The sequence below is a fragment of the Subtercola boreus genome (assembly GCF_003399645.1).
In the GTDB taxonomy this organism is placed as follows: Bacteria; Actinomycetota; Actinomycetes; order Actinomycetales; family Microbacteriaceae; genus Subtercola; species Subtercola boreus_A.
In genome coordinates this window covers 166,354-281,696 of record NZ_NBXD01000002.1, presented here as the reverse complement: position 1 = coordinate 281,696, position 115,343 = coordinate 166,354, and the positions used below count along the sequence as shown (strand labels likewise).

The following is a 115,343-nucleotide window of genomic DNA, read 5'->3' as shown; positions in this document are numbered from 1 at the left end:
CCGAGCTGCCCGGCCCCTTCCCCGCGCCCGCCATCGGCGATGTGCGGGAACTCGGTACTGAGGAGCCGGTGCTGCGACTCAACGCTCGCGAATCGGCCATCGGCAGCCTCATCGTGTCGGGCACCTCCGCCGTCGCATGGGAGACCACCGACCTCATCGCCGGCGCCGCGTACGCCGACGGCGGCACCGAGGGCACCTCCGTCTCGACCACGGGCAACCGCGCTCTGGTCGGTTACGACGGCCCCGATGCGATCGTCTCCCTGCGCCACCTGCACCGGCTGCGGCGTGCCCTCTTCATCGGTGCGGCCTCCGGCGTGATCGGCGTGCAGCTCTTCGACGGGTCGAGCTTCACTGTCTCGACACCGAACGGTTCCCCGCTGTTTGTCCTCTCGTTGCTTCGGGTCGGCAACCTGATCGAATTCCGCGCCGAACCGGTCACCCGGGAGGCGACGCCAGCACAGCTCCACCGGGAATTCGGGTTCTCGATGACACCACACCTCACCGCCCGCGAACCCCGGAGGAGATAGCCGATGCGACATTTCAGCGCCGTCAGCCCGACCGAGGCCTCCGACCTCTTCTTTCGCCTGCCACAGCCGCTGAGCATCGACTCGCCCCCGACCCTGCTCGCCGCCGCCCTTGGCGCGACGCTCTACTGCCCCGGCGACCGGCCCACCATCGCGGCCGACGTCATCAAGCAGGCCGCCCGCGGCTGCGTCAGCATGGTGCTCTGCCTCGAAGACTCGATCGCCGACAGCTCGGTCGAGTTCGCCGAGACGAATGTCGCGAGCGCCATCACCGCCCTGCTCGACGAGCCCGCCGAGGGCCTGCCGCTGCTGTTCATCCGGGTACGGAGCCCCGAACAGATGCTTCGGATGGCCGACCTCTGCGGCCCCGCGCTGGAGTTGTTGAGCGGCTTCGTCATCCCGAAATTCGAGAACGACACCGGCTACGCCGAGCGGTTCTTCCAGGCCCTGCACCGCATCCACCGGGAGTACGAACAGGGAGGCGAAGGCGGCACACGACGGCTGCGCGTCATGCCGATTCTCGAGTCACCGACCATGGTCCATTCGGAGACGCGCACGGCCGCGCTCTCGGCCATCGTCGACGTCACCCGCGCGCATCGTGAGGATGTGCTGGCCGTGCGCATCGGAGCCACCGATCTCTCGAGCGTGTTCGGCCTGCGTCGCTCGCGCGACCTCACCGTCTACGACGTCAAGGTCGTCTCGGCGGTGATCGCCGACATTGTGAACGTGCTCGGCCGCCCGTGCGATGACTTCGTCATCACCGGACCGGTCTGGGAGCACTACGACACCTCCGAGCGCATCCTGCGTCCCCAGCTGCGACTCACCCCGTTCGTCGAGGCCAACGAGAACGAGCTGCGCAAGCGACTGATGCTGGCGGGACTCGATGGGCTCATCCGTGAGATCTCGCTCGACTCGGCCAACGGGCTGCTGGGCAAGACCGTCATCCATCCCACCCACGTTCCCGTCGTACACGCCCTCTCCGTCGTGAGCCACGAGGAGTACCTGGATGCCCAGGCCATCGTCGGCAATGTCGGTGGCGGGGCCAGCGCCTCGCCGTACCGCAACAAGATGAACGAGATGAAACCGCACCAGGCGTGGGCTGAGAAGACGCTGCTGCGCGCCGAAGCCTTCGGGGTGGCCGCCGAGAGCACCACCTTCGTCGACTTGCTCGAGACGAGCATGCGGTGACGGCTGCCTCCGTCTACACGGGGGACTACGTTCGCACGAGCCTCGGCATCGAGGTGCACTCGGATGCCTCGCGGAGCCTCGTGCCCGTCGAAGCCCTGGTGGGGGTGGCGCTCCGCCGCAATCCGAAGCGGGCGCACCTGCTCGTGTCGAACGTGCTGGCGAAGCACGTTCCGACCGTGCCGGGACTGGCGATCGTGGCCGGCGAGCTGCTCGGGCTGCTCGTCGCGGCAGAGCTCGACGGCGGCCCGGTGCCGGTGGAGCTCTGCCGGCGGCTGGGGCGCATCCTGGCTGTCGCGGCAGGACAGGCGTCGGTGGCAGAGCCGGGGTCGGCACCGGTCGGCCGCGTACCAGCGCCGCCCGGCGAGCGGGATGCCGCGACCCGCGCCGCCCTGCACGCCCTGCGACGCGACGTGGCCGGGTCGGTCGGCCCCGAGCATCCGGAGGTCGTCACGCTCGGCTACGCCGAGACCGCCACCGGGCTCGGGCACCTTGTCGCCGGCACGATCGGCTCGTACTACCTGCACTCGACCCGGCATGCCCCAGACCGAACGGTCGCGTTCGCCGGATTCGAGGAGGAGCACTCGCACGCCACCGCACACCAGCTGTTTCCGACCGACAGTGACTGGCTGAAGCCGGGGGGCACCGTCGTGCTCGTCGATGACGAACTCAGCACCGGAACCACGGTCGTCAACACGATCACGGCACTGCAGGCGGCGGTTCCGCAGCGACGGTGGGTGGTCGCGAGCCTCATCGACTTGCGTTCCGCCGCCGATCGGACTCGTTTCGACGACCTCGCGGCGGCCCTCGGCTGCACGATCTCGGTCGTCGCCCTCGGGGCGGGCTCGACCACACTCCCCCGCGACGCCGCCGCGCGCGCGGCCATCCTGCTGAACGGCCTCGGCGCCGCCGCCGCCGCGCCTGCCGAACTCGACGGGCCCGATCCGGGCAATGACGCCACCGTCACCGTCACCACGGCCGCACCGAATCTCGCACCCACCCCCCACCTCGGCGCCGTCACCCTGCTCGACGTTGCCACCGCGCCCGTCCGCAGTGCCCGGTTCGGCGTGTTCGAAGGCATCGAGGCCGCCGTTGCAGAGCAGATCGCCGCGGCGGTCCGGCCCCACCTGTACTCAGCCGACCTGCGCTCCACGCAGGAGGTGATCGTGCTCGGCTCGGAGGAGTTCATCGCCCTCCCCCTCGCCGTCGCCGACCGCCTCGATGCGGGCCGAGGCCGCGACATCCCCCTCACCGTGCGCTTCTCCACCACGACGCGCTCCCCGATCGCCGCGATCGACCGACCCGACTACGCCATCGCGAGTGCACTCGGCTTCCAGAGCCACGACGTGACGCCCGACGGCGTCAGCGCCCGGTTCGCCTACAACCTCACCCGCGGCGGCCGCCGCCCCGACACCATCGTCGTGCTCCCCGAGCCCGGCACACCGCGAAACCGGATGCTCGCCCCCGGCGGGATCGTCGAGGCGCTCCAGCGCGTCACCGACCACGTCATCGTCGCACTCCTGCCCGCTGCGGCACCCGCCCCCCACCGATTGGAGCCGAACCTCGTGACGAGCGCCGCCATACCGCCGACAACAGAGCTCCGGGCATCCACAGCAGACCCCGCCGCCCCCCTCCCCGACCCGCTGGTCGGCCCCGCCTTCGGCTCGTACGCCGCCGACGACGTGCGCTGGCTGCTGAAGGACCTCGGTGACGTGGTGCTCGAGGCCCCCGCCGCCCTGCGTGAGAGCGCCATCCAGAGCGGACGAGCCAACTATGCCGAATCGCTCCCCGTCGAATATCTGCCCTCGGCCGAGTACCGTGCGCTGTACGACGAGGCCCTCTCCCGCTCGGGCCGCCGCGTCGCGGTCGCCGTCGGTATCGTCACCGAGCTCATCCTCGCCGCGCGGGGCGGGCATCCGGTGCTCGTCTCCCTCGCCCGCGCCGGCACCCCCATCGGCATCCTCGCGAGGCGTTGGGCGGGCCGGATGCGCGGGGTCGACGCCCCGCACTACACGATGAGCATCGTGCGGGGCGTCGGGCTCGACCAGACCGCTCTGCGGTACCTCGCCACCCACCACGACCCGGCCGACGTCGTCTTCATCGACGGCTGGACGGGCAAGGGCGCCATCGCCCGCGAACTCACCGCGGCGCTCGCCCTCTTCGCCGAGACCACGGGCACCGTGTTCGGCGACGATCTCGCGGTGCTGGCCGATCCGGGTCACTGCGTGTCGGTCTACGGCACCCGCGACGACTACCTCATTCCGTCGGCGTGCCTGAACTCCACCGTCTCCGGGCTCGTCTCCCGCACGGTCTTCAACCGCGACCTGATCGGCCCGAACGACTTTCACGGCGCGAAGTTCTACCGCGAGCTGTCGCCGCGCGACGTGTCGGCGGAGTTCCTCGACACGATCTGCTCGTACTTCGACGAGGTGCAGGATGAGGTCGCGGCCGGCGTCGAAGCTCGGCAGCACCAAGACAGGTCGGCATCCTGGATCGGCTGGCAGGCCGTCGAACGCATCAGCAGCGCGTACGGCATCGACAACGTCAACCTGGTCAAGCCGGGCGTCGGCGAGACCACCCGCGTGCTGCTTCGGCGGGTGCCGTGGAAGGTGCTGGTGCGGCCCGGATCCGAGGCCGAGATCGCCCACGTGCTGCTGCTCGCCGAGCAGCGCGGGGTGGAGGTCGAGCTCGTGCCGGGGCTGCCCTACAGCTGCGTCGGGCTCATCAATCCGCTCGCGGCCGACCCCGATGACGCGGGAGCATCTGGTGCGGCCCCCACCGCTCCGGGCGCTGCACCGGGAGTCACCCCGTGACCGACCTTGTCGCCTGCGACCTCGACCGCACCCTGATCTACTCCGCGAAAGCGTTCTGGCTCGAGACACCCGATCCGCTCGCCCCTCGCATCGTCGTCGCCGAACTCTACAACGGTGTGCCGATCTCGTTCCTGACCCGGGCATCCGAAGACCTCCTGCTGGCCCTTCGCGCACTCGCCGAATTCGTGCCCGTCACCACGCGCACGGTCGCGCAATACCAGCGCGTGCAGCTGCCGGGTGCCGTGCCGTCGTTCGCGGTCACCAGCAACGGCGGCGTGATTCTGGTCGATGGGGTTCCGGATGCTGCGTGGGGCGCCGCAGTGCGGCACCGGCTGAGCGAGGAGGCGGCCCCGATCGGGGAGGTGACAGCGCTGCTCGCCGACCACTCGGCCGCGGCGTGGATCACAAAGCTGAACAACGCGGAGAACCTCTTCGTCTACGCCATCGTCGACAGAGAGCTGATGCCTGCGGCGTGGCTCGCAGCGCTCGAGGCCCGCTGCCTCGGGCTCGGCTGGACGGTCTCGGTGCAGGGGCGGAAGCTCTACTGCGTGCCGAACCCCGTGACGAAGAGCGCCGCCGTGGCCGAGGTCCGCCGCCGCCTCGGCGCCGCCCGGGTACTCGCCGCCGGCGACTCCCTGCTCGATGCGCCGATGCTCGAGCAGGCCGACCTCGCCTTCCGCCCCGCCCACGGCGAACTGCACGACGCGGGCTTCACAGCCCCGAACCTCACCGTGACCGCTGCCACGGGCATCCTCGCGGGCGAAGAACTGCTGCGCCTCCTCACGGCGGCCACGGCCGCCTGACCCCCCGCCCGCTGCTCGATCGGGCCGGCGGGCGGGTTCGGGGCGGCGCGCAACGCGTCAGCGCGTCGGCGGCACCGACGCGACGAGCGCGCCGATCGACTGCTCCTCTTCGGGCGACAGCGGCGCGCCCGCAAGGGCCGCCACGTTCTGCTCCAGCTGGCGCACCGAGCTCGCGCCGACGATCGCCGACGTGACCCTGGGGCGCCGAAGCACCCACGTCAGCGCCAGCTGCGCAAGGGTCTGACCCCGGGCATCCGCTATCTCGTTGAGGCTGCGTGCCATAGCGAGGTAGTCATGCACCTTCTCCGGGGTAAGGAAGTGCCCGACCGCTGCCCGCGAGGTCTCGGGGATGTTGCCGTCGAGGTAGCGGCTCGTCAGCAGCCCCTGCTCGAGCGGCGAGAAGACGATCGCGCCCGTACCGGACTCCTCGAGCTGGTCGAGCAGCCCCGACTCCTCAGGGCGACGGTCGAGCAGGGAGTACCGCGGCTGGTGAATGAACAGCGGCACCCCGAGCTCGGCCAGCGCGGCCCGCGCGGCGACGGTCTGCTCGGGTGAGTAGTTCGAGACACCGACGTACAGCGCCTTGCCCTGCTGCACGGCGGTGGCGAGCGCCCCCATTGTCTCCTCGATCGGCGTCTCGGGGTCGGGTCGGTGCGAGTAGAAGATGTCCACGTAATCGAGTCCGAGGCGGCCGAGGCTCGCGTCGAGCGACGAGAGCATGTACTTGCGCGATCCCCACTCGCCGTACGGGCCCGGCCACATGTCATAGCCGGCCTTCGACGAGATGACGAGCTCGTCCCGGTAGGGCGCCAGGTCTTCGGCGAACAGGCGCCCGAAGTTCGTCTCCGCCGAGCCGTACGGAGGGCCGTAGTTGTTCGCGAGGTCGAAGTGCGTGATCCCCAGGTCGAACGCACGGCGGACGATGTCGCGCTGCACGTCGATCGGCGATGTGTCACCGAAGTTGTGCCACAGCCCGAGAGAGAGCGCCGGCAGCTTGAGGCCGCTCTTCCCTACCCGCCGGTACTGCATCGCGTCGTAGCGCGTCTCATCTGCCAAGTACGTCATCGTGCTCATCTCTCGTTCGGTGAAGTGTCGGCCCCACCTGCCAGACAGTCCGGGGGCTCCCGGGTCAACGCTACAGTCACCGCCGCCGTCTACAGCGGACGCCGGTCGCGCGGCAGCAGCGACACCACGATGTCGTAGGAGTTACCCACCAGATCCTCGACCAGCACGGGGTCGATGTCGTCGCCCGCCCCAAGCGAGATCCAGTGCTGTTTGTTCATGTGATAGCCGGGCGTGATGCTCGCGTGCGTCTCGACGAGAGACGAGGCATGCGGCGGGGCGCACTTCAGCGTCACGACCACCTCCCCCTCGCCGGTGTCGACCAGCGCGAAGACCTTGCCCACGACCTTGAACACCTCGACATCCTCGCCGAACGGCTGGCTCTGGGCAGCAGCGGGCAGCGCATTCGCGACCCGGAGCGCGAGCGCCACAAGCGCATCCCTCTTCATGGGGCAATCATGCACCGAAAACCGGCGTGCTAGAAAGGGAGAATGCCGCCCACACCACACCACGAGGTCGACATCGCCATCATCGGCGGCGGTATCGCCGGCCAATCGCTCGCCGCTTCGCTCGGTCGGAGCCAGCGGGTGCTTCTGCTCGAGAGCGAGAACACTCTGGGCTACCACACGAGCAGCCGTTCCGCCTCTCAGATGCAGCCCTCCTACGGCCCCGCCGAGATCCGCGCCCTGACGGCCGCGAGTCTCACGCTCATGCCCGACATCGAGCAGACGCTCGGAACGAGCATCCTGAGCCCCCGCCCGCTCATCTGGTGCGGGCTCCGGGGCAGCGACCAGCAGGCCGACGAGGTCGTCGCTTCGGTTCCGGATGCCCGGCTGGGCTCTGTCGCCGAAGCCGTCGAGCGGCTGCCCGCGCTGCGCGCCGACGCGCTGGCCTCGGCCGCCTTCGACGACAACGCGAAGGAGGTGGATGTCGCGGCCCTGCTCTCGTACTACCAGAGGGTGTTGCGCTCCAATGGGGTGTCCGTGCTCGGCGGGGCGCGCCTGACGGCGGCCTCCCCCGAGGCCGAGAAGACCGCCGACGGCTGGCGGCTCGAGGCGGGCGAGCACACCATCAGCGCACGCGTCGTGGTCAACGCGGCGGGTGCCTGGGCCGACACCGTCGCCGGGCTCTTCGGCAAGGAGCCGCGGGGGCTCCAGCCCTACCGCCGCACCATCACCGTCGCACCGTCGACGGCACGGCAGGTCGATCCGGGCTGGCCGATGGCCTGCGATGTGGGCAACTCGTTCTACTTCCGGTCGATCGGCAGCGACATCCTGGCCTCGCCGCTCGAAGACACGAAGAGCGACGCCGAGGATGCCCAGCCGCTGCCCGAGATCATCGAACTCGTGAAACAGCGCATCAACACCGTCACCGATCTCGAGCTCGGTTCCTCGCGCCGCTCCTGGACGGGCCTTCGCACGATGACCCCCGATGGCCTGCCCGTCGTGGGTCGTGACACCGATGACCCGAGCTTCTACTGGCTGGCCGGGCAGGGCGGCTACGGCATCCAGACATCGGCGGCACTGGGGCGGATGGTCGCCGCCGACCTGCTCGGTACGGCCGCCGGTCTCGGGCCTGACACCGACATCGCCTTCGCGCGCCTCGTGGCGCGCACCGGCCCGCGACTGTAGGCGCACCCGTGAAACCAGGAAAACCCTCGCCGAGGCGAGGGTTTTCGGGTGGTGCGCCCAGAGGGATTCGAACCCCCGGCCTTCTGATCCGTAGTCAGACGCTCTATCCAGCTGAGCTATGGGCGCAAATCACACAAGAGAGAACGTTACCACAGGCGGGGCTTCGGGCGCACCGCCCGGCTACTGGGCTGCGTACCCGCCGTCGACCAGGTGGTAGCTGCCGGAGATGAACGAAGCGGCATCGCTCGCGAGGAATGCCACCAGCGCGGCGACCTCTTCGGGCTGGCCGAGGCGGCCGAGGGCGTGCTTCGCGGCGAGGAACTCCTGGGCCTCGTCCGTGAGATTCGCGTCGACCAGCGGGGTGTGGATGAACCCGGGGCCCACGGCGTTCGTTCTGACCTTCGCGGCGCCGTACTCGAGGGCAGCGTTCTTCGTCAGGCCCACCAGACCGTGCTTCGCCGTCACGTAGGCCGACGACTGGGCGATACCGACGCTGCCGAGCACGGAGGCCATGTTGATGATCGAGCCACCACCGTTGGCCGCCATCGCCGGCAGCTGGTACTTCAGGCCGTAGAAGACGGCGTTGAGATTGATCTCGATGACTTTGCGCCAGCTCTCGACGGTGTAGTCGCCGATGTCGGCGGCCATTCCACCGATACCGGCGTTGTTGACCGCGATCTTCAGGGGTGCCAGAGCGTTGGCGGCAGCGACGGCCGCTTCAGAGAAGGCCGGGTCGGAGACATCGCCGGTCAACGCCTCGGCCGTGCCGCCCGCGGCGCGGATCTCCGCCACGACGGCGTTAGCACCGTCTTCGTTGAGGTCGGTGACGAGAACGGATGCGCCGCTCACCGCGAGCTGCAGCGCGATCGCGCGCCCGATTCCCGAACCGGCTCCGGTAACGATCGCCGAACGGTCTGCGACATCGTAGGTTGCCATGATCTCTGCACTTCTCTCTTGGTGTGGTGGATTGACTACCCTCATTCAATCACTTTTATCCGACACTAGTTGGATAGAGTGGACGAATGGATGCCCGACAGCGCCGAAGCCGCGAGAGACTCCGAGGCGCCGTGCTCGCGCTGGCGGCCGAGCAGCCGGCCAGCAGCATCCTGCCCGCGCAGCTGGCGGCTCTGGCGGGAGTGAACCGCTCGACCCTCTATGTGCACGCTCCGTCACCGACCGCGCTGCTCGAAGACGTGCTGCGCGAGGAGCTCGACGAGTTGCGCGACCGCTACCTCGCGGGCGCGGGGGTCAGAGAGGCCGCGGGGGCGATCGGTGGGGTGACGCGAGCGGTGGTGGAGCACATCGACCACCACCGCGCGGTCTATCTGCTGGGGCTGGATGAGAACAGCGGGCCTGCGAGTCTTCATCCGATGCTCGCCGGGCACTTCGAGGCATCCATTCGGCTGCTGCTGGCGCAGCACACCGTCGTGTTCGGCGGGGTCGAGCGGTCGGGCGGGGAGGCAACTGCGCTAGAGACGGAGATGGCGATCCGGCTCATCGCCGACGGGTCGGTCGGAGCGATCGTGGCGTGGCTGCGTTCGCCGGAACCGCGGGAGGTCGAGGCGTTCCTTGCGATCTACGGCCGGTTGCTGCCCGAATGGTTCCCCTTCGCGGCGTAGAGGCGGCGGGCAGGGCGCAAGTCAGCGCCGGGAGGGCGGCACTATGCGGCGGCCGCCACGGCGGGGTCGGTGAACGGCAGGCCGAGCGCCGACGCGACCAGCGCGTTCGTCACCTGGCCGGCGTGCACGTTGAGGCCGCGCGCGAGCGCCGCGTCGTCGGTGATGGCGCGCTGCCAGCCCTTGTCTGCCAGGGTCAGCACATAGGGCAGCGTCGCGTTCGTCAACGCCGTGGTCGACGTCTCGGGAACGGCCCCCGGCATGTTCGCCACGCAGTAGAAGACGCTGTTGTGCACCGCGAAGATGGGGTCGTCGTGCGTGGTCGGGTGCGAGCCCTCGAAGCAGCCGCCCTGGTCGATGGCGATGTCGACCAGCACCGATCCGGGCTTCATGGCGGCGATCATGTCGTCGGTGACGAGCTTGGGGGCCGCCGCCCCCGGAATCAGCACCGAACCCACAACGAGATCGGCATCCTGAACCTGCCGAGCGATCTCGTACGCCGACGACGCGCGGGTCTGGATGCGCCCGCCGAACTGCACTTCGAGCTGGCGCAGGCGGGGCAGCGACAGGTCGATGACCGTGACGTCGGCGCCCATTCCGAGCGCGTTGGCCGCGGCGTGCTCGCCCGCGACACCGCCGCCGATGACGACGACCTTGGCCTTGCAGGTTCCGGGTACGCCGCCGAGCAGCACTCCGCGACCGCCCGCCGCACTCATGAGGTGGTAGCCGCCGACCTGCACCGACAGCCGGCCTGCGACCTCGCTCATCGGCGAGAGCAGGGGAAGACTGCGGTTCTCGAGCTGCACGGTCTCGTAGGCGATGGCGGTGGTACCCGAGGCGAGCAGCGCGTCGGTGCACTCCCGCGAGGCAGCGAGGTGCAGGTAGGTGAAGAGCACCTGGCCCGCGCGCATCCGGCCGTACTCCGACGCGATCGGCTCCTTCACCTTGAGGAGCAGGTCGGCCTCGCCCCATACCTCGTCGGCCGTCGCGAGAATCTCTGCACCGGCGTCGAGGTAGTTCTCGTCAGTGATGCGCGACCCGGTGCCGGCGCCGCTCTGCACCAGCACCCGGTGCCCGCGGCGCGCGAGCTCGTGCACTCCGGCCGGCGTGATCGCCACGCGCGCCTCATTGTTCTTGACCTCGCTCGGAATGCCTACCCGCATGCTCGTCTTCTCTCGCGCGACTCGTTGGTTGTCTGTGCGTTCAATTCTGTGAATAGCTCGTTTCACAGAGGTAAACTCCGAATAATTCGTTTCAAATCAGCGATTGCCGTCGGTTTTCTTCGGTGCGGGAGGCAGAAGTCCATGGTTCCGATGAACAATCCACGGGTATCCGGCCCTCTCGACGACGTCGACGCACGCCTGGTCGAGCTGTTGCGAACAGGGGCCCGGATGCCCAACAGTCGTCTGGCCGAGCTGACCGGTATTGCGCAGTCGACATGCATCGCGCGGGTGAGGTCGCTCGAAGAGCGCGGCGTCATCACGGGGTACACCGCCCGCATCTCGCCCGCGGCGATCGGACTCAGCCTGCAGGCCCTGATCAGTGTGAACATCAAATCGGGCGCGCGGCGCACCCTGACGACGTTCAGCGACGAGCTCCGCACGCTTACCGAGGTGGTGGAGCTGTTCTTCCTGGGCGGGGCTGAGGACTTCGTCATCCACGTGGCGACGCGCGACAGCGACCACCTGCGGGAGTTCGTGGTGTCGAACCTGTCGGCCCATCCGGCGGTCGCCTCGACCCGTACGAGCATCGTGTTCGAACACTTTGTGAACTGACGACGTTCTTCTGTCCTGCACAGGGACGGGAATTGTGAACACTGTCCACAGATGTGTATCGAAGCCTTGTCGGGCCCGCGGCGGCGCGGGTACCGTGGGGGCCACAGACGCCGGTGGCCGCCGGCGCGGCCCGCGATCAGAAAGGCAGACTCCCATGTCCATCGTCGAGAAATACCCGCAGGGCGCTCCGTGCTGGATCGATCTCATCACCACCGACGTCGACGGCGCCCGCGCGTTCTACGGCGAGCTGTTCGGCTGGAACTACGACGCCTACCCCATGCCGGGCGACGCCACCTATTACATGAGCACCATCGGCGGCAAGAACGTCGCCGGGCTCATGCAGCAACCGACCCCCGACGCCGGGCCGACCTCCTGGCAGACCTACATCGCGGTAGACGATGCCGAGGCCGCGGCCGCCCGTGTCACCGAAGCCGGCGGAACCCTGCTCTTTCCTGTCGACGAGATACCCGGGTCGGGTCGCATGACAATCGCCCTCGACACCGAGGGAGCGAGATTCGGCGTGTGGCAGACGACGGGCCACATCGGTTCGGCCGTCGTGAACGAACACGGCGCTCCACTCTGGCACGAACTGCAGAGCGGCGATCCGGCGGCCGCGGCTGCGTTCTACTCGGCCGTGCTCGGGGTCGAGGCGAAGACGTCGGAGGTCGGTGACATCTCCTACACCGAGCTCTACGCCGACGGTACATCGTCTGCCGGGGTGATGCCGAAGCAGTCGGGCGACGAACCGAACGTCTGGCTCGTGTACTTCGGTGCGAATGACCCCGACGAGACGGCGCGACTCGCTGAGTCGATCGGGGCGACGGTACTGGCACCCGCGTTCGACATCGACGGGGTGGGCCGCATGGCGATACTGGCCGACCCGCAGGGTGGGGTGTTCGCGGTGATGCGAGGCGAGAGCTGAGGGCGCGCTGCCCGGGGGGCGGGGTCTCGGGGCAGCGCTGCCGGGGGGCGCTTGCTCTCGGGGTAGCGCTGCGCGGGGTCCTGGGGCGGCGCGAGGGTAGGTGCGGCCCGGCGGTAACGTGGGAGGCATGGCTCACCTCCTGCATCTCGATTCCTCCGCCGATCTCGAGCGGTCACGCTCCCGCGCCATCGGGCGCACGTTCGAGGAGGCCTGGCTGAACGCCGACCCGTCGAACACCATCACCCACCGTGATCTGCACGTGCATCCGGTGCCGCACCTGGCCGACGCATCGCTGCACTGGCCCGCCCGATTGAGGCCGGCCGGGTCCAACCCGCCCGCCGAGGCCGAAGCCCTGCAGACCGAGCTCCTCGAGGAACTGATCGCCGCCGATGTGCTCGTCGTCGGTGCTCCGCTCTACAACTACTCCCTTCCGTCGACGCTGAAGGCATGGATCGACCACATCCACGTGCCCGCGGTCACCGCTCCGTTCGACGTCGACACGCAGCCGATGAAAGGAAAACCGGCCGTCATTCTCTCGAGCCGCGGTGCGGTCTACGACGCCGGAACCCCGACCGCCGACTGGGATCACGAGGTACCGGCCCTCAGCCTCATCCTCGGCGCGGCTCTCGGCATGGAGATCACCGTCATCCAGACGAGCCTCACCCTCGCCGACACGGTCGAAGCACTCGCACCCCAGCTCGATCGCAGCAACGCCGAACTCGCCGCGGCCCACGCCGCCGCCCGCGACACCGCCACCCGCCTGGGCGCCCCCACCGCCTGACGCGCGCCGCTTACGGACCCGCCCCTCCTCGGCGGGCCTGCCGGCCCACCTCGGCGGAATGTCCGCAAGCCCCCGCGCGAGATTAGGGTCGGCGGCCCGGGGAGCGCGAGCATGGAGGGGCGACGGCACGAGCCGCGCGGGCAGAGGTGCAGCATGAGGATCGTCGTCGTCGGAGCAACGGGCAACCTGGGAACGGCTACGCTCCGGCGCCTCGCCGACGCCCCTGGGGTCACCGAGATCGTGGGGGTCGCCCGGCGCACGCCCACCCAGACGGAGCCTCCCTACAGCGGCGTGCAGTGGAAGAGCATCGACATCGGCGGGCCGAGCGCCGTCGCCGAGTTGACCCACGCCTTCACCGGTGCCGATGCAGTCGTTCACCTGGGGTGGGCGCTGCAGCCCAGCCACGACGAACCTGCCATGTGGCGAACGAACGTCACCGGCACGGCGAACGTCTTACGGGCCGCCGCCGCGGCGACAGTCGGGCACGTGCTCGCCGCGTCGTCGGTCGGCGCCTACAGCACCGGCCCGAAGCACAAGCGCGTCGACGAGAGCTGGCCCACCGGTGGGCTGCCCACCTCGCACTACGCACGGCACAAGGCCGTGAACGAACGGGCGTTCGACAGGTTCGAGCGGGAGAATCCAGACGTTCTGCTCACCCGTTTTCGCCCCGGACTCGTCTTCCAAGAAGGCGCGGGTCACGAGATCAAGGGGCTGTTCCTCGGCCGGCTGCTGCCGACCGGATGGCTGAAGTTCGTGCGGCCACCGGTCATCCCGCTTCCGGCGCAGATGATCTTCCAGGCCATTCACGCGTCAGATGTCGGCGACGCGTTCTGGCGTGCGATCGATCGCCGGGCGCCGGGTGCCTTCAATATCGCGGCGGAGCCGGTGCTCGATCCACAGCTGATCGCCCAGGTGCTCGGCGCGCGGCGGGCCGTGCCGGTTCGCCTTCTGGCCGCCAAGTTCGTGGTGTGGCTGACCTGGCGACTGCACCTGCAGCCGACACCCTCCGGCTGGGTCGACATCGCCGCGAACGTTCCGATCATGTCGACCGCCCGCGCCCGCGAGGTACTCGGCTGGACCCCGACGGTGTCGTCGACCGACGCTCTCGCCTCGATCGTGGCGGGGTTGGCACACAACTCCCGCACCCCCGGATCGGGCCCGCTCGGCGGCTGAGCCGAGCCGGGGTCGGGCGCTCTCTGGGCTCTCTGCCGCGCAACGCGCCCGCGATCAGCGCCCGCGGCGCTCCACCCGTGCGGCGCGGCGCTGGGCGGCCGCGACCTGCAGGTTCGACACCATGACGAGCACCTCGGGCAGGTTGCCGAGCAGGAACGCGGCGTACAGCGGCACCGACACGATCAGCAGCCCCCACGCCGCCACGAACACCGCGAGGGTGGTGCGACCACCGACCCGTACCTCGATGGGCGGGTCGAAGACGTCGCGGGCCCCCTCGTTCTCGGGTTGGATCGCACGCGTCATACCGTGAAGTATCGCATCCGAACCTCTCCGGACTCTGCCGGCTCTTCAGAACCGCACAGCGACCGGGAAATGATCGGAATCTCCGTGGATAGCGAGGTCTGGAGGCAATCATGGTCGAATGGATGGCCGGGTTCGATCTGAACGAAAGACGAACGGCCCGTGAACAGCACACAAACGCAACCGACCGGAACGACACCCCATGACTGACGCCCCCCCGCAGCCCGACCACAACGGAAAGGGTCCGCGCGGCGAACTCGCCGACGACCGCTACTTGGGCACCCGCGACCTCACGCACTGGTACACCCCGGCCGGACGCCTGCTTGCACGCCAGACCGACCGTGTCACCACCCGGCTCGGGCCGAACGCCGCTCTCGTGATCACACTCGTGGTCGGGGTTCTCATCGCCATTCTGCTCAGCGTCGCGGGCGCGCAGGTCTACGACGCGGTGACGGAATCCGACGGCGTCTCGGGCCTGGACCAACCGCTGCTGAATTACGCGATCACGCTGCGTTCACCGCTCGTCGATTCGGTCGCAACCGGCTACACCGACATCGCGGGGCCCATCGGCATGCCCATCGTCGCAGTCGTCGCGCTGCTGATCCTGGCGATCCATCGCCGTTCCCTGACCCCGGTCATCCTGATCGTGGCAGCCGGCGGTGGGTCGGTGCTGATGACGATCGCCGGAAAAGACCTGATCGGCCGGGTCCGACCGCCGCTCGCCGACGCCGTGCCGCCCTACGAGTACTCCCCGTCGTTCCCGAGCGGCCACACCCTGAACGCACTCGTGGTGGCGGGCATCATCGCGTACCTGCTCATTCTGCGCCGGCACTCCACCCATGCACGCGTGCTGTTGATCGTCGCCGCGGGGTTCTTCGCGCTGACGGTCGGGCTCAGCCGGGTGTTTCTCGGGCACCACTGGTTCACCGACGTGCTGGCGGGGTGGGTGCTCGGGGCCGCCTGGCTCGCACTGGTGATCACCGCGCACCGGCTGTATCTCACGACACGGCGGCTGCGCGCCCACCACGCCGCTGCGGGCACCGACCCCACCGCACCCGGCACCGACTCCAGCGAGTCCCCGGCGGAGGCCGATCCCACCCGCTGACCGACAGCCGGCACCGACTCGACCACACCCTGTGGGCCCGCCCATCTTGCGCAAAAGCACCCACACGTCGAGTCTTGGGTGCTTTTGCGCAAAGTCAGCTCAGGCGGAGCCGGCTAGTGGTGATGCGGACCGAAGAGCGCCTTGATGAGCGCCAGCAGCAACTCGTACAGCAGCTGCGCGGCCCACTTCGGCGGCACCGGCGTACCCGGATCGGTGGGTGCGGGCGCCAGCTTCAACCCGACCAGAATCGGATCGTGATCGCTCGAGCGGAACGCGTTCGGCTGGAAGAAGTCGGTCGCGTTGTAGTTGAAGCGGCTGTACTCCAGCGCGATCGACTCGACCGAGTTGATGTTCCACACGTCGACATCGTTGACCGCTGCCTTCGCCCCGGTCGAGGCGAAGATGTGGTCGAGCGAGCCGACCGCCCCGTCGAACGCGTAGGTCGACTTACCCGTCGTGCTGCCCAGGTCGGTGTAGCCCGCCGCCGTGATGACGTCGATCGGGTCTTCCTTCAGGTAGGCGTTGAAGTCACCGCTCAGCAGCACACGGTCGATCTTCGTGGCCGCCTTCTGCGCATCGGCGAAGGCGACGAGCGCCTTCGCCTGGTTCACGCGCGAGAGAGTGGATGCTCCCTGCCCGTCACCCTGGTCGGCGTCGGCTCCGGAGCCGGAACCCTTCGACTTGAAGTGGTTCACGATCGCGAGGAACGAGGAGGAGGCGGCCGCGTCAGAACCTGCCTTGAGCGCGGCGAGCTGGAACGCCTGGGCGAGCGGCTGGCGCGCATTCGCGAAGGCCGGATCATCCAGGATCACTGACTCCCCCACCGTACGAACCAGCGCGGGCCTGTAGATGAAGGCCGTGCGAATGACGTCTTCGGATGCCGGAAGCACGGCGGGCGAGGGCACGAAGGCCCACGTTCCGGCACCGGCGGCCGAGTTCAGTGCCGCAACGAGGGCGGCGAGCGCGGTGTCGCGGTTCTTGCCGAAGCGGGCCGAGTTCTCGATCTCCTCGAGCGACACCACATCGGCGCTCAGCCCGTTGATCGCCGAGACGATCTTCGCCTGCTGGCGCGCCAGGTCGTCGGCGTTCGCCGCGCCGCGGGCGTCGCATCCGCTGTTCACGGTGTTCGGGTTTCCGTCGCGATCGGTGTAGTACGTGCATCCGGTGATCGAATCGCCCGTCGTTGTGAAGTAGTTCAGCACGTTGAACGAGGCGAGCGTGATGTCACCGCCCACGTCATCGGGGCTCGCGGTGCGGGTGTTCGCGAAGGTCGCGGGCTGCACGGCTGCAGCATTCGCGGCCGTCAGCTGCGACGTCGGCTGGAGGTTCCAGGTGCCGAAGCGGTAGTCGAGCACGACAGGCTTCGTGAACGTGGTCGCGGCGCCGATGCGCACGGGGTTCGCAACGGACAGGTACGGCAGTGGGGTCGCCTTGTTCGCGGCTGTGTTGAAGTTCAGGCTCGATCCGTCGTCGAGGGTGACGGATCGCGCGAGGTTCGAGGCGACCAGCGCGGTGTAGTCGGCGCTGCCCGGCTCGACCACGGCGGTCGGCGTCTGCAGGGGAGTCGCGCCCTCCGCGAGCACGATCGATCCGTAGAAATTCGTGTCGTAGTTGTCGGTGACGGTGTAGTCGCCCTGCGGCGCGAGCAGCATGCCCTCGAGCGTCTCGCGCTTCGCGGCGTCGGTGGGCAGCACGAGTGCGGCGGGGGCGGGTGCAACGGAGCCCGGCGCGTCGGTGCCGCTGAGCGTCCGGAGCCCACCGGCGGCGACGCTCAACTCGGTGAGTCCGGCGAACTCCGAGACAGAACCGGTCACCTCGACGTAGCTGCCGACGGTGGCCTGGGCGACGGTCGCCGAGGAGAAGACGAAGAGTGCGTCGGATGCGGTGTGCGAGGCGAGGTCGATGCCGCCGCCGGTGCCCGCGGTCTGGATGTAGTAGCCGTTCAGCCCACCGGTCGGGTAGCTCGCTGTGACGTAGCCGCGGGTCGTGACGGTCTGGCCGACGAGGGGGCTGGTGTCGGTCGTGCCCTGGATTGCCGCGATGGTGACCGGGGCCGTGGGGGCCGGCGGGGTCGGTGTGGGAGTCGGCGTCGGCGTCGGGCCTGTTGTCGCGCCGCCGTCAGACGCGGCATTCTGCGGGGTGGGGGCGCCGGCCGTGAAGTCGGCTGCGTTGCTCTCGGAGTCTGCCGCGTTCGTGCGGCCGAGCGAGGTGGAGACGGATGCTGCACTCGCCGGTGCCGTCTCGAACGTGTTCGACGTGCCGTAGCCGAGCAGGTCGACGATGCCGCTGGTGCCCGTCACAGACCCGGTGGGCGGGGCGGTGAGCGCGGTGGTCTGGGATGCGAGAAAGAGCGTGCCCCCACCCCCGGCGAACGATGCCCCGAAGGTGGCGTCGGGCGTGGGGAGAGCCGCACCGTTCGCGGCGTTCGAGCTGCCCTGAACGAGGTAGTGCCCGTGTGCGGCGATCGAGCCGGTCAGGGCCGCGACCCCGGTCGGATTGACCGTACCGGTCGCCGATCGGTACTGCAGCGACATCGAGGAGAGGTCGATGGGAGCATCCGTCGGGTTGTAGAGCTCGATGAACTTGTTCAGGTAGGTCGCGCCGGCGCTCCCTCCGTTGAGGTAGGCCTCGTTGATCACCACTCCCGTGCCTGCGGTGTTCGCCGACGCGGCGATCGCCGTCAGTAGTGTGGCGACGAGCACGAGCCCTGTCGCCAGGGCGAGCGAGACCTTCGCCCTCTTCAGAGTGAGTGGATGCATCGGCGGATCTCCTCGATCTCGGATTCGTGCGCGCTGCTGACGCGGCGCTTCGACCAGCCTGCAAAATCCAGGTGTCCTGTGCATGACCGACGGAGTCGTTCTCGACCCGAGATGTTCACCGAGTCGTTCACGGCGGTCGAACATCCGCGTCATTCCGGCGATTTGCCACCCCCCGTTCGCGGGTCACGATTTCATAACGGTGTGAGTGCTCACAGGATCACCGCTACGGTTGACCTCACGTTTCGATCAAGGTGAGCGTCTACCCAGTGATGAACACGAAACAGCCCTTCGAGAAGATCGTCGCCGCGCACGGCACCACCGTGCTGAGGGTTTGCCGTGCGGTACTCGGGGTGCACGACGCCGACGACGCATGGTCGGAGACATTCCTCTCTGCACTGAAGGCCTACCCTGAGCTGCCGCCCGACGCGAACGTCGAAGCGTGGCTGGTGACCATCGCCCACCGCAAGGCGATCGACGTCACCCGGCAGCGGGGCCGGCAACCCGTTGCGGTCGGGGAGCTGCCGGAACGGGTATCGGTCGGCAGCAGCGCTCTCACCGGTGGAGCCGGCGACGACAGCACCGACCCGCACGACCGGGTCGCGCTCTGGCAGGCCGTCGGCGCCCTCCCCGACAAGCAGAGACAGGCCGTCGCCTACCACTACCTCGGCGGGCTGCCGTTCGCCGAAGTCGCCGAGCTGCTGGGCGGGTCGGTCGAGGCCGCACGCCGTGCCTCCTCCGACGGGGTGAAGGCCCTGCGACGGGTCTACTCGCATGAACAGTCCGGCGGTCATCCGTCATCCCGAACGAAAGGCCAGAAACCGTGAACGACCCCGCTGCAGAGAATCTCGATCTTCTGGCGCCCAGCACCGACGAGCTCGCGGAACTCGAGGCATCGATCACCGAGCTGCATCTCCTCCTCGAGCGACGGGCCCAGGACGCACATATGCTCGATCTGGCATACACCACGGTCGACTCCCCCGTCGGCTCACTGCTCCTCGCCGCCAGCGACAGGGGGCTGGTTCGTGTCGCCTACGCCGTCGAAGACCACGATGCCGTGCTGGAGACGCTTTCGCAGAGGATCAGCGCGCGCATCCTCCGGGCGCCTCGGCGACTCGACACCGTAGCCGCAGAACTCGAGCAGTACTTCGCCGGTACCCGCCGGGCGTTCGACGTGCCCCTCGATCCCTCGCTTTCGAGTGGATTCCGCCGGCTCGTGCAACAGCACCTGCCCGACATCGCCTACGGGAGCACCGAGACCTACAAAGAGGTCGCTGCACTGGTCGGCAACCCGCAGGCGGTGCGCGCGGTGGGATCGGCGTGCGCCACCAATCCGCTGCCCGTGGTCGTGCCGTGCCACCGGGTGTTGCGCTCCGATGGCAGTCTCGGCGGTTACATCGGCGGTCTCGCGGCGAAGGCGGCACTGCTCGAACTCGAGTCGGCGGGCGCCGGCGTCAGCCCAGCAGCTCGCCCGGGTGTGTGAGTCGCCACCACGGGTCGGGCCCTGGAAGCTCGCCCGCCAGGGCGAGCGGAACCGTGACGTCCGACGCGCCCGCGGTGAGGCGCAGCTCGCCCGCAGGTGTTCCCGCCTCCGTGCCGGCGAGGGCCGCCGGGTCGGCCCTCACGCTCACGGGGGCGTTCGAGAACAGAACCGTGGAGACATCCTGAGTCACGACGATCGTTTGCGCCGCCCCCCAGGCCGTCGTATAGCTGCCGACCACCTGGCCGGCAGACGCGAGCACGACGTCGTTAAACCCGGCCTTCGTACTGTCGAGCAGCGCGCTCACCGACTGCCGCGCGGACTCGGAGGTCGCCGCTCCCAGCACCACGCCGACGATGCTCTGCGGCGTCGATGACCCGGGCACGGTGAACTCGGCGGAAAACAGCAGGCATGACCCCGCCTCGTCGGTGGTTCCCGTCTTGAGGCCATCGATGCCGTCGGTTCCGAGCAGCGTATTGGTGTTGTCGAGCTGGTCGAGATCCGCGATGTTCTCGGTCTTCGTCGAGACCACTGCGGCGAGCACGGGGTGGTCGAGGGCAAGGGAGGCCAGCGTGAGCAGATCGGTGGTCGTGCTCACACTTCGGGGATCGAGTCCGCTCGAATCGACGACGCTCGTGCCGGTGAGGCCGTGTGCCTGGATATATGCCTGCGCGGCGATCAGGTAGTTCGGGATCGATCCAAAGGCCCAGGTGACAAGGGTCTCGCTGTAGTTGTTGGCTGATTCGAGCAGCATGATGTCGATGACCTGCCGTTCGGTCAGCACCTGCCCCACGTTGACGAGGACGTACGACCCACCGACGGCCCGCGTCGAGTCGAGGAAGCCGAGGTCCGTGGCGCTCATGGTGATGCTCGGGCCGTTGTCATCGAGGGTCAGCGGCTTGGCGTCGAGCACGACCAGAGCCGTGAGAATCTTCGTGACACTGGCGATGGGGACCGACCCCGTCTCTCCGCTTGTGGCCAACAGCTCGGTCGACCCCTGCAGCGCGATCGCACTCGAGCCCTGGGCGGGGGTTGCGACCACCGCAGCGGGCTGCGCCTCGATCGCGGGCAGGTCGAGCGTCTCGGCTGCGGCCGGCAGGGGCGCCGTCAGCACCACGGGAACGTAGATTCCCGCGACCACGACGAGCAACAGGATGATCAGGGCGACGCTCCGGCGAACAACGAGCTGTCGGCGGGTCGGGGGCACAGCGTCATGTTACGCGGCACAGCTGGCGAGCATCCGTCAGCGGCGCCGCCTTTCGCCGCGGCACCATCCTGCGGCATGCTGGAAGACACCACCGCAGCTGTCGAAGGAGACACCTCATGCGCAAACTCACCGCCGGGCTTTTCATGTCTGTCGATGGAGTCGTCGAGTCACCCAACCTCTGGCAGTTCGACAGCTTCGACGAGCAACTCGGTGCACAGATGGGAGCCATGATGGGCTCCGTGCAGACGGCGGTGCTCGGCAGAATCGGGTACGAGCAGTGGTCGGACTACTGGCCCAGCGCCCCCGCCGACGACCCGTTCGGTGCGTTCATCAATCCGATCGAGAAGTTCGTGGCCTCGAGAACGCTCAGCGGCCCGCTCACCTGGCAGAACGCGACCCTCATCGACGGCGACCTGAGCACCTTCCTCACCGAACTGAAGCAGACCGAGGGGGGCGACATCTCGGTGTTCTCGAGTATTTCGCTCGTGCGCCAGCTGCTCTTCGGCGGGTTGCTCGACGAACTGACTCTGATGATCCATCCGGTGGTCGCGGGTTCGGGCCAGCACCTCTTCGAGAAGACGGATGCGACAACGCGGCTCGAACTCCTGCGGTCGAACATCACGAGCAAGGGGAACGCCGTGCTGACCTATGCGCTCCGCCCCACCGAGTAGAGAGAATGTCCATGAAATCGTCCGCGTTCGTCTCGGAGGCTGACGGCCTGCGCATTGCGACCTCCCACTGGAGTACCGACGCCGAGCCGCCGCGCGGCGTCGTGCAGCTGGCCCATGGCGTCGCAGAGCACGCCGCGCGCTACGACCGGCTCGCCCTCGACCTGAACGCAGCGGGCTACGAGGTGTACGCAAACGATCACCGGGGTCACGGAGGCTCGATCGACGACGCGACACCGCTCGGGGCCTTTGGCGTCGGCGCCTGGCCGGGGCTGGTCGCCGACATGGTGCAGTTCGGCCGAGCGATCCGCGCGTCGCACCCCGGGCTCCCGCTCTACCTGGTGGCCCACTCGATGGGGTCGTTCGCGGCGCAGGAGGTGCTGCTCGATGATTCCGAGCTGTACGACGGTGTCGTGCTCTCCGGTTCGACCGCGCTCGACGTGCTGGCCGGAGCCCTCGCCGAGTCGGCGGGCGACGGCCCGGTGGAGCTCACGGCATTCAATGCGGCGTTCCAGAACCGCACCGGTTACGAATGGCTCAGCCGCGATGAGGCGGAGGTGGATGCCTACGTCGCCGATCCGCTCAGCGGGTTCGACCTCGCTGACGACACCGTTCCGCAGCTCTTCAGCGCTGCCGAACGGCTGGCCGACCCCGACGCGCTGGCGGGCATCCGTTCAGACCTGCCCATTCTCGTGGTCTCGGGAGAAGACGACCCGCTCTCGGGCCACGGCCAGCTCGTCGGGATTCTCGCCGGCCGCTACACCGAGGCGGGCGTGAGAGATGTGACGCTGACGGTCTACCCCGGCGCCCGCCACGAGATCTTCAACGAGACGAACCGCGGCGAGATCACCGACGACGTGGTCGCCTGGATGCTGGCGCGGGGCTGACTGGAGTCGCAGCGCAGCCCGGGCGTAATACCCTTGAGGGGGCCGCACGCGACAGGGCGGCAGCCGCGCAGAGGGAGAGCCCAGTGTCAGAATCCGTTCCCATCGATTCCACAGCGACCGAGGCCTGGAAACAGCTCGCCGGCATCGCCGAGGGTTTCACGCCGGACCTCCGCGCCTGGTTCGCCGACGACGCCACACGCGCCGAGCGCTACACATTCCAGGCCGCCGACCTCACCGTCGACCTGTCGAAGTCGTTCCTCACCGAAGAAGTGCTCGGTCACCTGCTGCAGCTGGCCCAGGATGCCGGCGTCGCCGGTCGCTACCAGGCCATGATCGCTGGCGAACACATCAACGTCACCGAGGGCCGCGCGGTTCTGCACACCGCCCTCCGCCGTCCGAAGGGGGCCGACGGGCTGGTTCCGCCCGAGGGCTTCGAGGTGGACGGGGAGAACATCGATGCCGGGGTGCACGAGGTGCTCGACCGTGTCTACGCCTTCGCCGACGACGTGCGGTCGGGTCAGTGGACCGGGGTCACGGGCAAGCGCATCGAGACCGTGGTCAACATCGGCATCGGTGGCTCCGACCTCGGGCCGGTGATGGTATACGAGGCACTGAAGCCGTACGTTCAGGCGGGCCTCCAGTGCCGTTTCGTGTCGAACATCGATCCGAGCGACATCTACGAGAAGACCGCCGACCTCGACCCCGAGACCACGCTCTTCATCGTCGCATCGAAGACCTTCGGCACCCTCGAGACGCTGACCAATGCGCGCCTGGCGCGCCAGTGGCTCTGGGAGCGGCTCGGGGCATCCGGAGCCATCGGCGACAGCGAGGACGACCGCACGAACGCCGTTGCGAAACACTTCGTCGCCGTGTCGACCGCACTCGACAAGGTCGCGGCGTTCGGCATCGACCCGAAGAACGCGTTCGGGTTCTGGGACTGGGTGGGAGGCCGTTACTCGGTCGACTCGGCGATCGGCACCTCCGTGGTCATCGCCGTCGGGCCCGCGCGCTGGAAGGAGTTCCTCGCCGGCTTCCACGCCATCGACGAGCACATGCGAACGACCCCGCTCGAGCAGAATGTGCCCGTGCTGATGGGGCTGCTGAACGTCTGGTACTCGAACTTCCTGAAGGCGCAGAGCCATGCGGTGCTTCCGTACGCGCAGTACCTGCACCGGTTTCCTGCCTACCTTCAGCAGCTCACGATGGAGTCGAACGGTAAGACCGTGAAGTGGGACGGGTCGCCCGTGACCGGCGACACGGGCGAGGTCTTCTGGGGAGAGCCCGGAACGAACGGCCAGCACGCGTTCTACCAGCTGATCCACCAGGGCACCCGGCTCATTCCCGCGGACTTCATCGCAATCGCGAACCCGGCGCACCCGCTGAAGGATGAGACCGGTGACGGCGGTGCCGTGGCACCGGGCCAGGATGTGCACGACCTGTTCATGGCGAACTTCTTCGCACAGACCAAGGCGCTGGCCTTCGGCAAGACGGCCGACGAAGTACGTGCCGAGGGTACGGCGGAGTCGGTCGTTCCCGCGCGGGTGTTCAGCGGCAACCGGCCCACCACGTCGATCCTGGCCCCCGCGCTCACGCCGAGCGTCGTCGGGCAGCTCATCGCGCTCTACGAGCACATCGTGTTCACCGAGGGCACGATCTGGGGCATCGACTCGTTCGACCAATGGGGTGTGGAGCTCGGCAAGCAGCTCGCCCTGCAGGTCACGCCGGCCGTCGGTGGTGACGAGAAGGCGCTTGCCGAGCAGGACTCCTCGACCGCCTCGCTGATCGCGAAGTACCTCGAGCTGCGGAACGCCAGCAGCTGAGGCTCGCGGTCGGCGCTGGCTGCGGATAGCGCGCGACCAACGAGGAAACCCCCTCGACGGCCTGGACCGGAGGGGGTTTTTCGTGGCCGAAGCCAGAAGTGCGGAGCCGGTGGGATTTGAACCCACGGTGGGCTTGACGCCCACTCCACCTTAGCAGGGTGGTGCACTAGGCCGAACTATGCGACAGCTCCATACGTGTTGCCTCGGCAATCATAGCCGAAAGTGACACTGGCGCCCGACGCGCCCGCAGTTCTACTGTCTAACCGTGTCCATCGACGGAGACTACTTCGAACCCGCGCTCAGCCGCGCTCAAGAGCATGCACTCGCCTGGCTCGAATCGGTGCCCGACCGGCCCATCGGGCCACGGAGGAATGTCGCTGACCTGTCGGCCGACTTCGCCGGGCCCCTGCAGGCGGGCCCTCTCGACCCCTCCGAAGTGATCGACGAGCTGGCGCGGCTGGTCGAACCGGGCCTCATGGCCATGCCCTCCGGCCGGTTCTACGGCTGGGTGATCGGCGGCACCCTGCCCGCGGCGCTCGCCGCAGACTGCCTGGTCAGCGCCTGGGACCAGAACTCGGCCATGCGCTACGCGACCCCCGCGACCGCCGCCATCGAAGAGACCGCAGCCCGATGGCTGATCGACCTCTTCGGCTTTCCGGCCGACTGTGGCGTCGGCTCCACCACCGGCGCCACCATGGCGAACTTCGTCGGCCTCGCCTGCGGCCGTGAGAAGGTTCTCGCCGATGTCGGCTACGACCTTAACGCCCACGGACTCACCGGCGCTCCCCGCATCACCGTGATCGTCGGTGCCGAGCGGCACGCCTCCGTCGACCTGGCGCTTCGCTACCTCGCCCTCGGAACCCCGGTGGTCGTGGAGGCAGACGAACAGGGGCGAATGGATGCCCGTTCCCTCGATACCGCACTGCAGAGCGTCGGGGGCCCCGTCATCGTCTGCCTGCAGGCGGGGAACCTCCATTCGGGAGCCTTCGATCCCTTCGAGGAGGCCATCTCCCTCGCCCACGAGCACGGTGCCTGGGTTCATATCGACGGTGCCTTCGGGCTCTGGGCCGGCATCAGCGAGCGCCTCGGCGGTCTCGCGAAGGGCATGACGCTCGCCGATTCCTAGGCGACGGATGCGCATAAGACGCTCAACGTTCCCTATGACTGCGGCGTGGCGATCGTGGCGCACCCCGAGGTTCTCCGCTCGGCGTTCGGCACCCATACGAGCTATCTGATTCAGGATGCCGCCGGGTCGACCGATCCGTTCGAGCGGGTTCCCGAGATGTCCAGGCGGGCCCGGGCGACCACAGTCTGGGCCGCGCTCCGCTCCCTGGGAACCGAAGGCACGATCGCCATGGTCGACCGCCTCGCGACGACGGCCCGCGCACTCGCGGAAGGGCTCGTCGAGCTGCCCGGCGTCGAGGTGCTCAACGACGTGGTCTTCACGCAGGTGTGCCTCCGCCGCCGTAGCGCGCGCCGCCGCCGAGGCCGCGGGGCCGAACGCGGAAGCGTCACCCTCCTGACGAAGCCCAGACAGGGACATCAGCAGGAGGGTGAGACGCAGCTACGGAGCGGGAAGAACGTTCACCGCGTATGTCGCCTGGCGACTCGCACCGTTGTTGTCTGCGGTGAAACCGATCGCAACCGGGCCGGGGTGACCCGCGTCGGGCGTGTAGGTCGCCGTGCCGGAAACCGGGTCGAAGCCGCTGAGGGTGCCGAACTCGGGGACCGCCGTGATCGCGTAGGACAACCCGGAGATCTGCCGCCATCCGGCAACCGGCGTGACGGAGCACGACAGCTGGATGCGCACCGGGGTGTTGGCGTCGGTTGTCACACCGCCCGTCTCGCACCCGGGGGTCAGATCGGTGATGTGAACGTTCAGCGTCAGGTCTGTCGACGACAGGCCGAAGGTGTCGCTGGCCTTGACGGTGACGTGGTCGGTGTACTCACCACGGATGACGTCTATCGACTGGAAGTGGAGGTTGCCGCTCGAGTCGAACCACGCACCGCCCTGCGCCGGCTGCGCCAGCACCGTCGGGGTCAGGTGGTCACTGCTCTCGGCCTGGTGCTCGACATCGACATCGCTGAACAGCTGTGCGGCCGGAACCACCGTGTCCACCCCGCGGACGGCCTCGATCGTCGGAACGTTCTGGGCAACCGGCGCGTAGTGGTTGCGGATCACGATGGGGAAGGGCCATGAGTACTGACCGTCGGCCGTGATGGCCCAGGCGTCGGCGTACACGTAGTAGCCCTCGGCGGAGGCCGGAGCCTCGTAGATGATGCTGCCGTCGCCACCGCGGGTGGTGGGAATACCGAGGCTCGCGTCGGAGTAGATCGTGCCGATCTCGATGCGAACCGGTTCATTGTCGTGGTTCGACTCGCACTGGACGTCGGCGAGCGTGACGACCGTCTGTATTCCGGGCCCGCCGTCGGCGTAGGCGCCCGAGCACATCGGGATATCGCGCCGTACAGTACCCGGAGCCAGGTCGGCCACGAACGGCTTGCCCGGACTCGGGGCATTTTTGGGCAGTACGCGCGGAGTGGTGAATGTACACGTCAAGTGCTCCGTGCCGTAGGCCTCGCATTTGGAGAAGAGTCCACCCGAGAAGGCAAAGATCTGGTTTGCCACTTGTTCCATGGAACTGGCGATGATGGGATCGATGGTGAAGTTCTCGCCAGTCTGTGTTCGGGTGCCGTCGGCGGCGACCGCGACCTCTGGGGTCAGGTTGGCGTACTTCTGGAAGTCCTTGGTCGTCTCCACGTGGAGGACCTCCGTCTCGGTCGAGCTGTAGCTCTTCTTGATCTCGAGAATCATCGTCTGCCGCGCCCGGTTCTTTCCCGCATCGGGATTGTTCACGACCAGGGTGGCGGTCTTCTTCTTCTTGTCTCCGCCCTTGCTGCTGTCACCGCCCTTGCCGGAACCACCGCCCGAGCCCCCTCCCCCCGGCACCGAGAAGCTCCCGCCGGCGCCGCTCCCCGGCAGGGTCACCGAACCGGGGAAGTCGAGCTCGTCACCCGAATGCTCGTAGATCCTCAGTCTGTCAGCAGGGTTGTCGTCGAGAGCCAGAGCGGGCATCGCCGGAGTGAGTATTGCTAGCGCGGCAAGACTTGCCGCCGCCATCAGGAATCGGGATTTCATTCATCGAACCATTCGTCATGATCGGGCACACAACCGTGCCTCACGAAGAGAGAGTCGTCGCTCGCGATTCGATTACGCGGTTTGTGGAAAGTGGTGGAAGTAGAGGCGGCCTAGAGTGGCGTCATGGTGATCTTTCACATTGCGCGGGCCGGCGACTGGGAGGCGGCGCGCGCAGCGGGCGCCTATGAGGTGTCGACGCGAACGGCGACGCTCGCCGAGGAGGGCTTCATCCACGCCTCGACAAAGGAGCAGGTCGGCGGGGTCGCGGCGCGCTTCTATCGCGATGAGACGGCGCCACTGGTGGTGCTGGTGATGGATGACCGGCAGATCGAAGCCGCCGGAACCGCCGTGCGGCACGAGCCCGCCGACGATGGCCAGAGCTATCCGCACATCTTCGGCAGCATCGATCCGGCGTGGGTGCAGGATGCACGGCCAGCGCATTTCGACGCGACCGGCGCGTTCGTGTACTGACGACCGGGGCGATCGGACGACCTACTGCATGCCGCCCATCGACACGGGCGCGAAGATCGCCCAGAGCAGGGCGAGGAAGGTCAGCACGAAGATCACCGGTGTGACGTACTTCACCACACTCGCGAAACCGGCCTGCGCGACGATGCGCCGGCTGACGGCGCTGGGCGCATCCAGAGCCTCGAGATCACGAGCGATGGCCTGGGCTTCGGATGCCGCGGAGAACTGTACGAGAGCCCCGAGAATGCCCGTCGACAGCAGAATGAGTGCTGCCGCGAGGCGGATGGGGGTGGGCTGGTGCCCGAGTCCCGCCATCACGAGACCGACACTCGCCGTCAGCAGCACGATCGGCCCGAGCTGGGACAGGATGATCTGCAGCCGCGCCGACGCCCACATCGCGTGAAGCTCGTGTTCGGTCATCCCGTTCGCCTGCTCTCTGGGCGGCCGACTCACGGCTCTCCCGGTTCGAAACTACCTCACTGGCGTAGTCTGGGCCGCGTGAACAGCGAACTGATGCGCCATTTCGTGGAGGCTGCCGAGCAGCTGAACTTCGCGCACGCCGCCCGTTCGCAGGGCGTCTCCCGCGCGACCCTGGTGGCGTCGGTGAAGGAGCTCGAGGCGGAGCTCGGCCACCCGGTGTTCGACTACTCCGCGGCCACGACCACGCTGACGCCCGCGGGCATCGCCCTGCTCGAGACCACCAGGATCCAGTGGGCGAAGTCTGCGGCAGCCGCCGCGGCGAACGTCGCACCGCCCGGCGGTAAGGCGAAGGCGTCGAAGGGCAAGGGGCGCGCACCCGCCGTGAAGGGCGCCTCACGAAACGGCAAGCGCCGCCAGTCGCGCTGAACGCGCCGCGCCGCCGAGCGCTGAGCGCACCCGCCGCGACTACTCCCCCTGCACCAGGTCGGCTGCGCGCACCGGCGCGGGGAACGCCGCCGGGATCTCGGTCGTCGTCTGCATACCCACCTGCCGCAGCTCCAGCTGGCTCACGACGAGCGCCGCGAGGTCCTGCAGGTTCTCGACCTCGGCCCGGCTCGCCGTTCCCGCGAGGTTGTGCATGACGCAGAGCGTTCCGATGACCGTTCCGTCGACGCGTTTCAGTGGCACTCCGACGTAGAACCGCAGCCCGAGAGGGCCCGTCACGAGAACATGGTCCCGTGTGCGCGGGTCGGTTCGGGCATCTTCGACAATCACCGGTTCGGAGGCCGGCACGGCGTTCATCGTGAGATCGAGCTTGCGGGCCACCCGTTCGACCTCGGAGCTGTAGTGGGCACTGAACCACACCCGGTCGTGGTCGACGATGCTCACGAGCGAGATCGGTGCCGAGAAGAGTCGCGCGGCCATGCCGGTGACCCGTTCGAGCGCCTCGTCGGGGAGCGTGTCGAGCACGTTCGGGCCCGCAAAGCCGCCGCTGCCAGGGCCCGATCCCCGGTGACCCACCGCACCGCCTTGGGCCTGGCCCTCCGGGAACAGCGGCTCCATCTCGTCGAGACTGTGTCGCCCGCTCTCGGCGATCACCACCATTTTCAGCAGGGCCACCAGCTCGTGCCGGGTCGGCCGCTCGTCGGGGTTGCTCGCGGTCATCGCGGCGAGAAGCTGCTGCCAGTGTTCGGGCAGGTCGTCAGGAATGCGCGGGCTCCGCGACAGCCGCGCGAGAGCCGACTCCACGACCCCGCCCGCGAACTCGAGGTGCAGGGTGAAACATTCGAGCAGCACGAGTCCGAGTGAATAGACATCGGATGCCGGGCCGATGGGCCGGCCCGAGGCCTGCTCCGGGCTCAGGTACCCGGCGGTTCCCGTCGTCGAACCGTCGGTGGTCATGCGTTCCCGGTCGTCGGCGAGCGCGACACCGAAGTCGGTCAGCTTGGCGCGGGCGCGGGGCGAACCGTCTCCGTAGTCGACCAGCAGCACGTTCGAGGGCTTGATGTCGCGGTGTACGACGTTTCGTGCGTGGATGTAGTCGAGCGCTTCCGCGAGGTCGTACCCCACCTCGGCGATGTGCCTGGCTGAGAGCGGGTGGGAGCGGATGCGCTGGTGCAGGTCGCTCCCGTTCACGAGCGCCATCACGAGGTAGCGGTGCGAGCGGCCGTAGTCGTCGGTGTCGAGCCCGGCGTCGTGCAGCTGCACCAGGGCGTGGTGGTCGAGCCCGGCCAGAACGGCGAGTTCGCTCTCCTGCCGACCCGACAGCAGCGACAGCTCGCCCTGCCCGGGGACCGTCTCGAGGGCACCGTTGTGGAACAGCTTCACGGCCACGTCCCGCCCCAGCACGGTGTCGCGAGCGCGGAAGACCGTGGCCATGCCACCCTGTCCGATGGCCTCCTCGAGCAGGTAACGGCCGCCGAGCACCTTCTCGGCCGGCCGTGCTTCGCCCTCGGTCTCGTGCTGCGCGCCGGTCACTGCTGCCCACTTCTGATCGCTCGGCCCGAGGGGCCGACGGTCGACAGGCGAGATCGACGCCTACCCGATGATCGTAACCCAGCCACCCACGCACCGGTGACGCGCCTTCGGGGTGCTTGACAGCATCCGCCGGCCCCGTGCGTCTACAGCGAGCGCACCAGCTCTGCGAGCAGCGGGAAGGTGTCGAAACCGTCGTCGGTTCCGAAGTGACCGCCGCCCGCGACCACCGTCACATCGGCGCGCAGAGAGGCGGCCAGATCGTGGCTGAGAGCGGGTGCGACGACGGGATCGTTGTCGGACGCGATCATGCGGCGAACACGGGTGTTCCGGATGATCGGGGCATAGTCGATCGGCCGGGCGGTGAAGCCGTCGAGGGCCGGGAGGCTCGACAGGCCGGTGTCGAAGCCCGCCACGAGGATGAGCGCGCCGAGCCGCCAGTCGCTCCCCCTGTCGGAGCCGGGCCCAGCGGCCGAACCGCCCCGGGTACCCGCCAGCGCCTCGAGCGCGGTGATGCAACCGAGGCTGTGGCCGACGACCACCAGGCCCTCATCGGGTTCGCCGATCGCCTCGCGGGCCGCCTGCACCCACGCCTCGGGCTGCGGCTCGCTCGAATCCGGCAGGGCGGGTGTCGTGACTGTGATGCCGTGCGGGGAGAGCTCGTCGGCGAGCCACCGGAACCAGTGCCGGCCGGGGTTCGCGGTGTAGCCGTGCAGCACGACGACCCGCGTCACGGGCAGCTGTGTCTCGTTCATCGCGTCGACTCTACGCCAGCACCCTCACCCGCAGCACGACCGCCTGCTCCGGCGCCAGCGGTGGCGCGGCGAATCCGACCTCGGCGAGCGCCCGCCCGCTGAGCGTGAGCGACCCGCGCACCAGCCACGGCGGAAGAGCGGCGGCGAAGTACCGCGGCTCCGCCCCCACATCGAGCACGGAGACCGTGTACTCGCGATCGGGGTCGAGCCCCGGCAGCTGCACCGCGTCGGGGATCGCATCCTGCTGCGCGCTCATCGCGACCACCGCGAACACGGCTTCGGACTGCTCGTCGTCGACCACGCCGTGCACCCAGAGCGCCGTGTCGCGGCGGTCGGCGCGCACGACCGTGCCCGCGTGGAGGATGGGCCGCACCTCTCTGTAGGCGTCGAGCCAGCGCGCGACCTGATCGAGTTCGGTCTCGCTCGCGAGAGACAGGTTCCACTCGATGCCGGCCCAGCCGAACAGCGCGGTCGCGAACCTGAACGCGGGCGAGTGAGTGCGACCCGTGGTGTGCGCGGTCGGCGCCCCGAGGTGCACCCCGAGCAGCTCAGGCGGTAGCAGCAGGGAGGAGTAGCGGTAGATCGACTGACGTTCGAGCGGGTCGTTCGTGTCGCTCGCCCAGACCCGTGTCGTGCGTTCGAGGATGCCGAGGTCGGCGCGCGCTCCACCCGAGGCGCACGACTCGATCTCGATCTGCGGGTGCCGGGCCAGGAGCTGGTCCATCAGCCGGTAGGCGGCGAGAGTCTGTTCGTGCGACCGGGTCACGAGAAGGTCGCGATTGTGGTCCCATTTCAGGTACCGGATGTCGTACTCCGAAAGCAGCGCATCGAGCATCGCGAAGACGGCGGCGAACGCCTCGGGGTCGGCCAGGTCGACGACGAGCTGGTCCCGCGCCAGGAGGGAGCGGGTGCCGGGCGCCTCGGCGAGTATCCATTCGGGGTGTTCTCGCGCCATCCGCGAGTCGGGGTTCACCATCTCGGGCTCGACCCACAGCCCGAAGTCGAGGCCGAGGCCCGTCACGTAGTCGATCAACGGGCCGAGGCCGTTCGGCCAGCGCTCGGTGTCGACCGTCCAGTCGCCGAGGGCGCGTTTCGCGTCGGTACGCCCCGACATCCAACCGTCGTCGAGCACGAAACGCTCGGCGCCCACGCGCGCTCCGGCGTCGGCGAGCCGACGGAGGGCGGCTTCGTCGTGGTCGAAGTAGACGGCCTCCCAGGTGTTCAGGATGATCGGGTGCGGCCGGCTCGAGAAGCCCCGTTCACGGCGCAGGTAGCGATGGAAGCGGGCGGATGCCGCATCCATCCCTTCGGGCGAGTACGAGGCCGACACCCAGGGCGTCTGGTAGCTGCTGTTCTGCTGCAACACCACCTCGCCGCGCGCGAGCAGCTCGCCCGCTCCCACGACAGAGAGGCCCGAGACCTGGCGCTCGACCCAGCTGCGCTGGCTGCCGCTGAAACCGAGGTGCACGGCCCAGACCTCACCCGAGCGAAAACCGAACGAGCCGGTCCCCGCGAGGGTGAGGTACGAGGCATCGTGGCCGGGGCGGCCGTGCCGCGATTCGCGGAGGGTGGCACCGTGCTGGATGGCGGTGCGCTGCGGGCGGCGTTCGCCGGCCCAGTGCCCCGAGAAGTCCAGCACCTCGGCCGCCCGCGACGGCAGCGGCAGCACGACACTGAGCTCGTCGAGTTCGTAGGGATCTGCAGAGCGGTTGGTGAGGGTGCTCCGGCTGCGCAGAAGGCCCTCGACGGTCATCCGGAACTCGACGACGACCTCGACGGAGGCGACCTCGCCCACGCCCACGCCCACGCCCACGGATGCTGCACCCGACACGAGCGTGAACCGCACGGCTCCGGATTCGTCGGCCTCGATGCCCACCAGCTCGAAGGGTGCCAGCCTGCGGTCGCCCGACAGCGCCGGCCGGCCCTGCCAGGCCGTGTCGAGCAGCGGCAGGATGAGAGGGCGCACCGGCGAGTCCACGGCAGCGTTCGGCGCGGCCGGCACCTGTGCATCGGCGAGGTCGCTGAGCTGCGCCGGTGTCAGGTCTCCGAGGTCGGCGCCCCAGTGGACGAAGGCGGGCACAGCCGTGCCGCGGGCATCCAGTACAAGACTGGTGCCCGCGGCACGGAGGTGGATGACAGCTTCGATGGTGCTTACTTTACGGGGATCGACTGCGCCTGCAGGGCGGCGACCGTCTTGGTCTGGCCGTCTTTCAGTGCGTCGAGGAGGGTGCCGCTGCCGCCGATCGCTGCAGCGAAGCCGTCGGAGACGTCGCTGTAGGTCTGCGTCATCGTGGGGCCCCAGGTGAAGGGGCTGACGACCTTGCTCTGCTCGGAGAACAGCTCGTAGATCTTCTGGTCTCCGTAGAAGGGCACACCCTCAGACAGTGCGGGCAGCGTGGCGCCCGTGCTGCTCGCCGGGAACAGGTTCGCCTCGGTGTTCAGGGCGGTCAGCGCCTCGGTGCTGGTGTTCAGCCAGAGCAGGAACTTGGAGGCCTCTGCCGGGTGCTTCGTTCCCTTGAAGACGACGCTCGACGATCCGCCCCAGGCGCCTGATGTGGGCGCTGCCGCGTCCCACTGCGGCATCGGTGCGACGGCCCAGTCACCGGTTGTGCTCGGGGCGCCGCTCGAGATGGTGTTGGCTCCCCAGACGGCCGAGACCCAGGTCCAGTCGGCGCCGGTGTCGTAGGCGTTGTTCCACTGGTCGGTGAAACCGGGGATGGTCGAGACGAGCTGCTTGTCGAGCAGGTCCTGCCAGTAGTTCGCGACCTTGGTCGAGACATCCGACGTCAGGTTCACGTCCCAGGTGCCGTCGGAGGTGTCGAACCACTGGCCGCCCGCCTGCGAGACGAGACCCGCGAACCAGTTGACGTCGCCTTTGGGGAAGTTCGTGATCTGGCCGCCGAGCGCCTTGATCTTCACGGCGTCGGCCGCGTATTCGTCCCACGTGGTCGGAATCGGGATGTTGTTCTTCTCGAACAGGTCTTTGCGGTAGTACAGGGCCATGGGGCCGGAGTCCTGCGGGATGGCGTAGACGGAGTTGTCTTCGCCGAACGTCACCTGGTTCCACAGCCCGTCGGCGAAGTCGGCCTTGGCTGCTTGAACGCCGTCGCACGACGCGATGTTCGCCAGGCCGTCCTGAACCCGGAACGCGGGCAGCGTGTCGTATTCGACCTGGCCGAGGTCGGGCGCGTTGCCGGCCTTCAGCTGGGTGAAGAAGTTCTGGTAGGTGCCGCTGTTGCCGTTCGGGACGGTGGAGACGGTGACCTGGATGTCGGGGTTGGCCTTGTTCCAGATGTCGACGACCTTGTCCATTCCGGGAACCCAGGTGGTGAAGCTCAGGTCGACCTTTCCGGTCGAGGCGGCGCAGTCGGACGCGGTCGAGCCGGAGCTGTCGCTCGACCCGCCTGCCGAGCAGCCCGCCAGGGCCACGAGCGCGGCTGTAGCCACCGCGGCGATGCGGAGATTCTTCAGTGCCATGTGATTTCCATTCAGTGAGTGATGTGTGGGATGTGAGGAGAGGGAGGGAGGGGTTACTTCAGCCCGCCGGCGCCGAGGCCGTTGCGCCAGAACCGCTGCAGGCTCAGGAAGGCGACGAGAAGCGGAACGATCGACACGAGCGCGCCCACGATGACGAGGGTTCGGATGTCGGGAATCTGGCTCACCTGCGAATTCCAGGTGTAGAGGCCGAGCGTCACCGGGAAGAGTGTCTGGTCGCGCAGCATGACGAGCGGCAGAAAGAAGTTGTTCCAGATGGAGACGAACTGGAACAGGAAGATCGTCACGAGCGCCGGCGACATGAGCCGCACAGCCACGGTGAAGAAGGTGCGGATCTCACCCGACCCGTCGATGCGCGCGGCCTCGATGATCTCGTCGGGAACACTGGATGCCGCGTAGATGCGACTCAGATAGACCCCGAACGGGCTCACCAGACTGGGCAGGAAGACGGCCCAGAACGTGTTCGTCAACTGCATCTGGCTGAAGATGAGGAACAGCGGCAGGGCGAGCGCGGTGGCGGGCACCAGCACGCCGCCGAGCACGGTGTTGAAGATGAGCTCGCGCCCGCGGAACTGGTACTTCGACAGCGCATACCCGCACATCGCCGCGAGAATCGTGCCGATCCCACCGGCGACCGTTGCATAGACGATGCTGTTGAGCATCCATCTCGGAAAGACGCCCTCGTTGTAGGTGAACAGTTTCACGATGTTGTCGCCGGCGTCGGCGAGCGATGTGGGGATGAACCAGAGCGAGAAGGTCGAGTTGAAGTTGCCCAGGGTCTTCGTCGACGAGACCAGCAACCACCAGATCGGCAGGAGGAAGTAAAGGGTGAAGGCGCCCATGATCACCATGGCGGCGCTGCGGGAGAGGCGGCTCTCGCGCGGGGCACCTCCCGACCTGCCGGGGCGGGGGGTCTTCGTGAGGGTGGGGGTCGAGGTGGTCACAGAGCTACCCTTCGCTGGGTCAGTCGCAGAACGGCGAACGACAGGATGAACGTGGCGATCGCCAGCACGACCGAGAAGGCAGCTGCGAGGTTGAGGTTCGGCACGGCCGCCGTCGTGTAGACGAGGAGGTTCGGTGTGAAGGTGCTCGTGATCGACGAGGTGAACTGCTTGAACACCTGCGGTTCGGTGATGAGCTGCAGGGTGCCGATCACGGAGAAGACGGCGGTGAGCACGATGGCCGGCATCACCAGCGGAATCTTGATCGACCACGCAATGCGCATCTGCGACGCCCCATCGAGGCGGGCGGCCTCGTACAGCTCGGCCGGGATGGCCAGCAGCGCCGAGTAGATGATGAGCATGTTGTAGCCCACATAGACCCAGGTCACCACATTCGCGACGGCCCAGAGCACGGTGCCGCCGTCGAGCAGGTTGACCTGCGACGTGACGAATTGGAAGGGCGAGAGCGACGGGGAGTAGAGGTACCCCCACATGATCGCGGCGATCACACCGGGCACCGCATAGGGCGCGAAGAAGGCGAGCCTGAAGAACTTCTTGCCCTTCACCAGCGGGGAATCTAGCAGGAGCGCGAACAGCAGTGCGAGGCCCAGCATGATGGGAACCTGGACCACGCCGAAGGCGAGCACGCGGGCGATGGAGGCCCAGAACTCGGTGTTCTGAAAGACGAGCACGTATTGCGTGAGCCCGCCGAACTCGAGATGCGGAATTCCGAACGTTCCCTCGCGTTTGATGACCTGGAGTGATTCGACGACCGCGTAGATCACCGGGAAGAGGTAGAACGCGGCGAACAACAACCCGAAGGGCAGGATCAGGATGGCGACGGCACGCTTGTTGCGGAGCTTGCCCCGGGTGGGGCGCGGCGTCTTCGCCGGCCGTGCGCCGGCAGCCGCCGCCGCAGCGGGCAGGGTCGACGTGCTCATGATGCCTCCTTGGTCTGGCGGATGATCTGTACTCCCCCGGGGGCGACGGTGCCGCCCGGAGCGATGTCAGCCTCTGAGACGAGGTCGTGACCGGAGAAAGGGTGCGGGGTCTCGGCATCCGTGTGATTGATGACGAACACATAGTCGTGTTCGGTTCCGCTGCGCCGAACGATCTCGATGCCGTCGGCAACCGGAGCGAGGGAGGATGCTCCGGCTTCGGATGCTGCGCGGGCGAGCTCCTCGGCGAGTGACGCAGGGTCGAGCATAGTGGCGAGGTAGCGCGCGACACCTGTGCCGTATTCGTTGCGGGTGACCGCCGGCATCCCGGTCAGCGGACCGTCGACATACCGGGCAGTGGCTTCGGCGCCCCTCAGGTGCAGCAGCTCGCTCCACAATCCGGCGGTGGCGCCGCCGCTGAGACGGATCGTCTCCGCCCTGTCGAGCGGGTAGAACTCCTCGGTGGAGATTCCCGCGACATCGCGGAAGGCGCCCGGGTAGGAGCCGGGCCGCACCGAGTCGTGTTCGTCGACGATACCGCTGAAGAAGCTGATCACCGCGTGGCCACCACCCGCGACGAAGTCGGTGATCACCTGGGCGTCGGCATCCGAGACGAGGTACAGGCACGGTACGACGACGAGACGGTATCCGCTGAGGTCGGCGCCCGGCGCGACGATGTCGACCGTTGCCCCGATGGCGAGCAGGCCCTCATAGGCCAGGTGCACCTGCTCGAGGTAGCGCAGCTCCGATGAGGGGTGAGCATCCTGGTCGGTGGCCCACCAGGCCTCCCAGCTGAAGACGAGCGCGATGTCGGAGCGCACGACCGAGCCCGCGAGCTCGCCGAGCCGGTGCATCAGCGAGCCGAGTTCGACCACTTCGCGCCAGACCCGGGAGTCGGTGCCGCTGTGCGGAAGGAGGGCGGAGTGGAACTTCTCGGTTCCGCGAAGCGAGGCGCGCCACTGGAAGAAGCAGACTCCGTCGGCCCCCCGGGCCACGTGCGTGAGGGAGTTGCGCATCATCTCCCCCGGTGCTTTCGCATGGTTCTGCGGCTGCCAGTTCACTGCGCTGGTGGAGTGCTCCATGAGCAACCAGGGGCGCCCGCCGGCGAGACCCCGCGTCGCATCCGCCGAGAACGAGAGTTCGCGGTGCGGAACGCCCAGGCGGTGATCGAGGTAGTGGTCGTTCGCGACCACATCCATCTCGGGCGCCCAGCTCCAGTAGTCCTGCGTCTTGATGTGGGCGGTGACCATGAAATTGGTGGTGACCGGGATGGCGCTCACGGCGCGGATGACCTCAGCCTCTGCCCGGTAGTAGTCGAGCAGCTCGTCAGAGCTGAAGCGAAAGAAGTCGAGCTGCTGGCTCGGGTTGATGAACGACAGCGTGTCCCGCGGCGGGAGGATCTCGGCCCACTCGGCGTAGTGCTGGCTCCAGAACGCGGTGCCCCACGCCTCGTTGAGTGCCTCGATGCTCACGTACCGCCGCTCGAGCCAGCCCCGGAAGGCCGCGGCCGAGACGTCGCAGTAGCAGAGCGCGTTGTGGCAGCCGAGTTCGTTCGACACGTGCCAGAGCTTCACGGCGGCATTCTGGCCGTAGCGGAGTGCAGTGGCCTCGGCCAGAGCGAGGGCGTGCTCGCGGAACATGGGCGAACTGGGGCACCAGGCCTGGCGGCCACCGGGCCAGCGCGTCGTGCCGTCACCGACCTGGGGGAGGATCTCGGGATGCAGCGTGGTGAGCCACGGCGGGGGCGACGAGGTTCCGGTGCCGAGGTTGACCCCGATGCCGTTCGCCGCGAGCAGAGCGATGATCTCGTCGAGGTCGTCGAAGTGGAAGTCGCCCCGGCGCGGTTCGATGTGCGACCAGCCGAAGACGTTGATGGCCACCAGGTTGACACCGGCTTCGCGCATGAGGCGAACGTCGTCGTGCCAGACCTGCTTGTCCCACTGCTCCGGGTTGTAGTCGCAGCCGAAGACGAGTCCGTCAGTGCCGAGTCCCAGGGGGCTGGTCAGCGGGGTTCCCGCAGGGATCACGTGTGTTTCCTCGACTTCGTTGGCGGTTCTGCTCGTGCACGGCCGCCGGTGGGCTGCCGCTCTGTGAAGGTTCACAGTGCGACGTGGACCGGTGTCGGTGCAAGCCTTCTGTGAACGTTCCCAACCATAAACAGAAGAGCGCCGGATTGTCAAACCTCGAGCCGTGCAGACGGTACAGTGACTCCCATGGCACGTGACAGGTCGCTCCCCCGGCGGGCGACGATCCATGACGTCGCTGCCGTCTCCGGCATCTCCCGCGGCACCGTCTCACGGGTGCTGAACGGGGAGCCCTACGTCTCCGACCACGCGCGACAGGCGGTCGAAGCAGCGATCCGCGAGGTCGGTTATGTGCGCAACACGGCCGCTCGCAACCTGGTCACGCAGCGGTCCCGTGCGGTGGCGCTCATCGTGCACGAGCCCCATTCGCTGGTGCTCGAAGACCCCAACATCGGCAACATCCTCATCGGCACGAACGCCGAACTGTCGAATGCCGACTATCAGATGGTCACGCTCATCCTCGACTCCGCCAGAGACAGCGAGAGGGTGGCCGAATACCTCCGCGGCGGATTCGTCGACGGTGCCATCATCCTCTCGGCCCGGGTGGGCGACCCGATCGCGCTCGCCGTCGCCGAACTGGGCATCCCGGCCGCCTTCGTCGGTCACCCGCCGAACGCGCCCGACATTCCCTATATCGGTATCGACAACACGAGCGCCGCGCGCCAGATCACGACCCGGCTGCTGAAGACCGGCCGGAAGAGGATCGGGATGATCGCCGCCGCCCTAGACCGCGACTCGGGGCAGGACCGGCTCACCGGATTCACCGCGGCCCTGGGCGAGAGGTTCGACCCGACCCTCGTGGTGGACTTTCCGCTCTACGCCTACGACACCGGGGCCGAAGGCATGCGTCAGCTCCTCGCGCGTGAGCCGGCCATCGACGGGGTGTTCGCCGCTTCGGACGCGGTCGCGGCAGGAGCGATGGACGTGTTACGGAACGCCGGCCGCCGCGTGCCCGACGACGTCGGCATCGTGGGCTTCGACGACAGCTCGTGGGCCATCCGCTGCCACCCGGCCCTCTCGACCGTGCGCCAGCCCGCCGACGAACTCGGCCGGCAGGCCGCCCTCCAGGTGCTCGACCAGCTGCGCGGCGGACCCAGACCCACGGGCGGCACCCTGCTGCAGACCGAGGTCGTCTGGCGGGATTCGGCCTGACACGACGAGGGCCGCGCCGGCCCGGTGGGGCACGGCGCGGCCCTTTCCGCGCAGGGTACGACGGCCTAGAAGGGCGCTCCGGAGAACAGCATCACGTTCGAGAACGGGGTGTACTCGCCCGTGCGAACGATTGCCCGCGCGTCGCGGCTGCTCGCCTTGAAGTCGGCGTGGGGCACCAGTTCGACCTCGACGCCCGCGGCTTCGAGCCGCGACCTGACCTCACCCAGCACACCCGGGCTCGCCGCCTCCATTTCGGCCGAGACGACGGCCCGCTCGACGACGAATTCAGCCAGAACGGTGTCGAGCACGTCGAGGAAGGCGGGCGAGCCGGGCCGGTAGGCGAGGTCGATGCGCTCGACCCCCATCGGAATCGGCAGGCCGGCGTCGGCGATCACGATCGCGTCGGTGTGGCCGCACTCCGAGATGACGCGGGACAGCGCCGGGTGGATGATGCCGTCGGTGCTCCTCATCGGGCGAGCGCCCGTCCGTCTGCGTCGAGGTAGTCCCGCCACGAACGCTTCGGGGTCCAGCCGAGCATCCGCTGGGCCTTCGCGCTCGAGATGCCGGAGGCATCGGGGCGGTCGAGCTCGCGCAGTTCGATCTTGTCACCGTAGTAGGTGTGCAGGATCTCGGCGAAGTCGTGGCCGCCGACATTGTCGGGCGAGGCGATGTAGAAGACCTCGTGGCCGGGGAGGTCGGACTCGGTCGCCAGCACGATCGCGTCGGCCAGGTCGTAGGCGTCGATGTAGCTCCAGAGGTTGGGGCTCAGCACCGAGGCATCCCGGATCTGCGGGCCGAGGTTCTGCTCGTAGTTGCCCTCGTTCTGCACCCAGCTCGGCCGGATCGAGATCACCCTGATGTCGCTCCGCTCGACCGCGGCGGTCATCAGCTGCTCGCCGAACGTCTTCGACAGCGCATACGGGTCCTGCGGGTGCACGGAATGCAGCTCGTCGACCGGCGCATAGTCGGGCAGGAACGGCCGCTCGGGAAAGAAGAACCCGGGAACCGTCTCGCTCGAAATGTTGACGAAGCGCTTCACGCCGAAGCGCACCGCCGCCTCGAGAACGTTGAACGTCGCCATCAGGTTCGTCTTGAACACGACGTGCGGCGGGTTGCCGGTCGGCTCGGGAATGGCCGCGACGTGCACCACGGCATCCGCGCCCCGGATGACCGCGTAGGCCTCGCCGGCATCAGTGAGGTCGGCCATACGGTAGTCGGCGGCGCCCGGTTCTTTACGCTCGAACCCGGGGCGGGTCAGATCTGTCTCGAGCACGTCGTGCCCGGCCTCGAGCAGCGCCTGAACTGTCGCGCGACCGACCTTGCCGTGGGCTCCAGTGACAACAACCTTCATGATTCTTCCTTCGTTTGTGAGTGACGTTCTGTGTGCCCGTCGGGCACGGTTCCGGGTGAAAAAGTCAGCGTCTGCCGCGGCGCCACATGTTGAGAGCGACGGCGGCGACGATGATGACGCCGCTGAAGACCTGCTGCCAGTACGCCGAGATGCCGAGCAGAATGAGGGCGTTCTGAATGAGCAGCAGCAGCGAGGTTCCGAGCGCCGTGCCGAGGATGCCACCGACACCGCCGAAGAGGCTCGCGCCGCCGATCACAGCGGCACCGATCGCCAGCAACTCGTATCCGTTGCCCGCAGCCGGTTGGCCGACACTCAGCCGCGCTGTCTCGAGGATACCGGAGACCGATGCGAGGGAAGCCGAGATCATGAAGACCGCGATCTTCACCCGTCGCACCCGGATGCCGGAGAGCTTCGCCGCCTCCTCGTTCGAGCCGACGAAGTAGATGTGCCGGCCGAAGGTGGTGCGCGTCAGTACGAAGTGGGCCGCAAAGGCGATGACGACCGCGATCCACACCGGAATCGGGATGCCGAGGAACGATCCCTGCCCGAGGTAGAGAAAAGCCGCCGGAAAACCGCTGATGGTCGAACCGCCCGTGGTACCGAGGGCGAGACCGCGGGCGACCGCGAGCATCCCGAGTGTGACGACGAAGGAGGGTATGCCCACGAAGGCGTTGATCGTGCCGTTGACCAACCCGACGAGGGTGCCTCCGATCAGGGCCAGAATCACGGCCAGCGCGGGCGGGAGACCCGACGTGACCATGAGCTGGCCGGTGAGCACGCTCACCAGCGCGACCGTCGAACCGACGGAGAGGTCGATACCCCCGATCAGGATGACGAAAGTCATGCCGACGCTGATGATGAGAGCGAGGGCGATCTGCCGGCCCACGACCGTCAGGTTGCCGACCGTCATGAAGTACGGCGAGGCGAACGAGAGAAAGATCACCAGCACGATGACCACGCCCGCCAGGCTCGACTCGCGGGCGGTCAGAACCTTCCACGCCTGGCCGCGGATGCGCTGCCCCACGCCCTGACGGGCGGGCGGAGTGCCGTTCGGCACCGTACCCCCAGCCGTTCCGCCGGTTCCGACGACGGCCTCTTTGATCGTCATGACTGTTCTCCCTCTAGTCCGGTGGCCATGGCCATGATCCGCGTCTCACTTGCACTGGCGACGGCGAGTTCGCCGACCCCGTAGCCTTCACGCATCACCAGGATGCGATCGGCGATTCCCAGCACCTCGGTCAGCTCCGACGAGATCACCACGACGGCGACCCCCTCGTCTGCGATGGTGCGGATCAGTCTGTAGATCTCGGCTTTCGCCCCGACATCCACGCCCCGCGTCGGTTCGTCGAGGATGAGCGTGCGCGGCTTTCGCGCCAACCACCGCGCGAGCACCACCTTCTGCTGGTTGCCGCCGCTCAGGGTTCCGGCTGCGACCTCGACCGCCGACTGCCGCAGCGAGAGGTCGCCCGCGAGCCGTTTGGCCAGGTCGCGGTCGCGCCGTCTCGAGACGAACGACAGCCGGCTGATCGAGGGCAGCGAAGCTGAGGAGATGTTCTCCCGCACCGACAGTCCGAGAAACAGACCCTGCTGCTTGCGGTCCTCCGGCACGAAGCCGATACCGGCCGCCATGGCCTCGCTCGGGTTGCGAAGCGCCAGCGCCTTCTGGTCGACGAGGATCTCGCCTCCGCTTCGTTTTGTCGCCCCGAAGATCGTGAGGGCCGCATCGCTTCGGCCGGCGCCGATGAGTCCGGCGAGCACGAGGATCTCGCCGGGCTGCACCGAGAAGCTCACGTCGTGCAACAGCGCACCCGAACTGAGCCCTCGAACCTCCAGAGCTGCGGGGACGCTGTAGTCGACCGGCTTCGAACGCACTCCGTAGAGATCGTCGAGCTCGCGACCGACCATCATCTGAATGACCTCGCCGGGTGCCGTCTCGGCCGCTTCGCACACACCGACCACCGCACCGTCACGCATCACCGTGATGCGGTCGGCGATCTCATAGATCTCACGCATCCGGTGCGAGACGTAGATGACACTGACGCCGTTGGAACGCAGTCGGCGCACCAGAGTGAGCAGCGTGTCGACCTCCTCCTCGGTCAGCGACGACGTCGGTTCGTCCATCACCACCACCCGGGCATCCACCAGCAGCGCCTTCGCGATCTCGACCATCTGCCGCAGCGCGATGTTGAGGTCGCCGACGAGGTCTCGAGGGGAGATGCTGATGCCGAGGCCGGTCAGCAGCTCGGTGGCCCCGCGATCCATCGCCTTGAAGTCGACGGTGCCGAAACGGGTGCGCGGCTCCCGCCCGACGTAGATATTCTCAGCGACGCTGAGATCGTTCGCGAGGTTCAGCTCCTGGTAGATGACGGCGATGCCGCTCGCCTGCGAATCACGGGGCGAGGAGATCTGCACGACCGTGCCGTTGACCTCGATCGTTCCCTCGTCTGCCTGAACCGCGCCGGCGAGCACCTTCAACAGCGTGCTCTTACCGGCCCCGTTCTCACCGACCAGCGCCATCACCTCGCCGGGGCGTACCGAGAGGCTGACGTCGCGCAGGGCGATGACCCCCGGATAGCGCTTGACGACACCCTTCATGGCGATGAGCGATTCCATCGTCAGTGGGCTGTCTTCTGGAACTCAGCGAGAGTGTCGGGGGTGACCGTGACCACACCGGTGTCGACCGTGAAGCCATCCGTCAGCTTCGACGCCTTGTTCTTGTAGTCGATCAGAATCTGCAGGGCCTGCCCGGTCATGCCGAACGGCTTCTGCGAGATGAGTGCATCGACGCAGCCGGCGTTCATACCGTCGACACCCTGCGGCACGACGTCGAAGCCGACCGACTTGACCTGGCCGCACTTGCTCGCGGACTGCAGGGCGCCGGCGATGCCGGGCAGGTCAGAGCCGCCGATGCCGATGAAACCGGCGAGGTCGGGGTTGGCCTGCAGCACTGTCTCGGCAGCCGACTGGGCCGTCGCGATCGACTCGTTCGAGACCTGGGTGTCGACGATCTGCATGTCGGGGTACTTAGCGATGGCCTTCTTGACGCCCTCGAGACGCTGGTTGAGGTTCACGGCGCTGAGGCTGCCGATCACGACGGCGACCTTGCCTTTCTGGCCGACACTGGTGGCCAGCGCCTCGCCGGCCGCCTCGCCCGCCGCGACGTTGTCGGTACCGACGTATCCCAGTACCTCGCTGTTCGGCACGGGGCCGTCCCAGGCGATGACCGGGATGCCGGCCGCCCTCGCCTTGGCGATGTCGTCGACCACGCTCGCGGGGTCGTTCGGCGAGATCGCGATGCCGGCCGGGTTGGTGGCGAGGATCGAGTCGAAGATCGCGACCTGGGCGGCCGCGTCGTCAGTGTCGGGGCCGAGGAACTTGGCGGTGACGCCGAGCTTCGCTGCGGCATCCTCCATGCCCTTCCGTGCGTCGACCCAGTAGGGGTTGTTCAGGGACTTCGGAAGAAAGACGTAGGCACCGGCCGTGTCATTGGCCGAGTCGCCGGCGACGGCGGTGCCTCCGGATGCTGCTCCGCTGCACCCGGCGAGGGCGAGCGTGGCCGCCGCGAGAACGGCGGTGAAGGCGATGGCTTTGCGCATTATTACTCCTTTGTAATGAGTGCTGTTCACTCGGGTGTGGATCGGATGATCCGGGGGTGTGGGGGTTGAGGAAAGAGAGGGAAGGGATGCTCGGGGTGATGTGGGGCTATAGGGCGTCTCCCCGAAGAAGCTCGACGGCCCGGGCCAGGGAGTTCCCGTCTCCGACATTGCCCGCGAAGACCACATAGGGAAGCCCGGAGAGTCTCGGCTGCTCGGCGCTGTCGTTCAGCCACACCGAGACGATGCCGGGAAAGAGTTGGCCGACGACTTCGGCGCGCTCGATGCGCAGCCCATCGGTGGCGACATCGCTGGATGTGATGCCGCCCTTGGCGAGCACCCAGGCAACGTCGACCTTCGCGACAGCGTTCTCCGTCGCCTCGACGAGCGCCTTCGACACGGCCTGTGCGATCACGAGGCTGGAGTGGCCCGAGTCACCGGTGATCTCCTGCCTGCTCGACACCAGCATCGCATCGGACTCGCGCAGCGCTTCGACTAGGGCGAGCGTGCACCGCTCGACCTCCCGCGCCGCCGAAGCGGCATCGAGCAGCCGGGGTACGTCGAGCTCGACAGACGCGATGGCAGGCACGTCACGCATCAGCGTGGCCACCTGCCGCGAGGTCAGCTCGACGTGCGATCCGACGACGATGAGCCCGTGCCCGGCGCGATCGCCCGCCGCGAAGATCTCTGCGTGCGAGAGCGGACCGCGGTCCGCCACTCCGAGCCGGGCCGCGACGAACGACGGGCCCGTGCGACAGAGCACGCGGGCTCCCGCCTCCTCGGCGAGCACCAGTCCGAGTGCGACGATGTCGAGGTCGCTGTCGGCGAGGGCGTTGACGATCACCGGCACCCCGTCGGAACACGACAGGAGGATGTCGCGCACCCGCTCAGGGCCACCGGTTCTGATGTCGTCAAGGGTCAGCGACCTCACATCAGCCGCGACGATGGCGCCGGCAGACTTCTCTTCGACATAGTCGGCCAGGTTCGAGCTTCGAAACCCGAAGGTGGCGTCGCGGGCGTAGTTCGTTTCGCCGACCGGAACGACCGTCTCCCCCACCGTGACGAAGTGCGTGTCGTCGGCCGTGACCCGACCGGCGGCGATGTACGCGGGTGCCAGAAGCAGAGCGTCGAACGGTTCACCGGCGGTGCGGGCCAGATCGGCCAGCACATCGGTCTCCAACGGATAGTGGCCACGCAGGGTCGAATCGCTTCGGGTGATGAGCGTGTACCGCTGCCCGCCTGCGGCCGCGGTGCGGGCGATCGCTGCGGCGATCTCCTGCACGACGCTCTTCGCTTCGGCATCGTTCAAGCCTCGGGTGTTCGTGAGGATGAAGAATCCGTGGGTCGGGTGACCGAACGCCCAGCGGAGGTCGTCGTCGCTCCACCGTGTGAGCACGGGAATGCCGTGCACGGCCTGGGTGCCGGTGGGGTCGTCGTCGAGAACGATGACCCAGCTCCCTGCCGAGCGGTTTGCGGCGCGGATGCTCGAACGGGCATCCGGAACCACTCGTGGCTCGGGGGCGGACTGCAGCAGTTCAGCGACCGAGCGGGCCGTCGACACGGTCTGCTCGGTCGTCATCGGGCGAGCTCGCGAACGCGTTCAGCCAGCAGTTCGACGCCGATGCGGGGGCTGGTGAGTACCTGCAGGCCGGTCGTCTCCTGCAGGGTGCCGGCCAGACGACCCATGGATGCCTGGGCCAGCACGATCAGGTCGACATTCTTCGCGAGCTCCGCGGCTTCGGCGATGACCATCCTGTCGTGGGTCTCGCGGTCACCGCCCATCAGGATGTCGAAGGCACCCGCGGTGAGGCGCTGTTCGATCGTGACCTCACGGCCGAGCTCGTCGGCCTTCGCCTGGATCAGGTCACTCGTCGGGGCGAGCGTGGTGGGAACGGTCGCGAGCACACCGATGCGGCTGCCGGTCTGCGCGGCCACGATGGCCATCGCCTCGTCGACCTTGACGACCGGCGTCTGCACAGCCCGCGCGGCGACGTCCAGCGCCGGGCCGAGCGATGAGCAGGCGGAGAAGATGATGTCCGCTCCCGCGGCCTCGGCCGCCTGGGCGAGGTGGGTCATGCGCTCTTCGCTGCGGGCGGAGATGCCGCCTTCGCGAACGACCGTCGCGAGCACGTCGGAGTCGACGAAATGCATCACCTCGGCGTCGGGCATCATCTCTGCAATCAGGTCGTTGATGACCGGCTCGACAGAAACGAAGACGAAACTCGTGTGCAGCACCGCGATCTTCATTGACACGTCTGATCTCCTTTGATGTATGACGCAAGACGTCAGTTGTCTTATCTTTAGCCACAGCGATCGAGAAGTCAACCCGACGGGGCCGCCGGATGTCTCGATCCGGTTACGGACGCGGGGTCAGCATCCTGATCACGGCAGAATCGTCCTTCATACCCAGGCCCTGCGCCTGCGCCAGGAGGTAGACCTGCTCCGCGGAGGCTGCGAGCGGAGCCGGCAAGCCTGCCGTGCGCGCGGCTCGGCCGACGATTCCCATGTCTTTGACGAAGATGTCGAGACGGCTCAGCACGGCTGCTTCATCTCCTTCGTGCTCCTCGATCATCCGCGGGCCGCGGTTGGCGAGCATGAAGGATGCGGCGGCCCCGGCTCCGAGCGCCTCGAGCGCTTTCGCCTGGTCGAGTCCGAGGGCGGCCGCAAGAGCAAGGGCCTCCGCGGCTGCGGCGATGTGGATGCCGCAGAGCAACTGGTTCACCGTCTTGAGCGCCTGGCCGTCGCCGGGGGTGTCGCCGACAATGATGAGGGTCGAGGAGAGCCTGTCGAGAACCGGCCGGGCGCGGGCGAGAACCTCCGGGTCTGCGCCGACCACGATGAGGAGGTCACCCTCGCCCGCCCGGATGGGACCGCCCGAGAGCGGCGCATCCACCAGCCCGACACCCGAGCCCGCGAGGCGCTCTGCGACCGCGGGGATGGCGCTGCCCCCGACAGTGCTCGTGAGAATGATGACGCAGCCCTCGGGGAGCACCCCGGCGACGCCGGTCTCACCGAACAGCGATTCCAGGAGTTGCTCTTCGTTCCGAACGGCGAGGAGCACGGCATCTGCTCCGGTCGCCGCCTCACGCGCGCTGCCGAACGTGGAGACGCCGTGACCCTCCGCCTCCTGGCGGCGGTCTTCGTTGATGTCGAAACCTCTGACGGTGAAGGCGCCGGCCAGTCTGGTCGCCATCGGCAGCCCCATGGCACCGAGACCCAACACAGCAACGGTTGAGGCAGCATCCGCCACATTTTCGGTTTCGAGGTTCGAGTCAGACATGTCAGTCATCCTACCTTCACCGGTCAGAGGCGGCGGCAGACGGAATAGGCTTCACTCACGCGAACAGCGCGCATGAACCGGAGGTCACCGTGGCTCGTCAGTCTCTCGTCGCCATGATCTCCGACGAGCTTCTGACGCGCATCGTCTCGGGCGAGTTCGCCCCCGGTTCCACGCTGCCCGGCGAACAGGATCTCGTGGCACGACACGATGTCAGCCGCGTGACCGTGCGCGAGGCGGTCAAGACCCTCGAAGCGATGGGGGTCGCCCGCATCGAGCGGGGCAGGGGCACCTTCGTCAACCCGCTGAGCGAGTGGACCTCGTTGGAGGCGGTTCTGCGGGCAGCCTCCAACGGTAAGAACGACGCGACCGCTGCCATCCAGCTCATCGAACTGCGCCGCATGCTCGAGACCGGCGCAGCAGAACTCGCCGCGACCCGCATCACCGGCGAGGAGATCGAGCGCCTCGACCGGCGCCTCGCAACCATGATCGCCGCCCACCACGTCAACGATGTCGCGAAGTTCGTCGAGGCAGACCTCGCCTTCCACGACATCATCCTGAGGGCATCCGGCAACGTCTTCCTCGCCGTTCTCTTTGAACCCCTCGCCCGCGTTCTCGCGGTGCGCCGCACCCAGACGTCTCGGGTGCCCGAGATCCAGGCCCACGCCATCGCGGTCCACGGCCTGATCGTCGAGGCCCTGCGCTCGGGCGACCCCGAACGGTCCCGCCAGGCGATGGACGCCCACATGGCGCAGACCCTGCGCGACCTGAAGACGCACGTGCTGCACATCGCGTAGCGCGCGGGGGGCCGTGCGGAGGGCGCGAGATTCGAACTCGCGAGACATTTCTGCCCACCAGTTTTCAAGACTGGCTCCATCGGCCGCTCGGACAGCCCTCCCTGGCCATAGGCGAAAGTCGCCGACAGCTCGCCTCAGTGTAACGGAAGCCTCCACCTTCGTCAGGCGTGTTGGCGCCGATGCACTCTTGCCGCGCAGGCGCCCACGACCCCGAGGATGAAGGCGATCGCACCCGCGATACCCCACCGACTACCGTCGGAAGCGCCCGTGCTTGCGAGAACCCCGGTCGAGTGCGCTCCGGTGCCTGCCGACTGGCCTCCAGCCCCCGCCGTGGCCGTCGCCGTCGGAATCGCGGTTACCGTCGAAGGGGGCGTCGGGGACGCCGTCGGCGCAACCCCACCTACAGCAAAGCTGACGGTGAACGGCTCGCTCTTTGACACCAGACTGGTCGCGACGACGGTGAAGCTGACGGAGCCAGGCGTGGGCGGCATGCCCGTGAAGACACCGGTCTTGGGATCGAGCGTCAGCCACGCCGGAAGAGTCGTCGAGGAGAAGGTGATGGGGTCGATACCCGTCGCCGTCACCGTTCCCGTCACCCGAGAGCCGACCTGCGCGCCCGTCACGGGTGCCTGCAGCGTGACAGCCGTCGCGAGATCGATCGACGAGACGACACCCCGGGCGAAGCTCGTCGTGAGGAGTACGTTCTGTGGCGAGACAGCGATCCCGAAGACCCCCGAGCCGGCGGGCATGGTCTGGATCGTGACCGCCGTGGAGGCTCCGGCAGGAATCACGCTGACACTGTTCGCGCCTCGGCTGGTCACATAGACGTTGTCGGCTCCGTCCACAGTCAATCTGGAGGGTACCGAGCCGGGCAGCAGTCGAACGCTCGACACGATATTGGAGCCGGACGCCTTGGCGGGGTCGATCTGAACGACGGTGTCGGCGGCCGAGTTGGCGACCCACAGCTTTCCCCTGTGGTCGATGGCGATCGCAAAAGGCGCACCCGTCGGAAGCTGAGCCACCTGCTCGGTCTTGGCCGGGGTGATGCGGGAGACCGTGCCGTTACCCGAATTTGCCGTGTAGATGACACCGTCCGGGTCGGACACGATCCCCACCGGCGCAGACCCTGCAGGAAGCCGCGCGTAGACCGCTGTCGATTGGTAGGTGGCGCCGACCAGCTTGACCTGAGAGACCGTATCTGACGAAGAATTCGCGCTGTAGACGACGTCGGTCGGTGTGATGGCGAGCGCGTCCGGCTTGATCGCTGCTCCGAGGTCGAAGATCGTGGGCACTGTCGCCCCCGGAACGAAGCGCGCGATGGAGTGCGTGTCGACGTTGGCGCTCCACACCGCGGTGGTGCCGTGCTCCACCTTCACGTCGATGGGATTCGAGCCAGCCGGCATCGACATCGACCGACCGGTTTCGAGCACGCCGCCCGCGGTGTAGGCCGTGATGGAGTCCGACCCGAGATTGGCGACGAAGAATTCGCCGCTGAATGCGACGGCCACCGCCTGTGGGCTCGACCCCGCTCCGATCGTGACGAACGGGTCAGCGGTCACCGGCGTCGCGGACGCGGCGCCCCCGATCGCAACGAGGGCTATGCAGAAGACCGGAGCAAGAACACGGCGAGAGAGGTTCACGCAGGTGACAATAGCTCATTAATACCATCGTGCCAATGTCACCCCAAGATCGGACGCGTCAGCGCAGCTGCGCGAGCGCGTGAGCGAGGCCGTCGTCGTAGATCGAGGCGGTCACCTCCGTCGCGACCGCCTTCACGTCATCGGGCGCCTGGCCCATCGCCACTGCGCGACCCTCGACCGAAGCCCACGTGAGCATTTCGATGTCGTTCCGCCCGTCGCCGGCCGCCAGCACGCGCGCCCCGGGGATACCGAGCAGCTGCCGCACCCGCTCGAGCGAGGTCGACTTGTTCACGCCGTCGGGTGCGATGTCGAGCCAGGCCGTCCAGCCGACCGAGTACGAGACGCGGTGCAGGCCCATGGTCTCGACGATGGCGAGGAAGTCCTCCATGTCGTGTCCGGGTGAGATGACGACGACGCGTGTCGCCTCCACGTCGAGCAGCTCGTCGAACGTAACGGCTTCACCCCCGACATCCGTCGCCCCGTTCGGAAAGTCACCGGTGTAACGGAAGTATCCGTCGGCATCCTCGACCGCGTAGTGGGCATTCGCCAGATGCGCGCGGATCTGGTTCAGCACGGCGCCAGGGTTGAAGGTCTCGACGATCTCCCGCCGATAGCCGAGGGGAGCATCCGCATCCCGTTGCATGGTGATCGCACCGTTCGAGCACACGACGTACTCGGGCGTGATGCCGAGCAGGTCGAGCACGGGCAGTGTCGATGCCACGGAGCGCCCGGTCGCGAGCATGACCTCGTGGCCGAGGCCGGTGAGGCGGGCGACCTGGTCGGTGAGGGCGGCGCCGATCGTTCCGTCTTCGGTGAGCACGGTTCCGTCGATGTCGAGCGCGATGAGCCAGCGTTCGGGGTTGGTGGGGTTGGTCTCCGGATGATCGGCAGAGCCCGGAGCGTCCGCGACGGCGCCTCGCGGCAGATCGACCTGCCCCGGTCGCGCCGCGGAGTCGGGCTTCTCGGTGCTCGAAACGGCGGCAGGCTCATCCACCATCGGAGTCTCGCCCTCCTCCGCCTCGCGAGCCGCCTCCTCCGCATCCCCGAACGGAACGTCACCGGCCGGCATGTCGCCCGCGCTCACGGGCGCCGCCCGTTCAGCGGCTCGATGACCTCGAGGCCGCCGAGGTAGGGGCGCAACACCTCGGGCACGCGCACCGAACCGTCGGACTGCTGGTGCGTCTCGAGGATGGCCACGATCCACCGCGTCGTCGCGAGCGTGCCGTTGAGCGTCGCCACGGGTGCGGTCTTGCCCGATTCGGTGCGGTACCGGGTATCCAGCCGTCTCGCCTGGTACGTCGTGCAGTTCGAGGTCGACGTGAGCTCCCGGAACGTGCCCTGCGTCGGCACCCACGCCTCGATGTCGTACTTGCGGGCGGCCGACGAACCGAGGTCGCCCGCCGCGACGTCGATCACGCGGTAGTTGAGGCCGAGGGAGGCCAGCAGCTCCTCCTGGTAGCCCAGAAGGCGCAGGTGTTCGGCTTCGGCGTCTTCGGGCAGCACATATGAGAACATCTCGAGCTTGTTGAACTGGTGAACGCGCAGGATGCCGCGGGTGTCCTTTCCGCCCGAGCCGGCCTCCCTGCGATAGCAGGTGGACCATCCGGCGTAGCGGTAGGGCCCCTCGGTCAGATCGAGGATCTCATCGGAGTGGTACCCGGCGAGCGCCACCTCACTCGTACCCGTGAGGTAGAGGTCGTCGGCCGGCAGGTAGTAGATCTCGTCGGCGTGCTCCCCGAGAAAACCGGTGCCGCGCATGATCTCGGGGCGCACCAGCGTCGGCGTGATCATCGGCGTGAACCCCGCGTCGAGCGCCTTCTGCAGAGCGAGGTTCATCAGGGCGAGTTCGAGCCGGGCGCCGATTCCGGTGAGGAAGTAGAAGCGCGCCCCGCTCACCTTGGCGCCGCGCTGCAGGTCGAATGCACCGACCAGCTCCGCGATCTCGACGTGGTCGCGCGGCTCGAAGTCGAAGGCCGGGCGGGTTCCGACCTCGCGCAGGGTGATGAAGTTCTCCTCGCCGCCCGAGGGAACGCCCGCGAGGATGGGGTTGGCGATCGCACCGACCAGTTCGCTGAACTGCCGTTCGGCATCCTGTACCCGCTGGTTGGCCTGCTTCACCGATGCGGCGAGGGACTGGGCCTCGGCGACCAGCGCCTTCTTCTCGTCTTTTGCGGCCGCCGCGACCTGCTTGCCGAAAGCGTTCTGCGAAGCGCGCAGGGTGTCGTACTCGCCGATCGCGGCGCGACGCTCGGCATCTGCCGCCAGAGCCCGCTCGACCAGCTCGACCGAGTCGCCCCGCGCCGCCTGGGATCGTCGAACGAGGTCAGGGTCTTCGCGCAGGAGTACTGGATCGATCACCTGCACAATCTTAGCGATGCCCTACCCTGTGACTTGTGGCTGAAGCAGAGCAACCGACACCTCTTCCGGGCATTGAACGAGCGGCGGTCGTGCTGAATCCGATCAAGGTGGATGCCGTGAAACTCCGCGCGGCAGTCGAACGCAGAACGTCAGAGGCCGGCTGGGGCGAAACGCTCTGGTACGAGACCACGACGACGGATGCGGGGCAACTCGTCACCTCCGAAGCGGTACGGGCCGGGGCGGCCGTCGTCATGGCTGCGGGCGGCGACGGAACCGTGCGAGCGGTGGCCGAAGCGCTGCGCGGAACCGGAGTACCGCTCGCCCTGCTTCCGTCGGGAACGGGCAACCTCCTCGCCCGGAACCTCGACCTCACGATGGACTTCGACGAGGCCATCACGCTCATGTTCACCGGGTACGACCGCAGCATCGACCTCGGCCTGATCGACATCCTGCGTCCAGACGGCGGAGCCGCCTCCACCCACGTCTTCCTCGTGATCGCGGGGCTCGGCATCGACGCGAAGATGATCGCGAACACCAACTCGAAGCTCAAAAAGGCCGTCGGCTGGCTGGCCTACGTCGACGGCGGTATTCGGGCGCTCCCCGAACTGCGCTCCATCAGAATGCAGGTCTCGATCGATGGCGAGGAGCCGTGGCGCTCCGTGTCGTCCCACTCCGTGATGGCGGGCAATTGCGGACTGCTGCCCGGCGGCATCCTGCTCATTCCCGAAGCGAAACCCGACGACGGGGTGCTCGACTTCATGGCGCTGCGGCCGCAGGGGCCGTTCGGCTGGATCCGCGCGTGGAACAAGGTGACGATCGAGAACGGCGTGCTGGCGAAGTCGGCCGCGGGTCGCAGGTTGATCGACATCTCGCCCGAGGTGAAAGACGTCATCTACGCGCAGGGCACCGACCTGCGGCTGCTGCTCGAGGAACCGCAGGAGATTCAGCTCGACGGCGACGAGTTCGGTGCGGCGACGTCGCTGCACATCCGGGTCGACCCGGGCGCGCTGCGCGTGCGGGTCTAGCGGGTACCAGGCTCTTCGCTGAGCAGGGAACGCAGCCAGTCGCGCGCTTCGATGAAGACACCGTCGTCGTAGCGTTCGACGTACTCGACCGGCGCCCGGTCGGCCCGCGGATACGAACCGAGAAAGATCACGCGCGGACTGAAACGCCGCACGCCGAGCATCGCATCCGCGACCCGTTCGTCGAGGATGTGGCCATCGGCATCGATGATGAACCGGTACCGTCCGAGCGCATCCCCGATCGGACGCGACTGCAGCAGACTCAGGTTCACCCCCCGCGTCGAGAACTGTTCGAGCAGCTCGAGCAGGGCACCCGAACGGTCCGCGGGCAGCTCGGCGATGATGCTCGTCTTGTCGGCACCCGTCGGCGTCGGCAACGAATCCGTGCGGCTCACCAGAACGAACCGTGTGACCGCGTTCTGGTTGTCACCGATATTCTCGGCCAGCACGTTCAGCTCGTGGTGCTCGACGATGCGGGGCGGGGCGATCGCGGCATCCGCCAGATCGCTGTCGAACAGGCTGAGCGCACTCGCCACGTTCGAGGTCGACGGGATGTGCCCGTGCGTGGGCAGGTTCGCCTCGAGCCAGCCGCGGCACTGCGCGTAGGCGACCGGGTGGGCGTTCACGACGTGCACGTCTTTCAGCTCGATGCCGGGCCGCGCGACGAGCGCGAACTGCACCCTGACCAGGTACTCCCCCACGATGCGCAGGTTCGGGATGCTCGCCAGCGCATCCTGGGTGGCGCTCACGCCACCCTCGACCGAGTTCTCGATCGCGATCATGGCGGCGACGCTGCGGCCACTCGTCACATCGTCGAGCGCCTCGCCGACGTTGTTGACGCTCCGCCAGGTCTGCCCTGCGGCCTCCGGCACCTGTGCGAGTGCCGCCTCGGTGAAGGTTCCGCTCGGGCCGAGGTAGCTGTAGGTCTTAGACGCTGCGGGTGTGCTGTCGGGCATGGTGCGAGCCTAGCGCGCCGCACTTTGACCCCCATTCAGGAGTGATTCGCGCGGAATTCCTTCACCCAACCTTACCTTTTGCTGAATTTTCATCATTTGCTGTAAGAAATCGCTGACAGTCAACTCTCTCCACCTAGGAACCCGGAATCCGGAATCCGTCCGGTAGTCCCCGACTCACCACGAGCCGCAAACGAGAAGGAAAAAGTTGATGAAGCTGTCGAAGATGGTGGCGGGTGCCGCCGTAGCGGTACTCCTGGGGGCCGGTTTGGTGACGGGCGGGAGTGCGGGGCTGGCCTCGGCCAATTCGCAGGCGCTGAATCACCGGCCTCTCGCCTGCAAGAGGGGATCAGACGTGATCGGGGGCCTGCAGCCCGACATGGGGTGCGGGTACAGGGGTTCCTCCGGAGGTGGCGCATCGGGCGACCCGACCGGCGGGCCGACCTGGGGCTACGACCGTTCGATCTACACGGACACGAAGGATTTCAGCCCGTGGGAGGTGCTGAACAACACGAAGCTCTTTCCCTCATCGGACTCGGGGTACGAATGCACCCCCGCCTCAAACGGTTCCAACCTCTGCGAGCGTTCCACCGCGCAGAGCCCTCTTCCGGGTATCGACAACGCATCGCTCTCACAGCTCAAGGCGCAGGCCAATCGCGGCAGCGTTCTCAGCTGGGTCGAGGACGACTCCATCCACTGCACGTCGACTCTCCAATGTTTCAAGACGACAGTCGTCTTCCCGAAGTACACGGCGGATGCCATGTATACCTACTCGTCCTCGGGCGAGCTCAATACCCCCCAGGTCTCCTGGTACAGGAATGACGGAAAGGGCACCGGTGGTACTGGTACCTACATCGGTACCTCCAAGGGCTTCCTCTCGGTCGACTCGTCCGCAGACGCAGACATCGAGAACGCTAACTCCGTCTCCGTCAGCTCGACTATCAGCCCTACCTCGGTGAGCGGGAGCGACAAACGCGCGGACTATTCGGTGAGCGTGCGGGCTGCCACGGGCGGATCGACGCTTGTACGCCTACACGTCGTCGGTTTCCGAGACACCACCGAGGATTCCATTCCCAGCGACTGGGTGCGCCTCAGCGACCTTTCCAGCGAGTACGTCGTCTATCTCATTCCGTCGCTCAACCCGGGAGACATTTCGACAGCACGGCTGCACCTGACGGTGACGGGATTGGCTGAGGCGTATGTGGTTGCGGATGGCAATGGAACAACAGCGAGTTCGGTCGTCCAGGTGCGCCCCGACTCGCCCGTCTGCACGACACCGGGAACGAAGGAAGGAAAAGGGGTCGCGGCTGTCGGAACCCAAGCCACTCTTCTCCGTGGCATCCACTGCACCACCCCGGTGTCGACGACCCTGAAAGCGTGGACCGGAGACAGCCGGGGGGCCGGTGCGTTCCGAGTCGTCAGCGACGAGATCAGTTACACACCGGCTTCCGCCACCTACACCGGTGACGACACGATCTTCGTCTACACCGAGAATGCCGCTGGGGTTGCGAGTCTGCCGACAGCCATCCACGTGCGTGTTGGCGGGTCAGCGGTCTCAGCCGACGATGACCAGACAGTCGACGCAGACACACCCCTCGTGCTCGATGCTGCAAACGGCCTGACGGCAAACGACATCTTTCCGAGTGGTCGGGATGGCTGGAGCGCTGCGGTGGACGCCAACCCCGCCACGGGGAAGGTGAATGTGGCAGCTGACGGATCTCTGCGCTTCGACCCAGCACAGTCCTTCACCGGCGATGTCTCGTTCACCTACCACCTGAACGGCCCGCTCGGAGCGCGCAGCGAAACCTCCACCGTCACCATTCACGTCGTGAGCGACCAACCGCCGACCGCCGTGCTCGGTCAGTCGTACAGTTACTCAGGGCATACCTCGCTGGGCTCCTCGTCGCAGTTCCAGGTGACCTCGGGCAGCCTTCCTGACGGCCTCAAGATCGACAGGAGAACCGGTGCGATCTCGGGGACGCCGACGAAGCCGGGTACGTTCCACTTCACGGTGAAGATCACCGGGCAGGGCGGCTCGGCCGTCCGAACCATCGACATGGCCGTGGTCGACCCGAGCGTCTCCGACGATGAGTAAGTTCCCGCTGTGAAACGCGGGGCGGTGGTCTTCTCCCTCACAGGCGGGGGAGAAGACCATTTGTCCACAGATGGCGCAAGTGCTCGCATCCCGCTGGCGACGGGTGCCAAGATGAAGGCATGAACGAGCGCGCCGGGCTGCAGGCCCTTCCCGAAGACCTGGTGGATGTCGATGCCCTGGTGGCGGCCTACTACGACCTGAAGCCTGATGTGTCGAACCCCGAGCAGAAGGTCGTGTTCGGCACGAGCGGGCACCGGGGGTCGTCCCTCGACACGGCCTTCAACGAGAACCACATCCTCGCGATCACGCAGGCGATCGTGGAATACCGGGCGTTGCAGGGCATCACGGGGCCGCTCTTCATCGGGCGCGACACGCACGGCCTCTCCAAGCCGGCCGAAGACACGGCACTCGAGGTGCTGAACGCGAACCGGGTCACCGTCTGGACAGACTCGCGAAACAGCTACACACCGACGCCGGCCGTCTCACACGCGATCCTCCGCTACAACAACCCGGCCTCGGGCCACTCCGACCAGGCCGACGGCATCGTCATCACGCCGAGCCACAATCCTCCGCGCGACGGCGGCTTCAAGTACAACCCCCCGCACGGCGGTCCGGCCGACTCCGACGCCACGGGATGGATCGCGGCCCGGGCGAACGAGCTGGTCGAGGGTGGGCTCGTCGATGTGCTGCGCGGGGAGGCGACCCCGAGCGACACCTACGACTTCCGCGAGCACTACGTGGCCGACCTGCCGAGCGTCATCGATCTCGACAAGATCGCGAAGTCGAAGATCCGCATCGGTGCAGACCCGCTGGGCGGCGCGAGCGTCGAGTACTGGGAGCTGATCGGCGAGCGCTTCGGGCTGAACCTCGAAGTCGTCAACACCGAGGTCGACCCGCAGTGGGCGTTCATGACGCTCGACTGGGACGGCAAGATCCGCATGGACTGCTCCTCGCCGTACGCCATGGCATCGCTGGTGGCCCGCCGCCACGACTACGACATCTCGACGGGCAACGACGCAGATGCCGACCGGCACGGAGTCGTCACCCCCGACGCCGGCATCATGAACCCGAACCACTACCTCGCCGTCGCAATCCAGTACCTCTACGGCAATCGCACGAGCTGGCGACCGGATGCCGCGATCGGCAAGACGCTCGTGTCGTCGACCATGATCGACCGGGTCGCAACCTCGCTGGGCCGTCGGCTCTGGGAGGTGCCGGTCGGCTTCAAGTGGTTCGTTCCCGGGCTCATCGACGGAAGCGTCGCCTTCGGCGGCGAGGAGTCGGCGGGAGCGTCGTTCCTGCGCTTCGACGGCACCGTCTGGACCACCGACAAAGACGGCATCATCCTGGCGTTGCTCGCCTCGGAGATTCTCGCGGTGACCGGCAAGACGCCGTCGCAGCACTACGCCGACCTCGTCGCCGAGTTCGGCGACCCGGTGTACGAGCGCATCGACGCCGCGGCCTCCAAGGCGCAGAAGGCCCAGCTCGCCAAGCTCGACGGCGACGACATCCAGGCGTCGACGCTGGCGGGCGAGCAGATCACGGCGAAGCTGAGCAGGGCGCCCGGCAACGACGCCGCCGTGGGCGGGCTCAAGGTCGTCACGAAGAACGCCTGGTTCGCGGCGCGCCCCTCCGGTACCGAAGACGTCTACAAGATCTACGCCGAGTCGTTCCTCGGCGCCGAGCACCTGAAGGAGGTTCAGGCCGAGGCGAAAGTCATCGTCGACGGCGCGCTCGGCGCCTGAGGCCGGGCCTCGAGTCGGCGCGCTCGGCAGGCGTCAGCCCGCGTAGCCGGGCGCTGCGGGGAGGCCGAAGAACTCCTCCAGGGTGCTCACGCCGGTCGTGTGCATCTCGGTGGCGAGGTCGACCCCGACGAAACGGAAGTGCCAGGGCTCGGACTCGTAACCCGTCACCGCCACCCTGTCGGCCGGGTACCGCAGAATGTAGCCGAACCGGTAGGCGTTCGCGGCGAGCCAGATGCCTGAGGGCGACGAGCCGAAGCAGGGAGTCTCGAGGTCACAGCCACTGGAGGTGTCCATTATGTCCATGGCGAGCCCCGTCTGGTGTTCGCTGAAACCGGGCCGGGCGCTGGTCTGGTCGGCGCCCGCCACACCGAGCGCGTCTTTGTAATGCTGGTAGGCCCTGACCTGCACCTCGTAATCCCGGTAGCCGCTCTGGGCGACCAACTGGGTACCGATCTCGGCTTTGTCCGCAGCGAACATCGCATGCAGGGCGTCAGCGGCATCCGCCCGCAGCATGTATCCGAGCGGGTCGGGCATGTCACTCGGCAGATCGACGAGATCCGGTGGCACGAACGTGGCACCGTCGGTGATCGGGCGCAGCTTGTCGACGACCACCCAGATACTGTTCGGATCGTCGACCGAGAAAGCCCCCCTGTTGAAGGCGGGAGGGGCCGGAGGCGCTGGAGCCACGGCCGCGGGCGGCGGCGAGGCAGGCGCCGAGGCAGATGCGGATGCGGATGCGGATGCAGGAGTGGCCCCCGCGGAGGGCGTCGCCCCAGCGGCGGCCGCGGCCCCCGACTGGAACTGCTGCGCCACCACGTTCAACGCGACCACCGTTCCTCCGACGAATACCGCGACCACGACGACGATGAGCGCCGCGGCAACCAACCGCCGCCGACGAAACCGTCGACGCCGATCATCCGGAGTCGGGTTCGGAGTCTCGCGACTGGCCGACCGCGCGGCAGGATCCGACGATGAACCACTGGGCGGAGGGGCTTGTGACACCCGCCCAGTGTAGAGGCATCATGCTCAGAAGCAGGGCGGATCGGCCCTGACGGAGGGTGGGTCAGGCGATGCTGTAGAAGTGCGCCGTGCCACCCGGATTCTCGACGGTGATGGCCGTGTCGAGGTCGCGGTACTGCGCATCGACCGTGTGCCCGGCGAACTTGACCGACGTCGTTCCGTCGGGGTTCGTGTCCACCCGCGAGACGAGCATCGTGTGGTCGACGCCGTTGTCGTTCTGGGGGTCCCAGTCGAACATCACGACGTCGCCGACCTTGACGGAGGCACGGTCGGCCAGTTCGAGTCGGGTCGTGTCGGAGCGTGAGTTCAGGTAGTCGTCCATCTCGTTGCCGCGGATCCAGCTGAGACTGTATCCGCCACCCGAGCCGTAGTCGCTGTACCAGTCGTCGTTCTGCTCCCAGCCCCGGGCGACCAGGGTCTGGTTCACGAAGTTGCCGCAGTCGTTGTCGCTGAAGACACTCCACTCGTCGAGGTTGTAATCCTTCCAGTAGGTGAACGCGTACTGGAGCTGGCGATCGACTGGCGTAATGACCTGGTACGAGAACATCTTGCCCGCATCGAGCACCGTTCCTTCAGCGGTCGACAGCGCGACGGCAGCGTCGGCCGGCTGGTAGTCGACCGCGGCCGGGGTGACGAAGGAGACGTTCCCGTTCGCATCGACGGCGACGGATGACGCGGGGGCACCTCCGACGGTGACGCCGACGACGGTGGCGAGCCCGGTACCCGCGAGGGTGACGACCGTTCCGCCGGTCAGGGCGCCGGATGCGACATCCAGCGAGGCCACGACCGGTGCCTCATTCGTAGCTGGGACCGGTGCAGAGATCTTTTCGCTGAGAGAACCTGTCGCCGTACATCCGGCGAGGGCAAGAAGAGAGGAACCGGCGGCCAGGGCAATAAAAGAGCGTCGCGTGGTTATCGTCACGTTATAAGAACATCATGTGTTCCTATGAATGGGCCCGGCTTGACAAATGTAAACCCCCCATTCGGAGCAACTTGCCACCTTGCAACCATCTTTCGGTGGGTGTAACTTTGCACTCTACGCAATTTTTCGGCACGGCACCCTCCCCCGGCCTCGCCGGCAGCTTTCAGATCAGGACACCCATGTCACGCGCAACAACAGCCGGCCAGGCCCGGGCCCAGTCGATCAAAGACGCCGGCGGCGTCATGACGCACCGGCAGATCCTTGTGATCATCTTCGCCCTCATGGCGGGGATGTTCCTCTCCGCCCTCGACCAGACCATCGTCGGCACCTCGATGCGCACCATCGCCGACGATCTCGACGGTCTGAGCCTTCAGGCGTGGGTGACGACGGCCTACCTGATCCTCTCGACCATCAGCACACCGATCTACGGCAAGCTCTCCGACATCTTCGGCCGCCGCCCACTTTTCATCATCGCCATCAGCATCTTCCTGGTCGGGTCCCTTCTCTCCGGTCTCTCGACGTCGATGTACGAACTCGCGGTCTTCCGCGGCATCCAGGGCCTCGGCGCCGGTGGCCTCATGGCCCTGCCGCTGGCGATCATGGGCGACATGCTCGCTCCCCGGGAACGCGCCAAATACCAGGGTTACTTTCTCGCCACCTTCGGTATCGCGAGCGTCATCGGCCCGTTGCTCGGCGGGTTGCTCTCCGGCACGCCCGAAATCCTCTTCATCACCGGATGGCGCTGGGTCTTTCTCATCAACCTCCCCATCGGTGTGATCGCCTTTGCTGTCGTGTTGCGCTTCCTGCACCTGCCGCACACGAAACGCGCCAACGTGCGCATCGACTGGTGGGGCGCTGTCACGGTCATCGTCGCGCTGGTTCCGCTGCTGCTGATCGCCGAGCAGGGCCGCGAATGGGGCTGGGGATCGGCCGGCGCGTGGGTCTGTTACGTGCTCTCGGCCGTCGGCATCGCCGCATTCGTCTACGTCGAGAGCAAGATGGGCGACAACGCGCTCATCCCGCTCAAGCTGTTCCGGTCGTCGACCTTCTCCGTCGCCACCGTGCTCGGCGTTCTGGTCGGGTTCGGCATGTTCGGGGCCCTGCTGACCGTGCCGCTCTACCTTCAGATAGTGAAGGGTGCAACGCCGACGGAGTCGGGCTTCCTCATGCTGCCCATGATCCTCGGCCTGATGACCGCCTCCATCGTCAGTGGCCAACTCATTGCGCGCACTGGCCGCTACAAGAAGTTCCCCGTGATCGGTACAGCCTTCATGGCGGTCGGCTTCTTCATCATGACGTTCCTGACCGTCGACACGCCCCTCTGGTACGTGATGCTCGGGATGTTCGTCATCGGCCTGGGGCTCGGCCAGATGATGCAGACACTCACCATCGCCTCGCAGAACTCCGTCGGACCCCGCGACATCGGGGTAGCGACGAGTGCGTCGACGTTCTTCCGCCAGATCGGTGGAACGCTCGGCACCGCCGTCGTGTTCTCCTTCATCTTCAGCCGACTGCCGGGAACCATCACCGATGCCTTCGCAACGCCGTCGATCAAATCGGGTCTGGCCGCCGCGGCTCAAGACCCGGCCGTGACGGGGAACTCCGCCAACACCCAGATCCTCGGCTGGCTGCAGACTCAGAACTTCGGCGCGATCACCGAGGCCCTCAATGGCAACACCGCGTTCCTCAGCGTGATCGACCAGCGCTTGGCGCTGCCGTTCCTGACCGGCTTCTCCTACTCGATCGCCTCCGTGTTCTGGATCACGATGGCCGTCGTCGCGGTGGCATTCGTTCTCGCACTTTTCCTGAAGGCTCCTCCGCTTCGCCAGAAGTCGGCCATGCAGGAGGCGAGCGACCTGGATGCTGCGGCCGACACGGTTGCGGCCGAAGCACTGTCTGCAGCGAACGCCACGGGCGCGATGATCGAGCCGGGAACGAGCGACGAAGGCGACTTCGGTGCGGGAGCACGGGCATCCGGAACCTCGCACACCGCCGAGGTCGCCGACAGCACCGTCGGATCCGGCTCGGGCGCGGGTGCTTCGTCGCACGCTCCGCGCCACGGCGCCTAAGCGCCGGGCGGTACCGTCGGGCTGGGTACCTCAGCGCCGGGCGGCACCTCGGGGTCGGGCCCCGCATCGCCCGGCCCCGCCGCGCGCTCCTCGAACGCCGCCCCGGGCAACCGCGAGCGCATGACCGCAATCGCCTCCGGATTCTGGTCGACGAGCAGGTAGCGGCGCCCGAGCGCGGCGGCGACAGCACCGGTCGTGCCCGATCCCGCGAAGAAGTCCAGCACGAGATCTCCCTCGCGGGACGACGCCTGCACAATACGCCGAAGCACACCCTCGGGCTTCTGGGTCGGGTAGCCCGTCTTCTCGCGGCCGGTCGGTGACACGATCGTGTGCCACCAGACATCCGTCGGCAGCTTGCCACGGGCGGCTCGCTCAGCCGTGACGAGCCCCGGCGCCATGTAGGGCTCCCGGTCGACCGTCGCCGAGTCGAAATAGTACGAAGCAGGGTTCTTCACGTAGACGAGAATCGTGTCGTGCTTCGTCGGCCAGCGTGTCTTCGCCTTGGCGCCGTAATCGTAGGCCCAGATGATCTCGTTCAGAAAGCTCTCGCGCCCGAACAGCGCATCGAGCAGCACCTTGGCGTAGTGGGCTTCGCGATAGTCGAGGTGCAGGTAGAGGGTTCCGTCGTCGGCGAGAAGGCGCCAGGCCTCGAGCAGGCGCGGCTCGAGGAACTCCCAGTAGTTCTCGAACGCGTCGTCGTAGCGCAGCAGGTCGCCCTTGATACGCGCGTAACTGTTGCCCTTGAATCCGGTGATCGACCCCGAACCGGCCTCGGAGCGCACGGCGGTCGTACCCTGCCGACGCTGCACGCGACCCGTGTTGAACGGTGGGTCCAGGTAGATGAGAGTGACCGATCCACTGTCGAGACCGGGCAGCACGTCGAGATTGTCGGCCTGGATGATGCGGCCCGAGCCCTCATCACCGACACGGTCGGGGCGGGTCGGGGCGGGCATCCCCTCATTCTGACAGGCCGGGGCGACAACTCGCAGTCGCGCGGCACCGGGCGTACTGTCGAGGGGTCATGAGTACTGAGATCCGTCACGAAGCTGACCACCACCGTTACGTTCTACTGATCGACGACCGCGAAGCCGGCCTGGCCGACTACCGCACCGCCGGCGATGCGATCGTCTTCACGCACACCGAGGTCGATCCGCGCCACCGCAAGCACGGGCTCGGCGGCAACCTGGTGCGGGGGGCCCTGGATGATGTGCGGATCAATACCGGGCTGAAGGTCGTTCCACAGTGCAGCTTCGTCGCGGACTGGATCGATGTGCATCCGGAGTACCACGAGCTCGTCGAGAGAGGCTGATCGGCCCACCGTCCAGGTGGGTTCGCTGAATTCGCTGGAGCTGGGCTCCCGAGAGGCCGAAGAGTTGCCCCGAGCACCGACGCGAACGGCCCCGTGCGGGCCCGGCGAATGGATGCCCGGCTCAGGGAACGCGTTCGATCCACTCGCGGGTGCCGAACTTCGATTCCACCAACGCCTCGGCCTTCGCGTACTCGTCGTCAGTGACGTCGCCCGTCGAGGCGCCGTAGAGCGAGGTGAAGGTCTCGATCATCCGGTCGATGATGTCCTCGCGGCTCAGCCCGGTCTGGCTGCGCAGCGGATCGACCCGCTTCGCGGCCGACTTCGTACCCTTGTCGCTCATCTTCTCGCGGCCGATGCGCAGCACCTGCACCATCTTCTCGCCGTCGATGTCGTAGCTCATCGTGACGTGGTGCAGCACAGCGCCGTTGCCCAGGCGCTTCTGAGCGGCCCCACCGATCTTGCCGCTCGGGCTCGAGATGTCGTTCAGCGGCACGTAGCTCGCGTCGATGCCGAGCGACTTCAGGGCGACCAGCACCCACTCGTCGAGGAAGGCATAGGAGTCGGCGAAGCTGAGGCCCTGCACAAGGTCGGCCGGGGCGTAGATCGAGTAGGTCACGACCGACCCGGCCTCCATGAACATCGCTCCGCCGCCGCTGACCCGACGCACGACATCGAAGCCGAACTTCGCCGCATTCTCGGGGTCGACCTCGTTCTTCAGCGACTGGAAGCTGCCGATGACGACGGCCGGGGAGTTCCACTCCCAGATACGCAGGGTCGGCGCGCGGCGGCCTTCGCCGACCTCGACGGCCAACACCTCGTCGAGTGCCATCTGCATGACGGGCGGCACGGCCTTCGAATGGATGACCTGCCAGTCGTAATCTCGCCAGCTCGTCGCCTTGGCGAGTGAACGGCGAATTGCGACAGCCACACCCTCGGCGCTGAAGCCGAGCAAGTTTGCGTCCTTCGGCAGTGCTGCCTTGATCGCGGCCGCGATGGCGGAGGCCTCGCTCTCGGCGGACAGCCCGTTCACCGCCCCGTTGATGTCGTCGAGCGCACTGTCGGGTTCGAGGAAGAAGTCGCCCGCGAGCCGGAAATCGGCGAAGACTCCATCGCGCACCTCGAGATCGACGACGACGAGCTTGCCGCCCGGAACTTTGTATTCACCGTGCATGCCCTCAGCCTAAACCTGCCCGACCGCCCTCCCCGGGTTTCGCAGAGTGATCGCCGAGGAGAGGATCCATTTTGCGCAAAAGCACGTCGACGGGCGCTTTTGGGTGCCTTTGCGCAAAACGCGCGGCGCGCGGAGGGGGCGGGCGGAGGGGGGGGCGGGCGGGTCAGGGGGGCGCGCGGGTCAGGGGGGGCGCGGGTCAGGGGGGGCGCGGGTCAGGGGGCGACGGAGTGGGCGGCGAGCCAGGAGAGGAGGTCGGTGACGACCTCCTCTCGGTTGGTCTCCCGCAGAACCTCGTGGCGAGCATCCGGATACAGCCGAACGGTCACGTCGCTGAGGCCACCGCGCCGGTACGCCGACGCGAGCTTCTGCGCGCTCTTCTCCCCGCCGAGGATGTCGTCGGAGCCGGAGAGGATGAGCACCGGCAGCGGTGCATCGAAGTGCCGTGCCGGCCGACCGAAGAGCCGTAGGCCATCTGCCAGCCCGAAGAGCTTGAGCACTTTTGCTTCGAACATGAACTCGTCCTCTGCGGCTGCCGTCTGTACAGCGACATCGCGACTGAGCCACTCATAGCCGTGACCGCCGCCGCCAGCGGGGCGGTGGCGGCGGCTGAGGTCTCCGCCGTCCATCGATCCGGGCATCCGGTAGGCCGAGCCCACCAGAACGAGGCCGGCGTACGGTTTCGCCGAGCCGTTCACGATAATCTGCGCCATGAGCGAGCCCCAGCTCTGGCCGAGCAGGAAGAGCGGAACCTCGGGGTTCTTCGTGGCGATCAGGGCGGTGAACTGCCGGATGCCCGCGATCGTCGCCCGAAGACCACCCGGCCCGAGCCTGCCGAACTGCGACCGGTCGCCGCGGTACTGGTCGAGGCCGGTCTGACCGTGGCCGCGGTGGTCGTTGGCGTAGACCGAATACCCGGCGGCGTTCAGCTCGCCCGCCAGCTCGACGTAGCGCCCCGCGTATTCGCCGAGCCCGTGCGAGATCTGCACCACGCCACGGGGGTCATCGACCAGCCAGCGGTAGTAGGTGACGCGAACACCGTGTTCGTCAGTGAAGTGGGGCACAGTCCCATTGTGCCCGCTCCCCGCTCGCCCGCAGACTCCCCGTTCGGCGGGTCCCCTCGGGTTCGGAGCTCCCCACGCCTTGCGTAGAAGAGGACGGGAGCTGCGGTGGCGCATGCTGGAGCGTGTCCGGACGCGCCATCCTCATTCAGGCTGCCCGGGGCGGGGGCGGGGGGCGCATCCGCGTCACGACTCGCGGGTGATCTCGACCTTCACGAAGAGTCGGGAGCCGAAGGGGCCCGCGTACACCCCGCGCAGCGGAGCCACGTCGTTGTAGTCGCGCCCGCGACCCACCGTCACGTGCCGGTCGCCGATGTCGATCGAGTTCGTCGGGTTGAAGCCACGCCAGTCGCCGCAGAACCACTCCACCCAGGCGTGCGACTCCCCCGTCACCGTCTCGCCGATGCCGGCCGAGGGCCGCGGGTGCAGGTACCCCGACACGTAACGCGCCGGAATGCCGACCGAGCGGAGCGCGCCGAGGGCGATGTGCGTGATGTCCTGGCAGACGCCCTTCTTCTCGACCCAGGCCTCCCGCGCATTCGTGTGGACACCGGTCACACCGGTCATGTATTCGACCTGGTTGCCGATCTCGGCGCAGATGGCCAGGGCAGCGTCGCAGACGTTGTCGTGCGATGCAGCGATCGTCGCCGCGAGCGCCGCGACCTCGGCCGGGGGGTCTGTCAGTTTGGTCTGCTTGACCTGCTCGATGGTCGAGGTGACCTGTGCCGCAGCATCCCGAAGCCCCTCCCAGCTGAGCTGGTGAGCGGAATGCTCGCGGGGCCGCACCTCGATGAGCGAGTTTGCCGTGAGCGACAGTTCGCGGTGGGGCGTCAGCACCTCGAAGGACGAAACGCGAGTACCCCAGTAGTCGAGGTACGTGTGGTTCGACGACAGCGGCGAGATGTCGAGGTGCGACGACAGTACGAACTGTCCGTCGGAGGAGACGGGGAGCATCCGCGCCTCGTTGTACGACGCCCCCACCTCGCCCTCGTAGCGGTAACCCGTGACGTGGCGGATGCGCAGGCGGTTCATACGTTCTCTCCCACCCAGCTCGGTGCAGCATTCGTCGGGAAGTAGCGCTGACGGATGGCCTCGGATGCCTCGCTGGTCGCCTCCTGAACGAGATCCATCTGGTGCGGGAGGTCGTGCAGGATGTCCATGATCGGTCGGTACTCCAGTTGGCTGCGGATCTGGCCGAGCAGGCGCTGCGCCTGGTCGGTCACTGCCAGGCGGGTGTTGCGCGGCTCGATGTCGCGGAGGCTCTGTTCGGCCCGGGAGACCGAGTAGAGGATCGAGCGCGGGAAGAGCCGGTCGAGCAGAAGGAATTCGGCGGCATTGCGGGCCGACGGCACACCGCGATAGGTGCGGAGGTACGACTCGTACGCGCCGCACGAGCGGAGGATCGTGGTCCACGACGGCCCCGACGCCTCGGTCAGCGACCGGGTCGCGAGCAGGCGTGCCGTCATGTCGGCCCGTTCGAGCGAGCGGCCGAGCGTGAAGAAGTGCCAGGCCTCGTCGCGGGATGCTGCGGACTCCTGGATGCCGACGGCCAGCGCCGACCGCTCCCTGACCCAGGCGAAGAACTCGTGCGTCTTCTCGACCGCGATGCGCCGTGGCATGCGCGCCCGGGTCGTGTTGAGGCACTCCCACAGCTCGGTCGAGACGATCTCGCGCGCGCGGCGGGCGTTCTCGCGGGCGGCGCCGAGCGAGTAGGCGATCGATGCGGGCTGGGTGCGGTCGACCGCGAGGATATCGAGCACGTCGGCCCGCGTCAGCTCGTGGTCGTCGGGCGGGATCTCGCTGCCCATCACCGCGAGCAGCGACCGGCAGGCGAGGTTCTCCTCGATCCACGGGTCTTCGAGCAGCAGTTGGAGGTGCACGTCGAGGATGCGCGCGGTTCCGTCGCTGCGTTCGATGTAGCGCCCGATCCAGAACAGGCTCTCAGCAATGCGGCTCAGCATCAGCGCTCCCCCTCACCCTCGGAACGGGCATCCGGAGCCCCCGTGCCCCCCGCACCCCCCGCACCCCCCGTAAATGAGACACCTGCGGACACGTGAGACGTGCGGGCCGGTCTCACCTGTCCGGAAGTGTCGCAATTGTCGGGGTGGGGGTGGGGGTGGGTGTGGGGGAGGGGGGAGCCGAGGGAGAGGGGGGCGCCGAGCTGCTGCTGCTGCTCTTGCTGGTCGTGGTGCGAGCGCGGTTTGTCGTAGGGCGAATGGTCGGGGGTGTGCTTCACGATCGGGATGGCCTGGGTGTTCGCGGCCTGGTCGGCGACGAGCCCCTGGATGTTCTGGGCGACCTGTGCCGTGCCATCGATCGGTGAGAACCCGCCCGCGAAACCGACCACCCAGGTGTCTTTGGATCCGCCGCCCTGCGAGGAGTTGACCACGAGCTCGCCCTCGGGCAGCGCGACGCGGGTGAGTCCGCCGGGCAGTACCCACACGTCTTTGCCGTCGTTCACCGCGAAGGGTCGGAGGTCGGCGTGCCTCGGGCGCATACCGTCTTCGACCAGGGTCGGAATGGTCGAGAGCTGCACCACGGGCTGCGCGATCCAGCCGCGCGGGTCCTTGATGAGTCGCTTGCGGAGGGCTTCGAGCTCCTTCTGCGTGGCGGCCGGACCAACCACGAGTCCCTTCCCGCCGGAGCCGTCGACCGGCTTCACGACGAGTTCGTCGAGGCGGTCGAGCACCTCTTCGAGTGCTCCCGGATCTTCGAGCCGCCAGGTGTCGACGTTCGGGATGAGGGGCTCCTCCGCGAGGTAGTACCTGATCAGGTCGGGGAGGTAGGTGTAGACGAGCTTGTCGTCGGCCACGCCGTTGCCCACCGCGTTGGCGATGGTGACGTTGCCGAGCCGGGCGGCGAGCAGGATGCCCGGGGAGCCGAGCATCGAGTCCGCCCTGAACTGCAACGGGTCGAGAAACTCGTCGTCGACGCGACGGTAGATCACGTCGACGCGCGTCGGCCCGGCCGTCGTGCGCATCCAGACCCTGCCACCGGAGCAGAAGAGGTCGCGGCCCTCCACGAGCTCGATGCCCATCAGACGAGCGAGCAGGGTGTGCTCGAAATAGGCCGAGTTGTAGACACCCGGCGTGAGCACGACCACATTGGGGTCTTCGACGCCCTCGGGGGCAGAGGCGCGGAGGGCCTGCAGGAGCTTATTCGGGTAGTCGCCGACCGGGCGCACCCGCATGCTCACGAAGAGTTCGGGCAGCGTCTGGGCCATCACGCGGCGGTTCGAGATGACGTAGCTCACGCCCGAGGGCACGCGCACGTTGTCTTCGAGCACCCGCCAGGCACCCTTCTCATCGCGGATGAGGTCGATTCCCGAGACCTGGATGCGCACGCCGTTGGCGCTGACGATACCCGCAGCCTCCCGGTGGAAGTGGCTCGACGAGCTGACCAGACCGGCCGGGATGACGCCGTCGCGGATTGCGTTCTGGGCGCCGTAGATGTCGGCGAGGAACGCCTCGAGCGCCCGCACGCGCTGCTTGATACCGGCTTCGACGCCGACCCATTCTTTCTGTTCTATCACGCGGGGAACCGCGTCGAGCGGGAACGGTCGCTCCTCGCCGGCGAAGTCGAACGTCACGCCCTGTGCGAGGTACGAACTGGCGAGCGCATCGGTGCGACCGCGCAGTTCCTCCTGCGTCATGCGGGCCAGAGCGTTGTAGATGTCTCTGTATGCAGCGCGGGCCTCGACCGGCGATGTGGAGTCGGGCTCCGGGAACATCTCGTCGTAGGCGGGGGCACCCTTGATCGGCTTGCGGGGCAGGAGTGTGGCGCCATAGCCGGCGAACAGGTCAACCATGCGTGTGAGCCTAGCGCTGGGTTGTTGCCGGTGTGTTTCTGGATCGAGCCCGCCTCCGTCGGGCCGTCGGCTGCACCTTCGCTACGTCAGCTCCTGGCCCGCCAGGTCGCCCGCCCCACCGCCCGCGCCCGCACTCACACCCGCGCCGGCACCCCCTCCGGTGGACGCGCGCACGACGAGCTCGGGCGTGAACACCACCTGCTGGGGCTCGAAGCCCCCGGGGTCGTGCGACTCGGCGAGCAGGAGGTCTACGGCGGTGCGGCCGAGCAGCGCACTCGGCTGACGCACGGAGGTGAGCGGAACGACGGCGGCCGCCGCGAACGCGATGTCGTCGTACCCCACGAGCGCGATGTCGTCGGGAACCCGCAGCCCGCCGAGCATGCTGAGCCCCTGCAACAGCCCGACGGCGAGCAGGTCGTTCGCGGCGAAGATGGCGTCGGGCCGATCGGCAGGCCGGCGGGCGACGATGGCCTCGCCGATGCGTCGGCCCTCGAGAACGGTGAGCGCCTGGGCCCCCAGAACCTCCAAGGTCGCGCCATTCACGCCGTCCAGAGCCCGGCTGGCGCCCTCGAGGCGGTCGGAGACCTGCCTGATCTTCGTCGGGCCGCCCACGAACGCGATGCGGCGGCGGCCGAGGCCGAGCAGATGCGTCACCGCCAGCGTGCCGCCCGCGATGTCGTCGACCGAGACGGAGGAGAAGGAGGTGTCTGAGATGGCGCGGTCGACCAGCACGGCCGGGATCTCACGGGTGCGCAGTCTCTTGAGCTGCGGCCAGATCTCGGCGACGGGAGAGACGAGCATGCCGCGAACCCGCTGTTCTTCGAACAGGTCGAGATGCGCCGCTTCACGGGTGGGGTTGCCCTGGCTGTTGCCGAGCAGAACAGCGAAGCCCTCTTCGAAAGCACGGTCTTCGGCACCCGTGGCCACGTCGGTGAAGAACGGGTTGCCGATGTCGAGCACGATGAGCCCGATGCTGCGGCTGCGACCGGCCCGCAGCTGACGGGCGGCATCGTTCCGTACGAAACCGAGCCTGTCGATGGCCTGCTGCACCCGCAGCAGAGTGGCAGGAGAGACGCGTTCGGGGCGGTTCAGGGCGTTCGAAACAGTGCCCAGCGAGACGCCGGCGAGCGCCGCCACGTCTCGCACGTTCACCGCTGCCATGTGCCGCTCCGTTCTCTCGCACCACTCGGCCGGTGTGGGGGAAGCGTACTGCAAACGAGCAGCAACCGGCCGCTGTGCCGACGGCCCGCGACCACCGATAGAAATGATTCGTTTCAAACCGGGCTGGCTACACCGTAGGGTGAGCGCCGGCGCATCGTCAAGACGACCGCATAACGATTGGGTAAAGCCAGCTTGACGCCGCACCGGGGGCGCCTGTAGGTTCGGTGCGAGCTCGAATAAAACGATTCAATTACTGCGGTCCAGACCGAGCGCACGCACACATCTCAATGAGGAGGCTCGAGTGGCTGAGCAGCAAGCACCCGGCGAATCGGTTCTGTCGCTCGTCGGCGCAGCGAAGAGCTTCGGGCCCGTGGTCGCCCTCGCCGACGGCACCATCGACATCCGGCCCGGCGAGATCCACGCCCTCGTCGGCGAGAACGGTGCCGGCAAGTCGACGCTCGTGAAAATCCTCGCGGGGGTACACCAGCCCGACAGCGGCGACTTCCGCGTCGCGGGCGAGCTGGTCTCGTTCAAGAGCCCGGCCGAGAGCAAAGCGGTCGGAGTCTCGGTCATCTACCAGGAGCCCACCCTCTTTCCCGACCTCACCGTCGCCGAGAACATCTTCATCGGCCGCCAGCCGAAAGGGCGATCGGGCCTCATCAGCCGGCGCGAGATGCGACGCCAGGCCCGCGAGCTGTTCGCCCGGCTCGGTGTTCCGATCGATCCCGACCGTGTCGCCGAGGGCCTGTCGATCGCCGATCAGCAGATCATCGAGATCGCCAAGGCCATCTCGCTCGACGCGAAGGTGCTGGTGATGGATGAACCGACAGCCGCACTGTCGGGCGTCGAGGTCGAGCGACTGTTCGGGGTGGCGCGGGGGCTGCGCGACAAGGGTGCGGGCATCCTGTTCATCTCGCACCGTTTCGACGAGGTGTTCGACCTGACCGACCGCATCACGGTGATGCGTGATGGCCGGTACATCTCGACCCACGACACCCACACGGTGACAATCGATGAGATCGTGCGCGAGATGGTCGGCCGAGAGCTCGGCGCGCTCTTTCCCAAGGTGGAGGCGCCCATCGGCGACACCGTGCTGAAAGTCTCGGGCCTGGCTCGTGCCGGCGTCTTCTCGAACATCACCTTCGACGTGAAAGCGGGCGAAATCGTCGCGTTGAGCGGGCTCGTGGGAGCCGGCCGCACCGAAGTGGCCCGGGCGATCTTCGGCATCGACCCCTACGACCGTGGCACTGTGACACTCAGCGGCAGGACTCTCGCCGGGCACAGCCCGCAGGCGGCGATCGCCGCAGGCATCGGCATGGTTCCCGAAGACCGCCGCAAGCAGGGGCTGGTGATGGATCTCTCCGTGGCGAAGAACGCCACGCTCACGCTGCGCAAGAAGCTCGCTCGTTTCGGCCTCATCAGCGGCAAGCGCGAGCGCGCCGCGGCCGAGGAGTGGTCGAAGGTACTGCAGGTGAAGACCGGCTCTCAGGACTATGCCGTGTCGACCCTCTCGGGCGGCAACCAGCAGAAGGTCGTCATCGCGAAGTGGCTCGCCACCGAGCCGAAGCTGCTCATCGTCGACGAACCGACCCGCGGAATCGACGTGGGCACGAAGAGCGAGGTGCACCGGCTGATCTCCGATCTCGCCGGCCGCGGCATCGCCATCCTCATGATCTCGTCGGAACTCCCCGAGGTGCTCGGCATGGCCGATCGCGTGCTCGTGATGCATGAGGGCCGCATCACCGCCGAACTCCCCCGCAGCGAAGCGACCGCCGAACGCATCATGCTCGCCGCCACAGCCACCCTGGAAGAAGCCGCCCGATGACCCTCTCGACCAAGCCGAACCCCGCCGGCGCCGGCGCGCCCGCGCGGAGCGGCGCCGCGGCCACCGATCGGAATGCCAGCGCGTTCAGCACGTTCGTGCGGGCACGCGAGATTCCCGTTGCGAGCGCTCTCGTCGTGCTCGTCGTCATCACTGCGGTGATCAACTCGCAGTTCCTCAACCCGCAGGGCGTCAAAGACCTGCTTCTGAACGCCACGATCCTCATCATCATGGCGGCCGGCCAGAGCCTCGTGATCATCACGCGCAACGTCGACCTCTCGGTCGGCTCAGTGCTCGGGTTGGTCGCCTTCGGCACCGGCAGCCTCTTCAACGCCTTTCCGAACATCCCGATCGTCGTCGTCTTTCTCATCGGAATGGTGTTCGGCGCCGTGCTCGGCGGCATCAACGGCCTGCTCGTCACGGCAGCCAAGGTGCCCGCGCTCGTCATCACGCTGGGCACGCTCTACATCTTCCGCGGCGTGTTGAATGCCTGGGCCGGCGGAACGCAGTACTTCGCCGGCGACCGGCCCGTCTCGTTCAGCGACCTGTCGACCGAGACGGTCATCGGCTTTCCGATCATTACGCTGATCGCCGTCTTCGTGGTTGTCGCCGTGGCCATCTTCATGCACGCGGTGCGGTCGGGTCGCGATCTCTACGCGATCGGGTCCGATCCGGATGCCGCCCTGCTGTTCGGCATCCCCGTCAGCCGGCGGGTGCTCTATGCGTTCGTCGCGAACGGGGTTCTGACCGGGCTGGCCGGCGTGCTCTACGCCTCACGCTTCAACTCCGTCGGCGCCACCACCGGCGACGGCCTCGAACTCAATGTCGTCGCGGCGGCCGTGGTCGGCGGCGTCGCCATCGCCGGCGGATCGGGCACCGTGTACGGTGCCGCGATCGGCGCCCTCCTCCTGACCACGATCACCAGTGCGCTGACCGCGGTGCGCGTCGACAAGTTCTGGCAGCAGGCCATCGTGGGACTGCTGATTCTGGCCTCGATCATCGTCGACCGGGTGGCGAGCATCCGGAGGGCCCGCAAGCTGCGAGTGAGTGAGGCGCGTGATGTCTGAAGCCCTGGGAACCACCGAAACCACGAGAGACACGAAGACCACGAGGAACACCGAGACCGTGAGAAAGTACCTGCCGGGCCGGGATGCCCTCACCATCTACTCCCTGCTGGTGGTGGTGATCGTCGCCTCGGCCACCATCCCGCGGTTCGCCTCGCCCGTCACCGTCGGGTTCCTGCTGCTCGACGTCATCCCGATCCTGATGCTGGCGATGCCGATGGCCCTGGTGATCATCTCGGGCGAGATCGACCTGTCGGTCGCCAGCACCGCCGGCCTGACCAGCGCCATCATGGGCGTTCTCTACGCCGCGGGCTGGGACATCTGGACGGTTCTGGGCATCTGCGTGATCGTCGGCATCGTGGCCGGAGCGGTGAACGGCTTTCTGATCACCACGCTCGGGTTGCCATCACTCGCGGTGACGATCGGAACGCTGGCGCTGTTCCGCGGGCTCGCGCTCGTCGTGATCGGCGACAACGCCGTCGCGAACTTCCCTCCCGGCCTCACCAAGTTCTTCACCTCGAAGATCGGCGCCACGGGCATCCCGACCGTGATGATCGGCGTGCTGGTGATCATCGTCTTCTTCGCGGTTCTGCTGCACTTCACCCCGTTCGGCCGCGGGCTGTTCGCGCTCGGCTACAGCACGGAAGCGGCGACCTTCGTCGGCATCAGGGTCGGCCACGCCAAGTTCTGGCTCTTCGTGGGCACCGGCGTCGTCGCCTCCCTGGTGGGCATCTACTGGACGCTGCGCTACTCCAGCGCCCGCAGCGACAACGCGACGGGCATCGAACTCACCGTGATCGCGGCTGTGCTGCTCGGCGGCGTCTCGATCTTCGGCGGCAAGGGAGCACTGCCCGGCGTCATCGCGGGCGTGCTCCTCATCGGAACGCTGAACTACGGCCTCCGCCTGGCGAAGATTCCGGATGTCGCCCTCAACATCGTCACCGGCTCACTGCTGGTGCTCTCCGTCGTCGCTCCGAGCGTGTTCTCGTGGGCGAAGGAGAGGGCGCGCCGAAGGCGGCTGCGTTCCCACGATCCCAGGCCTCGGGCCTCGGCCACCACCTCCACCACCACCACCAGCGCCTAGCACTCCACACGCGCACAACGAAAGGAAGAACAATGAAGTTGTTTCACAGCTCTACAGGCAAGCGGCTGAGCACGGGCCGCCGCGTCGCATCCGTCGCCGCTCTCGCCACAACGGTCGCCCTGATCGCCACCGGGTGCGCCGGTGGCGGTTCGTCGAGCGACTCGTCGTCGGGCGGCTCGGGCGGTGGGGATGCGAAGACCATTGCGTTCCTGCCCAAGCAGCTCAACAACCCCTACACCGACGTCGTTCTCGGCGGCGGCAAGAAGGGTGCCGACGCCATCGGCTACACCTCCAGCGTGGTCGGACCGCTCGAGGCCAGCGCCTCGTCGCAGGTCACTTTCATCAACACGCTCACCCAGCAGGGCACGAACGTCATCGTGATCGCCGCCAACGACCCCGACGCCGTCGGCCCCGCCCTGCAGGAGGCACGGGATGCCGGCGCCAAGGTCGTTGCCTTCGACTCCGACACCGCGCCGCAGTACCGCGACGTGTTCGTCAGCCAGGTCGTCTCGAAAGACGTCGCCCTCATCCAGTTGAAGCAGATGTCGGAGCAGATCGGCGGGGTGGGCGACATCGCCATCCTCTCGGCGACCGCCAATGCGACCAACCAGAACGGCTGGATCAGCGACATGAAGGCCGAACTGGCCTCGAACCCGGCGTACAAGGGCATCAACCTCGTGACCACGGTCTACGGCGACGATGACGACACCAAGTCGTTCCAGGAGACGCAGGGTCTCATCTCGGCGTACCCGAACCTGAAGGGCATCATCTCGCCCACGACGGTCGGTATCGCCGCGGCGGCCCGCTACCTCTCAACCTCCGACTCGAAGGGCAAGATCGTGCTGACCGGGCTCGGCCTGCCGAACGAGATGCGCGCCTTCGTGAAGGACGGCACCGTGAAGGAGTTCGCTCTGTGGGACCCGGCACAGCTCGGTGAGGTCGCGGCCTACGCGGGCCAGGCACTCGAAGACGGCACCATCACCGGTGCCGAGGGCGACAAGTTCACCGCGGGCGACCTCGGTGAGAAGACGGTCGGCGCCGACCAGACGATCATCGTCGGCCCGCCGACGGAGTTCACGGCCGACAACATCGACCAGTACGACTTCTGATCCCGCACGACCCGCTGGGTGGGCACCGCGTGTGCCCGCCCAGCACCCCACGAGCATCCTGAACCACCGGTGGGCGTAAGCCCCGCCACATCTTCGAACCCAGAAAGCACGGCAATGACACCCACGCGCCACGCCTCAGAGCTGCTGCAGCCGCGCACCCGCCGCAAGACGAGGATCGGCCTCGTCGCCGGCGGGCTCGCGGCATACTGGCCGCAGTTCCCCGACCTCCTGCCGCAGCTGCAGGAGTCGAGCAGGTACGTGACCGACCGCTTCAATGAACTCGACGCCGAGGTCGTCGACGTGGGCTTCGTCTCCGACGCACCCGAGGCGGCCGTCGCAGCAGAGAAGCTCCGCGTCGCCGACTGCGATCTCATCGTGATCTTTCTGACCACCTACCTCACCAGCTCCATGGTGCTGCCCATTGCGCAGCGCTCGAAGACCCCGGTTCTCGTGATCGATCTCCAGCCCACCGAGGCCATGGACCACGCCAACTTCGACACCGGCAAGTGGCTCGCGTACTGCGGACAGTGCCCGGTTCCCGAGGTCGCGAATGTCTTCCGTCGGGCGGGCATCGAATTCCGCTCCGTCTCGGGTCATCTGAAAGACGAGAACGCCTGGCGCCGTATCACCCAGTGGGTCAACGCCGCGAATGTGCGCGCCCGCCTCCGCCATGCGCGCCACGGGCTCATGGGCCACCTGTACCCCGGCATGCTGGATGTCTCGACCGACCTCACGCTCGTCTCCTCCCAGTTCGGCTCCCACGTCGAGGTGCTCGAATTCGACGACCTGCGCGTGCGGGTCGATGAGGTGACGGATGCACAGGTGAACGATCGCGTGGCGCTGGCCCGGGAGCTCTTCACCATTGACGGCTCCGTCGACCAGAACGACTTCGACTGGGGTGCCCGTGTCTCCGTCGCGCTCGATCGTCTCGTCGACGACTTCGACCTCGACTCGCTGGCGTACTACCACCGAGGATTGAACGGGGAGCAGCACGAACGCCTCGGTGCGGGCATGATTCTCGGGGCATCCATTCTCACCGCCCGCGGCGTGCCAATGGCCGGGGAGTACGAGTTGCGAACCAGCCTCGCCATGCTCGCCTCGCAGGCCATGGGCGCGGGCGGGTCGTTCACCGAGATCCAGGCGCTGAACTTCTTCGACGGTGTCGTCGAGATGGGCCACGATGGCCCCGCGCACCTCGCCGTGAGCGAGCGCGATCCGCTGCTGCGCGGCCTCGGTGTCTACCACGGCAAGCGCGGCTGGGGGGTCTCGGTCGAGTTCGACGTGACGCAGGGCCCGGTCACGACGTTCGGTATCGGCCAGGACCGCGACGGGCGCTACACCTTCATCACGTCGGAGGGCAGGGTGGTTCCCGGCCCGCTGCTCGCGATCGGCAACACGACGTCGCGCGTCGACTTCGGCGGCGACCCCGGTGAGTGGGTCGACGAATGGAGCCAGACCGGCATCGGGCACCACTGGGCGCTCTGCGTCGGGCACCGCGCCGCCGATGTGCGGGCGGCGGCGAGCCTGCTGGGCATCGAGCACCGGCACGTCGACATGGCGGCGCGGTCGCGGTGGGGGTCGCTATGAGCGACATCGCAGGCCGACGGATGCAGCGGGTCTGCTTCCAGCTGCAGGTGAAGCCTGAGCGCCTCACCGAATATCGCGAGCGCCACGCTGCCGTCTGGCCCGAGTTCCTGCACGAGCTGGCCCGCACCGGATGGCATAACTACTCCCTCTTCGTGCGCGACGACGGCCTGCTGATCGGATACTTCGAGACGTCTGATCTCGCCGCCGCCCAGGCCGGAATGGCCGAGACATCCGTGAACGCCCGCTGGCAGGCCGAGATGGACGACTTCTTCGAAGCCCTCGACGGCAGACCCGATGAGGGCTTCCTGCACCTCACCGAAATCTTCAACCTCGACGATCAGCTCGCTCACGCAGCATCCGTCACCGACCCGGGAGAAACGACATGACCACGTTCAGCGACATCGCTGCCGACCTGGAGGCGCAGGCAATCGAGCTGCCGTCCTGGGCGTTCGGCAACTCGGGCACACGCTTCAAGGTGTTCGGTACCCCCGGCACCCCGCGCACCCCCCAGGAGAAGATCGCCGACGCCGCCCAGGTGAACACGCACACCGGGCTCTCGCCCAAGGTCGCGATCCACATCCCGTGGGACAGGGTCGACGACTACGCCGCCCTCAGCGCGTTCGCGGCCGACCACGGGGTGGCGCTCGGCACGGTGAACTCGAACACGTTCCAGGACGACGACTACAAGTTCGGCAGCCTCACGCACATCGATCCTGCCATTCGACAGAAGGCGATCGACCACCACTACGAGTGCATCGACATCATGGGAGCGATCGGGTCGCAGGACCTGAAGATCTGGCTCGCCGACGGCACCAACTACCCCGGCCAGGGCGACCTTCGCGGCCGACAGGATCGCTTGGCTTCCTCGCTCTCCGCGATCTACGACCGGATCGGTGAAGGCCAGCGCATGGTGCTGGAGTACAAGTTCTTCGAGCCGGCTTTCTACCACACCGACGTTCCCGACTGGGGAACCTCCTACGCCCTGGTTTCCGCGCTCGGCGACCGCGCGATGGTCTGCCTCGACACCGGGCACCACGCGCCGGGTACGAACATCGAGTTCATCGTGATGCAGCTGCTGCGGCTCGGCAAGCTCGGTTCGTTCGACTTCAACTCCCGCTTCTACGCCGACGACGACCTGATCGTGGGGGCGGCCGATCCGTTCCAGCTGTTCCGCATCCTCGTCGAGGTCGTGCGGGGCGGCGGCTACGGCCCCGACTCGCCGGTGGCGTTCATGCTCGACCAGTGCCACAACGTCGAAGACAAGATCCCGGGGCAGATCCGCTCGGTGCTGAACGTGCAGGAGATGACGGCGCGTGCGCTGCTCGTCGACCGTTCCGCGCTCGACGCAGCCCAGACCGCCGGTGACGTGCTCGGTGCCAACGGCATCCTGATGGACGCGTTCTACACCGACGTTCGCGGTGACCTCGCCGCCTGGCGCGAGTCGCGCGGCCTGCCCGCCGACCCCATGGCCGCCTACGCGGCATCCGGATACCAGAAGACGATCGCAGAACAACGTGCCGGTGGAGTGCAAGCCGGCTGGGGAGCGTAACCATGACGAACGAAGCCGCCGCCGCGCTGATCGCCCGGTCGAACAGGCTCGGGAGCGACCCGAGGAACACGAACTACGCCGGCGGCAATACGTCGGCGAAGGGGCTCGAGCGCGACCCGGTGACGGGTGAGGATGTCGAACTTCTCTGGGTGAAGGGCTCCGGCGGCGACCTCGGCACCCTGAAGGAACCCGGTCTCGCCGTGCTGCGCGTCGACCGGGTCCGTTCCCTCCAGGGTGTGTACCGGGGGATCGAGCACGAGGACGAGATGGTCGCCGCGTTCGACCACACCCTGTTCGGCAAGGGCGGGGCGGCGCCGTCGATCGACACCGCCATGCACGCGCTGCTGGATGCGGCCCACGTCGACCACCTGCACCCCGACTCGGGTATCGCCATCGCGACCGCCGCCGACGGCGAAGCTCTCACCGCCACCATCTTCGGCGACCGCGTGGTCTGGGTGCCGTGGCGGCGCCCCGGGTTCCAGCTCGGGCTCGACATCGCCGCAATCAAGGCGGCGAACCCGGATGCCATCGGCTGTATCCTCGGCGGACACGGCATCACCGCGTGGGGCGACAGCTCCGACGAGGCCGAGGCCAACTCGCTGTGGATCATCGAGACCGCTGCCTCCTATATAGAGGAGCACGGGACGGCTGATCCCTTCGGGCCGGCGCTCGACGGATACGCCGCACTCGACCCCGCCGAACGGCGGGCCAAGGCAGCGGCGCTCGCCCCGATCATCCGGGGTCTGGCCTCAACCGACAAGCCGATGATCGGGTCGTTCACCGATGCCGACGTCGTGCTCGACTTCCTGGGTGCCGCAGAGCATCCGCGTCTCGGCGCTCTCGGCACCAGCTGCCCCGACCACTTCCTGCGCACCAAGGTGAAGCCGCTCATCCTGGACCTGCCGGCGACGGCCTCGGTCGAGGATTCGGCAGCGCGGCTGAAGGAACTGCACGCGACCTACCGTGAGGACTACGCGGCGTACTACGACCGCAACGCCTCGCCCGACAGCCCGGCAATGCGCGGCGCCGACCCGGCGATCGTGCTGATTCCGGGCGTGGGGATGTTCTCTTACGGCGCGAAAGCGCAGACCGCGCGGGTCGCGGGAGAGTTCTACATCAACGCGATCAACGTGATGCGCGGGGCCGAATCGATCTCTACCTATGCGCCGATCGATGAGTCGGAGAAGTTCCGCATCGAGTACTGGGCGCTCGAAGAGGCCAAGCTCGCACGCCTGCCGAAGCCTGCGTCGCACGCCACGCGCATCGCCCTGGTGACGGGTGCGGCATCCGGAATCGGCAAGGCCATCGCCACACGGCTCGCGAAAGAGGGCGCGTGCGTCGTCATCGCGGACCTCGACCTGCAGAAGGCCCAGGATGCTGCGGCCGCGCTCGGTTCGACCGATGTCGCCATCGGGGTTCGCGCCGATGTGACGTCGGCGGTCGACATCCAGGCCGCGGTGGATACTGCGCTGCTCGCCTTCGGCGGCCTCGACCTCGTCGTGAACAACGCCGGGCTGTCGCTCTCGAAGTCCCTGCTCGAGACCACCGACGCAGACTGGGACCTTCAGCACAATGTGATGGCCAAGGGGTCGTTCATGGTGTCGCGGGCGGCAGCCCGGGTGCTGATCGACCAGGGAATGGGCGGCGACATCGTGTACATCTCGTCGAAGAACTCGGTGTTCGCGGGCCCGAACAACATCGCCTACTCGGCGACGAAGGCCGACCAAGCGCACCAGGTGAGGTTGCTCGCGGCCGAGCTCGGGGAGTACGGAGTCAAGGTGAACGGCATCAACCCCGACGGGGTGGTGCGCGGATCGGGCATCTTCGCGGGCGGCTGGGGCGCGAAGCGTGCGGCCGTGTACGGCGTGGCCGAGGAGGACCTCGGTGCCTACTACGCCAAGCGCACCCTCCTCGGGCGCGAGGTGCTGCCCGAGAACGTGGCGAACGCGGTGGCCGTGCTGACCGGGGAGGACCTGTCGCACACCACAGGGCTGCACGTGCCGGTGGATGCGGGCGTGGCGGCGGCGTTCCTGCGGTGAGCACGCATGATGTGGTGGGGGCGGCGGGCGGGCAGGGCGTTGTCGCCGCCGTCGATCTGGGGGCGACAAGTGGGCGGGTCATGCTCGGGTATGTCGGGCCCACAGGCATTCGGCTCGAGCCCGTGGCGCGCTTTGCGAACGTGCCTGTGCGCACCATCGACGGGCTGCACTGGAACATCCTCGAGCTCTACCGCAACGTGATCGACGGGCTCACCGAGGCCGTGCGACGAGAGCCCGGCATCTCGAGCATCGCGGTCGACTCCTGGGCCGTCGACTACGCGCTGCTGCGCGGTGACCGGATGCTCGGCAACCCGTTCCACTACCGCGACGACCGCACTGCGGTCGGCGTTGAGGCCACCCACGCCCTCGTCGGCCAGGCTGAGCTCTACCGCGGCAGCGGCCTGCAATTCCTCCCCTTCAACACCGTCTACCAACTGGCCGCCGAACGGATCGACGCTGAAGTAGCGCCGGAGGCAGCCCCGGATGCGAGTGCGAGAGCGCGTGCGCAGGCGGGCCTGGATGCGCTGGATCTGACCGACACCCTCCTCCTCATCCCCGACCTCATCGCCTTCTGGTTGACAGGCGAACGCAGGGCGGAGAGTACGAATGCCTCGACGACCGGGCTCTTCGACGTGCACACGCGCGAGTGGAACGATGAGCTGATCGCGAAGCTGCGACTCCCCCGCCACCTCTTCCCTCCGCTGATCGAACCGGGTGAAACGATCGGGATGCTGCTCCCGAGCGTCACCGCAGAGATCGGTGCGCCGGCCGGCCTTCGCGTCACGGCCGTCGGATCGCACGACACCGCCTCGGCCGTGCTGGCGGTTCCGGCCACGGGCGAGGACTTCGCCTACATCTCGAGCGGAACGTGGTCGCTCGTCGGGGTCGAGCTCGAGCATCCGGTGGTCAGCGACGAGAGCCGCGCCGCCAACTTCACGAACGAGGGCGGAGTGGATGGCCGCGTGCGGTTCCTGCAGAACGTCTCAGGGCTCTGGCTGCTGTCGGAATCGGTGCGCACCTGGGAACGGCTCGGAACGAGCATCCCGCTCGCCGACCTGCTCGAGCAGGCGGCCGCCATCACGACCCCCGTCGCGGTCTTCGACGCGGGCGACCCGGTGCTCATCGCGCCCGGCGACATGCCCGCGCGCATTGCAGCATGGTGCGTCGAGCACGGGCTGCCCGCTCCGGAGACGCCGGCGGAGTTCGCGCGGAGCATTCTCGAGAGCCTCGCCGACGCGTACGCCGTGTCCTTGCGGCAGGCGGGCGTGCTGTCGGGGAAGGTGGTGCGCACCATCCACATCGTCGGTGGCGGATCGCAGAACGCACTCCTCTGCCAGCTCACCGCCGACCGCACCGGGCTGCCCGTGCTCGCCGGCCCCGTCGAGGCGACCGCGATCGGCAACGTGCTGCTGCAGGCGCGGGCACGAGGCCTCATCTCGGGCGACCTCGCTGCCCTGCGTGCCCTCGTCGCGGCGTCCTTCCCGCCCGTCAGGTACACCCCCGCGCGCTGACCGCGCTCCCGGGCGCGGCACATTGTGCGCTCGGGCGGGATGCGCGCGGGAGGATGCCGCAGGCTCGGCAAGGCACCTTTTGCGCAAAAGCACCCAACCGCGCGGTTATGGGTGCTTTTGCGCAAAAAGGGGCGCAGCCCGGGGATGCGGCGAGAGGACGCGGGGGGTGGGAGGATGCGGCGCGCGGGGGGCGGGACGGGCGGGGCCGCGTCAGGCGAAGTCGATGATTTGGCGGATGGCCTCGCCGCGGGAGAGGGCGTCCATGCCCTCGTTGATGTCGGCGAGGGCGATGTGCGACGAGACCAGGCGTTCGACGGGCAGGCGACCGCTTCGCCAGAGGTCGACGAAGATCGGGATGTCGCGGCTCGGTACCGCTGAACCGAGGTAGCTTCCGATGATGGAGCGGCCCTCGGCCACGAGCGCCGTCGGCGAGAAGCTCACGCGGGCGTCGGGGGCGGGGAGTCCGACCGTCACGGTGCGTCCGCCGGCGTCGGTGAACGAGATTGCCGCCTCGAGAGCACGGGCGCTGCCTGCCGCTTCGATGACGGAGGTTGCGCGGATGCCCGCTTCCGCAGCATCCGTCGGCGTGTAGGCGGCGACCGCACCCAACTCGAGCGCCACGTCGAGCTTGGCCTGCAGCGCGTCGACTGCGATCACCGAGATGTCGTCGAGCGCGAGCGCTGTGATGAGGGCCGCCATGCCCACCCCGCCGAGGCCCACCACGATGACCGTGTCGCCGGGTGCCGGGCGGGCGGCGTTGATGACGGCGCCGCCGCCGGTGAGCACGGCGCAGCCCAGAACCGCCGCGAGATCTGCCGGCACGTCGTCGTCGATCGGCACGATGGAGTGCGTCGAGACGACAGCGTGCGTGGCGAAGGCCGAGACGCCGAGGTGGTGGTGCACGGGCGAGCCCGTGCGTTCGAGGCGCGATCCGCCGCCGAGAAGGGTGCCCGCGCCGTTCGATGCCGACCCGTTGATGCAGGGCCGGATGCCGTCGGTCGCGCACCCCGCGCAGTGACCGCACCGGGGCAGGAACGTCATGACCACCCGATCGCCGACGCGGTGGCCCGAAACATCCGGCCCCACCTCTTCGATGGTGCCGGCCGCCTCGTGACCGAGCAGCATCGGCACGGGCCGGGAGCGGTTGCCGTCGACCACCGAGAGATCGGAGTGGCAGAGCCCCGCGGCCTCGATGCGCACCAGAACCTCCTCGGAGCGCGGCGGGGCGAGGTGAAGCTCGGAGATGCTGAGCGGGCGGGATGTGGCGTAGGGGCCCGGGCGACCGATCTCTTCGAGCACTGCGCCGGTGATCCGGATGCCGCTGGACGTCGTAGTCATGTCACCACTTTCGCAGATGCCCGGCCGCACCGCTCGGCGTGGGCGGGTGTCGGTCGCGGGCAGGTTTCAGTCGCGGGTAGTGATCAGCATCTCACGCTGGGCGAAGTCATCCTGGCGGATGCCGTCGGATGCCGTCGGATGCCGTCGGATGCCGTCGGATGCCAGCGGAGGGAATGCTGCGCGGGGGGCACCGATCGCCATGGCCGGTGCCGCGGGCCCGCCCAAGGTGCTGTCGCACCCGCCGCGCACCGGTCGGGGGATCAGGCGGGCTGGGCTCCCAGCCAGCCCACGGAGCGGGCGGCGGCTGCACTGGCGGCCTCCATGGCCTGGCGTCGGTCGTCTCCCGCCGCCAGGCGGGCCGCGAGAGTTCCGCAGTAGGTGTCGCCCGCCCCGGTGGTGTCGACGACTTCGGCGACTCGGGATGCCGCGACATCCGTATCCGCCCACCGCGACCCTTCCGAGCCCAGGGTCACGAGCAACGAGTCGGGCGCGGCTCCCGACGCTCGAAGCTGTTCCGCCTCGTGCTCGTTGACGATCACCGGGTCGGCGAGCGCCAGCACCTCGGCATCGAGCACGGCGAACGGTGCAAGGTTCAGCACCACCCGCGCTCCCGCTCCAGCGGCGATGCGGATGGCCTCGGAGACCACGTCGAAATCCAGCTCGAGCGAGGCCAGCAGCACATCGTCCTTCGTGATACCCGACGGTTCTGAGTCGAACACCGTGTCGGTGGTCGAGACCCCGCCGACGCCGCGGAGCACTTCGAGATCGTCGATCGTCACCCGCGCATTGGCTCCCGGTGACACGATGATGGTGTTCTCGCCGCTGTCGGCGACCGCGATCATGGCGTGACCGGTCGAGACCCCACGGGTGACGGTGAGCGGTCGAACGTCGATGGATCGCGACGCGAGCCGGGTGCGGTACTCGGCGCCCTCGGTGTCGTCACCGACCCGGCCGATGAAGACGACGTCGGCCCCCGCCTGTGCCGCAGCAACCGCCTGATTCGCGCCCTTGCCACCCCAGAAGGTGGTCAGGTCGCCGCCCATCAGGGTCTCTCCGGGCGAGGGATGCCGCTCCACACGCACCACGGAATCGACGTTCAACGAACCCACCACAAACACGCGACCCACCGGCAACACCTCTCACTCCGTCGCCGCCAGCCTATCCGCCGGGTGCCGCTGGGCCAGCGAGACGCTGCGGGATCAGCGGCACTGCGCCGGATCAGCTGGTCGCGGCGGTCGAGGTCAGGTCGTAGAGGGTCGTGCCGTCGACCGTCGTCGCGGTGAAGGTCGAGGCCACCCAGCTCGCGATCTCCGACGAGACCGAGCTGCCGCCGTTCGAAGCACCGATCGATCCTGACGAGATGAAGTAATGGATCTTGCCCGATGCCACGTAGGCCTTGAACTCGTCGAGGGTGGGCGAAGGGTCGCTGCCGTTGAACCCACCGAGCGGCATGACCGCCGCCTGGCTTGCGAGCTGGTAGCTGGCCGCGTTCTGCGACCCGACCGCTGCCGCCGCCCAGGTGTAGTCGGAGGCATTCGCCGAAAGCAGCGCGCTGACCCGGCTGCTGACGGTTGCTCCGCCAAGCAGCCCACCGCCGCCGGCTCCGCCGCGGGCGCGGGCCGTGCCACCCGTCGTGCCCGTCGCACCGGTGCCGGTCGTTCCGCCGACGGCGGTACCGCCCGGCGGGGTACCGGTCGTTCCACCCGCGGTTCCGCCGGGCGCAGTGCCACCTGCGGTTCCGCCGGGCGGAGTGAAACCGCCCTGGCCCCCCGTTCTGCCACCGCCCGCGCCACCGAAGCCGCCGCCGCGACCGAAGCCGGTCGACGAGGCGACCGTCGGCCCCGCCGTGACGATCGAGCCGGTGTGCGCGGTGCTCAGCGTCTGGATCGTGTAGGCGGTCGGCGCCAGGAGCGACGCCGTGACCGCGATGGCGAGGGTCGCCACACGCAGAGCCCGCCGTTTCCAGCGCACCACGAGCATCCCGGCCCCCACCACGGCGAGCGCGAGAACCACGAACTTCAACCACGGCAGCCAGTCGGTCGCCCGGGTGAGCAGTGAGTACGCCCAGACGCCGGTGCCGAGCACGACCACCGCGAGCACAATGCGTGCCCACAACCGCCGGCGGGTGTTCCACAGCAGGATCGCGCCCGCCCCGACGGTGCCCGCGATGGCGGGCGCCAGCGCGACCGTGTAGTACGCATGGAAGATGCCGGCCATGAAGCTGAAGACGAGCCCCGTCACCAGCAGCCATCCTCCGAACATGATGAGAATGGCTCGGCGGGCATCCACCCGTTTCTGGCGCCGCAGCAGCACGAACCCGGTCACCATCAGCACGAGTGCAGCAGGAATGAGCCAGGCGATCTGGCCGCCGAACTCCCCGTCGAGGAGGCGGGTGATGCCGGTCGCACCCCACTGCCCTCCGGTGGCCGTGGCACCGCCGCCACCCGTCACACTGCCGGTCTCGGCGCCGGTGAGGCGGCCGAAGCCGTTGTAGCCGAAGGTGAGCTCGAGAAAGTCATTGTTCTGCGAACCGCCGACGTACGGGCGCATCGAGGCGGGTACGAGCTCGACCAGAGCGACCCACCAGCCCGCCGAAACGATGACGGCGCCGAGTGCCGCGAAGAGACGGAGCACGCGCTTACCGAAGGTCACCGGCGCCGCCCAGCCGTAGGCGAGCACCAGCGGCGGAAGGATCACGAACGCCTGGAGCTGTTTGGTGAGAAAGCCGAAGCCGATCATCGTGCCCGCCAGCAGCAGCCAGCGCATCCGCCCGCTCTCGATCGCCCGCAGGGTGAAGTACACCGATGCGGTCATGAGCAGCACGAGCAACGCGTCGGGGTTGTTGAAACGGAACATCAGCGCCGCAACCGGTGTCGCCGCCAGCACACCGCCGGCGAGCAGCGCCGCGCCCGCCGAGAAGTGCCGTCGAACGATGACGAAGACCAGTGCGACGGTCACGAGGCCCATGATCACCTCGGGCATGAGGATGGAGAACGAACTCAGCCCGAAGACCCGAACGGAGAGCGCCATCACCCAGAGGGACGCCGGCGGCTTGTCGACGGTGATCGAGTTGCCCGCGTCAGACGACCCGAAGAGAAAGGCCTCCCAGTTCGTCGAACCCGCCTGCACGGCAGCCGAGTAGAACTCGTTTGCATAGCCACTGCTCGTCAGGTTGGTGAAGTACGCGATCGCCGTGACCAGCAGAAGCCCGAGGAACGCCGGTCGTTCCCACGCCGCATGCTCCACCCGGCCGCGTATCAAGGAACGACCGAGAGATCGGATGCGCCCGTTCAGCTGGGCGGTACCCCCGTGCGCGGTGGGCGCGGAGGGTCTGGGGAGAGTGCTGCTGGTCATCAGGCGGCGTTCGCTTTCTGTGCGGGAGGAGCTGAAACTGTGGGGGAGGTGAGGGCTGTCGGGGACGCTGAATCAGTGGGGAGCCGACCATGCGACTCATCCTGGGCGAGCGCAACGGTCGGGCGCCGGGCCCCGGTGGAATCTGTGGATAACACGCCAGTGACAACATCTGTGGAGGAGTCTCTCGGCGCCCTGAACACCCATCGGCGCAGAAGCACGAACCGCACGGCCGTAGCGACCAGATTGGCGATGGTGAGCGTGATCAGCTCGACGGAAGGAGGAGCATCCGGAGCAAGCAGGTTCAGCCCCACCAGGGAGCCGGCCGTAATGGCCCAGGCGATCGCGAAGACGATCAGCCCCTGGAACTGGTGGGTGGCAGCCTTCTCGGGCCCCCGAATGCCGAAGGTGAAGCGCCGGTTGGCCCAGGTGTTCGCGATTGTCGTCAGCAGCAGTGCCGCGAAGTTCGCCCCCTGGGCGCCGAACACGCCCTGGAAGAGGAGGTAGAGCAGCGCATAGACGATGGTCGAGGCAACCCCGACCACGCCGAAGCGCACGACCTGCCCGAGGAACGAGGGTCGCGCCACCGCCCCGATCGGCGAGCGCCCCAGCTCGGCGTAGACCGACTGCACGGGAATGACCCCTCGCATCAGGTCGCGGCCGACCCGCACAACGCCGCGCAGGTCTTCCATCGCGGTCGGCACGATGTCGACCCGGGAGTCGAGGTCGTCGATCCAGTCGACGGGCACCTCGTGGATGCGTAGACCGCTCCGCTGCGCGATCACCAACAGTTCTGTGTCGAAGAACCACGCGTCATCGTGCACGAGTGGCAGGAGTTTGGCCGCGACATCCGATCGAATGGCCTTGAAGCCGCACTGGGCGTCGGAGAAGCTGACCCCGAGCATCCCGTGCAGCAGCACGTTGTAGCTGCGGGAGATGAACTCGCGCTTGCCCCCTCGCACCACCCGGGAGGATCGGGAGAGCCGGGTGCCGATTGCCAGGTCTGAGTGACCCGACAGAAGCGGGGCGATGAGTGGCGGTAGCGCCGACAGATCGGTCGACAGGTCGACGTCGACATAGGCGAGCACCCGAGCCGTGGAGGAACCCCAGGCCAGCTTGAGCGCATGCCCGCGACCCTTGCGGTCGGTATGGATGACTCGCACCTGGGGCATCCGAGCTGCCAGGGCGTCAGCGATCGACGGCGTGTCGTCGACACTCGCGTTGTCGGCGATCGTGATCTGCCACGGCACCCGCACGGCCTCGGTCAGGTATCCGGCGAGGCGCCGGATACTGGGCTCGAGGGCTGTTTGTTCATTGTAGACGGGCACAACGACGTCGAGGGCGAGGGAGTCATCCGGGGTCATGCAGCCACTGTGCGCTTCGACCCTCCCGGCGCACTCGGCGTTTCCTATGACAGGGCTATGACCTGCAGCTCTGGCGTTCGAGCGGGAAGACGGCTATCGTGTGGTCAGACCACATGGTCAGACCACATCGGCGTCGGGAGGTTCGGCGCCCCAACGGCGAAGGTTCCGGATGATCGGCGAGGCAGCTGCGGCGACGGGTACTCGTGCGTGGCAAGACGTGCTCGCCCACATCGAGAACCGCCTGCTCGCCGGTGAACTGATGCCCGGCGACCACCTCCCCTCGGAGCGCACTCTCGCGGCTGAGCTCGGGGTCGGGCGGTCCTCCGTTCGCGAGGCACTGAGAGTACTCGAGGTGCTGGGGCTGTTGCGCACGCAGACCGGCTCAGGGCCGGGCTCCGGGGCCATCATCATCGCGCGGCCGTCAGGGGGGATGTCGTCGCTGATCAGGCTCCAGGTCGCGGCCCAGGGGTTCCGGGTCGATCATGTGGTGTCAACCCGGCTCATCCTCGAGACCGCCGTCGCGGGGCAGCTCGCTGAGGCGGTCGCCGGGGCTGAGGCAGCGGCTGCGGGTGCGGTTGCGGCCAACGCCCGGGCCGGGGCTGCGGCCAACGCCCGGGCCGGGGCAGGGGCAGCGGCTAGGGCCGGGGCTGCGGCCAACGCCCGGGCCGGGGCAGGGGCAGCGGCTAGGGCAGGGGCTGCGGCCAACGCCCGGGCTGGGGCAAGCGCCGAATCGGGGGCCTCGCCCGGCATCCCGCCAGACCTCTCGGCGGCCGTCGAGATCCTCGACGCGATGGAGGCCTCCGGGGCCGCGGAGCCGACCCCGGAGGAGTTTCTGGCGCTCGACGCGCAGTTCCACTACGCGCTCGCCGAGGCAGCCGGCAATGAAGTGATCGCGGCGATGATGACCGGGCTCCGCAATTCGATCGAGAGTTACGCGATCGCGGGCCTGCCGAACCTCGCGTCATGGCGGGAGACCTCCGCCCGCCTCAGGCGCGAACATCGAGCGATCGTCGCAGCGATCCGGTCTGCAGACGCCACCGACGCACGCCGGGTCGTCGACGACCACATCACCGGGTACTACGCGGAAGCCGGATTCGGCACTCCCCCGAGAGCCGCGGTCGCAGCATCCCGGGCTTTCGCTTTCCCTTCGACACAGGACGGGCCGCCGGGCATCCATGCCTCGACCAGCCCCCGTATTTCTTCCGTAGCTGACCCCACCCCGAAAGGACCCCACCATGGTTGACCGTCGCATTCCGAAGGTGCGCGACCTTGCGCCACTCATGCACTTCAAGGCACCCGACCTCAACGCGAAGCGCCGTCGCCTCGAGGGCGCGGTGACCATCGCCGACCTGCGCACGATCGCCAAGCGTCGCACGCCGAAGGCCGCCTTCGACTACACCGAGGGTGCGGCCGAGGGGGAGATCAGCCTGGCACGCGCTCGCCAAGCGTTCGAAGACATCCAGTTCAACCCGGCCATCCTGCGCGACGTTTCGACGGTGAGCACCGGATGGGATGTTCTCGGGGCACCGGTCGCGATGCCGTTCGGTATTGCGCCGACGGGATTCACGCGGATGATGCAGACGGAGGGCGAGATCGCGGGCGCTGGAGCGGCGGCGGCCGCAGGCATCCCCTTCTCGTTGTCGACGATGGGCACGACAGCCATCGAAGACGTCAAAGCCGCCAACCCGAACGGTCGCAACTGGTTCCAGCTGTACATGTGGAAGGACCGACCCCGCTCGATGGCGCTGGTCGAAAGGGCAGCCGCAGCAGGGTTCGACACTCTGCTGGTCACGGTCGACGTTCCGGTCGCCGGTGCGCGGCTCCGCGACAAACGGAACGGGTTCTCGATCCCGCCGCAGCTCACGGCCGGAACGGTCATCAATGCGCTTCCCCGGCCGGAATGGTGGATCAACTTTTTGACCACCGAACCGCTGGCGTTCGCGTCGCTCGACCGCTGGTCGGGCACCGTCGGCGAACTGCTCGACTCGATGTTCGACCCGACCGTCACCTTCGACGACCTGGCCTGGATCAAGGCGCAGTGGCCCGGCAAGATCGTGGTCAAGGGCGTGCAGAACGTCGAGGACGCCCGCCGGCTCGCCGATCTCGGGGTCGACGGTATCGTGCTCTCGAACCACGGCGGGCGCCAGCTCGACCGGGCGCCGATTCCGTTCCATCTGCTTCCGGAGGTGGTGCGGGAGGTGGGCGACGACCTCGAGGTGCATCTCGACACGGGCATCATGTCGGGCGCCGACATCGTCGCTGCGGTCGCGCTCGGTGCACGCTTCACGCTGGTCGGGCGGGCCTACCTCTATGGCCTGATGGCCGGCGGGCGAGAGGGGGTCGACCGGATGATCCAGATCCTGAGCGGCGAGATCGTGCGTACGATGCGCCTGCTGGGCGTGAATTCGCTCGAAGAACTCGAACCACGCCACGTGACGCAGCTCGAGCGGCTCGTGCCGCGGGCCCGTGCCGAGGCCGCGGAGCGCGCTGAACTGTAGTTCCGTTTTGCGCAAAAGCACCGAAGGTGGCCGGTTTGGGTGCTTTTGCGCAAATTGGAACGGTTCGCGTTACTTCGCCCCAAGCTCCTCGAGAACCGCGGCGAGTTGGTCGACAGCCCAGTCGAGGTCTTCTGCCGAGACGACGAGAGGGGGCGCGAGGCGGATGGTCGAGCCGTGGGTGTCTTTTGCGAGCACGCCGCGCTGCATCAGCCGTTCGCAGACCGCGCGACCGGAGGCGAGCGCGGGGTCGATGTCGATCCCGGCCCAGAGACCCGCGGTGCGCACGGCGACGACCCCGTGACCGAGGAGCGCCTGCAGGCGCGCCGCGAGAAGGGCGCCCCGGTCATCCGCGAGCCGTTGGTACTCGCCCGTGGCGAGCATCGCGACGACGGCCGAGCCGACAGCCGCCGCGAGCGGGTTGCCGCCGAACGTGGAGCCGTGCTCACCGGGGCGGAGAACTCCGAGGATGTCGGCGTTGCCGACCACGGCCGAGACGGGAACGATACCACCGCCGAGCGCCTTGCCGAGCAGGTACAGGTCGGGCACGACACCGACACGATCGCACGCGAAGGTGGTACCGGTTCGGCCGAGGCCGGACTGGATCTCGTCTGCGATCATCAGCACGCTGTGCGCCGTGCAGATGTCGCGCACGGCGGGCAGGTAGCTGGCGGGCGGCACGATGATTCCGGCCTCGCCCTGGATGGGCTCGAGCAGCACGGCCACCGTGTTCTCGTCGATCGCCGCCTCGAGCGCTGCCGCGTCGCCGTAGGGCACCGAGCGGAAGCCGGGAGTGAACGGGCCGAAGCCGTCACGTGCCGAGGCATCGTCGGAGAAGCTCACGATCGAGATCGTTCGCCCGTGGAAGTTACCGTCGGCCACCACGATGTTCGCCATACCGTCGGCGACACCTTTCACGCGGTACCCCCAGGCGCGGGCGACCTTGATACCCGACTCCACGGCCTCGGCGCCGGTGTTCATCGGCAGCACCATGTCTTTGCCGGCGAGAGCCGCGAGCGCTTCGACGAACGGGCCAAGCCGGTCGTTGTGGAAGGCGCGCGAGGTGAGCGTGATGCGGCCCAGCTGCTCGCGGGCAGCATCCAGCAGCACGGGGTTCGAGTGACCGAAGTTCACGGCCGAGTAGGCGGCGAGGCAGTCGAGGTAACGGCGGCCATCGACCGCGGTGACCCAGGCCCCGTCGCCGGATTCGACGACGATCGGCAGCGGAAGGTAGTTGTGGGCGGCGTGCGCCTCCTCGCGGGCGATAGCCGCGTCGGTGAGATGCGAGTCAGCGTGGTGTTCGTGGGTGAGGCCGGCGTCGGCAAGACCGGAGTCGGCCAGACGGGTTCCGGCGAGACCGGCGTCGGTTGCGGACACTGTGTCGAGGGGGGTCATCGGCGCAGCTCCAACGTGCAGCACTTCACTCCGCCGCCACCGAGTAGCAGCTCGGAGAGGTCGACGCCGATCGGGTTGTACCCGCGCTCGCGGAGCTGCTCCTCGAACCCCGTGGCGCGCGAAGCGATGACCACGTTGTAGCCGTCGGAGATCGAGTTCAGCCCGAGCACGGCGGCGTCGGCTTCGCTGACGAGGATCGCATCGGGGTACCGCCGCTCGAGTTCTGCGCGACTGGGGGCGTCGAAGGCACTCGGGAGATAGGCGATGGTCGCGGCATCCGGAGCCTCATCGGCCGACTCGTTCAGCACGGCGATGGCGGTGTCGAGGTGGTAGAAATTCGGGTTCACGAGCGTGAGCGTGACGACCTCGCGGTCGTAGAGGCCCGCGACCTCTTCGTGTGAGTTGGATGCACTGCGAAAGCCCGTGCCGGCGAGGATCGTGTTGCCGACCAGCATGAAGTCGCCTTCGCCCTCGTTGACGTTCTGCGGTTCAGCGACCGTGAAGCCGGCCGACGCGAACCAGCGCATGTACGCGGGGCCTTCGGCCTGGCGCTCAGGATGCGTGAACCGGGCACCGTAGGCGAGGTTGTCGATGACGAAACCGCCGTTGGCCGAGTAGACCATGTCGGGCAGTCCGTCGATCTGGTCGATGAGTTCGACGGTGTGCCCGAGCGCGATGAAGGTGTCGTAGAGGGTCTGCCACTGGGCCAAGGCGAGGTTCGTGTCGGTGGGGATGGCGGGGTCCATCCACGGATTGATCTTGTACGTGACCGTGAAGTAGTCGGGGCGGCACATGAGGTAGGTGTGCGGCTTGGCCAGGCGTTCGCGACGCTCGGCGGCGAGGGGCAGGGGCAACTGTGTAGACACGGGCATCCTTCGTGAGTGACGGATGGCGGACGTCGTCCTGAGGCCCCGAAGAGCACGCCAGGCCTCCAGTCTGGCACGCCTGTTATGGCAACAGGTGGTCGAATGGCGCTGGAAATGTGCGTCGATACCTGCAAGATGCAAGAAAACGTCATAGGCTTCCTGGAATGGACAACCTCGACTTTCGTATCATCGACCTCCTGAAGCTCAATGCCCGCACGGGATACGGCGACATCGGCCAGGTCATCGGGCTGTCGGCCTCAGCGGTGAAACGGCGGATAGACCGGTTGATCGCAGACGGAATCATCCGCGGGTTCACGGTGCTGCTCGACACCTCGCTCGACGGCAAGGTGACCGAGGCCTACGTCGAACTCTTCTGCAGGGGCACGGTCGCGCCGGCGGAGTTGAAGCGCATCCTGTCGGGCGTACCGGAGGTCGTCGACGCGGGCACGGTGACGGGCAGCGCCGACGCGATCGTGCACATGCGCTCGCGCGACATCCCGAGCCTCGAACTCGCCCTCGAGCGGGTGCGCATCGCGCCGAACGTCGACCACACGCGAAGCGCGATCGTACTGTCGAACCTCATCAAGAGGTAGGTGCGTCCGCCTCACCGAGAGGTAGGTGCGTTCCCGGCCCTCACCGTCTGCTCGCGGAGGAACGGCAGCAGCTCGATGCGGCCTCCGCCCGTGACCTCGCCGGCGAACACGGCCACGTCGGGGCTTCCTGCCAGGGCGTCTGCGAGTGCGCGAACGTCGCCCCCGATCATCCGGATGCGTGAGGAACCTGCGCCGACCTTGGACGCACGTTCGAGCCAGGCCGCGTCGTTCTCGACGAACACGCGCACCCGCCGCTCCTTGAGGAGGGCGCGCAGGGGCCGCGGCAGCTTCAACGCTGTCGTCACGCCGAGGGATGCGTGTGCCCGCGTTCCCGCCGCGAGCACACGCACGAGCTTCTCGAGTGGCTCGCCTTCGGCCAACCGAACGACCACGGGAACCGGGCGGTACCGCAGCACGGCCGGCTCGGCTCCCGGCTCGCTCACCCCGGCGGCCCCGAACACGTCGCCCCAGGCGTCCTGGTCGCTCAGTGCCGCACTCCGCACGCCGTCGAACTGGCGCCAATCGAGCACGTCGATCGTGGATTCGAGCAGCTCTCGAACTCTGTCGTCGAGCCCGGCCAGGCTGATGTCGGCGCTTTCGGTGCCGGGTTCGGCCCTCCAGTCGCCGAGTTGCAGCAGGGCATTCCCATCGAACGGAATCACGGATGCTCGCCTGCGACCGTCCAGCGGATCCATCTGCCCGGCACCCCCGCTGAAAGCCGCATTGATGACGAGGTTCGAGGCCTCGGCACCTGCCAGCCACTGGGCGACCTCCATCGGATCGAGGGAGTGCAGCCCCGCGGCGAGAGCGGCTCCGCTGCCGTTCTGCACCGCGATCGCCTCCTCCAGGGTCGAGACGTGCACGACGCCGAGCACAGGCGCGGGGTGTGCCGTCAGAGCGAACGGCGACAGAGGGGTGACTCCCGTGCGCACGCCGGGAGACCACAGAGTGCCGCTTTCATCCGTGGGGCGGGGTTCGACGAGCCAGTGCTCGCCGGCGTCGAGGCGGGTGAGGGCGTCACGGGTCGTGCCACTGGCGGGCCGGATGATCGGACCGACGTCGGCCGCGAGGTCATCCGCCGCGGCCGCACGAAGCGCTGTCACGGCGTCGGCCAGTTATGCAACGAAGCGCTGAGACGTGGCGACCGACCCGACGAGGATGACAAGGCTCGCTGCCGTGCTGCGCTGCCCCGCGCGGTCGAAAGCGCTGGCGACGATATCGGCCACGGCGAGGTCGATGTCGGCGCTGGGCGTCACGATGAAGGAGTTCGGGCCGCCATCCGCGTGCACGATGAGCGACGGATCGGGGCGCCAGGAGTGGTAGCGGGCTGCGATCGTCGGCGACGCGCTCACGACAACGCGGGCGACCCGGGGATCGGTGATGAGGTGATGGGTGAGGGTGCCGGAGCCCGGCCCGGCGGGCGCGCCCGCGAGATCAGGCGCCGCCGCGCCGGCGAGATCGGACGCCCCAGCGAGATCCGCCCCATCGAGATCCGCCCCAGCGAGCTCAGACGCCGCCGCGCCGGCGAGATCGACCAGTACGAGGAGGTCGCGCGGGATGCCGGACTCCCAGAGCGCCTCGGCCAGGACCGCGGCGGAGCGCGCCGACTCCGGCGCCGGCGAGAGGATCACCGCCGAACCGGCCGCGAGGGCCGAGAACACTCCCGCTGCGGCATCTGCCAGAGGGGATCGCCATGACGGCAGTACGGCGACCAGCCCCGCCGGCTCGAAGCGGGCGCCCTCGATCGACTCGAGTTCGGGAGCACGCCGTGCGTACTCGGCCGCGAGCGCGATTGCCGCACTCACCTCGGAGTCTCCCTCTGCGAGCGTGGTTCCGGTCTCGCCCGCCGAGACCACAATCAGACGGTCGCGGTTCGCCTCGATCGATACCGCTGCGCGGTGGAGGGCTGACACGCGAGCAGAGGTGGGTTCGCTGCCCCACCGGGTTCCGGCCGCGGCCGCCCAGGCGACGAGCCCATCGAGGTCTGCGGCATCGATGACGCGGGCGGTCGCTATCGTCTGTGCGCCATCCTGCGATGACGCGACCCGGGCGAGGATGCGCCTGGCCCACTCCCGAGGAGCGGGTGACATCGGGCTGTTGTCGGGTGTGGACGTCGATGCTCCGGCGCCTTCATCGAGCGGCTCAGGACGGTTCCAGCCGGCGCTCAGCCCAGCGAGGGAGGCGACGAACCGAGCTCGCTCACGGTCGAAGACCCGTTCATCGGCCAGGAAGTTGTCGTCGCGGGCAGCCGCACGGAGCAGCGCACTCAGCCGCGCGGTCACGAACGAAATGTCGTGAGGCTGCACGATCGGAACGGTGAGCACCACCGGACCCACCTGGTGCCGCATCGCGTCGACCTGCGCACCGTCTGCGCCGGGCGGCACCTCGAACTCGAGGTGTGCCGCGGCCTCGCGGTCGCCGACGGGCGCTGCGGATGCGGGTGCGGGTGCGGGTGTGGGTGCGGGTGCCGCGGATGCCGCGGATGCCGCGGATGCTGCGGATGCTGCGGATGCTCCAGTATCCGCGGTACCGGCCGTATCGCGGATACCCGCCCCACCGGTCACCACCCCGCGCTGCTCGGCCAGCAGCCATGCAAAAGCACTGTGGAAGAGGTTTCGTGTCGCCACCCCGAGGTGTACAGCCCGCAGGTGCTCCGGCCGCAGCGCCCATTCCAACAGGCTCAGGTAATTCGCGTCGCCCCCGATCGGGCCGCCGAGCGCGTCATCGCGCCTGGCCGCCGCATCGCCCCGCTCCCCCGCCTCGCGCCCCGCCGCCGCATCGCCCCGCTCCGCAGCCTCTCGCAGTTCCGCAGCCTCTCGCAGTTCCGCAGCCTCTCGCAGTTCCGCAGCCTCTCGCAGTTCCGCAGCCTCTCGCTGTTCTGCAGCATCTCGCTGTTCCGCCGGGCGGTCGCCCTCGACAAGCCGTACCCGCACCGCCGCATTCCCCTTCTCCACGCGGGCCGCAGCCCACGCCTGCACCCCCTGCAGCACGCCGAAAGCTCCGGGAAGAGAGGCCGGAAGCTCGATTCCGGCCTCGAGTGCAGCGAACTTCGGTCGAGCGAGGATGTTCTGCAGCACGGCGACCGTCAGCTCGGCATCACGGGGCGTCTGGATGACGAGGGTGACGAGTTTCGACCAGCCGACCAGTCCGCCGGCACCGGATGCCCGGGGCAGGGCCAGCTCGAAGAGCGGAACGAGTGACTCGGCGACCCGCTCGACCGTCTCGTCGAACGCCCACAGCGAGAGGCCGGACGCCACAGACGACACCCTGAGCGACACACGGTCGACATCGTCGCGGGCGAGGAGTTCGCAGATCCCGCGCAGGCGCCGTGCGGCCCCGGAGTTCCCCAGCACTGCCGGGCCCACGAGGTCGAGGTCGACGCGCGATCCGTCGGCACGGAGCTCGGCGATCGTCTGGCCGAGCTTGGACGGCGTGGCGTCGGCGATGAGGTGACCGGTCATCCGTCGGAGCACGCGTCTGGACGTGGGGACGACCGCCCACGGCAGCGCTTCACCGACAGAACTGGCGACACGGATGGCCGTTCGGAGGCTCCGTGGCAGAAACTCCGGTCTGAGGGCAGCGAGCCGCTCGAGGTTCTTCGCAGCGACGACGCTGTCTTCGGGACGCACGACCCCATCGACGAACTCCGTCGTGAACTCGAGCCCCCGGGGGTCACGGAGCACGGTCGCCAGTCGGGCCGCGGATGTCTCGGCTTGCGGGCCCTCGTCGAGCCACCGCCGCACGAGCGCGACAACCTCAGGCCCGAGCCCCGCGAACTCACCACGATCGGCGCTGCGGTCGGCGCTGCGATCGCCGCCACGATAGGCGCCGCCCACCGCATCGGGCCACACCGCTGCCGCTACGCCCACTCCGCCTGGGTGCGCCGCTACCGCCCCGTCGGCACCCCCGACCGCTTCGTCGCCGTGGGCCTCGCGGACCGAGCCGTTCGGAAGTACCTTCTCGACCATGCCCTGAGGATAACGCCGGTGTCACCCGCAGCCGGTGACGACAGACCGCGCCGCCGATGGTCGCCGCCGATGGATGCGTCAGTGCCAGCGATGATCCTGGATCGTGGCCCGCGGACCGAACCGGGGCTTTGCGACGCCGCTGGCGAGAATCAGGCGCACCACCCGCTGTCGATGCCCGCGCCACGGCTCCAGCAGTTCGAGCATTCCGGCGTCGTCGACGGGCTCGCCGATCAGCACCCAGCCGACGTGCGCCGCGAGGTGGTAGTCGCCGACACTGACGGCATCAGGATGCCCGTGGGAGCGTTGGCTCGTCTCCGCGGCGGTCCACGGTCCGATGCCACGCACGCTCTGCAGCTTCTCGAGCACGCCCTCGACGAGCCGAGCACCGCCCGCACCGCCCGCGCCACCCGCGCACAGCCGATCCAACCCCGCCGCGACCGCCGCCGCCGCCAGCACCGCCCGCGACCGCTCGGGCCCCACTCCCGCCCGGTGCCACTCCCACGACGGAATGAGCTGCCACTCGCGGGGGCTCGGCTGCACCCGCATACCCTCGGGCGCAGGCCCCGGCGGCACCTGCCCGTACTTCAGCACGAGGTACCGCCACGCCCGCCGGGCCTCGAGCGTCGTGACCTTCTGCTCGAGAATCGCGGGCACGAGCACCTCGAACACGAGCGAGGTCGACGTGAGCCACAGCCCCGGATGCTGCCGCCGCACCTCCGCGAGCGGCGGCACCCGCGACAGGTCGAGCTCGCTCCAGTCGTCGCCCCTGCCCAGCAGTTCGGGCAGAGCATCCAGCACCCATTCGGCGCCCTCGCCCCACGCCGTCGCGGCAATCGAACCACCGCGCTCCTCGGCGTGAAGCGTCGCCGGGCCGCACGGCGTCAGGAACACCCGCCAGAACCCGTTCGCCGTGAACCGCATGGTGGGCTCGTGCTGCCCTCGCAGCAGCGGACCGACGGTCTGGCGCAGATTCACCGGGCGCGCCGGTGAATACGTCATTGTCAGGGGCCGCGAACCGGCGCGCAGAGCATCCATTCTCATTCTGCCCGCCACCCTAGTTCGCCCGCCCGACACTCGCGAACCCGCGGAGCGTAGCGAGGGGACCCGAATCGTGGATCCCGTGCGCCTAGGGAACGATTCCGGCCCCTCAGTGGCCGATTCAGGAGGCGGGCACGGTCAGGGGCAGGGGGAGGGGTACGGGCAGGCGAGCGGATGCCGCCACCGCGAGCTCCCGCACGAGAACCTCGGTCGTGGCCCAGTCGATGCACGCATCCGTCGCGCTCTGCCCGAACATGAGCGACCCGAGCGCCTGTGCATCGAGCTTCTGCGCCCCGCCGACGAGAAAGCTCTCCATCATGATTCCCGAGATCGGATCGCCCGACTCCAGTTGTGCGGCCAGCTCACGCACGACCGCCACCTGGCGCACGTGGTCCTTGCCGCTGTTGGCGTGGCTCGCGTCGACGATCATCCGTGGCTCGAGGCCGGCCCGCGCGAGCAGGGCGGCTGCGGCTGCGACCGACTCCGACGACGAGTTCGGCCCCTGGCGCCCGCCGCGGAGGATGACGTGCCCCGCCGCATTGCCGGTCGTCTCGACCGCAGCCGCCAAACCGTGCTCATCGATTCCGAAGAAGACGTGCGGCTGGGCCGACGACACGCATCCGTCGACCGCCACCTGCACGTCACCGTCGGTTGCATTCTTGAAGCCGACCGGCATCGAGAGCCCCGACGCGAGCTGCCGGTGGATCTGGCTCTCGGTCGTGCGCGCACCGATCGCGCCCCAGCTCACGGCATCGGCGATGTACTGCGGGCTCGTGGGCTCGAGGAACTCGCATCCCACCGGCAGTCCGAGGCTCAGGATGTCGCGGAGCAGCAGCCTGGCGATGCGCAATCCGTCGGCCACCCGGTGCGTACCGTTCAGGTACGGATCGTTGATGAGCCCCTTCCATCCGCCCGTGGATCGGGGCTTCTCGAAGTACACCCGCATCACGACGAGCACCGACTCCCTCACTTCGTGCGCGAGCGGTGCGAGGCGCCGGGCGTACTCCAGCGCCGCTTCGGGGTCGTGCACCGAGCAGGGCCCGACCACGAGCAGAAGCCGCGGATCGCGCCCGGCGACGATCGCCTCGACCTGCTCGCGCGTCGAGGACACGAGCTCGGCCTGCGCGGCCGAGAGCGGCAGTTCGGTGCGCAGGTCGGCCGGGGTGGGCAGCGGCGCGAAACGGGTGACCCGCAGGTCTTCGGTGGATGCGGCAGTGCCGGTGGTACTCATGAAACGGTTCCGTTCCGGCGAGCGACCACCCGGCCGACCCGCCATTTAAAGGCGAAAGGCAGAGACCGTTGTCTCTGCCGGGTGGCTCTGGGGGGTGGTGCGCGCTTACAGCGTCGGCCCTCCCAGAGCCGACCCGAAATACGCATACCAACGACTGTGCATGCTCACACTCTAGCCTGCGCCGGCCCGGGTCGTATGCTCGACGGGTGATCGATCATCCATTCGCCGGCGACGACGGCGCGACGACCGGCCGGTTCGCCGACGTCGTCATCGTGGGCGGAGGGCACAACGGCCTGGCCGCAGCCGCCTACCTCGCCCGGGCCGGCCTCGACGTCACGCTCCTCGAGCGCCTGCCCGAGGTCGGCGGAGCCGCTGTTTCAGCGTCGCCGTTCGAGGGGGTGGATGCCCGCCTCTCCCGCTATTCGTACCTGGTCAGCCTCCTGCCGCAGAAGATCATCGACGACCTCGAACTCGACATCACCCTGGTCAGGCGCCGTTTCTCGTCGTACACCCCCGTTCCCGGGTCGGACCGCGGGCTGCTCGTCGACACGGCAGATCTAGCCGCCACGATCGCATCCTTCGCCGCGATCGGTGCCGAAGACGACGCGGCCCTCTTTCTCGAGTTCTCCGAGCACACCGCCTTTCTCGCCCGACAGCTCTGGCCGAGCGTGACCGAGCCGCTCCGCCGCCGCGATGAGCTGCGGCAGCAGGTGATCGACGCGGGCGGGTCTCACATCTGGACGGCGATGGTCGAGCGGCCCGTCGGCGAGATCATCGAGGCGTACATCCAGAACGACACGGTTCGCGGAGTGATGCTGACCGACGCCCTGATCGGCACCTTCGCCCGCGCCCACGACGACGACCTGGCCCAGAACATCTGCTTCCTCTACCACCTGATGGGCGGTGGAACGGGCGACTGGGACGTTCCGATCGGCGGCATGGGCGCGGTGACGGCCGCCCTGCTGAAGGCGGCGACGGATGCCGGTGCCACGGTCGTGACGGGCGCCGAGGTCGTGGCGCTCACCCCCGGCGGCGCGGTGACGTACCGCCGGGCCGGTGCCGGTACCCCGGGTGCCGCCGCTGCATCCGCCTCGCCGACCATCACGCTGCAGGCGGACACCGTGCTCGCGAACGTCGCCCCCGCCGTGCTCGACCTGCTGGTCACGACCCCCGCCGCGTCGACCGCGGGCGAGGGTGAGGGCGAGGGTGAGGGCGAGGGCGCGGGCGCGGGTGCGGGTGCGGGTGCGGCGGAGGGCGCCCAGGCGAAGGTGAACCTGCTGCTCACCCGGCTGCCGAAGCTGCTCGACGCGAGTGTCTCCCCCGAGGCGGCGTTCGGCGGAACGTTCCACATCAACGAGGGCTACCGCCAGCTCGACGACGCGTACCTGCAGGCGGCGGGCGGCACCCTTCCGAACCCGCTGCCCGCCGAGATCTACTGCCACACGCTGACCGACCCGAGCAAGCTGTCGGCCGAGCTGCAGGCATCCGGAGCCCAGACGCTCACCGTCTTCGCCCTGCACGTGCCCCACCGACTCGTCACCGAGGCGTCGAACGACGCCTTCCGCGCCGAGGTGCAGGCCTCGGTGCTCGCCTCGCTCAACAGCGTGCTGGCCGAGCCGATCGAAGGGTGCCTCATGCGCGACGCCGCCGGCAACCCGTGTATCGAGACCAAGACCACCCTCGACCTCGAATACGTCCTGCGGATGCCCGGGGGCAATATCTTCCACGGCCCGCTCTCGTGGCCCTGGGCGAGCGACGACGAGCCGCTCGACACCGCCGCCGAGCGGTGGGGCGTCGCGACGGCCCACGAACGCATCCTGCTCTGCGGATCCGGTTCGCGCCGCGGCGGCGCCGTCAGCGCACTCGGCGGTCACGCGGCTGCCATGGCGGTGCTCGAAGCACGCCGCCTGCAGGCTGCCGGCGCAGAATGAGGTGCGGGTACCCCACGCGGTGCGCCGACAGTCAGACGAAGAGAAGAACGGGCATCCAGTGACCATCACAGACAACGCGGTGTACGTCGGCGGCCGGCGCACGGCCGAGCCGAAGACCCTCGACGAGACGTTCGAGGTGATGCGCGAGCACCAGGGAGTCGCGTGGATCGACATGCTGCACCCCGACAAGACGGAGCTGCGGGCCGTCGCCGACGAGCTGAACCTGCATCACCTTGCGGTGGAGGACGCACTCACCGGCCACCAGCGCTCCAAACTCGAACGCTACGGCGAGACGCTGTTCGTCGTGCTGCGGCCGGCCGAATACCTCGACGACGTCGAGAAGGTGAAGTTCGGGGAGGTGCACGTGTTCATGGGTCCCGACTTCATGGTGTCGGTGAGCCACTCCGACTTTCCCGACATCGGCACGGTTCGGAAGCGTTTGGAGGCTCACCCCGATCTGCTCGCTGAGGGTCCTCACATGATTCTGTACGGCATCCTCGATCTCATCGTCGACGAGTATGCGCCCGTTCTCGACGGGCTGCAGAACGACATCGACGAGATCGAAGACCAGCTCTTCAGCGGCGATCGCGAGGTGTCGAAGCGCATTTACGATCTGCTGCGGGAGGTCATCGACTTTCAGCGTGCGACGAGGCCGCTCGACGACATGATGGCGCGGCTGGTCGACGGGCTGACCGGTGAGGCGGAGCTGGAGATGAAGCGGCACTTCCGCGATGTCGCCGACCACGTCACGCGGGTCACCGATCGTGCGGACTCGTTCAGGTCGCTGCTCGAAAACGCCCTGACGGTGCATTCGACACTTGTCGCCGAGCGTCAGAACGACGAGATGACGCGCATGACCGAGACGAGCCTGGCACAGGGCGAACAGGTCAAGAAGATCTCGTCGTGGGCAGCGGTGCTGTTCGCACCGACACTGGTGGCGGCGATCTACGGGATGAACTTCACCAACATGCCCGAACTGAACTGGTACTTCGGCTATCCGTTCGCACTGGCTCTCATGCTCGGGTCGGGGGTGGCGCTGTACTTCGCGTTCAAGAAGCGGGGGTGGCTGTGAGCGAGGCCGGTGCGAAGGCGCTCCGGTAAAATCGGAGAGTGGCCGTTTCGAAGATCATCCTCTTCTATGTCTTCACGCCCCTGCCGGACGCTGAAGCACTGCGCCTCTGGCAGCGCGACCTCTGCGAGGGCCTGGGGCTCCGGGGCCGCATCATCCTCTCGTCGCACGGCATCAACGCAACCCTGGGCGGCGAGATCGACGCCGTGAAGACCTATCTGCGCAAGACGCGCGACTATCCGCCGTTCTCGACGATCGATGTGAAGTGGAGCGAAGGAAGCACCCTCGACGAGGCCGGTGTCTCGCTCGACTTCCCCCGTCTCAGCGTGCGAGTGCGTGACGAGATCGTCAGTTTCGGCGCTTCCGACGAGCTGCGAGTGGATGATCGGGGGGTCGTCGGAGGAGGAACCAGGCTCTCGCCCAGCGAACTGCACGAGCTGGTCGACCAGCAGAAGGATGCCGGCGACGAGGTCGTCTTCTTCGACGCTCGCAACGCGTTCGAGGCCCAGATCGGCCGTTTCGACGGCGCAGTCGTACCCGAGGTCGGCAACTCCCGCGACATCGTGGCCGAGCTCGACAACGGAAAGTACGACCACCTCAAAGACAGGCCGATCGTGACCTACTGCACCGGCGGCATCCGCTGCGAGGTGTTGTCGTCGCTGATGCTCGCGCGCGGGTTCGGCAGCGTATTCCAGCTCGACGGGGGCATCGTGCGCTACGGCGAGACGTTCGGCGACGCCGGCCTGTGGAAAGGATCGCTCTACGTGTTCGACGAGCGGATGTCGATCGATTTCACTCCGGATGCCCGGCCGATCGGCTCGTGTCACCGCTGTGGTTCCCCCACGAGTCACATGCAGAACTGTCGCGACCTGGCCTGCCGCACCCAACTCGTCGTGTGCGGTGACTGCTCCTCCACAGCCGACCTTTTCTGCCGGTTGCACACAGATCTGTCAAGCGCCACGCTCACATTCTGAGGGCGGTTCTAGGCTGGGGCCATGACTTCGATCCAGACCAAGGCCGATGAACTCCTCCGCCTGCACACCTCGCCCGAACTTCTCTCTGTCGTGAACGTGTGGGATGTGATCAGCGCCCGCGCGGTAGCCGACATTCCCGAGACCACGGCGCTGGCTACGGCGAGCCACAGCATCGCAGCGCTGTACGGGTACGAAGACGGCGAGAACATCCCGGTCGAGCTCATGATCGACATGATCGGGCGCATCGCGGGCTCGACCGATCTCCCGGTCAGCGCCGACCTCGAGGCGGGTTACGGCAACGCGGGTGAGACGACGCGCAGGGCGATCGGCGTGGGCATCGTCGGCGCGAACCTCGAAGACCAGATGAAGCCGCTCGACGAGGCCGTCGCAGCTGTCAAAGCCGTGGTCGCCGCGGGCCGGGCAGAGAACGTGAACTTCGTGCTCAACGCGCGCACCGATGCGTTCGTGAAGGCCGGCGACCGCCCGGTAGACGACGTCGTCGCCGATGCGATCGAGCGCGGGCGGGCGTTCCTCGACGCGGGCGCGGCCTGCGTCTTCGTGCCCGGCAAGCTCGACCTCACCACCGTCGAGCGCCTGGTCGAGGGCATCGGCCAGTACCGCGTGAGCGTCATCGGCGTTCCCGGGTCACTCGCACCCGCCACCCTCGAGAAGCTCGGCGTGGCCCGTATCTCGTACGGCCCCTGGACCCAGCGGGTCGCCCTCACCGCCCTCGCCGACCTCGCCATCGACCTCTACGCAAACGGCGAACTCCCCGGCGGCACCCGCCCCCTCAACTGAGCCCCGCCCGCACCTCGATTCGCAGGTTCGGGCCGCTCACCGTCAGATGCTGCAGATCGCCTGGGATTCTCGTGGGGCCGCTCACCGTGACCGACCGTTTTGTCGTCTCGAACCAGCTAAGTTCCAGGAAGTCGACGGTCTCTGGGGAGCACGACTGATCCGTCTGTCTGCTGTACTGCCGAAGATTCAGCTCACTCCAGCTCGACACACTCAGACGAACGTACGTCAGGTGTTGCGGCGGGGAGTCGTCGAGAACCCGGATGCCGTCCCGCGCTGATGGGGCGGCATCCGGGAAGGATGGCCGCTCTCAGGCCGATCATCAGGCGATGGCCGGGCGCATCGAAGACCAGGCGGTCAACGATCTCGTCATGCACGACGAGGCGTGAGGCGGCCGCACCGCTCAACTGCACCTCATAACCCGACACATCGTCAGTTGTAGCACCTGCGCGAGCGCATGAGCCAGCGCCCGGCGCACCTTGAAGCGTTCCTCAGCCGCCGAGTGCTTCGCGGCCCACGCCGTTCCGGGACAGGCGGCGCGCGCGGCGTTGCCGGGCGAAGGTGCGGGCATCGGCACTCGACAGAGCGAACAGCACGAGAATGTCGAACGACAGGTTCACGAGCCCCGTCGTGAGAGTGATCGCCGTTCCATTGGTGAAGTAGTCCACGGCAACAGCGGCCGCACCGAGCAGGCTGACGCTCATCGCGAAGAAGCGTGCGCCGTTGAACCCTGCGAAGATCAGTTGCGCCAGCAGCAGGTACGCTGCGAACCCTCCGATCGAGACGATGATCACTGCCCAGAGCACCGCGTTCGCCACCTCTTGCGTGTTCACATCCGGGCCGACCGGCACGTCGATGGTGACGGTCTGTACCGAATCCGCCCAGGTCGTCAGCACGGAGATCACCGAGGCGACACCGATCGCCCCGCGCGCGATCATCAGCAGGTAGCTCACGTAGATGGTGATCGGCCGCTTCACGCGGTTCGACGCCCCCGAGTCCCGTGCCGTCTTCATCACCTTCTGCCCGAGCAGCGAGGCATCGGCGGGCAGGAGGGACGAGTCAACGATCGCCGCGCTCGACATTCCCGCGGCAGACGGCGTCACCGCGCCCAGGTCGATGATCGGCAGGTCACCGTCGGTCGTGATCGCGTCGCCACCGCCGTTGACGGCGTGGTACCCGGTCGAGAAGTTGCGGATGACCGTGAACACGCCCTCGGGGTTCGCCTGCTCCAGCGTGGTCACGATGTGGTCGCGCTCGATATCGGTCTCGCGCTCGATGCGGTGCGTCACCTGCAGAGTGAACAGCGAGAGTCCGACATTGCGATCGTACGTGCCGGCGGCCATCCATTCGGCTGAATATCCGCCGGGCAGAAGCCAGCCGGGCGGCGTCTTCCAGAACCGCACGTGGTGGCGTTTCGCCGGGTTGCCCGCGACCTCCTGCTGGTACGTGAAGTCCTGGATGTTGCCGAAGAGGTAGAGCGGGCTCACCGGCGCATCGGAGTAGCTGCGACGAAAGATCGTCGACGTGACAATGCGGAGCGCACTGCGAAAGCCGACCTCGTCGGCCCTGTGCCATCCGGCCGCCAGCATCGCCGTGTGCAGCTGCGCCTCGGAGCCGAACAGCGCGAGATTGACCGGGTCGCCCAGCAGGCCCTCGTGCGTGCGCGCCCGCCCGATGAAATAGTCGGGAACATAGATCAGGGTCAGCATGCTGTGGATGCGAGGCAGCAGCAGGTAGGCGAGCAACAGCCAGAACACCAGAAGGAACCACACGTACTGGAACCCGCGACTGAACGTCTCGGTGAGGATCAGGTAGGCGAGCCACCCCGCGGCGACGGCCCCGAGAAAGAAGAAGACGTTGTCGAGAATGACCATGAGCGAGGCGCGGCGTCGCTCGGGCGCCGGCAGCGCCCGCGTCGATCGCGGCACGAAGGGCGTGGGGCTCGTCCCGGTCTGCTGCAGCCCGCTGTGCGTCATGCCTCAACCGTAAAGCACTGGCCGGGCTAGGGTGAAGGCATGTTCCGAGCCATCGTGGTCGCCGAAGACCTGCCCGCCGCACTCACAGAGATCGATGACGATTCCCTGCCCGACGCCGAGGTCTCGATCGACGTCCTGTTCTCGAGCATCAACTACAAAGACGGGCTCGCGCTGCGCGGCAAGGGTTCGATCGTGCGCACTCTGCCGCTCGTTCCGGGCATCGATCTCGTGGGTACGGTCACCGCCTCGAAGTCGCCGCGCTTCACGCCGGGTGATCGGGTGGTTCTGAACGGCGACGGCATCGGCGAGACGCGGTTCGGAGGTCTCGCCGAGAGGGCGAAGGTGCGACCGGATGCTCTGCTCCTTCTGCCTCGGGCGATCACGCCCGAGCGTGCCGCCGCCATCGGCACCGCGGGGTTCGCCGCGATGATCGCCGTGCTCGCGCTGGGCGACGCGGAAGTCTCGCCCTCCGACGGGCCCGTGCTCGTCACCGGAGCCGCGGGCGGAGTCGGATCGATCGCGATCGCGCTGCTGGCCGCACGCGGCTACACGGTCACCGCATCGACGGGTCGCCTCGAGGAGCACGGTGCGTACCTCCGCACACTGGGGGCTTCCGACGTGATCGACCGGGCGGAGTTCTCGGAGCCGGGCAAGCCACTGCAGACGCAGCGCTTTGCCGGGGCCATCGATTCTGTCGGCAGCGCGACCCTCGCGAATGTGCTCGCACAGACGAAGTACAAAGGCACGGTCGTCGCGTGCGGGCTCGCCCAGGGTAGCGATCTGCCCGTGACGGTGCTGCCGTTCATCCTGCGCGCCGTCACCCTGACCGGAGCGAACTCGGTGAATGCGCCGATCGAATTACGGGAGCGCGCCTGGGCGGCACTGGCCGAGGAGCTCGACGGAGTGCTGCTCGATTCGATGACCACGACGGTCGGGCTCGCGGAGGTCTTCGGCGTCGCCGACCGGATTCTCGCCGGAACGGTCCGGGGCCGCACGGTCGTCGACGTGCGCCGCTGAGCCCCTTTCCCGGTGACAGCTGAACAAACGATCGACCTGGGCTGAGCAAACTTCATTACTGAGTGAAACTCGTTTACTCTTGTCGGGGGGTAACCCACGACGAGAAGGAAACCCGGCATGACGAGCACCGCCACCCGCTCACCCTCCCGCGAGCCATACCGTTCCTCCGGGTCGTACTCGGTCGGTGTGGCGGTGGTTCGCGAGCGGCCCCCGCGACGCGGTCGCGAGGGCCCAGCACCCGCAGCGTCGCCGGCGTCTGGGCACCGGGGTGGCGACGTGACGGATGCGCCCTTCGAGGGTCGACGGGGGTGGCTGGCGAGAATGCCCGAGCGCCTGTTCGGTGGAGCGGGCCGGATGATCGGAGTCGACGTCGCCCGCGGCGTCGCCGTCGTCGGGCTGCTGTTCTGCTGGTTCGTGGCAGCGAGCAGTGCGGGCGGTGACGCTGTGGGAAGTGCGGGTCTTACGAGTGGTGGCGCTGCGGGCGGCCTGATGGGTGCGGCGGTTCCGCTCACAGGGCTCGCCTCCGCCGCCCTCTTCGTGGTGGTGTCGGGGGTCGCGGTGACGCTGGCGCTCGGCGCGGGCCCTGTCGCTGCGCCGGGCGCAGCCAGGAGCCTGCGCGTTGCCGTACGGGCCGTGCTGCTGTTCGCGACGGGTGGAGTGTGTGCATCGCTCGGTACAGCGGGCACGGCGATGCCTGCCGAGATACTGCAGCTCGTCGCGACGCTCAGTCTGCTCGCCCTCCTGCTGCAGCGCCTGCGGGCGAGAACCCTCTTCCTGGTCGCGGGCGTCTGCCTGGTCGCACTCCCGAGCGCCAATGTCCTCCTCCAACTGTGGCTTGCGACGCCCGAACCCTCGCCCACTGTCCGGGTGCTCGGCTCGATGGTCTGCTCCGGCACGTTTCCCGTGCTGACCTGGTGCTCACCGTTCCTCTGCGGGATGGCTGTCGGGCGCCTCCCTCACGACCGCGCCCGGTGCGCATTCACCCTGCTCGCCGCCAGTGGCACCCTCTTCGCGGCCGCCGCTGGAGCAGCCCTGGATCGCGCCCCGCGCGGCAGCAGCCTGCACCTCCTCTTCGCCTCCGGGCTGGGTTTCGACGCCGCGGGCATTGGCAGAGCCGCGGACCTCTCCGCCTCCGAAATCTTGTTCGCTACCTCGCCGGGCGTTGTCGACGTGCTGGGCGCATCCACCCTCGCGCTGGCGATCCTCGCGCTGTGCCTGCTCGTCGGGCAGCCCCTGCGCTGGCTGCTCCTGCCCCTGTCGGCCCTCGGATCGCAGGCTCTGACGGTGTCGGCGGCCATCCTCGCCACCTGCCTCCTCGCCCCGGACGCGGGCACACGTCTCGCGCAGGCGACCAGCGCCCTGCTCGCCCCGCTGGGCATCAGGGACACCGCGGCGATCCTCCCGGTGGGGTCGCTGTTCGTCGTGATGGCGGGCGTGGCACTGACGACGACTCTGTGGCGTGCGATCTTCGCCGCCGGCCCCATCGAACGGCTCTTCACCGCGAGCGGCGGCCTCGTCGCACGCACCAGCCGCAGTGCGCATGAGAGCGGCCCCGAGACCGGTACCGACGCCGTGCGCCGCACCGAGCCCGGGACTGCGAGCGACCGCGGTGCGGAATTCGCGGAAGAGGTGGGTGGCGACATCGGCGCGACGTCGGGCCCGGATCACTCGCGCGGTTTCGACTGGCGGTTGCCGGCGGATAACGCGGACCGGTCTCCGGGCGACGGCCGGCCTAGGGGCGACAGCCGGTCTCCGGGCGACAGCCTGGCTCCGGGAGACAGCCTGGCTCCGGGCAGTCGATACTCGATCGGGGGTAGGGAGCCACGTCGAACGAGCACCGATCGGCGTGACGATGCCGGTGATCGACGGGCGGGGCGAGGGGAAGGCGCGGCCAGCCGACGCGCCGACCGTGAGGAGGGCGCCCACCGCCGCCGCGCTGCGCGGGACGCACGGGCTCGTGAGCGGCGAGAGGATCGTGACGCGAGAAGGCAGACCGTTCGAGATGGGCAGGCGGCCGAGACCGCCTCTCCTCGTGAGCGACGATCGACCGCCGCGAGACCCGAGTACGAGCAGCCTCCCGCGCCGCGGCAGAGACCGCAGCAGACGGGCCGATCGGGTCGCGGGGCCAGACGCCCCCCGGAACCTGAGACGTACGAACCCATCCCTGGCGCCGAAACGCCCCGGGCGCCGTCGATAACGAAGTGGAACCCCGGCCAGTCGCTCGGCAGGCTGCCCTACTGAGCCGGGGGCCGGCGGTGACGGGTTCGGGCCGCAACTCCGCTCGCGACACCGACACCGACGCACCGCACCGCACTGCGCAACCCGCACCCCGACCCGCGGACCCACTCCGCTCTGCAACCCGCACCCCGACCCACCACTCACCACCCACCACCCACTTGGGAGACAGCACCCATGCAGCATGAGACGCACGCGAGGCGCCTGATCGACGAGGCCGATCGACGTGACCGGGGCGTGTTCCAGCACGCCCTTCTGGTCGAAGCCGCCCGGGTCGCCGTGGCCGCGGGCAGCGAGGAGCTCGAATACTGTGCTCGGCTGCGGCTTGCGGCGGCTGCGGGGATGAGTGCTCGAAGCACAGAACTCCTGGACAACATCGAGTGGTGCCTCGAGCGGCACCTCACCGATTCCGAGCGCTTCGCCGCACGCAGTGGACCCGTCGAACTGGCGGCGGTGTTCGCAGCCGTACCGCCCACTCTCGCCGCCAGCCCGAGCTTCTCGCTCGCCACGATCGACCAGTCGCTCTCCGAGCTGCAACAGCTGCTCGCCGAGCGAGACTTGCGAGACGAGCCAGACGAGCCAGACGAGCGAGCGCTTTCGACGCATCCTCCCGACAGCAGCGGCGCGGCCACCACCCGCCTCGACTCCGACTTTCTCCTCACCCGCGCCCGCCGGCACGTGTTAGAGGCCACCGGTCGCCACCGGGAAGCCGCGAGCCAGCGCACGGCATTGAGCCGGCTACGCCTGCTCCGCACCGCTGCCGGCGACGAATCCCACCCCGCCGGACACGCCCACGCCGATGCCGACACTCCCACGCACCACGATGACCCCGCCCACGCCGACGACCCCACCCACCACGACGATGCCCGCGGCGACGGCGCTGCCGATCATCCCCCTCCCCCTCGTCGCATCGCCGAGAGCCTCCTACCCCTGCTGCAGAGAGGCCAGCTGTCGGATGCCCGACTCGCGCATCTTCGCGGATACGAGCTGGTGCGCCACGACCCACGCCATCTCGCCGAGATCGCGATGCACATCGAGTACTGCGCTGACATCGGGGACCTCACCCGCGGACTCCAGCTCGTCGGTCGGCACCTGCACTGGCTCGTCGTGGATCCGCATGACGAACTCGCGCGCTTCGATGCACTGCTCGCCGTGGGATGCCTGCTCGACCTCGTCTGCGAGTCTGACGCCGAGGGGCACGGGCCCGACGTACGGGTGGGGGCGGCCGAGCATCCGGGCCTTCGCCTATTGCTCGGGATGCCCACGGGGGCCGTGACGGCGGAGAGCCTCTCCGACGCATGCTGGGCCCTCGCCCGCACGGTGGCTCAGCGGTTCGACGATCGCAATGGGTCGAGCACTTTTCTTGATCGTTGCGCCGCCGCAGAAGCACGGAGCGATGTTCGCTGCGCCGCCCTCGCCGAGACGGATGCCCGGCAGGGCACTCGCGCCGTCACGCACGAGACGCCGGCCGCCTTTCGAACGATCGATCCCCACAGCATGTTGCCGAGCATCCAGTGGCTGCGGGCGGCGCGGGAACGGGCGAGTGTGGCAGATCCGGCCGGGGCACTCTGGGCGATCCAGCAGGCCCACGACATGCTCGACCGGGAATCGTCGGCCGAACTCCTGCCGCACGACGACAGCGCCCGCAGCCTGGCACGCGCGAAGCCACGGCCTCTCGTGAACTCCGCGCCGGCGAACCCCGGGCCGTCGAACAAACCGCGAGCACGCGGGGCTGCCGCCCGTCGGAAGACGACCCCCGCCTTCGACGATCTCGTCACCGGCGCAACCGTTTCGCCGGTCGCGCCACCGCACAGCACCCCCGGCAGGCGCACCCCCGCCCCAGGCGACCGCGCTCTGCGAACGCTCGCCCGGCCCGGACCTGCCGACGGCACCCCCGCCCCACCCGATCCCGCCCGCGGCGTCCGGGTCGCCCTCTACGACCTCGAGGTCCGGCTCGCCATCGAACGCGGCGACCTCGCCCGGGCCGAGAAGGTCGCGGCGTGGCGGGTCGACCAGCTCATCGCCGAGGATCGCCTCGACCTGGCCGAAGTCGAACTCGAGCTCGGACTCCTGCTGTTCGGTGTCGAGCCGGAGCGCCGCCGCGGAGACCTGGAACGCGAGCTGACCGCGGCCCGGAGGGGTGCGGTCGACCCCGAGGCACAGGTGAGCGTCCTGAACGCGCTCGGCGAACTGCGGCTGAAACAGCAGCGTCCGAGGGAGGCGATCGAGTTTCTCCTCTCGTCTGTCACCCTCTGCGGGCACGATCCCGACTGTGTCGCCGTACAGCGTCCGCTCATGCTTCTCTCCCGCGCACAGGTCGCCATCGAACAACCGGTCTGGGCCCGGGCGACCCTCGACCGGCTGCTGCGTCACGACCTCGACAGGGCGATGCGTGCCGATGCCCTGCTGCTGCGCGCCTCTCTCCTGTTGGGCGCAGACGAAGCGCGCGCCGCACTCGACGACGCAGATCGTGCTCTCTCGCTCTCTCTCGAGCTGCACGACGGTGCAGGCACGATCGCCGCGTGTGCCAACCTCGCTTCGCTGCTCGAGCACCTCAAGGTGCGGCCCGGGGTCGTCGAAGCCTGGCGAATGGCTGTCACCGAGGCGACAACGGGTTTCGATCACGGCGCCGCCGATCATCCCGACCTGCTGGGCCTGCGTTTCAGGCTGGCCCGCGCGCTGATCGCGTCGGAGCGTGGATCCGAGGCCGCCGCCGAACTGCACCGCATCCTCGACGCGGCCCCGACCGACGTGCCGGCCGAGCGCGCCGAGCTGCTGTTCTGGCTGGGGCACGCCTACCGGCTCGAGGACGACGATGACGCCGCCTACGCATCGTGGAGCCTGTCGCTCACCCTCTGCTCGCTGGCCCGGGATGCTCGGGCAGCCGTTAGGGCGGGCCTCGCGCTCGGGCGGCTGCTGCTCGAGCGCGATGACCCCGACAGTCTCGACGTGCTCGAACACACTCTCGCCCAGGCGCGACGCATCCCCGACGAACCGTCAGCCGAGGTCGACGCGCTGCACCTCTACGGCATCGCGCAATGTGCATTCGGCGACGTGGAGGGGCTGCAGACCTTCGATCGTGCGCTCGATCGTGCTGCGCAATACTCCTTCGACATCGACGCGCTGCTGGCGACCGTCACTGAGTCGCGGGCGCGGGCGCTCGACAACCTCGGCTTAGACGAGGATGCCCTGGTGACGGCAGCACGAGCGGCGCGGTTGTACGAGCGACTGTCAGACCGGGCATCCGCGGGCCACGCGCACTTGTTCACGGCGCGACTGCTCGTGACGCTGGGCCGCTTCGACGAGGCTCTGCCGGTGTATCGCCGGGCTCTGGACCTTCTCCCCCTCGAGACACCGGTCGTCGAGCTGGCCGTGGCGGAGTTTCGGGCAATCGGGGCACGCGTCGCGCCACCCGCTGGCGCCGCAGCGGCAGTGACGCCCTAGTCCGCGGCGATCTCCGTCGCGGCGGCCGACTCCACGGGCGGGAGACGCAGCGCCCGCAACAGCGTCAGCGAGTGCCGGGTCGTCACGATGATGCGGGAGAACTCGGCCCCCTCGATGTCGATGACCACCGACGTGCGCGTTCCCTTGATCAGCAGAAAGTCTTTGCCGTCATGAAACTTCCACGAGCCCACCGCGAGCGTCAGCGGTACGGCCGTACCGGGTGCCCGGATGCCCCGCACCCAGATCCACGGGTCGTCGGTCAGCACCGCAGAACGGATGTTCTCCAGCGGTACCTCGATATCGCTCCGCCGAAGCGAGAGGATCTTCTCGGCCCGCGTCAACCTGATCTCAAGACGATCGGGGTGAACGAACAGAACAGCCATGGGTCTAGTGTGCCCGCGAAACCGCCGCAGCGGAACGAGCCGCGCCCGGGAGCGCCGACACGATCCGCTCGATTGCCGAGTCGTCGAGCGCCGCAGACACGAACCACGCCTCGAACACCGATGGAGGAAGCGACACGCCCGCGTCGAGCATCGCGTGAAAGAACGGGGCGTAGCGGAACGACTCCTGCGACTGCACCTCGGCATAGGTGCGGGGTCCGCCGACCGGGAAGTCGCCGAAGGCGAAGCTGAACAGGCTCCCGGCGCGCTGGACCGAATGCGCGACACCTTCTGCGGCGAGCGCCTCAGACACGGCGTTGGAGAGAACGGATGCCGTGCTGTCGAGCTTCGCGTAGACGGTGTCGTCGGCGAGTCTTAGAGTCGCGAGTCCGGCGGCGACCGCGACCGGGTTGCCCGACAGCGTTCCCGCCTGGTAGACCGGCCCGAGGGGCGCGAGGTAGTCCATCACGTCGGACCGCCCGCCGAGCGCCGCGAGGGGAAGACCCCCGCCCACCACCTTGCCGAAGGTGAACAGGTCGGGCGCGTAGGGCTGGTCGGGCGCCCCCGACACCTCGAGGCCCCACCACCCGGCCGGCCCGACACGGAACCCGGTCAGCACCTCATCCACGATGAGCAGAGCGCCGTTCTCGTGCACGATGCCGGCGAGTGCCGCGTTGAACCCGGCGTCTGGAGCCACCACGCCCATGTTCGCCGCCGCAGCCTCGGTGATCACCGCAGCGATCTGCCCCGGGTGGGCTTCGAAGACTTCCCGCACCGCCTCGAGATCGTTGTAGGGGAGCACCAGCGTCTGGGCCGCGGTCGCCGCGGTCACCCCGGCCGAAGCCGGCAGCGCGAGCGTCGCCAGCCCAGAACCCGCCTCGGCGAGCAGCGAATC

The 115,343-nt window shown here is 68.1% G+C and carries 94 protein-coding genes, 3 tRNA genes and 2 pseudogenes (2 of these 99 only partly in view); 46 read left to right on the top strand and 53 right to left on the bottom strand.

Translation table 11 applies throughout. The features are described 5' to 3' along the window. The 4 genes in view from B7R24_RS17730 to B7R24_RS01390 are tightly spaced (at most 3 nt apart) and all read left to right on the top strand, a layout consistent with a single transcriptional unit that may run on beyond the window. A protein-coding gene (locus B7R24_RS17730; protein ID WP_216363583.1) for a hypothetical protein crosses the window boundary here: on the top strand, positions 1-527 show its 3' portion. The gene continues 322 nt to the left of window position 1, outside the view; the window shows 527 of its 849 coding nt (coding positions 323-849); its start codon lies beyond the left edge, outside the window; its stop codon occupies positions 525-527. A gap of 3 nt (positions 528-530) precedes the next feature. Continuing rightward, complete coding sequence (locus tag B7R24_RS01400; protein WP_116417169.1) at positions 531-1,712, top strand: HpcH/HpaI aldolase/citrate lyase family protein; 1,182 nt, start codon at positions 531-533, stop codon at positions 1,710-1,712. Continuing rightward, positions 1,709-4,522: a phosphoribosyltransferase domain-containing protein gene (locus B7R24_RS01395; RefSeq protein WP_116417168.1), complete on the top strand. Its 2,814-nt coding sequence runs from the start codon at positions 1,709-1,711 to the stop codon at positions 4,520-4,522. The genes B7R24_RS01400 and B7R24_RS01395 overlap by 4 nt, the downstream gene beginning before the upstream one ends. After that, complete coding sequence (locus B7R24_RS01390) at positions 4,519-5,325, top strand: HAD family hydrolase (protein WP_116417167.1); 807 nt, start codon at positions 4,519-4,521, stop codon at positions 5,323-5,325. The genes B7R24_RS01395 and B7R24_RS01390 overlap by 4 nt, the downstream gene beginning before the upstream one ends. 57 nt (positions 5,326-5,382) lie before the next feature. Here B7R24_RS01390 and B7R24_RS01385 read toward each other — a convergent pair whose 3' ends face one another. Next, positions 5,383-6,390, bottom strand: a complete 1,008-nt coding sequence (locus tag B7R24_RS01385) for an aldo/keto reductase (protein ID WP_116417316.1) — start codon at positions 6,388-6,390, stop codon at positions 5,383-5,385. A gap of 89 nt (positions 6,391-6,479) precedes the next feature. Then, the gene (locus B7R24_RS01380) at positions 6,480-6,836 is read right to left on the bottom strand and encodes an MmcQ/YjbR family DNA-binding protein (RefSeq protein ID WP_116417166.1); all 357 of its coding nucleotides are present in this window, start codon (positions 6,834-6,836) and stop codon (positions 6,480-6,482) included. A 42-nt stretch (positions 6,837-6,878) separates the two neighbouring features. On the opposite strand from B7R24_RS01380, the gene B7R24_RS01375 reads away from it, so the two are divergent. Continuing rightward, positions 6,879-8,018, top strand: coding sequence for an NAD(P)/FAD-dependent oxidoreductase (locus B7R24_RS01375; protein ID WP_116417165.1), 1,140 nt, complete (start codon positions 6,879-6,881; stop codon positions 8,016-8,018). A 49-nt stretch (positions 8,019-8,067) separates the two neighbouring features. On the opposite strand, the gene B7R24_RS01370 is transcribed toward B7R24_RS01375, so the two are convergent. Continuing rightward, positions 8,068-8,144 (bottom strand) — tRNA-Arg (locus B7R24_RS01370). A gap of 54 nt (positions 8,145-8,198) precedes the next feature. Further along, entirely contained in the window at positions 8,199-8,954 is a 756-nt protein-coding gene (locus B7R24_RS01365; RefSeq protein ID WP_116417164.1) for an SDR family NAD(P)-dependent oxidoreductase, read from the bottom strand. Between the two features lie 86 nt (positions 8,955-9,040). Here B7R24_RS01365 and B7R24_RS01360 point away from each other — a divergent pair, with 86 nt between their 5' ends. Then, on the top strand, positions 9,041-9,637 hold the full coding sequence (locus B7R24_RS01360; protein WP_116417163.1) for a TetR/AcrR family transcriptional regulator: 597 nt from the start codon (positions 9,041-9,043) through the stop codon (positions 9,635-9,637). 41 nt (positions 9,638-9,678) lie between these two features. Here B7R24_RS01360 and ald read toward each other — a convergent pair whose 3' ends face one another. Then, the gene (gene ald, locus B7R24_RS01355) at positions 9,679-10,797 is read right to left on the bottom strand and encodes an alanine dehydrogenase (RefSeq protein ID WP_116417162.1); all 1,119 of its coding nucleotides are present in this window, start codon (positions 10,795-10,797) and stop codon (positions 9,679-9,681) included. A gap of 150 nt (positions 10,798-10,947) precedes the next feature. Between ald and B7R24_RS01350 the strand changes: the two genes are divergently transcribed. From B7R24_RS01350 to B7R24_RS01335, 4 genes are all read left to right on the top strand, one after another. Continuing rightward, positions 10,948-11,409, top strand: a complete 462-nt coding sequence (locus tag B7R24_RS01350) for an Lrp/AsnC family transcriptional regulator (RefSeq protein ID WP_116417315.1) — start codon at positions 10,948-10,950, stop codon at positions 11,407-11,409. 154 nt (positions 11,410-11,563) lie between these two features. Next, positions 11,564-12,331 (top strand): VOC family protein, encoded by a 768-nt coding sequence (locus B7R24_RS01345; RefSeq protein ID WP_116417161.1) that lies wholly within the window; start codon positions 11,564-11,566, stop codon positions 12,329-12,331. A 127-nt stretch (positions 12,332-12,458) separates the two neighbouring features. After that, entirely contained in the window at positions 12,459-13,112 is a 654-nt protein-coding gene (locus tag B7R24_RS01340; RefSeq protein WP_116417160.1) for an FMN-dependent NADH-azoreductase, read from the top strand. A 153-nt stretch (positions 13,113-13,265) separates the two neighbouring features. Beyond that, on the top strand, positions 13,266-14,285 hold the full coding sequence (locus B7R24_RS01335) for an NAD-dependent epimerase/dehydratase family protein (RefSeq protein WP_116417159.1): 1,020 nt from the start codon (positions 13,266-13,268) through the stop codon (positions 14,283-14,285). A 54-nt stretch (positions 14,286-14,339) separates the two neighbouring features. Here B7R24_RS01335 and B7R24_RS01330 read toward each other — a convergent pair whose 3' ends face one another. Further along, positions 14,340-14,588, bottom strand: coding sequence for a hypothetical protein (locus B7R24_RS01330; protein ID WP_116417158.1), 249 nt, complete (start codon positions 14,586-14,588; stop codon positions 14,340-14,342). A 199-nt stretch (positions 14,589-14,787) separates the two neighbouring features. Between B7R24_RS01330 and B7R24_RS01325 the strand changes: the two genes are divergently transcribed. Continuing rightward, complete coding sequence (locus tag B7R24_RS01325; RefSeq protein ID WP_116417157.1) at positions 14,788-15,690, top strand: phosphatase PAP2 family protein; 903 nt, start codon at positions 14,788-14,790, stop codon at positions 15,688-15,690. 113 nt (positions 15,691-15,803) lie between these two features. Here the strand turns inward: B7R24_RS01325 and B7R24_RS01320 are convergent, their stop codons facing one another. Continuing rightward, entirely contained in the window at positions 15,804-18,449 is a 2,646-nt protein-coding gene (locus tag B7R24_RS01320; RefSeq protein WP_116417156.1) for an ExeM/NucH family extracellular endonuclease, read from the bottom strand. Positions 18,450-18,718: 269 nt separating this feature from the next. On the opposite strand from B7R24_RS01320, the gene B7R24_RS01315 reads away from it, so the two are divergent. After that, positions 18,719-19,273 (top strand): RNA polymerase sigma factor, encoded by a 555-nt coding sequence (locus B7R24_RS01315; protein WP_116417155.1) that lies wholly within the window; start codon positions 18,719-18,721, stop codon positions 19,271-19,273. Beyond that, positions 19,270-19,929, top strand: a complete 660-nt coding sequence (locus tag B7R24_RS01310; protein ID WP_437123492.1) for a methylated-DNA--[protein]-cysteine S-methyltransferase — start codon at positions 19,270-19,272, stop codon at positions 19,927-19,929. Before B7R24_RS01315 ends, B7R24_RS01310 begins: the two co-directional genes overlap by 4 nt. On the opposite strand, the gene B7R24_RS01305 is transcribed toward B7R24_RS01310, so the two are convergent. Continuing rightward, on the bottom strand, positions 19,901-21,133 hold the full coding sequence (locus tag B7R24_RS01305; RefSeq protein ID WP_116417154.1) for a D-alanyl-D-alanine carboxypeptidase family protein: 1,233 nt from the start codon (positions 21,131-21,133) through the stop codon (positions 19,901-19,903). The genes B7R24_RS01310 and B7R24_RS01305 overlap by 29 nt on opposite strands. Before the next feature lie 116 nt (positions 21,134-21,249). On the opposite strand from B7R24_RS01305, the gene B7R24_RS01300 reads away from it, so the two are divergent. From B7R24_RS01300 to pgi, 3 genes are all read left to right on the top strand, one after another. After that, entirely contained in the window at positions 21,250-21,804 is a 555-nt protein-coding gene (locus B7R24_RS01300; RefSeq protein ID WP_116417153.1) for a dihydrofolate reductase family protein, read from the top strand. Between the two features lie 11 nt (positions 21,805-21,815). Next, positions 21,816-22,688, top strand: a complete 873-nt coding sequence (locus B7R24_RS01295; protein ID WP_253259201.1) for an alpha/beta fold hydrolase — start codon at positions 21,816-21,818, stop codon at positions 22,686-22,688. 83 nt (positions 22,689-22,771) lie between these two features. Then, the gene (gene pgi, locus B7R24_RS01290; protein WP_116417151.1) at positions 22,772-24,508 is read left to right on the top strand and encodes a glucose-6-phosphate isomerase; all 1,737 of its coding nucleotides are present in this window, start codon (positions 22,772-22,774) and stop codon (positions 24,506-24,508) included. A 101-nt stretch (positions 24,509-24,609) separates the two neighbouring features. On the opposite strand, the gene B7R24_RS01285 is transcribed toward pgi, so the two are convergent. Then, positions 24,610-24,699: transfer RNA gene (locus tag B7R24_RS01285), tRNA-Ser, on the bottom strand. 284 nt (positions 24,700-24,983) lie between these two features. On the opposite strand from B7R24_RS01285, the pseudogene B7R24_RS17925 reads away from it, so the two are divergent. After that, positions 24,984-25,910 (top strand): annotated as a pseudogene (locus B7R24_RS17925) (pyridoxal phosphate-dependent decarboxylase family protein); the annotation flags it as partial. Between the two features lie 162 nt (positions 25,911-26,072). Here B7R24_RS17925 and B7R24_RS17920 read toward each other — a convergent pair. Further along, on the bottom strand, positions 26,073-27,647 hold the full coding sequence (locus B7R24_RS17920) for a hypothetical protein (RefSeq protein ID WP_253259223.1): 1,575 nt from the start codon (positions 27,645-27,647) through the stop codon (positions 26,073-26,075). 123 nt (positions 27,648-27,770) lie between these two features. Between B7R24_RS17920 and B7R24_RS01275 the strand changes: the two genes are divergently transcribed. Next, a complete protein-coding gene (locus B7R24_RS01275; protein WP_116417150.1) occupies positions 27,771-28,118 on the top strand; it encodes a DUF952 domain-containing protein in 348 nt (115 codons plus the stop codon). 21 nt (positions 28,119-28,139) lie between these two features. On the opposite strand, the gene B7R24_RS01270 is transcribed toward B7R24_RS01275, so the two are convergent. Continuing rightward, positions 28,140-28,535 (bottom strand): hypothetical protein, encoded by a 396-nt coding sequence (locus B7R24_RS01270; protein WP_116417149.1) that lies wholly within the window; start codon positions 28,533-28,535, stop codon positions 28,140-28,142. Positions 28,536-28,613: 78 nt separating this feature from the next. Here B7R24_RS01270 and B7R24_RS01265 point away from each other — a divergent pair, with 78 nt between their 5' ends. Beyond that, positions 28,614-28,961, top strand: coding sequence for a LysR family transcriptional regulator (locus tag B7R24_RS01265; RefSeq protein ID WP_116417148.1), 348 nt, complete (start codon positions 28,614-28,616; stop codon positions 28,959-28,961). Positions 28,962-29,000: 39 nt separating this feature from the next. On the opposite strand, the gene B7R24_RS01260 is transcribed toward B7R24_RS01265, so the two are convergent. From B7R24_RS01260 to B7R24_RS01230, 7 genes are all read right to left on the bottom strand, one after another. Beyond that, a complete protein-coding gene (locus tag B7R24_RS01260) occupies positions 29,001-30,512 on the bottom strand; it encodes a protein kinase domain-containing protein (protein WP_253259200.1) in 1,512 nt (503 codons plus the stop codon). 143 nt (positions 30,513-30,655) lie between these two features. Continuing rightward, positions 30,656-31,264, bottom strand: a complete 609-nt coding sequence (locus tag B7R24_RS01255) for an RBBP9/YdeN family alpha/beta hydrolase (protein ID WP_116417147.1) — start codon at positions 31,262-31,264, stop codon at positions 30,656-30,658. A gap of 10 nt (positions 31,265-31,274) precedes the next feature. Next, positions 31,275-33,344: an alpha-galactosidase gene (locus tag B7R24_RS01250; protein WP_253259199.1), complete on the bottom strand. Its 2,070-nt coding sequence runs from the start codon at positions 33,342-33,344 to the stop codon at positions 31,275-31,277. 71 nt (positions 33,345-33,415) lie between these two features. Further along, positions 33,416-34,741 (bottom strand): ABC transporter substrate-binding protein, encoded by a 1,326-nt coding sequence (locus B7R24_RS01245; RefSeq protein ID WP_116417145.1) that lies wholly within the window; start codon positions 34,739-34,741, stop codon positions 33,416-33,418. A 53-nt stretch (positions 34,742-34,794) separates the two neighbouring features. Beyond that, positions 34,795-35,610, bottom strand: coding sequence for a carbohydrate ABC transporter permease (locus tag B7R24_RS01240; RefSeq protein WP_116417312.1), 816 nt, complete (start codon positions 35,608-35,610; stop codon positions 34,795-34,797). Between the two features lie 89 nt (positions 35,611-35,699). Further along, positions 35,700-36,641 (bottom strand): carbohydrate ABC transporter permease, encoded by a 942-nt coding sequence (locus B7R24_RS01235; RefSeq protein WP_116417144.1) that lies wholly within the window; start codon positions 36,639-36,641, stop codon positions 35,700-35,702. Beyond that, positions 36,638-38,665, bottom strand: a complete 2,028-nt coding sequence (locus tag B7R24_RS01230) for a beta-galactosidase (protein ID WP_253259197.1) — start codon at positions 38,663-38,665, stop codon at positions 36,638-36,640. Before B7R24_RS01230 ends, B7R24_RS01235 begins: the two co-directional genes overlap by 4 nt. Before the next feature lie 186 nt (positions 38,666-38,851). Here B7R24_RS01230 and B7R24_RS01225 point away from each other — a divergent pair, with 186 nt between their 5' ends. Continuing rightward, complete coding sequence (locus B7R24_RS01225; RefSeq protein WP_116417311.1) at positions 38,852-39,874, top strand: LacI family DNA-binding transcriptional regulator; 1,023 nt, start codon at positions 38,852-38,854, stop codon at positions 39,872-39,874. Between the two features lie 65 nt (positions 39,875-39,939). Here the strand turns inward: B7R24_RS01225 and rbsD are convergent, their stop codons facing one another. From rbsD to B7R24_RS01185, 8 genes are all read right to left on the bottom strand, one after another. Beyond that, positions 39,940-40,344, bottom strand: a complete 405-nt coding sequence (gene rbsD, locus B7R24_RS01220; RefSeq protein WP_116417142.1) for a D-ribose pyranase — start codon at positions 40,342-40,344, stop codon at positions 39,940-39,942. Continuing rightward, on the bottom strand, positions 40,341-41,225 hold the full coding sequence (locus B7R24_RS01215; protein WP_116417141.1) for an NAD-dependent epimerase/dehydratase family protein: 885 nt from the start codon (positions 41,223-41,225) through the stop codon (positions 40,341-40,343). Before B7R24_RS01215 ends, rbsD begins: the two co-directional genes overlap by 4 nt. Before the next feature lie 64 nt (positions 41,226-41,289). Beyond that, on the bottom strand, positions 41,290-42,333 hold the full coding sequence (locus B7R24_RS01210; protein WP_116417140.1) for an ABC transporter permease: 1,044 nt from the start codon (positions 42,331-42,333) through the stop codon (positions 41,290-41,292). Further along, entirely contained in the window at positions 42,330-43,838 is a 1,509-nt protein-coding gene (locus tag B7R24_RS01205) for a sugar ABC transporter ATP-binding protein (protein ID WP_116417139.1), read from the bottom strand. The genes B7R24_RS01210 and B7R24_RS01205 overlap by 4 nt, the downstream gene beginning before the upstream one ends. Before the next feature lie 2 nt (positions 43,839-43,840). Further along, positions 43,841-44,821, bottom strand: a complete 981-nt coding sequence (locus B7R24_RS01200) for a substrate-binding domain-containing protein (protein WP_172582653.1) — start codon at positions 44,819-44,821, stop codon at positions 43,841-43,843. Between the two features lie 106 nt (positions 44,822-44,927). Next, positions 44,928-46,397, bottom strand: a complete 1,470-nt coding sequence (locus B7R24_RS01195) for a four-carbon acid sugar kinase family protein (RefSeq protein WP_116417137.1) — start codon at positions 46,395-46,397, stop codon at positions 44,928-44,930. Continuing rightward, positions 46,394-47,065, bottom strand: a complete 672-nt coding sequence (locus tag B7R24_RS01190; RefSeq protein ID WP_253259217.1) for an aspartate/glutamate racemase family protein — start codon at positions 47,063-47,065, stop codon at positions 46,394-46,396. Before B7R24_RS01190 ends, B7R24_RS01195 begins: the two co-directional genes overlap by 4 nt. A gap of 109 nt (positions 47,066-47,174) precedes the next feature. Beyond that, positions 47,175-48,098, bottom strand: coding sequence for an NAD(P)-dependent oxidoreductase (locus tag B7R24_RS01185; protein WP_116417135.1), 924 nt, complete (start codon positions 48,096-48,098; stop codon positions 47,175-47,177). 89 nt (positions 48,099-48,187) lie between these two features. Here B7R24_RS01185 and B7R24_RS01180 point away from each other — a divergent pair, with 89 nt between their 5' ends. Next, on the top strand, positions 48,188-48,892 hold the full coding sequence (locus B7R24_RS01180; RefSeq protein ID WP_116417134.1) for a FadR/GntR family transcriptional regulator: 705 nt from the start codon (positions 48,188-48,190) through the stop codon (positions 48,890-48,892). A gap of 16 nt (positions 48,893-48,908) precedes the next feature. On the opposite strand, the gene B7R24_RS01175 is transcribed toward B7R24_RS01180, so the two are convergent. The 4 genes from B7R24_RS01175 to serS form a co-directional block, all read right to left on the bottom strand. Beyond that, positions 48,909-48,993: transfer RNA gene (locus tag B7R24_RS01175), tRNA-Ser, on the bottom strand. A 60-nt stretch (positions 48,994-49,053) separates the two neighbouring features. Then, positions 49,054-50,532: a virginiamycin B lyase family protein gene (locus tag B7R24_RS01170; RefSeq protein ID WP_116417133.1), complete on the bottom strand. Its 1,479-nt coding sequence runs from the start codon at positions 50,530-50,532 to the stop codon at positions 49,054-49,056. 58 nt (positions 50,533-50,590) lie between these two features. Then, positions 50,591-51,616: an HAD family hydrolase gene (locus B7R24_RS01165; RefSeq protein ID WP_367302597.1), complete on the bottom strand. Its 1,026-nt coding sequence runs from the start codon at positions 51,614-51,616 to the stop codon at positions 50,591-50,593. Next, a complete protein-coding gene (serS, locus tag B7R24_RS01160) occupies positions 51,613-52,890 on the bottom strand; it encodes a serine--tRNA ligase (protein ID WP_116417132.1) in 1,278 nt (425 codons plus the stop codon). Before serS ends, B7R24_RS01165 begins: the two co-directional genes overlap by 4 nt. A gap of 89 nt (positions 52,891-52,979) precedes the next feature. On the opposite strand from serS, the gene B7R24_RS01155 reads away from it, so the two are divergent. Continuing rightward, the gene (locus B7R24_RS01155) at positions 52,980-53,915 is read left to right on the top strand and encodes a diacylglycerol/lipid kinase family protein (RefSeq protein ID WP_253259196.1); all 936 of its coding nucleotides are present in this window, start codon (positions 52,980-52,982) and stop codon (positions 53,913-53,915) included. Here the strand turns inward: B7R24_RS01155 and pheA are convergent. Beyond that, entirely contained in the window at positions 53,912-54,868 is a 957-nt protein-coding gene (gene pheA, locus B7R24_RS01150) for a prephenate dehydratase (RefSeq protein WP_116417131.1), read from the bottom strand. The genes B7R24_RS01155 and pheA overlap by 4 nt on opposite strands. A gap of 208 nt (positions 54,869-55,076) precedes the next feature. Here pheA and B7R24_RS01145 point away from each other — a divergent pair, with 208 nt between their 5' ends. After that, a complete protein-coding gene (locus tag B7R24_RS01145) occupies positions 55,077-56,960 on the top strand; it encodes a putative Ig domain-containing protein (RefSeq protein ID WP_116417130.1) in 1,884 nt (627 codons plus the stop codon). Between the two features lie 119 nt (positions 56,961-57,079). After that, complete coding sequence (gene pgm / locus B7R24_RS01140) at positions 57,080-58,705, top strand: phosphoglucomutase (alpha-D-glucose-1,6-bisphosphate-dependent) (RefSeq protein WP_116417129.1); 1,626 nt, start codon at positions 57,080-57,082, stop codon at positions 58,703-58,705. Between the two features lie 33 nt (positions 58,706-58,738). Here the strand turns inward: pgm and B7R24_RS01135 are convergent, their stop codons facing one another. Together B7R24_RS01135 and B7R24_RS01130 are read right to left on the bottom strand one after the other, a co-directional pair. Next, positions 58,739-59,707, bottom strand: a complete 969-nt coding sequence (locus B7R24_RS01135) for a M15 family metallopeptidase (RefSeq protein ID WP_253259195.1) — start codon at positions 59,705-59,707, stop codon at positions 58,739-58,741. A gap of 61 nt (positions 59,708-59,768) precedes the next feature. Next, on the bottom strand, positions 59,769-60,509 hold the full coding sequence (locus tag B7R24_RS01130; protein WP_172582652.1) for an amidase domain-containing protein: 741 nt from the start codon (positions 60,507-60,509) through the stop codon (positions 59,769-59,771). 317 nt (positions 60,510-60,826) lie between these two features. On the opposite strand from B7R24_RS01130, the gene B7R24_RS01125 reads away from it, so the two are divergent. Further along, positions 60,827-62,716, top strand: a complete 1,890-nt coding sequence (locus B7R24_RS01125; protein WP_437123491.1) for an MDR family MFS transporter — start codon at positions 60,827-60,829, stop codon at positions 62,714-62,716. On the opposite strand, the gene B7R24_RS01120 is transcribed toward B7R24_RS01125, so the two are convergent. Then, the gene (locus tag B7R24_RS01120; protein ID WP_116417127.1) at positions 62,713-63,669 is read right to left on the bottom strand and encodes a DNA-methyltransferase; all 957 of its coding nucleotides are present in this window, start codon (positions 63,667-63,669) and stop codon (positions 62,713-62,715) included. The two genes, B7R24_RS01125 and B7R24_RS01120, sit on opposite strands and share 4 nt — an antisense overlap. A gap of 68 nt (positions 63,670-63,737) precedes the next feature. On the opposite strand from B7R24_RS01120, the gene B7R24_RS01115 reads away from it, so the two are divergent. Continuing rightward, entirely contained in the window at positions 63,738-64,025 is a 288-nt protein-coding gene (locus B7R24_RS01115) for a GNAT family N-acetyltransferase (protein ID WP_116417126.1), read from the top strand. Positions 64,026-64,146: 121 nt separating this feature from the next. Here B7R24_RS01115 and B7R24_RS01110 read toward each other — a convergent pair whose 3' ends face one another. From B7R24_RS01110 to B7R24_RS01085, 6 genes are all read right to left on the bottom strand, one after another. Further along, positions 64,147-65,196 (bottom strand): lipoate--protein ligase family protein, encoded by a 1,050-nt coding sequence (locus tag B7R24_RS01110; protein WP_116417125.1) that lies wholly within the window; start codon positions 65,194-65,196, stop codon positions 64,147-64,149. Between the two features lie 212 nt (positions 65,197-65,408). Then, positions 65,409-66,257, bottom strand: coding sequence for an alpha/beta fold hydrolase (locus tag B7R24_RS01105; RefSeq protein ID WP_253259194.1), 849 nt, complete (start codon positions 66,255-66,257; stop codon positions 65,409-65,411). Positions 66,258-66,440: 183 nt separating this feature from the next. Then, positions 66,441-67,286 carry a transglutaminase family protein gene (locus tag B7R24_RS01100; RefSeq protein ID WP_116417123.1) on the bottom strand — a complete coding sequence of 282 codons (846 nt, stop codon included), beginning with the start codon at positions 67,284-67,286 and terminating at the stop codon, positions 66,441-66,443. Continuing rightward, complete coding sequence (locus tag B7R24_RS01095; protein ID WP_116417122.1) at positions 67,283-68,215, bottom strand: alpha-E domain-containing protein; 933 nt, start codon at positions 68,213-68,215, stop codon at positions 67,283-67,285. Before B7R24_RS01095 ends, B7R24_RS01100 begins: the two co-directional genes overlap by 4 nt. Continuing rightward, a complete protein-coding gene (locus B7R24_RS01090; protein ID WP_253259193.1) occupies positions 68,215-70,062 on the bottom strand; it encodes a circularly permuted type 2 ATP-grasp protein in 1,848 nt (615 codons plus the stop codon). The genes B7R24_RS01095 and B7R24_RS01090 overlap by 1 nt, the downstream gene beginning before the upstream one ends. An 81-nt stretch (positions 70,063-70,143) precedes the next feature. After that, positions 70,144-71,223 carry a LacI family DNA-binding transcriptional regulator gene (locus B7R24_RS01085; RefSeq protein WP_116417121.1) on the bottom strand — a complete coding sequence of 360 codons (1,080 nt, stop codon included), beginning with the start codon at positions 71,221-71,223 and terminating at the stop codon, positions 70,144-70,146. Between the two features lie 301 nt (positions 71,224-71,524). On the opposite strand from B7R24_RS01085, the gene B7R24_RS01080 reads away from it, so the two are divergent. From B7R24_RS01080 to B7R24_RS01040, 9 genes are all read left to right on the top strand, one after another. Then, the gene (locus tag B7R24_RS01080; protein WP_116417120.1) at positions 71,525-73,048 is read left to right on the top strand and encodes a sugar ABC transporter ATP-binding protein; all 1,524 of its coding nucleotides are present in this window, start codon (positions 71,525-71,527) and stop codon (positions 73,046-73,048) included. Further along, on the top strand, positions 73,045-74,112 hold the full coding sequence (locus B7R24_RS01075; protein ID WP_116417119.1) for an ABC transporter permease: 1,068 nt from the start codon (positions 73,045-73,047) through the stop codon (positions 74,110-74,112). Before B7R24_RS01080 ends, B7R24_RS01075 begins: the two co-directional genes overlap by 4 nt. Then, on the top strand, positions 74,105-75,193 hold the full coding sequence (locus B7R24_RS01070; RefSeq protein ID WP_116417118.1) for an ABC transporter permease: 1,089 nt from the start codon (positions 74,105-74,107) through the stop codon (positions 75,191-75,193). Before B7R24_RS01075 ends, B7R24_RS01070 begins: the two co-directional genes overlap by 8 nt. Positions 75,194-75,225: 32 nt before the next feature. Continuing rightward, a complete protein-coding gene (rhaS, locus tag B7R24_RS01065) occupies positions 75,226-76,302 on the top strand; it encodes a rhamnose ABC transporter substrate-binding protein (RefSeq protein WP_116417117.1) in 1,077 nt (358 codons plus the stop codon). A gap of 114 nt (positions 76,303-76,416) precedes the next feature. Next, positions 76,417-77,889 carry an L-fucose/L-arabinose isomerase family protein gene (locus B7R24_RS01060; protein ID WP_116417116.1) on the top strand — a complete coding sequence of 491 codons (1,473 nt, stop codon included), beginning with the start codon at positions 76,417-76,419 and terminating at the stop codon, positions 77,887-77,889. Beyond that, positions 77,886-78,275, top strand: a complete 390-nt coding sequence (locus tag B7R24_RS01055; protein WP_253259192.1) for an L-rhamnose mutarotase — start codon at positions 77,886-77,888, stop codon at positions 78,273-78,275. The genes B7R24_RS01060 and B7R24_RS01055 overlap by 4 nt, the downstream gene beginning before the upstream one ends. After that, complete coding sequence (rhaI, locus tag B7R24_RS01050) at positions 78,272-79,438, top strand: L-rhamnose isomerase (RefSeq protein ID WP_116417115.1); 1,167 nt, start codon at positions 78,272-78,274, stop codon at positions 79,436-79,438. The genes B7R24_RS01055 and rhaI overlap by 4 nt, the downstream gene beginning before the upstream one ends. A 2-nt stretch (positions 79,439-79,440) precedes the next feature. After that, a complete protein-coding gene (locus tag B7R24_RS01045; protein WP_116417114.1) occupies positions 79,441-81,477 on the top strand; it encodes a bifunctional aldolase/short-chain dehydrogenase in 2,037 nt (678 codons plus the stop codon). After that, a complete protein-coding gene (locus B7R24_RS01040; RefSeq protein WP_301182447.1) occupies positions 81,474-82,988 on the top strand; it encodes a rhamnulokinase in 1,515 nt (504 codons plus the stop codon). The genes B7R24_RS01045 and B7R24_RS01040 overlap by 4 nt, the downstream gene beginning before the upstream one ends. 210 nt (positions 82,989-83,198) lie before the next feature. Here the strand turns inward: B7R24_RS01040 and B7R24_RS01035 are convergent, their stop codons facing one another. The 5 genes from B7R24_RS01035 to B7R24_RS01020 all read right to left on the bottom strand — a co-directional run bounded on the left by B7R24_RS01035 (position 83,199) and on the right by B7R24_RS01020 (position 89,041). Next, positions 83,199-84,305: an alcohol dehydrogenase catalytic domain-containing protein gene (locus B7R24_RS01035; RefSeq protein WP_216363592.1), complete on the bottom strand. Its 1,107-nt coding sequence runs from the start codon at positions 84,303-84,305 to the stop codon at positions 83,199-83,201. Positions 84,306-84,392: 87 nt separating this feature from the next. After that, positions 84,393-84,527 (bottom strand): hypothetical protein, encoded by a 135-nt coding sequence (locus B7R24_RS18240; RefSeq protein WP_301182446.1) that lies wholly within the window; start codon positions 84,525-84,527, stop codon positions 84,393-84,395. Positions 84,528-84,586: 59 nt separating this feature from the next. After that, positions 84,587-85,453 carry a PfkB family carbohydrate kinase gene (locus B7R24_RS01030; RefSeq protein WP_367302596.1) on the bottom strand — a complete coding sequence of 289 codons (867 nt, stop codon included), beginning with the start codon at positions 85,451-85,453 and terminating at the stop codon, positions 84,587-84,589. Between the two features lie 91 nt (positions 85,454-85,544). After that, complete coding sequence (locus B7R24_RS01025; protein ID WP_116417112.1) at positions 85,545-87,680, bottom strand: glycosyltransferase family 39 protein; 2,136 nt, start codon at positions 87,678-87,680, stop codon at positions 85,545-85,547. Then, the gene (locus B7R24_RS01020) at positions 87,680-89,041 is read right to left on the bottom strand and encodes a bifunctional glycosyltransferase family 2/GtrA family protein (RefSeq protein WP_116417111.1); all 1,362 of its coding nucleotides are present in this window, start codon (positions 89,039-89,041) and stop codon (positions 87,680-87,682) included. Before B7R24_RS01020 ends, B7R24_RS01025 begins: the two co-directional genes overlap by 1 nt. A gap of 169 nt (positions 89,042-89,210) precedes the next feature. Here B7R24_RS01020 and B7R24_RS01015 point away from each other — a divergent pair, with 169 nt between their 5' ends. Together B7R24_RS01015 and B7R24_RS01010 are read left to right on the top strand one after the other, a co-directional pair. Then, entirely contained in the window at positions 89,211-90,284 is a 1,074-nt protein-coding gene (locus tag B7R24_RS01015; RefSeq protein ID WP_116417110.1) for a FadR/GntR family transcriptional regulator, read from the top strand. After that, positions 90,277-91,539: an alpha-hydroxy acid oxidase gene (locus tag B7R24_RS01010; protein ID WP_116417109.1), complete on the top strand. Its 1,263-nt coding sequence runs from the start codon at positions 90,277-90,279 to the stop codon at positions 91,537-91,539. Before B7R24_RS01015 ends, B7R24_RS01010 begins: the two co-directional genes overlap by 8 nt. 69 nt (positions 91,540-91,608) lie before the next feature. Here B7R24_RS01010 and rocD read toward each other — a convergent pair whose 3' ends face one another. Next, entirely contained in the window at positions 91,609-92,931 is a 1,323-nt protein-coding gene (rocD, locus tag B7R24_RS01005; RefSeq protein WP_116417108.1) for an ornithine--oxo-acid transaminase, read from the bottom strand. Further along, a complete protein-coding gene (gene ddaH / locus B7R24_RS01000) occupies positions 92,928-93,803 on the bottom strand; it encodes a dimethylargininase (protein ID WP_116417107.1) in 876 nt (291 codons plus the stop codon). The genes rocD and ddaH overlap by 4 nt, the downstream gene beginning before the upstream one ends. A gap of 158 nt (positions 93,804-93,961) precedes the next feature. Between ddaH and B7R24_RS00995 the strand changes: the two genes are divergently transcribed. Continuing rightward, on the top strand, positions 93,962-94,390 hold the full coding sequence (locus B7R24_RS00995) for an Lrp/AsnC family transcriptional regulator (protein ID WP_116281334.1): 429 nt from the start codon (positions 93,962-93,964) through the stop codon (positions 94,388-94,390). Between the two features lie 11 nt (positions 94,391-94,401). Here the strand turns inward: B7R24_RS00995 and B7R24_RS18355 are convergent. The 3 genes and pseudogenes from B7R24_RS18355 to B7R24_RS00975 all read right to left on the bottom strand — a co-directional run bounded on the left by B7R24_RS18355 (position 94,402) and on the right by B7R24_RS00975 (position 100,627). After that, a pseudogene (locus tag B7R24_RS18355) lies at positions 94,402-97,851 on the bottom strand (aldehyde dehydrogenase family protein). A 585-nt stretch (positions 97,852-98,436) separates the two neighbouring features. Continuing rightward, positions 98,437-99,357, bottom strand: a complete 921-nt coding sequence (locus tag B7R24_RS00980; protein WP_253259191.1) for a DNA-3-methyladenine glycosylase family protein — start codon at positions 99,355-99,357, stop codon at positions 98,437-98,439. Between the two features lie 160 nt (positions 99,358-99,517). Beyond that, entirely contained in the window at positions 99,518-100,627 is a 1,110-nt protein-coding gene (locus B7R24_RS00975) for a 3-deoxy-7-phosphoheptulonate synthase (protein ID WP_116417103.1), read from the bottom strand. Positions 100,628-100,833: 206 nt separating this feature from the next. On the opposite strand from B7R24_RS00975, the gene B7R24_RS00970 reads away from it, so the two are divergent. The 5 genes from B7R24_RS00970 to B7R24_RS18235 all read left to right on the top strand — a co-directional run bounded on the left by B7R24_RS00970 (position 100,834) and on the right by B7R24_RS18235 (position 105,785). Beyond that, positions 100,834-102,558 (top strand): phytoene desaturase family protein, encoded by a 1,725-nt coding sequence (locus B7R24_RS00970; RefSeq protein ID WP_253259190.1) that lies wholly within the window; start codon positions 100,834-100,836, stop codon positions 102,556-102,558. A gap of 58 nt (positions 102,559-102,616) precedes the next feature. Next, positions 102,617-103,630 (top strand): magnesium and cobalt transport protein CorA, encoded by a 1,014-nt coding sequence (locus tag B7R24_RS00965; RefSeq protein ID WP_116417102.1) that lies wholly within the window; start codon positions 102,617-102,619, stop codon positions 103,628-103,630. A gap of 38 nt (positions 103,631-103,668) precedes the next feature. Beyond that, positions 103,669-104,601, top strand: coding sequence for an oxygen-dependent tRNA uridine(34) hydroxylase TrhO (gene trhO, locus B7R24_RS00960; protein WP_116417101.1), 933 nt, complete (start codon positions 103,669-103,671; stop codon positions 104,599-104,601). Positions 104,602-104,622: 21 nt separating this feature from the next. After that, on the top strand, positions 104,623-105,399 hold the full coding sequence (locus B7R24_RS00955) for an isocitrate lyase/PEP mutase family protein (protein WP_116417100.1): 777 nt from the start codon (positions 104,623-104,625) through the stop codon (positions 105,397-105,399). Between the two features lie 260 nt (positions 105,400-105,659). Continuing rightward, the gene (locus B7R24_RS18235; RefSeq protein WP_301182444.1) at positions 105,660-105,785 is read left to right on the top strand and encodes a hypothetical protein; all 126 of its coding nucleotides are present in this window, start codon (positions 105,660-105,662) and stop codon (positions 105,783-105,785) included. Between the two features lie 102 nt (positions 105,786-105,887). Here B7R24_RS18235 and B7R24_RS00950 read toward each other — a convergent pair whose 3' ends face one another. Beyond that, positions 105,888-107,372 carry an LssY C-terminal domain-containing protein gene (locus B7R24_RS00950; RefSeq protein WP_253259189.1) on the bottom strand — a complete coding sequence of 495 codons (1,485 nt, stop codon included), beginning with the start codon at positions 107,370-107,372 and terminating at the stop codon, positions 105,888-105,890. A gap of 39 nt (positions 107,373-107,411) precedes the next feature. Here B7R24_RS00950 and B7R24_RS00945 point away from each other — a divergent pair, with 39 nt between their 5' ends. The 3 genes from B7R24_RS00945 (at position 107,412) to B7R24_RS00935 (ending at position 114,068) form a co-directional block, all read left to right on the top strand. After that, the gene (locus B7R24_RS00945; RefSeq protein WP_116417099.1) at positions 107,412-108,389 is read left to right on the top strand and encodes an MDR family oxidoreductase; all 978 of its coding nucleotides are present in this window, start codon (positions 107,412-107,414) and stop codon (positions 108,387-108,389) included. Between the two features lie 117 nt (positions 108,390-108,506). Further along, on the top strand, positions 108,507-110,630 hold the full coding sequence (locus tag B7R24_RS00940; RefSeq protein ID WP_116417098.1) for a heparan-alpha-glucosaminide N-acetyltransferase domain-containing protein: 2,124 nt from the start codon (positions 108,507-108,509) through the stop codon (positions 110,628-110,630). A gap of 171 nt (positions 110,631-110,801) precedes the next feature. Continuing rightward, positions 110,802-114,068: a tetratricopeptide repeat protein gene (locus B7R24_RS00935; RefSeq protein ID WP_116417097.1), complete on the top strand. Its 3,267-nt coding sequence runs from the start codon at positions 110,802-110,804 to the stop codon at positions 114,066-114,068. Here B7R24_RS00935 and B7R24_RS00930 read toward each other — a convergent pair. After that, positions 114,065-114,451, bottom strand: coding sequence for a hypothetical protein (locus tag B7R24_RS00930; RefSeq protein ID WP_116417096.1), 387 nt, complete (start codon positions 114,449-114,451; stop codon positions 114,065-114,067). The two genes, B7R24_RS00935 and B7R24_RS00930, sit on opposite strands and share 4 nt — an antisense overlap. Positions 114,452-114,455: 4 nt before the next feature. Then, positions 114,456-115,343: the 3' portion of a glutamate-1-semialdehyde 2,1-aminomutase gene (hemL, locus tag B7R24_RS00925; protein ID WP_116417095.1), read on the bottom strand. Its footprint extends 453 nt past the window's final position; only the last 888 of its 1,341 coding nucleotides appear in the window; its start codon lies off the right edge, out of view; the stop codon is at positions 114,456-114,458.

Excerpts from the sequence above, each read along its gene's own strand:
- B7R24_RS01400 (WP_116417169.1), top strand. The coding sequence starts at position 531 with ATGCGACATTTCAGCGCCGTCAGCCCGACCGAGGCCTCCGACCTCTTC.
- B7R24_RS01385 (WP_116417316.1), bottom strand. The coding sequence starts at position 6,390 with ATGACGTACTTGGCAGATGAGACGCGCTACGACGCGATGCAGTACCGG.
- B7R24_RS01380 (WP_116417166.1), bottom strand. The coding sequence starts at position 6,836 with ATGAAGAGGGATGCGCTTGTGGCGCTCGCGCTCCGGGTCGCGAATGCG.
- B7R24_RS01375 (WP_116417165.1), top strand. The coding sequence starts at position 6,879 with ATGCCGCCCACACCACACCACGAGGTCGACATCGCCATCATCGGCGGC.
- B7R24_RS01365 (WP_116417164.1), bottom strand. The coding sequence starts at position 8,954 with ATGGCAACCTACGATGTCGCAGACCGTTCGGCGATCGTTACCGGAGCC.
- B7R24_RS01360 (WP_116417163.1), top strand. The coding sequence starts at position 9,041 with ATGGATGCCCGACAGCGCCGAAGCCGCGAGAGACTCCGAGGCGCCGTG.
- ald (WP_116417162.1), bottom strand. The coding sequence starts at position 10,797 with ATGCGGGTAGGCATTCCGAGCGAGGTCAAGAACAATGAGGCGCGCGTG.
- B7R24_RS01350 (WP_116417315.1), top strand. The coding sequence starts at position 10,948 with ATGAACAATCCACGGGTATCCGGCCCTCTCGACGACGTCGACGCACGC.
- B7R24_RS01345 (WP_116417161.1), top strand. The coding sequence starts at position 11,564 with ATGTCCATCGTCGAGAAATACCCGCAGGGCGCTCCGTGCTGGATCGAT.
- B7R24_RS01340 (WP_116417160.1), top strand. The coding sequence starts at position 12,459 with ATGGCTCACCTCCTGCATCTCGATTCCTCCGCCGATCTCGAGCGGTCA.
- B7R24_RS01335 (WP_116417159.1), top strand. The coding sequence starts at position 13,266 with ATGAGGATCGTCGTCGTCGGAGCAACGGGCAACCTGGGAACGGCTACG.
- B7R24_RS01330 (WP_116417158.1), bottom strand. The coding sequence starts at position 14,588 with ATGACGCGTGCGATCCAACCCGAGAACGAGGGGGCCCGCGACGTCTTC.
- B7R24_RS01325 (WP_116417157.1), top strand. The coding sequence starts at position 14,788 with ATGACTGACGCCCCCCCGCAGCCCGACCACAACGGAAAGGGTCCGCGC.
- B7R24_RS01320 (WP_116417156.1), bottom strand. The coding sequence starts at position 18,449 with ATGCATCCACTCACTCTGAAGAGGGCGAAGGTCTCGCTCGCCCTGGCG.
- B7R24_RS01315 (WP_116417155.1), top strand. The coding sequence starts at position 18,719 with ATGAACACGAAACAGCCCTTCGAGAAGATCGTCGCCGCGCACGGCACC.
- B7R24_RS01300 (WP_116417153.1), top strand. The coding sequence starts at position 21,250 with ATGCGCAAACTCACCGCCGGGCTTTTCATGTCTGTCGATGGAGTCGTC.
- B7R24_RS01295 (WP_253259201.1), top strand. The coding sequence starts at position 21,816 with ATGAAATCGTCCGCGTTCGTCTCGGAGGCTGACGGCCTGCGCATTGCG.
- B7R24_RS17920 (WP_253259223.1), bottom strand. The coding sequence starts at position 27,647 with ATGAAATCCCGATTCCTGATGGCGGCGGCAAGTCTTGCCGCGCTAGCA.
- B7R24_RS01275 (WP_116417150.1), top strand. The coding sequence starts at position 27,771 with ATGGTGATCTTTCACATTGCGCGGGCCGGCGACTGGGAGGCGGCGCGC.
- B7R24_RS01270 (WP_116417149.1), bottom strand. The coding sequence starts at position 28,535 with ATGACCGAACACGAGCTTCACGCGATGTGGGCGTCGGCGCGGCTGCAG.
- B7R24_RS01255 (WP_116417147.1), bottom strand. The coding sequence starts at position 31,264 with ATGAACGAGACACAGCTGCCCGTGACGCGGGTCGTCGTGCTGCACGGC.
- B7R24_RS01245 (WP_116417145.1), bottom strand. The coding sequence starts at position 34,741 with ATGGCACTGAAGAATCTCCGCATCGCCGCGGTGGCTACAGCCGCGCTC.
- B7R24_RS01240 (WP_116417312.1), bottom strand. The coding sequence starts at position 35,610 with ATGGTGATCATGGGCGCCTTCACCCTTTACTTCCTCCTGCCGATCTGG.
- B7R24_RS01235 (WP_116417144.1), bottom strand. The coding sequence starts at position 36,641 with ATGAGCACGTCGACCCTGCCCGCTGCGGCGGCGGCTGCCGGCGCACGG.
- B7R24_RS01225 (WP_116417311.1), top strand. The coding sequence starts at position 38,852 with ATGGCACGTGACAGGTCGCTCCCCCGGCGGGCGACGATCCATGACGTC.
- rbsD (WP_116417142.1), bottom strand. The coding sequence starts at position 40,344 with ATGAGGAGCACCGACGGCATCATCCACCCGGCGCTGTCCCGCGTCATC.
- B7R24_RS01215 (WP_116417141.1), bottom strand. The coding sequence starts at position 41,225 with ATGAAGGTTGTTGTCACTGGAGCCCACGGCAAGGTCGGTCGCGCGACA.
- B7R24_RS01210 (WP_116417140.1), bottom strand. The coding sequence starts at position 42,333 with ATGACGATCAAAGAGGCCGTCGTCGGAACCGGCGGAACGGCTGGGGGT.
- B7R24_RS01205 (WP_116417139.1), bottom strand. The coding sequence starts at position 43,838 with ATGGAATCGCTCATCGCCATGAAGGGTGTCGTCAAGCGCTATCCGGGG.
- B7R24_RS01200 (WP_172582653.1), bottom strand. The coding sequence starts at position 44,821 with ATGCGCAAAGCCATCGCCTTCACCGCCGTTCTCGCGGCGGCCACGCTC.
- B7R24_RS01195 (WP_116417137.1), bottom strand. The coding sequence starts at position 46,397 with ATGACGACCGAGCAGACCGTGTCGACGGCCCGCTCGGTCGCTGAACTG.
- B7R24_RS01190 (WP_253259217.1), bottom strand. The coding sequence starts at position 47,065 with ATGAAGATCGCGGTGCTGCACACGAGTTTCGTCTTCGTTTCTGTCGAG.
- B7R24_RS01185 (WP_116417135.1), bottom strand. The coding sequence starts at position 48,098 with ATGTCTGACTCGAACCTCGAAACCGAAAATGTGGCGGATGCTGCCTCA.
- pheA (WP_116417131.1), bottom strand. The coding sequence starts at position 54,868 with ATGCCCGACAGCACACCCGCAGCGTCTAAGACCTACAGCTACCTCGGC.
- B7R24_RS01145 (WP_116417130.1), top strand. The coding sequence starts at position 55,077 with ATGAAGCTGTCGAAGATGGTGGCGGGTGCCGCCGTAGCGGTACTCCTG.
- pgm (WP_116417129.1), top strand. The coding sequence starts at position 57,080 with ATGAACGAGCGCGCCGGGCTGCAGGCCCTTCCCGAAGACCTGGTGGAT.
- B7R24_RS01125 (WP_437123491.1), top strand. The coding sequence starts at position 60,827 with ATGTCACGCGCAACAACAGCCGGCCAGGCCCGGGCCCAGTCGATCAAA.
- B7R24_RS01120 (WP_116417127.1), bottom strand. The coding sequence starts at position 63,669 with ATGCCCGCCCCGACCCGCCCCGACCGTGTCGGTGATGAGGGCTCGGGC.
- B7R24_RS01115 (WP_116417126.1), top strand. The coding sequence starts at position 63,738 with ATGAGTACTGAGATCCGTCACGAAGCTGACCACCACCGTTACGTTCTA.
- B7R24_RS01110 (WP_116417125.1), bottom strand. The coding sequence starts at position 65,196 with ATGCACGGTGAATACAAAGTTCCGGGCGGCAAGCTCGTCGTCGTCGAT.
- B7R24_RS01100 (WP_116417123.1), bottom strand. The coding sequence starts at position 67,286 with ATGAACCGCCTGCGCATCCGCCACGTCACGGGTTACCGCTACGAGGGC.
- B7R24_RS01095 (WP_116417122.1), bottom strand. The coding sequence starts at position 68,215 with ATGCTGAGCCGCATTGCTGAGAGCCTGTTCTGGATCGGGCGCTACATC.
- B7R24_RS01090 (WP_253259193.1), bottom strand. The coding sequence starts at position 70,062 with ATGGTTGACCTGTTCGCCGGCTATGGCGCCACACTCCTGCCCCGCAAG.
- B7R24_RS01085 (WP_116417121.1), bottom strand. The coding sequence starts at position 71,223 with ATGGCAGCGGTGAACGTGCGAGACGTGGCGGCGCTCGCCGGCGTCTCG.
- B7R24_RS01075 (WP_116417119.1), top strand. The coding sequence starts at position 73,045 with ATGACCCTCTCGACCAAGCCGAACCCCGCCGGCGCCGGCGCGCCCGCG.
- B7R24_RS01070 (WP_116417118.1), top strand. The coding sequence starts at position 74,105 with ATGTCTGAAGCCCTGGGAACCACCGAAACCACGAGAGACACGAAGACC.
- rhaS (WP_116417117.1), top strand. The coding sequence starts at position 75,226 with ATGAAGTTGTTTCACAGCTCTACAGGCAAGCGGCTGAGCACGGGCCGC.
- B7R24_RS01060 (WP_116417116.1), top strand. The coding sequence starts at position 76,417 with ATGACACCCACGCGCCACGCCTCAGAGCTGCTGCAGCCGCGCACCCGC.
- B7R24_RS01055 (WP_253259192.1), top strand. The coding sequence starts at position 77,886 with ATGAGCGACATCGCAGGCCGACGGATGCAGCGGGTCTGCTTCCAGCTG.
- rhaI (WP_116417115.1), top strand. The coding sequence starts at position 78,272 with ATGACCACGTTCAGCGACATCGCTGCCGACCTGGAGGCGCAGGCAATC.
- B7R24_RS01045 (WP_116417114.1), top strand. The coding sequence starts at position 79,441 with ATGACGAACGAAGCCGCCGCCGCGCTGATCGCCCGGTCGAACAGGCTC.
- B7R24_RS18240 (WP_301182446.1), bottom strand. The coding sequence starts at position 84,527 with ATGGCGATCGGTGCCCCCCGCGCAGCATTCCCTCCGCTGGCATCCGAC.
- B7R24_RS01025 (WP_116417112.1), bottom strand. The coding sequence starts at position 87,680 with ATGACCAGCAGCACTCTCCCCAGACCCTCCGCGCCCACCGCGCACGGG.
- B7R24_RS01020 (WP_116417111.1), bottom strand. The coding sequence starts at position 89,041 with ATGACCCCGGATGACTCCCTCGCCCTCGACGTCGTTGTGCCCGTCTAC.
- B7R24_RS01015 (WP_116417110.1), top strand. The coding sequence starts at position 89,211 with ATGATCGGCGAGGCAGCTGCGGCGACGGGTACTCGTGCGTGGCAAGAC.
- B7R24_RS01010 (WP_116417109.1), top strand. The coding sequence starts at position 90,277 with ATGGTTGACCGTCGCATTCCGAAGGTGCGCGACCTTGCGCCACTCATG.
- rocD (WP_116417108.1), bottom strand. The coding sequence starts at position 92,931 with ATGACCCCCCTCGACACAGTGTCCGCAACCGACGCCGGTCTCGCCGGA.
- ddaH (WP_116417107.1), bottom strand. The coding sequence starts at position 93,803 with ATGCCCGTGTCTACACAGTTGCCCCTGCCCCTCGCCGCCGAGCGTCGC.
- B7R24_RS00995 (WP_116281334.1), top strand. The coding sequence starts at position 93,962 with ATGGACAACCTCGACTTTCGTATCATCGACCTCCTGAAGCTCAATGCC.
- B7R24_RS00980 (WP_253259191.1), bottom strand. The coding sequence starts at position 99,357 with ATGACGTATTCACCGGCGCGCCCGGTGAATCTGCGCCAGACCGTCGGT.
- B7R24_RS00975 (WP_116417103.1), bottom strand. The coding sequence starts at position 100,627 with ATGAGTACCACCGGCACTGCCGCATCCACCGAAGACCTGCGGGTCACC.
- B7R24_RS00955 (WP_116417100.1), top strand. The coding sequence starts at position 104,623 with ATGACTTCGATCCAGACCAAGGCCGATGAACTCCTCCGCCTGCACACC.
- B7R24_RS18235 (WP_301182444.1), top strand. The coding sequence starts at position 105,660 with ATGCCGTCCCGCGCTGATGGGGCGGCATCCGGGAAGGATGGCCGCTCT.
- B7R24_RS00950 (WP_253259189.1), bottom strand. The coding sequence starts at position 107,372 with ATGACGCACAGCGGGCTGCAGCAGACCGGGACGAGCCCCACGCCCTTC.
- B7R24_RS00945 (WP_116417099.1), top strand. The coding sequence starts at position 107,412 with ATGTTCCGAGCCATCGTGGTCGCCGAAGACCTGCCCGCCGCACTCACA.
- B7R24_RS00940 (WP_116417098.1), top strand. The coding sequence starts at position 108,507 with ATGACGAGCACCGCCACCCGCTCACCCTCCCGCGAGCCATACCGTTCC.
- B7R24_RS00935 (WP_116417097.1), top strand. The coding sequence starts at position 110,802 with ATGCAGCATGAGACGCACGCGAGGCGCCTGATCGACGAGGCCGATCGA.
- B7R24_RS00930 (WP_116417096.1), bottom strand. The coding sequence starts at position 114,451 with ATGGCTGTTCTGTTCGTTCACCCCGATCGTCTTGAGATCAGGTTGACG.